General features: G+C 62.2%; 129 protein-coding genes, 1 tRNA gene and 2 pseudogenes (2 of these 132 cut by a window edge). 62 read left to right on the forward strand and 70 right to left on the reverse strand.

Annotated elements, in window-relative coordinates; translation table 11 throughout:
• On the forward strand, window positions 1–142 hold the 3' end of the coding sequence (locus K5H97_RS16490; RefSeq protein ID WP_028688733.1) for a pyridoxal-phosphate dependent enzyme. 773 nt of this gene lie to the left of the window's left edge; 142 of the gene's 915 nt are visible here — the last part of the coding sequence; the start codon falls outside the window, past its left edge; the stop codon is at window positions 140–142.
• A 223-nt stretch (window positions 143–365) separates the two neighbouring features.
• On the opposite strand, the gene K5H97_RS16495 is transcribed toward K5H97_RS16490, so the two are convergent.
• The 5 genes from K5H97_RS16495 to K5H97_RS16515 all read right to left on the reverse strand — a co-directional run bounded on the left by K5H97_RS16495 (window position 366) and on the right by K5H97_RS16515 (window position 6,430).
• Window positions 366–1,778, reverse strand: a complete 1,413-nt coding sequence (locus tag K5H97_RS16495; protein ID WP_028688732.1) for a DOPA decarboxylase — start codon at window positions 1,776–1,778, stop codon at window positions 366–368.
• Window positions 1,779–1,859: 81 nt separating this feature from the next.
• The gene (locus tag K5H97_RS16500; RefSeq protein ID WP_028688731.1) at window positions 1,860–2,804 is read right to left on the reverse strand and encodes a LysR family transcriptional regulator; all 945 of its coding nucleotides are present in this window, start codon (window positions 2,802–2,804) and stop codon (window positions 1,860–1,862) included.
• Window positions 2,805–2,891: 87 nt separating this feature from the next.
• On the reverse strand, window positions 2,892–3,602 hold the full coding sequence (locus tag K5H97_RS16505) for a YebC/PmpR family DNA-binding transcriptional regulator (protein WP_028688730.1): 711 nt from the start codon (window positions 3,600–3,602) through the stop codon (window positions 2,892–2,894).
• Between the two features lie 105 nt (window positions 3,603–3,707).
• Window positions 3,708–5,099 (reverse strand): FAD-dependent oxidoreductase, encoded by a 1,392-nt coding sequence (locus tag K5H97_RS16510; RefSeq protein WP_028688729.1) that lies wholly within the window; start codon window positions 5,097–5,099, stop codon window positions 3,708–3,710.
• A 14-nt stretch (window positions 5,100–5,113) separates the two neighbouring features.
• A complete protein-coding gene (locus K5H97_RS16515; RefSeq protein WP_028688728.1) occupies window positions 5,114–6,430 on the reverse strand; it encodes an MFS transporter in 1,317 nt (438 codons plus the stop codon).
• A gap of 245 nt (window positions 6,431–6,675) precedes the next feature.
• Between K5H97_RS16515 and K5H97_RS16520 the strand changes: the two genes are divergently transcribed.
• Window positions 6,676–7,545, forward strand: a complete 870-nt coding sequence (locus K5H97_RS16520) for a LysR substrate-binding domain-containing protein (RefSeq protein WP_028688727.1) — start codon at window positions 6,676–6,678, stop codon at window positions 7,543–7,545.
• Window positions 7,546–8,543: 998 nt separating this feature from the next.
• Here the strand turns inward: K5H97_RS16520 and K5H97_RS16525 are convergent.
• Window positions 8,544–9,569, reverse strand: coding sequence for an IS110 family RNA-guided transposase (locus K5H97_RS16525; protein WP_197867106.1), 1,026 nt, complete (start codon window positions 9,567–9,569; stop codon window positions 8,544–8,546).
• A 269-nt stretch (window positions 9,570–9,838) separates the two neighbouring features.
• On the opposite strand from K5H97_RS16525, the gene K5H97_RS16530 reads away from it, so the two are divergent.
• On the forward strand, window positions 9,839–10,213 hold the full coding sequence (locus tag K5H97_RS16530) for a DUF2784 domain-containing protein (RefSeq protein ID WP_028692007.1): 375 nt from the start codon (window positions 9,839–9,841) through the stop codon (window positions 10,211–10,213).
• Here K5H97_RS16530 and tam read toward each other — a convergent pair.
• Both tam and K5H97_RS16540 read right to left on the reverse strand, forming a co-directional pair.
• On the reverse strand, window positions 10,190–10,966 hold the full coding sequence (tam, locus tag K5H97_RS16535; protein ID WP_028692008.1) for a trans-aconitate 2-methyltransferase: 777 nt from the start codon (window positions 10,964–10,966) through the stop codon (window positions 10,190–10,192). The two genes, K5H97_RS16530 and tam, sit on opposite strands and share 24 nt — an antisense overlap.
• Before the next feature lie 153 nt (window positions 10,967–11,119).
• A complete protein-coding gene (locus K5H97_RS16540) occupies window positions 11,120–12,529 on the reverse strand; it encodes an amino acid permease (protein ID WP_028692009.1) in 1,410 nt (469 codons plus the stop codon).
• A gap of 439 nt (window positions 12,530–12,968) precedes the next feature.
• Between K5H97_RS16540 and K5H97_RS16545 the strand changes: the two genes are divergently transcribed.
• The gene (locus K5H97_RS16545) at window positions 12,969–14,387 is read left to right on the forward strand and encodes an aminotransferase-like domain-containing protein (RefSeq protein ID WP_028692010.1); all 1,419 of its coding nucleotides are present in this window, start codon (window positions 12,969–12,971) and stop codon (window positions 14,385–14,387) included.
• A gap of 117 nt (window positions 14,388–14,504) precedes the next feature.
• Here the strand turns inward: K5H97_RS16545 and K5H97_RS16550 are convergent, their stop codons facing one another.
• The 4 genes from K5H97_RS16550 to K5H97_RS16565 form a co-directional block, all read right to left on the reverse strand.
• Window positions 14,505–15,701 (reverse strand): alpha/beta hydrolase, encoded by a 1,197-nt coding sequence (locus tag K5H97_RS16550; RefSeq protein ID WP_028692011.1) that lies wholly within the window; start codon window positions 15,699–15,701, stop codon window positions 14,505–14,507.
• A gap of 198 nt (window positions 15,702–15,899) precedes the next feature.
• Window positions 15,900–16,037, reverse strand: coding sequence for a hypothetical protein (locus tag K5H97_RS16555; RefSeq protein WP_232108940.1), 138 nt, complete (start codon window positions 16,035–16,037; stop codon window positions 15,900–15,902).
• Between the two features lie 65 nt (window positions 16,038–16,102).
• On the reverse strand, window positions 16,103–16,843 hold the full coding sequence (locus K5H97_RS16560; protein ID WP_028692012.1) for a hypothetical protein: 741 nt from the start codon (window positions 16,841–16,843) through the stop codon (window positions 16,103–16,105).
• 152 nt (window positions 16,844–16,995) lie between these two features.
• Window positions 16,996–17,742, reverse strand: coding sequence for a sulfite exporter TauE/SafE family protein (locus K5H97_RS16565; protein ID WP_028692013.1), 747 nt, complete (start codon window positions 17,740–17,742; stop codon window positions 16,996–16,998).
• A gap of 245 nt (window positions 17,743–17,987) precedes the next feature.
• Here K5H97_RS16565 and K5H97_RS16570 point away from each other — a divergent pair, with 245 nt between their 5' ends.
• The 8 genes and pseudogenes from K5H97_RS16570 to K5H97_RS16605 all read left to right on the forward strand — a co-directional run bounded on the left by K5H97_RS16570 (window position 17,988) and on the right by K5H97_RS16605 (window position 32,162).
• On the forward strand, window positions 17,988–21,383 hold the full coding sequence (locus K5H97_RS16570) for an Ig-like domain-containing protein (RefSeq protein ID WP_028692014.1): 3,396 nt from the start codon (window positions 17,988–17,990) through the stop codon (window positions 21,381–21,383).
• A 55-nt stretch (window positions 21,384–21,438) separates the two neighbouring features.
• Window positions 21,439–22,399, forward strand: a pseudogene (locus K5H97_RS16575) (SCO family protein).
• Window positions 22,400–22,538: 139 nt separating this feature from the next.
• Window positions 22,539–22,961, forward strand: a complete 423-nt coding sequence (locus K5H97_RS16580) for a hypothetical protein (RefSeq protein ID WP_028692015.1) — start codon at window positions 22,539–22,541, stop codon at window positions 22,959–22,961.
• A gap of 101 nt (window positions 22,962–23,062) precedes the next feature.
• Window positions 23,063–26,290: an AAA domain-containing protein gene (locus K5H97_RS16585; protein WP_315902436.1), complete on the forward strand. Its 3,228-nt coding sequence runs from the start codon at window positions 23,063–23,065 to the stop codon at window positions 26,288–26,290.
• 125 nt (window positions 26,291–26,415) lie between these two features.
• The gene (locus tag K5H97_RS16590) at window positions 26,416–27,693 is read left to right on the forward strand and encodes a bifunctional O-acetylhomoserine aminocarboxypropyltransferase/cysteine synthase (RefSeq protein ID WP_028692017.1); all 1,278 of its coding nucleotides are present in this window, start codon (window positions 26,416–26,418) and stop codon (window positions 27,691–27,693) included.
• Window positions 27,694–27,756: 63 nt separating this feature from the next.
• A complete protein-coding gene (locus K5H97_RS16595) occupies window positions 27,757–28,530 on the forward strand; it encodes a hypothetical protein (RefSeq protein WP_028692018.1) in 774 nt (257 codons plus the stop codon).
• Between the two features lie 201 nt (window positions 28,531–28,731).
• Complete coding sequence (locus K5H97_RS16600; RefSeq protein WP_081791616.1) at window positions 28,732–30,486, forward strand: flavin monoamine oxidase family protein; 1,755 nt, start codon at window positions 28,732–28,734, stop codon at window positions 30,484–30,486.
• Window positions 30,483–32,162, forward strand: coding sequence for an alpha-keto acid decarboxylase family protein (locus K5H97_RS16605; RefSeq protein WP_028692019.1), 1,680 nt, complete (start codon window positions 30,483–30,485; stop codon window positions 32,160–32,162). Before K5H97_RS16600 ends, K5H97_RS16605 begins: the two co-directional genes overlap by 4 nt.
• A gap of 117 nt (window positions 32,163–32,279) precedes the next feature.
• Here the strand turns inward: K5H97_RS16605 and K5H97_RS16610 are convergent, their stop codons facing one another.
• The gene (locus tag K5H97_RS16610) at window positions 32,280–32,576 is read right to left on the reverse strand and encodes a DUF3077 domain-containing protein (RefSeq protein ID WP_028692020.1); all 297 of its coding nucleotides are present in this window, start codon (window positions 32,574–32,576) and stop codon (window positions 32,280–32,282) included.
• A 413-nt stretch (window positions 32,577–32,989) separates the two neighbouring features.
• Between K5H97_RS16610 and K5H97_RS16615 the strand changes: the two genes are divergently transcribed.
• From K5H97_RS16615 to K5H97_RS16680, 14 genes are all read left to right on the forward strand, one after another.
• Window positions 32,990–33,895: an AraC family transcriptional regulator gene (locus K5H97_RS16615; RefSeq protein WP_028692021.1), complete on the forward strand. Its 906-nt coding sequence runs from the start codon at window positions 32,990–32,992 to the stop codon at window positions 33,893–33,895.
• A 288-nt stretch (window positions 33,896–34,183) separates the two neighbouring features.
• The gene (locus K5H97_RS16620) at window positions 34,184–35,494 is read left to right on the forward strand and encodes an ABC transporter substrate-binding protein (RefSeq protein ID WP_028692022.1); all 1,311 of its coding nucleotides are present in this window, start codon (window positions 34,184–34,186) and stop codon (window positions 35,492–35,494) included.
• A 70-nt stretch (window positions 35,495–35,564) separates the two neighbouring features.
• The gene (locus K5H97_RS16625) at window positions 35,565–36,488 is read left to right on the forward strand and encodes a carbohydrate ABC transporter permease (protein WP_028692023.1); all 924 of its coding nucleotides are present in this window, start codon (window positions 35,565–35,567) and stop codon (window positions 36,486–36,488) included.
• Window positions 36,489–36,498: 10 nt separating this feature from the next.
• Window positions 36,499–37,332: a carbohydrate ABC transporter permease gene (locus K5H97_RS16630; protein ID WP_028692024.1), complete on the forward strand. Its 834-nt coding sequence runs from the start codon at window positions 36,499–36,501 to the stop codon at window positions 37,330–37,332.
• A 159-nt stretch (window positions 37,333–37,491) separates the two neighbouring features.
• Complete coding sequence (locus tag K5H97_RS16635; RefSeq protein ID WP_028692025.1) at window positions 37,492–38,604, forward strand: ABC transporter ATP-binding protein; 1,113 nt, start codon at window positions 37,492–37,494, stop codon at window positions 38,602–38,604.
• Between the two features lie 10 nt (window positions 38,605–38,614).
• Window positions 38,615–40,090, forward strand: a complete 1,476-nt coding sequence (locus K5H97_RS16640; protein ID WP_028692026.1) for a mannitol dehydrogenase family protein — start codon at window positions 38,615–38,617, stop codon at window positions 40,088–40,090.
• Window positions 40,091–40,106: 16 nt separating this feature from the next.
• Window positions 40,107–41,597 (forward strand): xylulokinase, encoded by a 1,491-nt coding sequence (xylB, locus tag K5H97_RS16645; protein ID WP_028692027.1) that lies wholly within the window; start codon window positions 40,107–40,109, stop codon window positions 41,595–41,597.
• A gap of 41 nt (window positions 41,598–41,638) precedes the next feature.
• Complete coding sequence (locus K5H97_RS16650; protein ID WP_028692028.1) at window positions 41,639–42,583, forward strand: carbohydrate kinase family protein; 945 nt, start codon at window positions 41,639–41,641, stop codon at window positions 42,581–42,583.
• 176 nt (window positions 42,584–42,759) lie between these two features.
• Window positions 42,760–43,059 (forward strand): His-Xaa-Ser system protein HxsD, encoded by a 300-nt coding sequence (gene hxsD / locus K5H97_RS16655; protein ID WP_028692029.1) that lies wholly within the window; start codon window positions 42,760–42,762, stop codon window positions 43,057–43,059.
• The gene (hxsB, locus tag K5H97_RS16660) at window positions 43,056–44,543 is read left to right on the forward strand and encodes a His-Xaa-Ser system radical SAM maturase HxsB (RefSeq protein WP_028692030.1); all 1,488 of its coding nucleotides are present in this window, start codon (window positions 43,056–43,058) and stop codon (window positions 44,541–44,543) included. Before hxsD ends, hxsB begins: the two co-directional genes overlap by 4 nt.
• Before the next feature lie 5 nt (window positions 44,544–44,548).
• Complete coding sequence (gene hxsC, locus K5H97_RS16665) at window positions 44,549–45,778, forward strand: His-Xaa-Ser system radical SAM maturase HxsC (protein WP_028692031.1); 1,230 nt, start codon at window positions 44,549–44,551, stop codon at window positions 45,776–45,778.
• Entirely contained in the window at window positions 45,775–46,383 is a 609-nt protein-coding gene (hxsA, locus tag K5H97_RS16670) for a His-Xaa-Ser repeat protein HxsA (protein WP_036986456.1), read from the forward strand. Before hxsC ends, hxsA begins: the two co-directional genes overlap by 4 nt.
• A gap of 471 nt (window positions 46,384–46,854) precedes the next feature.
• Entirely contained in the window at window positions 46,855–47,277 is a 423-nt protein-coding gene (locus tag K5H97_RS16675; RefSeq protein ID WP_028692032.1) for a hypothetical protein, read from the forward strand.
• 71 nt (window positions 47,278–47,348) lie between these two features.
• Window positions 47,349–49,172 (forward strand): hypothetical protein, encoded by a 1,824-nt coding sequence (locus tag K5H97_RS16680; protein WP_028692033.1) that lies wholly within the window; start codon window positions 47,349–47,351, stop codon window positions 49,170–49,172.
• A 99-nt stretch (window positions 49,173–49,271) separates the two neighbouring features.
• On the opposite strand, the gene K5H97_RS16685 is transcribed toward K5H97_RS16680, so the two are convergent.
• Entirely contained in the window at window positions 49,272–49,481 is a 210-nt protein-coding gene (locus K5H97_RS16685) for an AbrB/MazE/SpoVT family DNA-binding domain-containing protein (RefSeq protein ID WP_028692034.1), read from the reverse strand.
• Window positions 49,482–49,762: 281 nt separating this feature from the next.
• On the opposite strand from K5H97_RS16685, the gene K5H97_RS16690 reads away from it, so the two are divergent.
• Entirely contained in the window at window positions 49,763–50,326 is a 564-nt protein-coding gene (locus tag K5H97_RS16690) for a hypothetical protein (protein WP_028692035.1), read from the forward strand.
• Window positions 50,323–50,712 (forward strand): hypothetical protein, encoded by a 390-nt coding sequence (locus tag K5H97_RS16695; RefSeq protein ID WP_036986459.1) that lies wholly within the window; start codon window positions 50,323–50,325, stop codon window positions 50,710–50,712. The genes K5H97_RS16690 and K5H97_RS16695 overlap by 4 nt, the downstream gene beginning before the upstream one ends.
• A gap of 109 nt (window positions 50,713–50,821) precedes the next feature.
• On the opposite strand, the gene K5H97_RS16700 is transcribed toward K5H97_RS16695, so the two are convergent.
• The 3 genes from K5H97_RS16700 to K5H97_RS16710 form a co-directional block, all read right to left on the reverse strand.
• Complete coding sequence (locus K5H97_RS16700) at window positions 50,822–51,046, reverse strand: DUF3077 domain-containing protein (RefSeq protein WP_051555732.1); 225 nt, start codon at window positions 51,044–51,046, stop codon at window positions 50,822–50,824.
• A 178-nt stretch (window positions 51,047–51,224) separates the two neighbouring features.
• A protein-coding gene (locus K5H97_RS16705) for an IS3 family transposase (protein WP_155952713.1) occupies window positions 51,225–52,375 on the reverse strand; the annotation gives its coding sequence in 2 pieces (ribosomal slippage) (window positions 51,225–52,141 and window positions 52,141–52,375; 1,152 coding nt in all).
• 22 nt (window positions 52,376–52,397) lie between these two features.
• On the reverse strand, window positions 52,398–52,832 hold the full coding sequence (locus K5H97_RS16710; RefSeq protein ID WP_155952714.1) for a hypothetical protein: 435 nt from the start codon (window positions 52,830–52,832) through the stop codon (window positions 52,398–52,400).
• A 178-nt stretch (window positions 52,833–53,010) separates the two neighbouring features.
• Between K5H97_RS16710 and K5H97_RS16715 the strand changes: the two genes are divergently transcribed.
• Both K5H97_RS16715 and K5H97_RS16720 read left to right on the forward strand, forming a co-directional pair.
• On the forward strand, window positions 53,011–53,715 hold the full coding sequence (locus K5H97_RS16715; RefSeq protein ID WP_081791618.1) for an endonuclease NucS domain-containing protein: 705 nt from the start codon (window positions 53,011–53,013) through the stop codon (window positions 53,713–53,715).
• Between the two features lie 116 nt (window positions 53,716–53,831).
• Window positions 53,832–54,026: a hypothetical protein gene (locus tag K5H97_RS16720; protein WP_028692039.1), complete on the forward strand. Its 195-nt coding sequence runs from the start codon at window positions 53,832–53,834 to the stop codon at window positions 54,024–54,026.
• Window positions 54,027–54,189: 163 nt separating this feature from the next.
• Here K5H97_RS16720 and K5H97_RS16725 read toward each other — a convergent pair whose 3' ends face one another.
• Window positions 54,190–55,212, reverse strand: a complete 1,023-nt coding sequence (locus K5H97_RS16725; protein WP_155952715.1) for a hypothetical protein — start codon at window positions 55,210–55,212, stop codon at window positions 54,190–54,192.
• 543 nt (window positions 55,213–55,755) lie between these two features.
• On the opposite strand from K5H97_RS16725, the gene K5H97_RS16730 reads away from it, so the two are divergent.
• Entirely contained in the window at window positions 55,756–56,019 is a 264-nt protein-coding gene (locus K5H97_RS16730; protein WP_028688995.1) for a hypothetical protein, read from the forward strand.
• Window positions 56,020–56,153: 134 nt separating this feature from the next.
• Here K5H97_RS16730 and K5H97_RS16735 read toward each other — a convergent pair whose 3' ends face one another.
• The 16 genes from K5H97_RS16735 to K5H97_RS16810 form a co-directional block, all read right to left on the reverse strand.
• Window positions 56,154–56,540, reverse strand: coding sequence for a DUF1799 domain-containing protein (locus K5H97_RS16735; RefSeq protein WP_390898246.1), 387 nt, complete (start codon window positions 56,538–56,540; stop codon window positions 56,154–56,156).
• Complete coding sequence (locus K5H97_RS16740) at window positions 56,468–56,851, reverse strand: phage tail assembly chaperone (RefSeq protein ID WP_160290738.1); 384 nt, start codon at window positions 56,849–56,851, stop codon at window positions 56,468–56,470. Before K5H97_RS16740 ends, K5H97_RS16735 begins: the two co-directional genes overlap by 73 nt.
• 9 nt (window positions 56,852–56,860) lie before the next feature.
• Complete coding sequence (locus tag K5H97_RS16745) at window positions 56,861–57,514, reverse strand: phage tail protein (RefSeq protein ID WP_028692317.1); 654 nt, start codon at window positions 57,512–57,514, stop codon at window positions 56,861–56,863.
• Window positions 57,515–57,550: 36 nt separating this feature from the next.
• On the reverse strand, window positions 57,551–57,979 hold the full coding sequence (locus K5H97_RS16750) for a phage tail terminator-like protein (RefSeq protein WP_222577993.1): 429 nt from the start codon (window positions 57,977–57,979) through the stop codon (window positions 57,551–57,553).
• Entirely contained in the window at window positions 57,976–58,629 is a 654-nt protein-coding gene (locus K5H97_RS16755) for a hypothetical protein (RefSeq protein WP_248691163.1), read from the reverse strand. Before K5H97_RS16755 ends, K5H97_RS16750 begins: the two co-directional genes overlap by 4 nt.
• A 20-nt stretch (window positions 58,630–58,649) precedes the next feature.
• Complete coding sequence (locus K5H97_RS16760) at window positions 58,650–59,036, reverse strand: hypothetical protein (RefSeq protein ID WP_028692263.1); 387 nt, start codon at window positions 59,034–59,036, stop codon at window positions 58,650–58,652.
• 1 nt (window position 59,037) lies between these two features.
• Window positions 59,038–59,406 (reverse strand): hypothetical protein, encoded by a 369-nt coding sequence (locus tag K5H97_RS16765; protein WP_028692264.1) that lies wholly within the window; start codon window positions 59,404–59,406, stop codon window positions 59,038–59,040.
• On the reverse strand, window positions 59,406–59,702 hold the full coding sequence (locus K5H97_RS16770) for a hypothetical protein (protein ID WP_028692265.1): 297 nt from the start codon (window positions 59,700–59,702) through the stop codon (window positions 59,406–59,408). The genes K5H97_RS16765 and K5H97_RS16770 overlap by 1 nt, the downstream gene beginning before the upstream one ends.
• A gap of 42 nt (window positions 59,703–59,744) precedes the next feature.
• Window positions 59,745–60,713, reverse strand: a complete 969-nt coding sequence (locus K5H97_RS16775) for a major capsid protein (protein WP_222577994.1) — start codon at window positions 60,711–60,713, stop codon at window positions 59,745–59,747.
• Between the two features lie 9 nt (window positions 60,714–60,722).
• The gene (locus K5H97_RS16780) at window positions 60,723–61,469 is read right to left on the reverse strand and encodes a DUF6651 domain-containing protein (RefSeq protein ID WP_028692267.1); all 747 of its coding nucleotides are present in this window, start codon (window positions 61,467–61,469) and stop codon (window positions 60,723–60,725) included.
• A 122-nt stretch (window positions 61,470–61,591) separates the two neighbouring features.
• On the reverse strand, window positions 61,592–61,870 hold the full coding sequence (locus K5H97_RS16785; RefSeq protein WP_028692268.1) for a hypothetical protein: 279 nt from the start codon (window positions 61,868–61,870) through the stop codon (window positions 61,592–61,594).
• Between the two features lie 37 nt (window positions 61,871–61,907).
• Window positions 61,908–63,005: a hypothetical protein gene (locus K5H97_RS16790; RefSeq protein WP_028692269.1), complete on the reverse strand. Its 1,098-nt coding sequence runs from the start codon at window positions 63,003–63,005 to the stop codon at window positions 61,908–61,910.
• Window positions 63,005–64,411, reverse strand: coding sequence for a DUF4055 domain-containing protein (locus K5H97_RS16795; RefSeq protein WP_036986594.1), 1,407 nt, complete (start codon window positions 64,409–64,411; stop codon window positions 63,005–63,007). The genes K5H97_RS16790 and K5H97_RS16795 overlap by 1 nt, the downstream gene beginning before the upstream one ends.
• Before the next feature lie 2 nt (window positions 64,412–64,413).
• Window positions 64,414–65,733, reverse strand: coding sequence for a phage terminase large subunit family protein (locus tag K5H97_RS16800; RefSeq protein WP_028692271.1), 1,320 nt, complete (start codon window positions 65,731–65,733; stop codon window positions 64,414–64,416).
• Window positions 65,708–66,184: a DUF2280 domain-containing protein gene (locus K5H97_RS16805; RefSeq protein WP_028692272.1), complete on the reverse strand. Its 477-nt coding sequence runs from the start codon at window positions 66,182–66,184 to the stop codon at window positions 65,708–65,710. The genes K5H97_RS16800 and K5H97_RS16805 overlap by 26 nt, the downstream gene beginning before the upstream one ends.
• Window positions 66,185–66,215: 31 nt before the next feature.
• Entirely contained in the window at window positions 66,216–66,839 is a 624-nt protein-coding gene (locus K5H97_RS16810; RefSeq protein ID WP_028692273.1) for a putative metallopeptidase, read from the reverse strand.
• A 418-nt stretch (window positions 66,840–67,257) separates the two neighbouring features.
• Here K5H97_RS16810 and K5H97_RS16815 point away from each other — a divergent pair, with 418 nt between their 5' ends.
• Window positions 67,258–67,641, forward strand: a complete 384-nt coding sequence (locus tag K5H97_RS16815; RefSeq protein ID WP_028692274.1) for a hypothetical protein — start codon at window positions 67,258–67,260, stop codon at window positions 67,639–67,641.
• Between the two features lie 164 nt (window positions 67,642–67,805).
• Here K5H97_RS16815 and K5H97_RS16820 read toward each other — a convergent pair whose 3' ends face one another.
• From K5H97_RS16820 to K5H97_RS16900, 17 genes are all read right to left on the reverse strand, one after another.
• On the reverse strand, window positions 67,806–68,063 hold the full coding sequence (locus tag K5H97_RS16820; RefSeq protein ID WP_028692275.1) for a hypothetical protein: 258 nt from the start codon (window positions 68,061–68,063) through the stop codon (window positions 67,806–67,808).
• 65 nt (window positions 68,064–68,128) lie between these two features.
• Window positions 68,129–68,359, reverse strand: a complete 231-nt coding sequence (locus K5H97_RS16825; RefSeq protein WP_028692276.1) for an Acb2/Tad1 domain-containing protein — start codon at window positions 68,357–68,359, stop codon at window positions 68,129–68,131.
• Between the two features lie 57 nt (window positions 68,360–68,416).
• Window positions 68,417–68,680, reverse strand: a complete 264-nt coding sequence (locus K5H97_RS16830) for a hypothetical protein (RefSeq protein WP_028692277.1) — start codon at window positions 68,678–68,680, stop codon at window positions 68,417–68,419.
• Window positions 68,681–68,763: 83 nt separating this feature from the next.
• A complete protein-coding gene (gene tnpC, locus K5H97_RS16835; protein ID WP_028692322.1) occupies window positions 68,764–70,329 on the reverse strand; it encodes an IS66 family transposase in 1,566 nt (521 codons plus the stop codon).
• Window positions 70,330–70,348: 19 nt separating this feature from the next.
• Window positions 70,349–70,708 carry an IS66 family insertion sequence element accessory protein TnpB gene (tnpB, locus tag K5H97_RS16840; protein WP_003460146.1) on the reverse strand — a complete coding sequence of 120 codons (360 nt, stop codon included), beginning with the start codon at window positions 70,706–70,708 and terminating at the stop codon, window positions 70,349–70,351.
• Between the two features lie 822 nt (window positions 70,709–71,530).
• Window positions 71,531–72,211 carry a hypothetical protein gene (locus K5H97_RS16845; protein WP_028691497.1) on the reverse strand — a complete coding sequence of 227 codons (681 nt, stop codon included), beginning with the start codon at window positions 72,209–72,211 and terminating at the stop codon, window positions 71,531–71,533.
• Window positions 72,208–72,354, reverse strand: coding sequence for a hypothetical protein (locus K5H97_RS16850; protein WP_169740507.1), 147 nt, complete (start codon window positions 72,352–72,354; stop codon window positions 72,208–72,210). Before K5H97_RS16850 ends, K5H97_RS16845 begins: the two co-directional genes overlap by 4 nt.
• Entirely contained in the window at window positions 72,351–72,956 is a 606-nt protein-coding gene (locus K5H97_RS16855; RefSeq protein WP_028691496.1) for a recombination protein NinG, read from the reverse strand. Before K5H97_RS16855 ends, K5H97_RS16850 begins: the two co-directional genes overlap by 4 nt.
• Complete coding sequence (locus tag K5H97_RS16860; protein WP_028691495.1) at window positions 72,953–73,183, reverse strand: hypothetical protein; 231 nt, start codon at window positions 73,181–73,183, stop codon at window positions 72,953–72,955. Before K5H97_RS16860 ends, K5H97_RS16855 begins: the two co-directional genes overlap by 4 nt.
• Complete coding sequence (locus K5H97_RS16865) at window positions 73,180–73,650, reverse strand: hypothetical protein (protein ID WP_028691494.1); 471 nt, start codon at window positions 73,648–73,650, stop codon at window positions 73,180–73,182. The genes K5H97_RS16860 and K5H97_RS16865 overlap by 4 nt, the downstream gene beginning before the upstream one ends.
• On the reverse strand, window positions 73,647–73,865 hold the full coding sequence (locus K5H97_RS16870; protein ID WP_036986233.1) for a hypothetical protein: 219 nt from the start codon (window positions 73,863–73,865) through the stop codon (window positions 73,647–73,649). The genes K5H97_RS16865 and K5H97_RS16870 overlap by 4 nt, the downstream gene beginning before the upstream one ends.
• The gene (locus K5H97_RS16875) at window positions 73,865–74,059 is read right to left on the reverse strand and encodes a hypothetical protein (protein ID WP_028691493.1); all 195 of its coding nucleotides are present in this window, start codon (window positions 74,057–74,059) and stop codon (window positions 73,865–73,867) included. Before K5H97_RS16875 ends, K5H97_RS16870 begins: the two co-directional genes overlap by 1 nt.
• Complete coding sequence (locus K5H97_RS16880; protein WP_028691492.1) at window positions 74,059–74,820, reverse strand: replication protein P; 762 nt, start codon at window positions 74,818–74,820, stop codon at window positions 74,059–74,061. Before K5H97_RS16880 ends, K5H97_RS16875 begins: the two co-directional genes overlap by 1 nt.
• Complete coding sequence (locus K5H97_RS16885; protein WP_028691491.1) at window positions 74,817–75,596, reverse strand: hypothetical protein; 780 nt, start codon at window positions 75,594–75,596, stop codon at window positions 74,817–74,819. The genes K5H97_RS16880 and K5H97_RS16885 overlap by 4 nt, the downstream gene beginning before the upstream one ends.
• Window positions 75,596–76,324 (reverse strand): Rha family transcriptional regulator, encoded by a 729-nt coding sequence (locus K5H97_RS16890; protein ID WP_081791595.1) that lies wholly within the window; start codon window positions 76,322–76,324, stop codon window positions 75,596–75,598. The genes K5H97_RS16885 and K5H97_RS16890 overlap by 1 nt, the downstream gene beginning before the upstream one ends.
• Before the next feature lie 365 nt (window positions 76,325–76,689).
• A complete protein-coding gene (locus tag K5H97_RS16895; RefSeq protein WP_023628611.1) occupies window positions 76,690–76,878 on the reverse strand; it encodes a hypothetical protein in 189 nt (62 codons plus the stop codon).
• 30 nt (window positions 76,879–76,908) lie between these two features.
• Complete coding sequence (locus K5H97_RS16900; protein ID WP_028691488.1) at window positions 76,909–77,145, reverse strand: helix-turn-helix domain-containing protein; 237 nt, start codon at window positions 77,143–77,145, stop codon at window positions 76,909–76,911.
• Window positions 77,146–77,258: 113 nt separating this feature from the next.
• Between K5H97_RS16900 and K5H97_RS16905 the strand changes: the two genes are divergently transcribed.
• From K5H97_RS16905 to K5H97_RS16915, 4 genes and pseudogenes are all read left to right on the forward strand, one after another.
• Window positions 77,259–78,086, forward strand: a complete 828-nt coding sequence (locus K5H97_RS16905; protein WP_028691487.1) for a S24 family peptidase — start codon at window positions 77,259–77,261, stop codon at window positions 78,084–78,086.
• 2 nt (window positions 78,087–78,088) lie between these two features.
• Window positions 78,089–78,324, forward strand: a pseudogene (locus K5H97_RS29710) (hypothetical protein).
• A 568-nt stretch (window positions 78,325–78,892) separates the two neighbouring features.
• A complete protein-coding gene (locus K5H97_RS16910; RefSeq protein WP_028691485.1) occupies window positions 78,893–79,096 on the forward strand; it encodes a hypothetical protein in 204 nt (67 codons plus the stop codon).
• On the forward strand, window positions 79,089–79,409 hold the full coding sequence (locus K5H97_RS16915) for a hypothetical protein (RefSeq protein WP_028691484.1): 321 nt from the start codon (window positions 79,089–79,091) through the stop codon (window positions 79,407–79,409). Before K5H97_RS16910 ends, K5H97_RS16915 begins: the two co-directional genes overlap by 8 nt.
• 49 nt (window positions 79,410–79,458) lie before the next feature.
• Here K5H97_RS16915 and K5H97_RS16920 read toward each other — a convergent pair whose 3' ends face one another.
• Window positions 79,459–79,767: a DUF1654 domain-containing protein gene (locus K5H97_RS16920; RefSeq protein ID WP_051555701.1), complete on the reverse strand. Its 309-nt coding sequence runs from the start codon at window positions 79,765–79,767 to the stop codon at window positions 79,459–79,461.
• Between the two features lie 515 nt (window positions 79,768–80,282).
• On the opposite strand from K5H97_RS16920, the gene K5H97_RS16925 reads away from it, so the two are divergent.
• The 12 genes from K5H97_RS16925 (at window position 80,283) to K5H97_RS16980 (ending at window position 84,585) form a co-directional block, all read left to right on the forward strand.
• On the forward strand, window positions 80,283–80,468 hold the full coding sequence (locus K5H97_RS16925; protein ID WP_028691482.1) for a hypothetical protein: 186 nt from the start codon (window positions 80,283–80,285) through the stop codon (window positions 80,466–80,468).
• Between the two features lie 61 nt (window positions 80,469–80,529).
• A complete protein-coding gene (locus tag K5H97_RS16930) occupies window positions 80,530–80,841 on the forward strand; it encodes a hypothetical protein (RefSeq protein WP_028691481.1) in 312 nt (103 codons plus the stop codon).
• Between the two features lie 286 nt (window positions 80,842–81,127).
• Window positions 81,128–81,406, forward strand: a complete 279-nt coding sequence (locus tag K5H97_RS16935) for a hypothetical protein (RefSeq protein WP_028691480.1) — start codon at window positions 81,128–81,130, stop codon at window positions 81,404–81,406.
• Window positions 81,403–81,660, forward strand: a complete 258-nt coding sequence (locus K5H97_RS16940; RefSeq protein ID WP_036986231.1) for a DUF551 domain-containing protein — start codon at window positions 81,403–81,405, stop codon at window positions 81,658–81,660. Before K5H97_RS16935 ends, K5H97_RS16940 begins: the two co-directional genes overlap by 4 nt.
• 20 nt (window positions 81,661–81,680) lie before the next feature.
• Entirely contained in the window at window positions 81,681–81,926 is a 246-nt protein-coding gene (locus K5H97_RS16945; RefSeq protein ID WP_051555700.1) for a hypothetical protein, read from the forward strand.
• Window positions 81,923–82,153 carry a hypothetical protein gene (locus K5H97_RS16950; RefSeq protein ID WP_028691479.1) on the forward strand — a complete coding sequence of 77 codons (231 nt, stop codon included), beginning with the start codon at window positions 81,923–81,925 and terminating at the stop codon, window positions 82,151–82,153. Before K5H97_RS16945 ends, K5H97_RS16950 begins: the two co-directional genes overlap by 4 nt.
• Entirely contained in the window at window positions 82,150–82,320 is a 171-nt protein-coding gene (locus K5H97_RS16955; RefSeq protein ID WP_169740506.1) for a hypothetical protein, read from the forward strand. The genes K5H97_RS16950 and K5H97_RS16955 overlap by 4 nt, the downstream gene beginning before the upstream one ends.
• Before the next feature lie 120 nt (window positions 82,321–82,440).
• Window positions 82,441–82,587 carry a hypothetical protein gene (locus K5H97_RS16960; protein ID WP_155952699.1) on the forward strand — a complete coding sequence of 49 codons (147 nt, stop codon included), beginning with the start codon at window positions 82,441–82,443 and terminating at the stop codon, window positions 82,585–82,587.
• A gap of 9 nt (window positions 82,588–82,596) precedes the next feature.
• Entirely contained in the window at window positions 82,597–83,457 is an 861-nt protein-coding gene (locus K5H97_RS16965; protein ID WP_028691478.1) for an ATP-binding protein, read from the forward strand.
• A complete protein-coding gene (locus K5H97_RS16970; RefSeq protein WP_028691477.1) occupies window positions 83,454–83,978 on the forward strand; it encodes a single-stranded DNA-binding protein in 525 nt (174 codons plus the stop codon). Before K5H97_RS16965 ends, K5H97_RS16970 begins: the two co-directional genes overlap by 4 nt.
• Before the next feature lie 2 nt (window positions 83,979–83,980).
• Window positions 83,981–84,181 carry a hypothetical protein gene (locus K5H97_RS16975; RefSeq protein ID WP_036986229.1) on the forward strand — a complete coding sequence of 67 codons (201 nt, stop codon included), beginning with the start codon at window positions 83,981–83,983 and terminating at the stop codon, window positions 84,179–84,181.
• A gap of 50 nt (window positions 84,182–84,231) precedes the next feature.
• Complete coding sequence (locus K5H97_RS16980) at window positions 84,232–84,585, forward strand: hypothetical protein (protein WP_028691476.1); 354 nt, start codon at window positions 84,232–84,234, stop codon at window positions 84,583–84,585.
• 36 nt (window positions 84,586–84,621) lie between these two features.
• Here the strand turns inward: K5H97_RS16980 and K5H97_RS16985 are convergent, their stop codons facing one another.
• The gene (locus tag K5H97_RS16985) at window positions 84,622–85,461 is read right to left on the reverse strand and encodes a hypothetical protein (RefSeq protein WP_028691475.1); all 840 of its coding nucleotides are present in this window, start codon (window positions 85,459–85,461) and stop codon (window positions 84,622–84,624) included.
• Between the two features lie 111 nt (window positions 85,462–85,572).
• Between K5H97_RS16985 and K5H97_RS16990 the strand changes: the two genes are divergently transcribed.
• The 11 genes from K5H97_RS16990 to K5H97_RS17035 all read left to right on the forward strand — a co-directional run bounded on the left by K5H97_RS16990 (window position 85,573) and on the right by K5H97_RS17035 (window position 92,572).
• Window positions 85,573–85,989, forward strand: a complete 417-nt coding sequence (locus K5H97_RS16990; protein ID WP_028691474.1) for a hypothetical protein — start codon at window positions 85,573–85,575, stop codon at window positions 85,987–85,989.
• Window positions 85,990–86,322: 333 nt separating this feature from the next.
• Window positions 86,323–87,168 carry a DNA adenine methylase gene (locus K5H97_RS16995; RefSeq protein WP_028691473.1) on the forward strand — a complete coding sequence of 282 codons (846 nt, stop codon included), beginning with the start codon at window positions 86,323–86,325 and terminating at the stop codon, window positions 87,166–87,168.
• Between the two features lie 46 nt (window positions 87,169–87,214).
• Window positions 87,215–89,146 carry a DNA cytosine methyltransferase gene (locus tag K5H97_RS17000; protein WP_028691472.1) on the forward strand — a complete coding sequence of 644 codons (1,932 nt, stop codon included), beginning with the start codon at window positions 87,215–87,217 and terminating at the stop codon, window positions 89,144–89,146.
• Window positions 89,147–89,232: 86 nt separating this feature from the next.
• Window positions 89,233–89,742, forward strand: a complete 510-nt coding sequence (locus K5H97_RS29715) for a hypothetical protein (protein WP_051555699.1) — start codon at window positions 89,233–89,235, stop codon at window positions 89,740–89,742.
• Window positions 89,739–90,011 (forward strand): hypothetical protein, encoded by a 273-nt coding sequence (locus K5H97_RS17010; protein WP_028691471.1) that lies wholly within the window; start codon window positions 89,739–89,741, stop codon window positions 90,009–90,011. Before K5H97_RS29715 ends, K5H97_RS17010 begins: the two co-directional genes overlap by 4 nt.
• Window positions 90,008–90,172, forward strand: coding sequence for a hypothetical protein (locus tag K5H97_RS17015; protein WP_155952698.1), 165 nt, complete (start codon window positions 90,008–90,010; stop codon window positions 90,170–90,172). Before K5H97_RS17010 ends, K5H97_RS17015 begins: the two co-directional genes overlap by 4 nt.
• Before the next feature lie 144 nt (window positions 90,173–90,316).
• Window positions 90,317–90,490, forward strand: a complete 174-nt coding sequence (locus K5H97_RS17020) for a hypothetical protein (RefSeq protein WP_155952697.1) — start codon at window positions 90,317–90,319, stop codon at window positions 90,488–90,490.
• A gap of 67 nt (window positions 90,491–90,557) precedes the next feature.
• Entirely contained in the window at window positions 90,558–90,881 is a 324-nt protein-coding gene (locus K5H97_RS17025; RefSeq protein ID WP_028691470.1) for a hypothetical protein, read from the forward strand.
• A gap of 38 nt (window positions 90,882–90,919) precedes the next feature.
• Window positions 90,920–91,096, forward strand: coding sequence for a hypothetical protein (locus tag K5H97_RS17030; RefSeq protein WP_169740505.1), 177 nt, complete (start codon window positions 90,920–90,922; stop codon window positions 91,094–91,096).
• Between the two features lie 10 nt (window positions 91,097–91,106).
• Window positions 91,107–91,523, forward strand: a complete 417-nt coding sequence (locus K5H97_RS29720) for a hypothetical protein (RefSeq protein ID WP_248691151.1) — start codon at window positions 91,107–91,109, stop codon at window positions 91,521–91,523.
• Window positions 91,424–92,572 carry a tyrosine-type recombinase/integrase gene (locus K5H97_RS17035; RefSeq protein ID WP_248691153.1) on the forward strand — a complete coding sequence of 383 codons (1,149 nt, stop codon included), beginning with the start codon at window positions 91,424–91,426 and terminating at the stop codon, window positions 92,570–92,572. The genes K5H97_RS29720 and K5H97_RS17035 overlap by 100 nt, the downstream gene beginning before the upstream one ends.
• Before the next feature lie 82 nt (window positions 92,573–92,654).
• On the opposite strand, the gene K5H97_RS17040 is transcribed toward K5H97_RS17035, so the two are convergent.
• The 9 genes from K5H97_RS17040 to thrS all read right to left on the reverse strand — a co-directional run bounded on the left by K5H97_RS17040 (window position 92,655) and on the right by thrS (window position 100,130).
• Window positions 92,655–92,731 (reverse strand) — tRNA-Pro (locus K5H97_RS17040).
• Window positions 92,732–92,830: 99 nt separating this feature from the next.
• Window positions 92,831–93,187 carry a MerR family transcriptional regulator gene (locus tag K5H97_RS17045; protein WP_011533210.1) on the reverse strand — a complete coding sequence of 119 codons (357 nt, stop codon included), beginning with the start codon at window positions 93,185–93,187 and terminating at the stop codon, window positions 92,831–92,833.
• Entirely contained in the window at window positions 93,168–93,470 is a 303-nt protein-coding gene (gene ihfA, locus K5H97_RS17050) for an integration host factor subunit alpha (RefSeq protein ID WP_009394049.1), read from the reverse strand. The genes K5H97_RS17045 and ihfA overlap by 20 nt, the downstream gene beginning before the upstream one ends.
• Window positions 93,471–93,474: 4 nt before the next feature.
• The gene (pheT, locus tag K5H97_RS17055) at window positions 93,475–95,856 is read right to left on the reverse strand and encodes a phenylalanine--tRNA ligase subunit beta (protein ID WP_028691468.1); all 2,382 of its coding nucleotides are present in this window, start codon (window positions 95,854–95,856) and stop codon (window positions 93,475–93,477) included.
• Window positions 95,857–95,887: 31 nt separating this feature from the next.
• Complete coding sequence (gene pheS / locus K5H97_RS17060) at window positions 95,888–96,904, reverse strand: phenylalanine--tRNA ligase subunit alpha (RefSeq protein WP_028691467.1); 1,017 nt, start codon at window positions 96,902–96,904, stop codon at window positions 95,888–95,890.
• A gap of 111 nt (window positions 96,905–97,015) precedes the next feature.
• The gene (rplT, locus tag K5H97_RS17065; RefSeq protein WP_003250671.1) at window positions 97,016–97,372 is read right to left on the reverse strand and encodes a 50S ribosomal protein L20; all 357 of its coding nucleotides are present in this window, start codon (window positions 97,370–97,372) and stop codon (window positions 97,016–97,018) included.
• A gap of 28 nt (window positions 97,373–97,400) precedes the next feature.
• Window positions 97,401–97,595: a 50S ribosomal protein L35 gene (rpmI, locus tag K5H97_RS17070; RefSeq protein ID WP_003250667.1), complete on the reverse strand. Its 195-nt coding sequence runs from the start codon at window positions 97,593–97,595 to the stop codon at window positions 97,401–97,403.
• 61 nt (window positions 97,596–97,656) lie between these two features.
• Window positions 97,657–98,208, reverse strand: coding sequence for a translation initiation factor IF-3 (gene infC / locus K5H97_RS17075; RefSeq protein WP_011533207.1), 552 nt, complete (start codon window positions 98,206–98,208; stop codon window positions 97,657–97,659).
• Entirely contained in the window at window positions 98,208–100,130 is a 1,923-nt protein-coding gene (thrS, locus tag K5H97_RS17080; protein ID WP_028691465.1) for a threonine--tRNA ligase, read from the reverse strand. The genes infC and thrS overlap by 1 nt, the downstream gene beginning before the upstream one ends.
• A gap of 333 nt (window positions 100,131–100,463) precedes the next feature.
• On the opposite strand from thrS, the gene K5H97_RS17085 reads away from it, so the two are divergent.
• Together K5H97_RS17085 and K5H97_RS17090 are read left to right on the forward strand one after the other, a co-directional pair.
• Window positions 100,464–100,766 carry a hypothetical protein gene (locus K5H97_RS17085; RefSeq protein ID WP_028691464.1) on the forward strand — a complete coding sequence of 101 codons (303 nt, stop codon included), beginning with the start codon at window positions 100,464–100,466 and terminating at the stop codon, window positions 100,764–100,766.
• Between the two features lie 162 nt (window positions 100,767–100,928).
• Complete coding sequence (locus K5H97_RS17090) at window positions 100,929–101,141, forward strand: cold-shock protein (RefSeq protein WP_007956027.1); 213 nt, start codon at window positions 100,929–100,931, stop codon at window positions 101,139–101,141.
• A gap of 208 nt (window positions 101,142–101,349) precedes the next feature.
• On the opposite strand, the gene K5H97_RS17095 is transcribed toward K5H97_RS17090, so the two are convergent.
• A complete protein-coding gene (locus K5H97_RS17095) occupies window positions 101,350–101,670 on the reverse strand; it encodes an I78 family peptidase inhibitor (RefSeq protein WP_028691463.1) in 321 nt (106 codons plus the stop codon).
• A 287-nt stretch (window positions 101,671–101,957) separates the two neighbouring features.
• On the opposite strand from K5H97_RS17095, the gene K5H97_RS17100 reads away from it, so the two are divergent.
• On the forward strand, window positions 101,958–102,170 hold the full coding sequence (locus K5H97_RS17100) for a hypothetical protein (RefSeq protein ID WP_028691462.1): 213 nt from the start codon (window positions 101,958–101,960) through the stop codon (window positions 102,168–102,170).
• On the opposite strand, the gene K5H97_RS17105 is transcribed toward K5H97_RS17100, so the two are convergent.
• The 7 genes from K5H97_RS17105 to K5H97_RS17135 all read right to left on the reverse strand — a co-directional run.
• Complete coding sequence (locus tag K5H97_RS17105; protein WP_051555698.1) at window positions 102,142–103,152, reverse strand: nucleoside hydrolase; 1,011 nt, start codon at window positions 103,150–103,152, stop codon at window positions 102,142–102,144. The genes K5H97_RS17100 and K5H97_RS17105 overlap by 29 nt on opposite strands.
• A gap of 135 nt (window positions 103,153–103,287) precedes the next feature.
• Window positions 103,288–103,692, reverse strand: coding sequence for a D-ribose pyranase (rbsD, locus tag K5H97_RS17110; protein WP_028691460.1), 405 nt, complete (start codon window positions 103,690–103,692; stop codon window positions 103,288–103,290).
• Window positions 103,689–104,597, reverse strand: a complete 909-nt coding sequence (gene rbsK / locus K5H97_RS17115; protein ID WP_028691459.1) for a ribokinase — start codon at window positions 104,595–104,597, stop codon at window positions 103,689–103,691. Before rbsK ends, rbsD begins: the two co-directional genes overlap by 4 nt.
• Before the next feature lie 9 nt (window positions 104,598–104,606).
• Complete coding sequence (locus K5H97_RS17120) at window positions 104,607–105,632, reverse strand: LacI family DNA-binding transcriptional regulator (RefSeq protein WP_028691458.1); 1,026 nt, start codon at window positions 105,630–105,632, stop codon at window positions 104,607–104,609.
• Window positions 105,633–105,636: 4 nt separating this feature from the next.
• Window positions 105,637–106,629, reverse strand: a complete 993-nt coding sequence (locus tag K5H97_RS17125) for an ABC transporter permease (protein WP_028691457.1) — start codon at window positions 106,627–106,629, stop codon at window positions 105,637–105,639.
• Complete coding sequence (locus K5H97_RS17130; RefSeq protein ID WP_028691456.1) at window positions 106,626–108,179, reverse strand: sugar ABC transporter ATP-binding protein; 1,554 nt, start codon at window positions 108,177–108,179, stop codon at window positions 106,626–106,628. Before K5H97_RS17130 ends, K5H97_RS17125 begins: the two co-directional genes overlap by 4 nt.
• Window positions 108,180–108,310: 131 nt before the next feature.
• Window positions 108,311–108,322 carry the 3' portion of a sugar ABC transporter substrate-binding protein gene (locus K5H97_RS17135; protein WP_028691455.1) on the reverse strand. 936 nt of this gene lie beyond the right edge of the window, so the window shows 12 of its 948 coding nt (coding positions 937–948); its start codon lies beyond the right edge, outside the window — the gene reads right to left on this strand; it ends in the stop codon at window positions 108,311–108,313.

Here is a 108,322-nt window from a genome sequence, read left to right on the forward strand (position 1 = left end):
GGTGGAACCGGCCTGCGGCGCCGCGCTGGCCCTGCTCGAACAACCCGAGGCCGTGGCCGCCTACGGCAATGTGCTGGTGATCGTCTGCGGCGGCGCCACCGCCACGCTGGAACAGATCCGCGCCTGGCGAGCGGCCTGCTGATTCAGCTGGCATAGCTGAAACCGCGCAGCTGTCGGCAAACACGCTATCGCTATCTTCCGCTTCGGCATGGCGCCCGGCAGCTCGGGTCAGGTCAGGCCCACCCGCGCCTCCACCCAGGCCCAGGCCGACCTGCTGCTGCGCAGCCTGTGCCCGGCGCCATGGCCACTGGGCAGGACCGCCTGATCGCTATATCAATAAAGATACAGCGAGACCTGAATGGTGTTTACTCCGCCACCACCGCCTGCAAACGCGCCCACAACTGCTGCACATGTTCACGCTCGGTCGGCAACGCCCCCACCGACACCCGCACCATCCAGCGCCCGTCCAGGGTCGCCGGGGTCACGTAGGCGTCACCCGAGGCGTTGAGGCGCTCGGCCCAGCCGCGGGTGTGGGCATCCAGCGCCTCGCCCTCGAGGCCCGCCGGGCGATGGCGGATGCACAGGGTCTGCAATTGCACCGGCGCCAGCACTTCCCACTGCGGTGCCGACTCGATTTGGGCGGCCAGCCAGCGGGCGTTTTCCAGGTCGCGGCGCAGGCGTTGCTGCAGGGACTCGACCCCTTCGCTGCGCAGCATGAACCACAGTTTCAGTGCCCGGAACCGACGCCCCAGCGGGATGCCCCAGTCGCGCAGGTTCTTCACCTCGCCATCGACCGCCGACTGCAGGTAGCTGGGGTTGGTGCTCATCACCCGGATCAGGTGCTGCGGATCGCGCACGTAGTAGATCGAGCAGTCGAAGGCCACGCCCAGCCACTTGTGGGCGTTGACCACCACCGAATCGGCTAGCTCGATGCCGTCCCACATCCAGCGGCACTCCGGGAGGATCATCGCCGAACCGGCCATGGCCGAGTCCACGTGCAGCCACAGCTGGTTGGCCTGGGCGATCTCGCCGATCGGGCGCAGCGGGTCCAGCGCGGTGGTGGTGGTGGTGCCGGTGGTGGCGACCACGGCACAGGGCTGGTTGCCGGCGGCCAGGTCCTGCTCGATGGCCTCGCGCAGCGCTTCAGGACGCATGGCGTAGCGGGCGTCGGTGGGGATCAGGCGGATGTTGTCGCGGCCAAAGCCGGCCAACAGCGCGGCCTTGTCCACCGAGCTGTGGGCATGGGCGCTGACGTAGACGATCAACGGTTTGGCCTGGGCCTGCAGGCCGCCATGCACCTGGGCGTGGTCGGTGGCGCGCTCGCGGGCACTGATCAGCGCCACCAGGGTGCTGGTCGAGGCGGTGTCCTGAATCACCCCGCTCCATTGCCCGCTCAGACCCAGCAGCTGACGCAGCCAGTCGAGGGTGGTTTCCTCCAGCTCGCTCAGGGCCGGGCTGGACTGCCACGACAGGCCGAGCACGCCCAGGCCGGTGCTGAGGAAGTCGCCGAGCACCGACGACAGGGTGCCGTTGGAGGGGAAGTAACCGTAGAAGTCCGGGTGCTGCCAGTGGGACAGGCCGGGCATCACCAGCTTGTCGACGTCGGCGAGGATGGCTTCAAACGGCTCGCCCTTCTGCGGCGCGCCCTCGGGCAAGGCGGCCTTGAGGTAGCCCGGCTGGACCTGGGCCATGACCGGGCGCTCGCCGACGGTCTGGCGGTAGTCGGCGATCAGGTCGATCAGTTGGTGGCCGTACTGGCGGAATTGTTCGGGAGTCATGCGCGCGCTCCTGGGCGGTGTCCATTGCCCGCAGTCTAGGCGCCTGCCGGTTTGCGAATAACCCCGCTTCGCGCATAGCTGCTATAGCGAAGGCGCATGCCCGCCCTGCACGCCGAACTGCGACTGACGCCACACCTCGAAAACCCGGTTGCGCAACCAGCGGTGCTCGGCCGAGGCCTGCAGGCGCTGGTGCCAGACCACCCAATAGCGCTGGGTGTGGTCGATGAAGCCCATCGGCCGCCAACTCAGGCCATGCAGCCGCGCCAGCTGCCGGGCAATGTGCTCGGGCACCGTGGCCAGGGCCTGGCCATTGCCGAGCACCTGGACCATCGCGCTGAAGAACGGCACCTCCAGGCTGATGCGCCGCTGCAGCCCCTGGGCGCGCAGATGACGGTCGATGAAGCTGTCCTTGTCGCCGCCCCCGGACACCCTTACGTGCTTGAAGGCCAGGTAGTCGTCCTGGCTCAACTCGGCGCGGGCGCTCAGTGGATGGTCGTGACGCATCAGGCATACCGCCCGGTCCTCGCCCAGCAACCGACCGTGCAGGTTGGGCGGTGACTCGTCGAACAGCGTGGTGGCCAGGTCGATCTCGCCACTGGCAAGCAAGGCATACTGCCCGGCCTGCCAGGTGCGGTACTCCAGCGACACCCCCGGCGCCTCCTGCTCCAGTACCTTGACCAGCTGCGGCAGCATGTGCTCGGCCACGTAGTCGGAGGCCGCCAGGCAGAAGCGCCGCTCGCAGCGCGCCGGGTCGAACGCCGCGGGCTGGCGCAAGGCGTTGAGCTCCTCCAGTACCTGGCGCAGCGGTTCGACCAGCGCCTCAGCGTGTTCGCTGAGCACGTAGCCACGGCCCTGGCGCACCAGCAGCGGGTCGTCGAAGGCCTCGCGCAGGCTGGCCAGCTGGCGGCTCAGCGCCGATTGGCTGCAGCCCAGGCGCTCGGCGGCGTGGCTGAGGTTCTTCAGCTGCAGGAGGCAGTCGAGGGTGCGCAGGTGGGCGAGGCTGAGGGAGGCGAAGGTGGGGTGCATGGCACAGGTCCGGAAATGATCGCGGGGCAAGCCCGCTCCCACAGAACGTGCTGGGAGTGGGCTTGCCCCGCGAGGATGACGCGCGGATCAGTCGGTCAGGCCGACATAGACGTTCTGCACGTCTTCGTTCTCGTCGATCGCCTCGAGGAAGGCCTCGACCTCGGCCAGCGCTTCGGCGCTCAGGCCGGCGGCGCTCACCGGGTTCTTCGGGGTGTAGCCGATCTTCGCCGAGGTGACGGTGAAGCCATGCTCCGGCAGGGCCTTCTGCACGGCGTCCAGGTCGGTGGTGTCGGTGATGAACAGGGTCGAGCCCTCTTCCTCGCCGTCCTCGAAGTCCTGGGCACCGGCTTCGATGGCCGCCATTTCCGGATCGGCGTCACCTTCCGGGGTGGCCTCGATCAGGCCAACATGGTTGAAGTCCCAGGCCACCGAGCCGCTGGCGCCGAGCTGGCCCTTGCGGAACAGCACGCGGATCTGGGCCACGGTGCGGTTGATGTTGTCGGTCAGGCACTCGACGATCAGCGGCACCTGGTGCGGGGCGAAACCTTCATAGCTGACGGCATGGTACTGCACGGCCTCGCCGTCCAGGCCCGCGCCTTTCTTGATCGCGCGCTCCAGGGTCTCACGGGTCATCGAGGCTTTTTTGGCCTGGACGATGGCCAGGCGCAGGCGCGGGTTCATGTCCGGGTCGGCACCGGACTTGGCAGCGATCTGGATCTCCTTGGCCAGCTTGCCCATGATCTTGCCTTTGGCATTGGCCGCTGTTTCTCTATGTTTGGCTTTCCACTGTGCGCCCATATCGACTCTCTTTGTTTCCGCGGCCGGTTCAGGAAGCGACCGGCCTAAAAGTGGGGAGAGTTTATACGCCCTGCGCGCCGGGTTCGACAAGAAATCGCGTCGGCTTCAGCCCTTGTCCGCCTTCCCCGCCGCCGCCGCGAACTTCGCCAGGCGCACGTCCAGCCGGCGCGGGCGCACGCCGCGGTCCTCGGCGCGTTCCTTGCGGCGGATGGCGTTGCGCACCAACAACGACCCCAGGTAGCGCACCGGCTCCGGCGGAAACTGCCCCAACGGCCCCTTGACCAGCGGCGAACGGGTCCAGGCGTTGTCCAGCCCCAGTGCCAACGACGACAGGATCTGCCCGCCCATGTGACACGGCCCAACCCCGCTGCCGGAGTAGCCGAAGCCGTAGAACACGTTGCCCTGCCCATCGAGCCGACCGAAGAACGGCAGCCCGGTCACCGAACGGTCCGATGGCCCGTTCCAGCTCGCCGCCAGCGGCACCTCGGCCAGCGCCGGGAAGAACTCGGCCAGGCTTTCGCGCAGCAGCGGCTGGTACGGCGACGGCTGGTCGAACACCGGCAGCATGCGCCCGCCATAAGCAAAGGTGTTGCCGCCCTTGCCAAGCATCAGCCGGCCATCGGAAGTGTTGTGGTAGTAGTGCACGAAGATCCGCGAGTCGAGCACGCTGACGCCGCTGTCCAGGCCGATCCGACCCAGCAGCTCAGGGCACGGCTCGGTGATCACCATGTCGCTGGAGACGATGGCCACGCTGCGCTCGAACTGCGGGAAGGCCCGCGCCATCCAGGCATTGAGGCCCAGCACCACGCGGTCGGCGCGGACGGTGCCGGCGCGGGTGCGCACCTGCACCGGCGCGCCATGCTCCAGGCCGGTCATCGCCGTGCCCTCGTGGATGCGCACGCCACGTTGCAAGGCCACCCGGCGCAGGCCGCGCACCAGCCGCCCCGGCTGCACCGTGGCCGCGGCCGGCGAATACCAGCCCTCCAGGTGCCGTTCGGAACCGGCCAGGCGCTGCACCTGTTCCAGCGCCAGGCGCTGGAACGAGTTGATGCCCTGCTGTTCCAGCGCGGCGATCACCGCATCGGTGCCGCCGAGCTGGGCCTGGTTGGTGGCGGTGTAGAGGGTGCCGTCCATGCGGTAGTCGCAACGGATGCCGTTGGCCGCGCAGAACTCGCCGATGGCGCCGATGCTGCGCTCGGACTCGCGCACCAGGCGCACCGCCTCGGCCACCCCGAACAACCGCTCGAGGGTGAAGTACTTGGCCGACCAGGACAGCGCGCAACCACCATTGCGCCCACTGGCCCCGGCGCCGCAGATATCCGCCTCGAGCAGCAGCACCTCCAGCTGCGGCGCCTGTTCCTTGATCATCAGTGCGGTCCACAGGCCGGTGTAGCCGCCGCCGACGATGCACACGTCGCAGCGCACGTCACCGGCGAGCGGCGGGCACAGCGCTTCGTCTTCCTGGTCCAGGGCCTGTTGCAGCCAGAAGGGTCTCATCTACTCGCTTTCCTTTAGGTACGCAGTGGCTTGATCGCCATGCTGGTATTGGGTGCCACGTCATTGGCCTGCAGGGCAGTCGCCGGGCGGCTGTTCCAGTGCGGCAGCAGCACCAGGGCGGAGAACAGCGCGGTGCCGGCGAAGACGATGAACACCGTGACGCTGTCGAAGTAACCGGGCAGCAGGCCGCCGAGCACCGCGCCCACCGAGCCGCAGCCGTTGACGAAGCCGGCCGCGGTGGCGCCGGCCTTGGCCGTGCCAAAGTCGATGGCCGCGGCGCCGCTGATCATCGAATCCGGGCCGTACAGGGTCAGGCCCATGACGAACAGCAGGGCCACCACCAGCAGCACGCTGCCGCTGTGCATCGCCGCCATGAAGCCGGCGAGGGTCAGGGTCAGCAGTACCAGGCTGATCACGCAGGCCGGCATGCGCCGGGCACCGAACAGCTTGTCCGAGGCCAGGCCGATGAGGATCGGGCCGAGCAGCCCGGCCAGCTCGAAGGCGGTGGGGATGATCGCCGCGCCGACCTTGCCCACCGACGGCATCTGCTCGAAGACGATCACCGGGCCCCACAGCAGGATGGCGTAGCGGGCCGGTTTGAGCATGAAGTAGGCCAGGCCCAGGGTCAGCACCGTGCGGTTGCGCAGGATCTCGCGCAGCGGCGACCACACGCTGCAAAGGTTCGCCCCCGGCGCCATGCTCTGCGGCTCGGGCTCCACCGCCGGCAGGCCGACATCCTCGGGCTTGTTGCGCTGGAAAATGAAGAACAATACCGCCACCGCGGCCACCACCACGGCGCTGGAGAAGAACGCCGCGTGCCAGGTGCCGACCAGGGTGTAAGCCCACCAGCCGGCGAACGGCGAGGCCACCAGGCCGCCAAAGGCGTAGCACGAACTCCACAGCCCCAGCACCCGGCCGCGCTGGGAGGCCGGGAAGAAACTGCCGATGTTCTTGCACAGTCCCGCCCAGCCGGTGGACTGCGCCAGCCCCTGGATCAGCATGCAGGTGGCGAAGATCGGGAAGGTCGCGTAGCTGCCCATCACCACTGCGGCCGCCGCGGAGATCAGCAGCCCGCCGAGCACCACTACGCGGGGGCCGAATCGGTCGGCGAGCATCCCCCAGGTGAACTGGCCCACGGCGTAGGCGGCCAGGTAGATCGCGTCGAGGTTGGCCATGGCGGCCTTGTCGAGCATGAAATTCGGATCCTCGCCGATGCCGAGCTTGGCCACCGAGAAGGCCTTGCGGGTGAAGTAGAAGGCGGCGTAGGCCAGCCAGGTGATCGCGAAGATCTGCACGCGCCAACGCTTGATGGCGCCCAGGGATTGATTCATTGACTCTGACCTCTTGCTTGAGTGTGCCGGCAGAATGTGAAGAAACGCCTGTCTTGTTGTTGTGTTGCGCACTGCGTGACGGAGGGACGTCACCTGGTCAGATGGCGGTGGTGCCGCCATGGCCGACATGCCGCCGCTCGTGGCAGCGTGGTCGGGTTGAAACACATGGAAACAGCTGCTGACTGATAAATAAAATCGATTTATCGTATTTCACACATAAACCCAGCTTTTAAGTGGAGTGTTCGATGTCGGTCTCCCATGCTCAACTCAAGGCCTTTCATGCGGTCGCCGAACAGGGCAGCTTTACCCGTGCGGCGCAGAAGCTGTTTCTGACCCAGCCGGCGGTGTCCGACCAGGTGCGCAAGCTCGAGGAGCGCTTCGGCGTGCTGCTGTTCCAGCGCAACAAGCGTTCTGTACAACTGACCGACCTGGGCGAGCGCCTGCTGGGCGTGACCCAACGCCTGTTCGCCTGCGAGGCCGAGGCCGTGGAGCTGCTGCAGGACTCCCGCGCCCTGCACACCGGCAGCCTGACCCTGGCGGTGGACGCGCCGGTGCACGTGCTGCCGCAGATCGCCCGGTTCTGTCAGCGCTATCCGGGGATCCAGGTGAAGATCGAGACCGGCAATACCGACGAGTCGCTGGCCCGGCTGTTCAGTTACCAGGCGGACCTGGCCCTGCTCGGGCGCGATGTCGATGATGAGCGGTTGTTCTGCGTGCCGATGCGGCGTGACCCGATGGTGGCGTTTGTCTCGCACAACCACCCGTGGGCCAGCCGGGGGCAGATCAGCCTGGCGGATCTGGACGACACGCCGCTGGTGCTGCGTGAGCCGGGGTCGGTGACGCGGCAGACGCTGGAGGAGGAGATGCAGCGGGCCGGGTTGCGGATTCGACCGGCGATCCAGGTCGAGGGGCGCGAGGCGGCGCGGGAGGCGGTGGTGGTGGGGATTGGCGTTGGGGTTGTTTCGGCGGCGGAGTTTGGGGCTGATGCGAGGGTTTGTGCTTTGCCGATTGTGGATTGTCGGCGGCATTTGACTGAGACGCTGGTTTGTTTGAGTGAGCAGAGGATGCGGCGGGTGGTGGGTACGTTTTTGGAGATGGTTTTGGAGGGGGTTTAGGGCTGGAGCTGGTTACTTGGTGATTTTTTTGATTTTTGTATGCACATTCGTAGACGATATCGACATTTAGTCACCTTTTCGCCTTTACGGCGACCTACTTTTCTCTAGGGAAAAGTAGGCAAAACCGTTCCGCTCCGTTCATCCGGCCCCTACGCTTCGCTCCGGGGTTCCCTCGCTCCGTTCTTGCTCCCGGGAGGACCGCGCTGAACGCCCCATCCTGGGGCGCAGCGCTTGACGGCCATCCATGGCCGTCACCTCCCTTCGCAAGAACTCCGCTCGGCCTCCTGAAGTCGCAATTGGCGGCGCCTGAACTATCGCGCGCTTAGAAGCAAGAGCAGGAGCAGGAGCAGGAGCAGGAGATGCGAAGTTAGTTTTTGATAATTAGTTATATATTGGCTGTTCCGGCCCTTTCGCGGGGCAAGCCCGCTCATACAGAGATCTATATAACAACGACTATCGCGTGGGAGCGGGCTTGCCCCGCGATGCGATCTAGAGATTAATTAAGTTCAAACTAGCGACAGCTGCACCAGTTCAGGCGCCGCTCGTAACTTCGCGACTTCAGGAGGCCGAACGTAGGACTTGCGGAGGGAGGTGACGGGCATGGATGCCCGTCAAGCGCTGGGGCCCAGGATGGGCCCTGCAGCGCGGTCCTCCCGGGAGCAAGGCCGGAGTGAGGGAACCCGGAGCGAAGCGGAGGGCCGGATGAATGGAGCGCCACGGCTTTGGTTACTTTGGCCACGACCAATCTATGGTCACCCCATTTTTTGCAATACTGTTCATCAGATGGAATGGATGGCTTGCTTCAATCTATCCGGCGTCTATTGGGCTCGCATCCCGCGCCACGATGAGCATTCGCACCTGGCGATCCTAACAAAGTAGGCGGCTTCCAAGAGCCAATTGGTCGTTCAGGATCATCGCCAGGCCGATCGGCCGTTTATTTCATCTGTTGTTCAGCTATCGCAAAACCTGATGGTGAAACTCGGTGCAGCACAACGGGGTCAGGCGTTTATCGCGTCTGGCTCCGTTTTATATTGCGTGTGCCGAGTGGCAATGGCCCACGCAATGCGTGCCAGTTTGTTGGCCAACGCGCAGGCCACCACATTGGAGTGACGTCGCGCGAGCAATGAACGCACCCAATCGGCCAATGGGCCTTTCTGATACTTCAGGCGAAGCATGTAGACCCGTGCGCACAGCACCAGCAAATGCCGAAGGTTCTTGTCGCCACGCTTGCTGATCCCCAGCAAAGCTGGCCTACCACCAGTGCTGTACTGGCGGGGCACCAGACCTACAGAGGCCGCAAAGTCCCGGCTACTGCCGTACTGCCGAGCATCTCCCATTTCTACAGCCAGCAGGCTGGCGGTGATCGGCCCAACACACGGCATGCTCAGCAAACGACTGCCTAGATCATCGTCAGCCAGTTGGCTCTCCAGCTCTTTGTCCAACACCTTGATCTGCTCGCTCAAGTAGACGAAATGATCATGCAGGCGCTGCAGTAATGCGACGAGCCGTATTGGCAGGTCGTGCTCTTCAAGCACCGAAGCAAGGCGTTTGACCACTGCCAATCCGGTCGGCAGGCTGACACCGAATTCGAGCAGGAACCCATGCATCTGGTTCACCGTCTTGGTTCGGTCGCGGATCAATGATTCACGCATCCGATGAGAAACAGAGAGCGTTTGCTGCTCAGGCGATTTTGGCGTCACAAAGCGCATGGAGGGTCGGGAAGCGGCTTCGCAGATGGCTTGCGCATCGACGAAGTCATTCTTGTTGCTCTTGACGAAAGGTTTAACGAACTGCGGCGAGATCAGCTTGGCCTCATGATCCATCGCTTTGATTTCTCGCGCCAGGCAGTGTGAACCGGCACAGGCCTCCATCACTACCGTGCAAGGGGGATGATTGGCCAGAAACCGCATCATCTGCTGCCTTGAGCACTTCTTGCGCATTACCTCTTTGCCGAACTTGTCCTGGGCGTGCAGGTGGAAGGTATGTTTACCAATGTCGATGCCGATCAGGGTCACGCTGCTCATGATGACGGTCTCCGAAGTAAAAGCACCCTGCGAAAGCGTACGCCTCGCAGGGTGCCGGGGTGACCATCTCATTAAGTAACCCGCCGTAAGGGCGGAAAGGTGACTATGCGTCGACATCGCAAATGAATGCGCATACAACTATAAAAACAATCACCGCCCAGACTCAGAAACTCAGAAACTCAGAAACTCAGAAACTCAGAAACTCAGAAACTCAGAAACAAAAAACATGACAAACTAACCCGACTCCAACAGCAAGGCCCCACCCCACCATGTTCTACCGCCTGGCCGCCGACACCCTGGTCCTGTTCCACCTCTCGTTCATCCTGCTGGTCCTGTTCGGCGGCCTGCTGGTGCTCTGGCGCCGCCGCGCCCTGCTGATCCACCTCCCCGCCCTCGCCTGGGGCCTGGCCGTGGAAGGCCTACACCTGGAGTGCCCCCTGACCGACTGGGAAAACCACCTGCGCAAAACCGCCGGCGACGCCGGCTACCACGGCGGCTTCGTCGAACACTACATCTGGCCAGTGATCTACCCCGCCGGCTTGACCCCGCAAATCCAGCTGTGGCTGGGCACCATCGTACTGCTGCTCAACCTCGGCATCTACGCCTGCGTGCTCTGGCGCCTAGCGCGTCGCCACCACGAATAACCGCGGGAACGGCAACAACACCCTGCCATCGCTGGCCGGCGGGTAGTCACGCTGCATGGCCTGCAAGTAAAGCTGCAGGAAACTCGCCTGCTCCTGCTCATCCAACCGCGCCAGGTAAGGCCGCAACGCCGAGCCCTTGAACCACTCCACCACCGCCTCGGCGCCGCCGACCAGCGGGTGGTGATAGGTGGTGCGCCAGACATCCACCCGCGCGCACAGCGGGCTGAGCAGGTCGTAGTAGAACCCGGCGTTGTGCCGCGGCGGCAGGCAGAAATCGGCGAACTTGCCAGCCCAGGGCCCCTGGCTGGCGATCTCGCGCAACTGGCGGTGAGCCGGCTCGTCGAGGTTGTCGGGGGTCTGCACGGCCAGGCTGGCGCCCTCGCCCAGTTGCCGCACCAGGTGCGGGTAGAGGCTGGCGTGGTCCGGCACCCACTGCAAAGACGCGTTGGCCAGGATCAGGTCCTGGGGCTCGTGGGCAGTCCAGCTGGCGATCTCGCCAATCTCGCAACGCACCCGTGGAATGCTCAGCCGTGGCCGCTGCCGGGCCTTGTCGATCATGTCCGGATCGCTGTCCAGGGCCAGGACCTGGGCATCGGGGCAGCGCTGCAGCAACACCTCGGTGGAGTTGCCCGGGCCGCAGCCAAGGTCCGTGGCATGCCGCGCCGGACGCGCCGGCACGGCGGCCAGCAGATCACGCACGGCGCGGGTGCGTTCATCCTCGAACAACGAATACTGGGTGGCGGACCAGGCCATGGGCGACTCCTAGTAGGGCAATTATGTGCAGCATAAGCCATGTCGGCATGCTGCAACGTAAGGATGATCTGACTGACAAACAAGGTTTTGCCCACAAACGAAAACGGCCGGTCCCTCGAAAGGGACCGGCCGTTGCCAAAGGCACCAGCGCAATCAGTGACGCTTGGCGCTACGGATCTGGTGCACCACGCCCATGGCCACCACGATGGCTGCGGCGATACCGGTGGAAATCACCAGGATCTGGTAGTCAGGCATGAAGGCCATGGTCACCAGGGCCGCCACGATGAACAGGATCACCAGGTAGGTCAGCCATGGGAACAGCCACATCTTCAGGCGCACTTCCTTGCCCTCGGCGATCAGCTTGCGGCGCATGCGCAGCTGCGAGAAGGCGATCACCAGGTACACCAGCAGGGCAATCATGCCAGTGGTGTTCATCAGGGTTTCCAGCACGTCCTTTGGCCGCAGGGTGTCACTGAAGTTGATCAGCGCGCAGAACACCGCCACCAGGCACGAGCCGATGATCGCGTTCACCGGGACGCCGGTACCGGTGCGGGTGAACGTGAACAGGCGCGGCGCGTCGCCACGCTGAGCCAGGGAGAACAGCATGCGCGAAGCGGTGTAGTGGCCGGAGATCAGGCAGCTGCTCACCGAGGTGAGCACCACGAAGTTCATCAGCAGCTCGGCATACGGCACGCCCAGCAGTTCCAGGGTACGGCGGTAGGCACCATAGCCGGAGACACCCAGTTGCGGGTCGTTCCACGGCACCAGGCAGACGATCAGGAAGATCGAGCCGACGTAGAACAGGCACACACGCCACACCACCGAGTTGGTCGCCTTGACGATCTGGGTGGCCGGGTCCTTCGCCTCTGAGGCGGCAATGGTGACGATCTCGGCGCCGAGGAAAGCGAACATCACCCCCAGCAAGGCGCCGATCACCGTGGTGATGCCGTTGGGCATGAAGCCTTCGGCGGTCAGGTGGGTAATACCGCGCACTTCACCGAACTGCCAGATGTTCATCACCGCGGCGGTGCACACCACCAGGAAGCAGACGATCGCCACCACCTTGATCAGCGCGAACCAGAACTCGAACTCGCCATAGTGCTTGACGTTGAAGAAGTTGACGGTGATCAGCAGCAGCGTCGTGGCCAGCACGAACACGTTGACGCTCACGTCGGGGAAGAAACCGTGCAGGATCTTGCCCGCCACGTAGGCCTCCCAGGCCATGAGGATCACCCAGTACCACCAGTACAGCCAGCCGATGGTGAAACCGGCCCAGCGGCCAATGGCGCGGTCGGCGTAGGTGGAGAACGAGCCGGTGTCCGGCGAGGAGGTCGCCATTTCGCCGAGCATGCGCATGATCAGCACCACCAGGATGCCGCCGGCGAGGTACGCCAGCACAGCGGCCGGGCCGGCGCTGTGGATGACACTGCCGGAACCGACGAACAAGGCGCCGCCGATCACCCCGGCGATGGACATCATCGTCAGGTGGCGCGACTTGAGCGAGGCACTGAGCTTGCTCTCGTGCCCGTCCTTCGCGGTGGTGGATGTGGATGTTGCGTCCATCAGTTATTTACCCCGTGCTTCTTTTTATCCAAGGAAAAACTGTGAAACCCCGATGGTTATCGGTCTCACCTGTACATCAGTGCTACTGCGGGCAGGGAGGTGTGCGCGAGCACACGCAGGCCATCCGTGGCGGCCTGCTTACGCGGCCAGAGGCAACCCTCTGGACGAACTGAACCATGCTGGGGACGGACGAGAGGCGTCCGGCCAGGCGAAAGGAAGGTGCGGGGCAAACCCCGACGGCAAAGCAGCGATGTTGTGATTATTCATGGCGCTGGTACGTGCTGTGTTGGCTATATCTGACACGTAATGTAAAAATGTCGAACACATAGAGCCATGCACAGCGGCATGAAAAACGCACTGCACTGTACAGGCCGCCGATGCAATACACCCGCGATACCCCTGCAGGCGCCTGGCGCCGCGCACACCTGAAGGCCCCCGAATGCTCCAGCTCCATCCGGACTCCTCCACCCCGCTGGTCAACCAGATCATCGACGGACTGCGCGCGCTGATCGACGACCAGACGCTCAAGCCCGGGGCCAAGGTCCCGTCGATCCGGGCGTTCGCCTCGACCTACTCGGTGAGCACCTTCACCGTGGTCGAGGCCTACGACCGGCTGGTGGCCCAGGGCTTGCTGGTAAGCAAGGGCAATGCGGGGTTCTTCGTCAATCGTGCGGCGAACGAGCTACTGGAAAAGCACAACGTCGAGGTCGACACCAGTCGCCCCACCTTCAATTCCGAGTGGTACCTGCAGCAGATCTTCGAGATCCGTCAGTTGCCGTTCAAGCCCGGTTGCGGCTGGCTGCCCAACGACTGGATGTACGAGGAAGGCCTGCGTCGCGGCCTGCGCCAGGTCGCCGGCAGCCCGCTGGAGCTGTCCGGCTACGGCGACCCCCTGGGCCTGCCGGAGCTGCGCGCGCTGACCGCGCAGAACCTGCAGCAGGAACTGTCGATCGTCGCCAACCCGGCGCAGCTGATGCTCACCCACGGCGCCAGCCAGGCTCTGGACCTGGCCGTGCGCACCTTGGTGCGCCCCGGCGACGTGGTGCTGGTGGACGACCCCGGCTACCCCAACCTGATGAGCATCCTGCGCACCCAGGGCGCCACCCTGGTGGGTGTGCCGCGTACCCCGGCGGGCTACGACCTCGACCAGCTCGAGCGCCTGTTGGCCCACCACCGCCCCACGGCGTTCTTCACCCAGCCGCACCTGCACAGCCCGACCTGCTCGCGCACCCCGCTGGCGCAACTGCACCGCCTGCTGCAACTGGCCAGCCAGCATGGCTTCCGGCTGGTGGAGAACAACCTCTACGCCGACATGATCGCCGACCCGCTGCCGTGCCTGGCCAGCCTCGACCACCTGCAGCAGGTGGTGTACGTGGGCAGCTACTCGAAAAGCATCTCGCCCAACGTGCGGGTCGGCTACCTACTGGCGAACCCCGAACTGACCCAGCAACTGCTGCACCTGAAGATGCGCTCAGGCCTGACCACCTCGCAGGTGATGGAGCGGGTGGTGTACGCCGCAATCATCGACGGTCGCTGGCGCAAACACCTCAAGCGCCTGCGCCAGCGCTTGGCCGAGGCGCATCAGGAAGTGGGGAGGCACCTGCACCGGCTGGGCTTCGAGCTGTTCATCGAATCGGACGAGGGGATGTATATCTGGACCCGCCATCCGGCGATCCCCGACAGCGCCGCGCTGCTGGACGATGCCCTGGAGAAAGGCATCATGCTCGGGCCCGGACAGCTATTCATGGTAGATGCCAAGGCCACCGGGTGGATGCGCTTCAATGTGGCGTTCAGCACCGATCCGGCGATGTGGGAGTTGTTGGAGAAGGTGCTGGTGAAGCATGTGCGCCGAGGTTGAAATGGATACTTCTCGTAAGCGCAGGATAACGATTTCCCAACAAGTATTGGGATGTTCGGCATGGACCGGAAAAAGCCGACAGTCTGTCAGGACCTAGCCCATGCCGAAAAGAGATTTTTAAGGCTTAATATACCAATACCTATCTGGTGGTATCCCCACCGACTCGAGGCCAGATCGCTTGTTCGGTGGAGTAGTTCCACGTACAAGATAATGCATGTCCGAGATAATCGTTCTTGCGTCACCAAAATACGAGTGCCCCACCAAGTCAGTGTCCACGCTGGACGCATCTATCGTGTCCATCCCATCTAGGACGACAATCCCTTTGCCTGACTCACCCGCTCGCGAATACCCATGAATCATCTTTGACGCCATGAGCGCCTTGTCATTCGACGATGCATATAAGGTAAAGCTCCTGCCTGGCGAGACCAGTTTAGGAGCGATGTCACGTTTGAAAACTTCTGCATCTATATCTGGTGCTGCCAGAATAATCCCTCTGACCTTTTGTGCCAGTTCCGGACGTTCGGAGCTCAAAGCAGCGAGTGCGCGAGTCAACCCTCGTGTTCCCATGCTGTGGGCAACCAGGTAGATATGCGTCGCACTTGTTTTCTCCATGAAATCTCTGAGGAAATTTTTAATATCAAGCTCCGCCCACTCGATATTTCTCTCATCCACAGTATATGCCTTGTATTTAGCCCTGGAAGGCCAACTGAAGAATGCCGAAACCCCCGAAAATTGCAGGTCATCAGCCATCTGAGCGGTACGTCTGGCCGCTTCCTCGAATGACACATTGTAGCCATGCACAAAAATCAAAGCTGATCGCTCAGTACCCCGTTCAATTTCGCTGGTAACACCCTCGAAAAAGGTATTTGTCGACTCCCGCTGAGAGTACAACATGACAACATGTTTTTCCGGATCCTCAGTAAACTCCCACTTCAACCAAGAAGGCGACTCCAATTCACCGATTTTGTGAATTGAGGGGATGCTGACATAGCAGGAGCCGTAGCTCATGGCGCCAGGTTCTCCACCGTAAATCTCATCGGAGGTATTGGCGAGCGCTCGTCTGTCGGTGGCGTAACGGACACGAACCACTTTGTATTTTGCCGGCTGGAAACTTTTTGTGAAACCAGCCACCGCTCCGGCCACGTACATGGCGCCATCTTTATCATTACCTGCGGCAAGAATGGTTTGGGACAGAACGGCGCCCAGAGGTGGGTAGCTTTTCCGAGGTTCATGCTCCCAGGTAGCAGTTTGACAACCGATCAGACCGATTGCCCAGACTGCCATCGCTCCGACTTTAAAAATCCTGCATGCCATCCACTACTCCTTCAGCCCATAAACCTTCCCCATTGGCGATATGACACAGATTTTTCGCGACATTCTCACGTATTCAAGCCGCTTTTGGTACTCCGTGCCACCGTAGTGCTCACACCACCTGAGGGTGGCAACATCATTATTGCGGGAATGGATAGACTTGCACCATGGATCACAATGACGTAGGGCAAGCGCTCAACTTTACAGGTCATCCAGCCCAACCGGGATACCTTTCTCTCCCGCGCGGGCCTTGACCAATGCCACCAGCTCGATGTCTTCCAGTCGTTCCATCATCGCCTCGTAAAGTTCAGCAGTTACGTCGGCAAAGATGTTCTGCATAATGATATGCCCTCATTCAAGCGCCATATTTTGATCATCATTCAGGTATTTTCAAGCAAGCTCACCTAGAGAGAATGCGAAACACCCGCGGTTCTGGCCCGCCCCAGCCACGCATAAGCCAGCGCCAGCCCCCCCAGCACCAGTCCGGCAAACACCGCCACCACCACCTGGCTGTAGCGCGCCAGCAGCGCCGGGAACCCCACCACTTCACGGGTCACCTGGATATCAGCGCTGCCGTCGGCATCGCGAATGCTGATCCCGCCCTGACGGATCTGCGAATAATCGGCATCGAAGTACACCCAGACCTTGCTTTCGCTCACCCCGTCGATGGCCGGCAGGTCGATGCTGCTGGTGGGCGTCGGCACCAGCGTGTCGTTGCCGGCGGCGTCACGCACCTGCACCAGGCCCTTGGCCGGCAAGCGGATGTGCACGGCCTTGAGCGGCACCTGCGCGGGGTTGTACAGCTCGATAAGCAGGCCGGTGCGGTGATCCACCAACCCGGCCTCGAACGGCCTGGCGAACAGGTGCAGGTACGGAGCCTGGGCCAGGTCGACCAGCTTGTCGATCTGCGGATGGCTGAGGGCGCCGGCGCCGATGTCGCTGATCTGCGAGTGCAACCGCTCATACTTGAGCAGGTCGTTGGCCTGGCTGATGCGCTCGCTGAACTGGCCCGGGTAGGTGAGATGGGCATAGGTCAGGCGTGCCTGCAGGCGGTCGTCATCGCGCAGCACCGCATAGAGCATGGCGGCGACGGCGACCAGGGCGAGCAGCCCCACCAGGGATTTACCGACTTTTTCCCAATTCACCTGAGGGTTCCTTGTTTTACGGGCGTGTCGAGAGGCAAGGCAGGCAAGGGTGCCAAGAACACCGGATTCGGGCAAGGGTTGGCTGCCTGAGGTGAAGCGGTCTTGCGTGATAGTCGGAATGTACGCTCCTTCAGAGGTGGTGTTCAGCTTGATCAGCCCCGCGCCAGCAACCCCGGCACCGCCACGGCCAGCATCGCCACCCCGGACAAGGTCAGCAGCCCCAGCACGATCCGGCGAAACGCCCGCTCACTGATCCCCAGGTACAGCCGCGTGCCCAGCAGCGTCGGCACTGCCATCGCCAACACCACCACCGCGAACGCCGGCAGCAGCGCCGGGGTCACCAACCCGCTGCCCAGGTAGGTGAGCATGGTCACCGCCAGCATCGACAAGTTGAAGTTCTGGATCACCGCCCGCTGGGTATCGCGCTCGAACCCGCGCAGGGTGCACCAGAGCGTCGGCACGGTGCCGGTAAAGCCGCCGATGCCGCCCAGCACCCCGCCGACCATGCCCACCGCGCCATCGGCCAGGCGCCCGCCCTGCAGACGCGGCAGGCGCGGCGCCAGCAACATCAGTGGGCACCACACCACCAACAGCGTGCCGAACACCGCCTTGAACCACAGCATGTCCAGGTAAGGCAGCACCCACACACCCAGCGGAATCCCCACCAGGCCACCAAGCACAAAGGGCCACAACAGCGACCAGCTGAAGCCCCGGCGCACGCTGAACACCGCGATCAACTGCCCGGTAAGGCTGCCGAATACCGTCAGCACCGCCGCCACCTTCGGTTCCAGCCCCCAGGCCCAGAACGACATGGCCACCATGCCGAAGGCAAAGCCTGACAAGCCTTGGACGAACCCGGCGACGATGGCGCCAAGGGCGATAAGGTAAAGCGGATCCATGTGGGCTCCCGGTGACGATCGAAGGCATCGGGTGGGCAGCATTCCCCACCCAGCAGTGGGTGTCCAGCCCCAGGTTTGCGGCAATACCTTTAGCGTTTCTCGCCCTCACTCTCAGCAACATCTTGAAACAACTGGCGTTTGGCCATTTGCCGTTTGGCACAGCCGTTGCTGTGCCCTGTTCAAGGCACTTCGTCGCTCTTCGAGTGGCAACAGATGCCGGTCTGCACAACACGGGGCATACGGCAATGAACAAAACCGCTGCGACATCGACCCAGGTGTTCAGGTTGTCTAGCGTTACGGCACTGCTGGTCAGCCTTGGGCTGGCCAGCGCGTTCGCCGGGTCGCTCGACGACGTGAGCCAGCCATCGCCTACCGATCCTTCCGCCTACAGTGAACCGCCCGTCACGCCAGTGGCCCAGGCGGCGGCGCTGGAAGACTTGAAAACGATGCCCGAGGCCAACGAGGGCTCGCTGGAACTGACCGATGGCGTCTATGGCAACCGCGCGACGGTGACCACCAACAACGTGCTGCCCCCCGCGCTGCAGACCTCGCGCAAATACCCCACCAACGGCAAGCCCAGCCCCTTGTTCGGTGCCGAGCCGTTCACCCAGCAGTTGCTGCTGTTCGAAGAGTTCGGCCCGGAGAAACTCGACCCGGCCACCCCGCCCTACGTCATGACCTTTCCGCCGCCCGTGGTCGGCGCGGCCCCCGCCCAGGACCCCGATTACGCCGCCCGCAGCAGCCCCAACGGCAACGCTCTGGAGGCGTTCCTGACCCAGCCGGGGCTGACGCCGTTCCCGTCGCAGTACGCCAACGTGCTCGACCGCAACCCGTGGAAGGCGCAGATCGAGATGTTCCTCAACCGCAGCGGGGTCGGCTCGCCCGCCGAAGGCCGGCCACCAGGAAAGGGCTGGTCGCACCAGCGCTGGAACGAGTTCTACCCCCAGGCCGCGTTCAAGACTGCCCAGGCCGGGGCGCGCATCAACCAGGGCCTGCGCGACCGCAAGCAGTTGCACAACTATGCCAAGGGCGAGTTCGCCCCGGGCGGGCTGTACTACCAGACCTCCGACATCCCCACCACCCTGGGCACCACCAAGGGCATCGACACCCGCTTCCACCCCAAGATGCCCCTGCAGGGCCACAAGGCGCTGTGGACCTTCGACGGCACCTTTCCACCCAAGCTGCTGATGGTGCGCTACGGCCAACCGGTGCTGATGCGCCATTACAACGCCCTACCGATCGACCCTTCGGCCAACAACGGCTTTGGCCTGCATACCATCTCCACCCACGAGCACAATGGCCACTCGCCGGCCGAGAGCGACGGCTTCGCCAACGCCTACTTCTTCCCCGGCCAGTACTACGACTACCGCTGGCCGATCCAGCTGGCCGGCTACGACACCATCAACACCCGCGCCCAGGACCCGCGCGCGGCCTTCCCCTGCGCACCGGGCGAAACCCTGTTCGTCAACGACGCCTCCCCTGGCCTGAAGACCTGCGAGAACGGCAGCATCAAGATCCGCGGCGACTGGCGCGAGACCATGAGCACCCACTGGTTCCACGACCACATGCTCGATTTCACCGCGCAGAACGTCTACAAGGGCAACGCGGTAATGATGAACTACTACTCGGCCATCGACCGCGGCAACGAAGCCCTGCAGGATGGCGTCAACCTGCGCTTCCCCAGTGGCGCGGCGATGCCCTGGGGCAACCGCGACTACGACGTCAACCTGGTGATCGCCGACAAGGCCTGGGACGCCAACGGCCAGCTGTGGTTCAACCCGTTCAACACCGACGGCTTTCTCGGCGACCAGATCCTGGTCAACTGGCAGTACCAGCCCAAGCTCAAGGTGCGCGCGCGCAGCTACCGCTTCCGTATCCTCAACGGCTCGGTGTCGCGCTACTTCAAGTTTGCCGTCGTGCGTGAAATCGCCGGCAACAGTGGCGAGTTCAAGGGCCCGAGCGGTTCCAACGTCTCCTATGCCCGCGTGCCGTTCCACATGATCGCCAACGACGGCAACATCATGGAGCACGCCGTGCCATTCGACGGCACCCTGGACCTCAATGGCGACGGCAACCTGCAGGACAACAACGCCATCCTGCCGCTGCAGGGCATCGCCGAGCGCTACGACATCATCATCAATTTCGCCAGGAACGGGATCAAGGCCGGAGACAAGCTGTACTTCGTCAACCTCATGGAACACGACACCGGCAAGGGCCCGAAACAGGCCATTAGCCTGGCCGACGTGCTGTCGGAAAAGTACAAGGCGGTCATCAAGCAGACCAGCAAGGGCCCGGAATGGGATGGCGGCGACCCGGTGGTCGGCAAGTTCATGCAGTTGATCGTGCAGCCCTATACCGGCCAGGACGTCAGCATGGACCCGAGCTTGTATGAACCGGCCAAACCCGGCAAGGCCGCGGGCTTGGTGATGATTCCCCTGCCCCTGGACCGCACCAGCGCCAGCGATCAGGTCAAGCTCAGGGCCGCCCGCCACCGCGAGTTCATCTTCGGCCGCTCCGATGGCACCGACAGCGCGCCCTGGACCATCAAGACCGACGGCGGCTTCGGCTACAGCATGGACCCGCGGCGCATCAACGCCGCCCCGCAACTGGCCAACGAAGCCACCGATGGCGGTTTCAGCGGCGACGGCACCCTCGAGGTGTGGAAGATCAAGAACGGCGGCAATGGCTGGAGCCACCCGGTGCATGTGCACTTCGAGGAAGGGGTAATCCTCAGCCGTGACGGCAAGGCGCCGCCGGAATGGGAAAAATGGGCGCGCAAGGACGTCTACCGCATCGGCCCGGACACTGATTCGTCGGAAGAAGTGGAAATGGCCATTCGCTTTCGCGAGTTCGCCGGCACCTACATGGAGCACTGCCACAACACCCAGCACGAGGACACCTCGATGCTGCTGCGCTGGGACCTGGAACACCCCGGCCAGTTCCAGATGATGCCGACGCCGCTGCCCGGCTGGGATGGCGTGGAATACGTCAACTCCGCCGCCCTGCCGACCTTCCGCACTGCCAGCAGTGGCTCCGGCAACGACGGCAACAAGCCGCCGGTGGCAGTGAACGACAGCGCCGCGACCCTGGCCGGCAAGCCGATCGTGCTCAACGTGCTGGCCAACGACACCGACCCCGACGGCAACCTGCCGCTGAGCATCAGCAGCCTGGCCCAGCCCGACTCCGGCCAAGGCACGGTCAGCAGCAACGGCACGCAGCTCACCTACACCCCACCGGCCACCGTCGCCACGGCGTTCACCGCCAGCTTCACCTACGCCGCGCGCGACGCCAAGGGCCTCGAGTCGCTGGCGCCGGCCACGGTGAGCATCGCGGTCTCGCCAGCGGTGCCGATGGACGAGATCCAGGTCAGCAGCGCCACGGTGCAGTTGCGCAGCAACAACCGCTGGACCTGGGAAGTCTCCGGGACCACTTCGGTGGCCACCGGCAACAGCATCCGGGTTTCCACCAACACCACCAGCGGGCCGCTCGACCTGGGCCTGGCGTCCTTGAGCAGCAGCGGCAGCGGCGCGCGCTGGAAGCTGTCGGTTACCACCACCGGCAGCGGCCCGGCGTCACCACCGGCGGTGACGGTGAAGTCGGCACTGGGGCAGAGCGTGACGGTGCCGCTGAGTATCAAGTGACGTCGTGCAAGGGCCGCCAGGCGGCCCTTTCATGCCAACCCAAGAGGGTCAGACCATGCCCCGCCTCTGCCGCCTGCTGCTCCTGCTGCTGCTCACCCTCGGCCTTTCCTGGTCGCTGCCCCCCAGCCCCCGCGCAACACCCTCCACCCCCTGGGGCGCCGACTACTTTCCCAACATCCCCTTGCTCACCCAGGACGGCCAACAGGTGCGCTTTTTCGACGACCTGATCAAGGGCAAGGTGGTGGCCATCAATTTCATCTTCACCGGCTGCGGCGACTCCTGTCCGGTGGAAACCGCCCGCCTGCGCCAGGTGCAGAAGCTGCTGGGCGAGCGCGTCGGCCAGGACATCTTCATCTACTCGATCAGCATCGATCCCTTTAACGACACCCCCGCCACCCTCAAGCGCTACGCCGAGAAGTTCGCCATCGGCCCGGGCTGGACCTTGCTTACCGGCGCAGCCGCCGACATCGAGCAACTGCGTCGCAGCCTCGGGTTGTACATCGAGGGCCTTGAGAATGGCCGCAGCAAGGACCACAACCTCAGCCTGATCATCGGCAACCAGGCCACCGGCCGCTGGATGAAGGCCTCGCCCTTCGAAAGCCCGTACATCCTCGCCGACCGCCTGGCCAACAGCCTGCACAACTGGAAGACCGCCAGCGCCCAGCACCACGACTACACCCAGGCCCCCGACATTCGCCCGCCCAGCGCGGGCGAACAACTGTTCAGGACCCGCTGCTCGTCGTGCCATACCCTGGGCGAGGCCGAGCCCGGCGCCACCCGAGGTATCGGTCCGGACCTGCTGGGAGTGACCCGCCAGCGTGACGAGGCCTGGCTCAAGCGCTGGCTGATGGAGCCCGACCGGATGGATGCTGGCGGAGAAAGACCCGCTGGCGATGCTGCTGTACGCGCAGTACAACCAACTGGCGATGCCCAACATGCGATTGGGTGAAACAGAAGTGGCGGCGCTGGTCGGCTATCTCGAAGAGGAAACGACGCGCTTGCAAGCACCATATTGAGCGACCGCAGGGGAACGCCACAGGGCAGCTGGCAATATCATGAAGCCATCAAATCGCGTTAAGCTCGCGGTATACACTCAGCCATCGCATCATTGGATCCGATGCACGCCTGCTCGCCGAGATCACAAGGAGTCTTCTCATGCCATACATCACCCAGGTCGACAGCACCCTTTGGGCGCTGATCACTCGCCTGCAGGGTCAGGAGCTGCAAACACCCCACACGCCAAGCAACGCCCGCTTCCAGGTCGACACGGTGGGTGCCGACAACCTGACGATCACCACCGGCGCCCAGGCCAGTAGCCTGACCATCAGCCGTGGGGCGTTCCAGCAAACACTGGACTATCTCGCAGCCAACGGGCACTTCGGCGTTTCCAACGCAGTCCCGGTCGCCTCAAACAAGGATCCGGCACTGGCCGGCCCGGTCTGCCTGGCGGCGCGTCTTCAGCCCAACGGCAACCCTGGGCGCATGGTCATCACCTACATCCTGCCTATTCTCGAGCACTGCCAGGCGGTCGGCATACAGCGCGCCATCACCCCGACCACGACCTGGCTTCTACCCTGAAGCCCATCTTGTCAGCGCGGCAGGACGCCAACGCGCCGCAGTTCACATGCCGCATTTTTGCCTAGAGCGACCGCCCGGATCCCCAGGCCCCGTTTTCAAGGATGTCGATGAACCCGTCAAACATCGTGCGCTACTGGCACGCCATCGAATTGTTGCAACCTCAACCCGTCCCCAAACTGAACATCCGTGACGAGGACGACATCTATCTGCCGTTCTTTCACGACATCCGCAGCCAGGACGACCCGCTGCCTTGGATGCCCGGCAGCCTGGTGGGCAAGCAGAAACTGCCGGAAAAACGCGTATGGAGCCACAGCCTGTTCGCCCACCTTTACGACAGCCTGGCGGTGACTACCGCCCTGGGGGAGCGGTTTGGCGCCGACCAGGGCTACAGCGAGCCACAGTCGCGGGAAACGGCCCTGTTCGCCCTGCGCTTCAGCGCCGAAGGCATGCTGGTACCGGACAGCCTGGTGCTGTCCAGCGAAGCCTGGTTTCTTGGTTGCGTGCTTGCCGAGCGGAATTGGGAGCATGGCTTCGCCAGCGCGCAGGACGACGCCCGCCAACTGGCCTGTCAGCTGCTTGGCACCGTCGTCACCAGCGATGCGTTGCATGAACTGACCCTGGCGATTGTTCAAGCGTTGGGGCTGGAGGCATTCTTCGGCGATGCCGCTCACCGCCACAGGGTGCGCTCCACCCCGATCGATCCAGAAAAGCCTGCACCTCAGGACGATCCACTCAACAGCTTCCTGCTCGATGACCTCACTCATGTCGCATCGGCGCTGGATCGCGGCGTGTCCAGTACCGCGCTCACCCAGTACCTGCGTGAACATGCCCCAGGCCAACGGCTGCACCTGGACCAGCCGCATGCCTCGCTGCCGATCATCGAGCGTCTCTATCCCCATCGCCATGCGCCGGGCTGCTGGCCGAGCGATAAGCATCTTGGCCTGGTGCACTCGCAACAGCTGGCAGTCAACAGCCTGTTGGCCGAACTCGGTGAAAGTGCTGGAGTCATGGGGGTCAACGGCCCACCAGGAACAGGCAAGACCACGCTGTTGCGCGACCTGATCGCGGCCGTGGTGACCCGCAGAGCCGATGTGCTCGCCTCGTTCGACAGGGCTTCCCAGGCCTTTCTCAACAATGGCTGCGAGGAGCTCAACGACGGCGGGCGGCCGCAGAAAGGCTACCGCCTGAACCCCGAGCTGTTCGGTTTCGAAGTGGTGGTAGCCTCGAGCAATAATGGCGCGGTGGAAAACATCACGCTGGAGCTGCCGCAGGCCGGAAAGGTCGACCCCTCCTGGCTTGGCGAAATCGATTATTTCGCTGACATCGCCACGTTGCTGATCGACCAGCCGGCCTGGGGATTGATCTCTGCGGCACTGGGCAGCAAGACCAAGCGCAAGCAGTTCGTCAGCCAGTTTTTCTACGGTGAAGCCCCCCCCAAGAAGAAAAAGGCACGAACGAGCGAAGCCGCAAACGACCTGCAGACCGCCGACGTGCTCGCTGAGCACGAAGACAGCTACACCGCGGATATCGACGTATCCGACAAGCCGACCGGTCCTCGGGGGTTCATCGGCTGGCTGAGCAACCCGGCCAACAGCATCCCCGAGAGCGAACGCCAGGCACGCTGGAAAGCGGCAAAACGTCGCTACACCGCCAGCAAGGAAGCAGCCGACGCGCTGTGTGAGCAAATCGCGGCGATCAATCAACGAATCGATGCCGTTCGTGAAAGTCGAACGGCGCTGACCTTTCAACAGGCTGAGCATGACGCTCACTGGCGCGCCCATGAGCGACTCAAGGCTGGCCAGCTAGACCACGAGAACGCGAATCTGCTGCCAGCCCGGAACCAACTGAGAAATGCGCTGGATGCCCTGGACAGCCACGTCGGCCAACGGCCCGGCATATGGCGCAATCTCGTCACCCTCGGGGGGGCGGGCCGCACATGGCGTGCGCAACGTACCTATCTGCAGCAACGCCACCAGCTTTGCAGCGACAGTTACGCCACCGCCATGAAACAGGATGCGCGCCTTTCCGAGCAGCTACAGATGCATCAACTGCAGCTCGAAGCCGTCAAGCAGCAGCTTGGGCTTGCAGAGGCTGCACTGCACACCGACGTCGAAACAGCTCGGCAACTTGCCGTCGTGGGGGGAGCCGAGCATCTGCTGCCCTGGCTGACGCAGGGGGATATTGGCCGTGGGGAGGCCATTGAGAAACTCGAGCCCTGGCAATTGAAAGGCTGGCGCCAGGCACGGGCACGGGTGTTCATCGAGGCACTCGGCCTGCACAAGACCCTGTTCCAGATCGAGGCGAAGCGCTTGAGCGCCAACCTCTACTGCATCACCCGACAACTGACAGGCAGCCAGTATCTGGGCATTTCCCAAGACCTGAGCCGGTCGATCTGGGCATCACTGTTCATGGTGGTTCCGGTCCTGAGCAGTACCTTCGCCTCGTTCGCCCGATCGTTCGGCAGCTTTGGCTGTGAAGAAATTGGCTGGCTGCTGGTGGACGAGGCCGGCCAGGCCACGCCACAGGCTGCCGTAGGCGCCCTATGGCGTGCACGCCGCGCCGTGCTGGTCGGCGATCCGCTGCAATTGCCGCCCATCGTGCCGGTATGCGATGCGGTGCTTGAGCACATGCGAAACCACTACCAGGTCGATCCGCACTGGATCTGCAATCGCCAGTCCGCCCAGTCCCTTGCCGACCTCGCCACGCGATGGGGCAAGATGCTGGGCCCAAAGGAGGCGCAGACCTGGGTAGGCCTACCACTGGTGGTCCATCGCCGCTGCGACCGTCCAATGTTCGAGATGGCAAACCGTATCGCTTATGCCGGCGCTATGGTCTATGGCACGGGCACGCCGGAACCCGCGAAAGCTACCAAGGCCAGCCTTCCCTCCGGCTGGCTGCATGCTCCCGGTCCTTCGTCAGGCAACTGGGTCCGTCAGGAAGGCATCATGCTCAAACGTCTGCTGGAACGCCTTGAGGCCGATGGTGTGCCAAAGGACGCGATCACGGTCATTACGCCGTTTCAAGACGTACGGAGCAAACTCTCGACATTCTTGCCCGCCCAGATCGTCTACGGGACCATTCATACCATGCAAGGCAAGGAAGCGCAGATCATCGTACTGCTGCTGGGCGGAAGCGCCGACAGCCAAGGTGCGCGAGATTGGGCGGTGGAAACCCCGAATCTGCTCAACGTTGCAGTCACCCGCGCCAGGGAGCGGCTGTACGTCATCGGTGACTACGATGACTGGAGCAAGCGCCGACAGTTCGAACAGATCATGACGTTGTTGCCGAAACGATCCCTGCTGCCGCTCGACAGCACGACCTCTGCCTGAGCAGCCGCGCGAACCAGGCCCGACCGATGCCGGGCCTGGCCGCACCGCCCGTGTGACACTTGACCCGCACCTGCGGCCCGCTCCATGCTCGAACGCTTCCACCCCCACGCTCAAGGAACGACCGCATGAAGCTGGAAACACTCGCCATCCACGCGGGCTTCAGCCCCGACCCGACCACCAAGGCAGTGGCCGTGCCGATCTACCAGACCACCTCGTTCGCCTTCGACGACACCCAGCACGGCGCCGACCTGTTCGACCTCAAGGTCGCGGGCAACATCTACTCGCGCATCATGAACCCCACCAACGACGTGCTCGAGCAGCGCATGGCCGCCCTTGAGGGCGGTGTCGGCGCGCTGGCCGTGGCCTCGGGCATGGCCGCCATCACCTACGCCATCCAGACCGTCGCCGAGGCCGGCGACAACATCGTCTCGGTGGCCAAGCTGTACGGTGGCACCTACAACCTGCTGGCCCACACCCTGCCGCGCATGGGCATCACCACCCGCTTCGCCGCCCACGACGACATCGCCGCCCTCGAGGCGCTGATCGACGAACGCACCAAGGCGGTGTTCTGCGAGTCGATCGGCAACCCCGCCGGCAACATCGTCGATATCGCCGCGCTGGCCGAGGCAGCCCATCGCCATGGCGTGCCGCTGATCGTCGACAACACCGTGGCCACGCCGATCCTCTGCCGCCCGTTCGAGCACGGCGCCGATATCGTGGTGCACTCGCTGACCAAGTACATCGGCGGCCACGGCACCAGCATCGGCGGCATCGTCATCGACTCGGGCAAATTCCCTTGGGCCGAGCACAAGCAGCGTTTCGCCCTGCTCAATACCCCCGACCCGTCCTACCACGGCGTCACCTACACCGAAGCCTTCGGCCCCGCCGCCTTCATTGGTCGCTGCCGCGTGGTGCCGCTGCGCAACACTGGCGCCGCGTTGTCGCCGTTCAATGCTTTCCTGATCCTGCAAGGCCTGGAGACCCTGGCCCTGCGCATGGAGCGCCATACCGAGAACGCGCTCAAGGTCGCCCGCTACCTGCAGGAGCACGACCAGGTAGCCTGGGTGAAGTACGCAGGCCTGCCGGACCACCCCGAGCACGAACTGGCCCGGCGCTACACCGGCGGCAAGCCGGCATCGATCCTGTCGTTCGGCATCAAGGGCGGCCAGGCCGCCGGGGCGCGCTTCATCGATGCGCTGCAACTGGTGGTGCGCCTGGTCAACATCGGCGACGCCAAGTCGCTGGCCTGCCACCCCGCCTCCACCACCCATCGCCAGCTCAACGACGAAGAGCTGGAAAAAGCCGGCGTGCCGCGCGACATGGTGCGCCTGTCGATCGGCATCGAGCACAGCGACGACATCATCGCCGACCTCGCCCAGGCACTGGAGGCCAGCCGAGGCTGATTCACCTGCGCCCCACCCAATGCCGACGGCGGGCGCCCCCTTGCAGAACCGGAACCCCGCGCAATGACCCTTTTCTACCTGAAACTCGTCGTCACCCCGCTGCTGATGTGGGCCATCTCCCTCGCCTCGCGGCGCTGGGGTGGCCTGCTTGGCGGGCTGCTGTCCGGGCTGCCGATCACCTCGGCCCTGGTGATGACCTTCCTGTGCCTGGAGCAAGGCACGGGCTTCGCCCTGGGCGCGGTGCCCGGCGCACTGGGTGGGCTGGCGGCCGTGCAGGCCACCTACACCTTCTACCTGTTCGTCACGCGCAGACTCGGTACCGCACCGGCCGTCGCGCTGTCGATCCTGTTCTATGGCCTGGCGGCCTATGCCTTCACCCACTGGGGTGGGCTGTACCTGTCGGTGGCCGTGGCGCTGCTGCTGATCGGCGTGCTGATCCGCGCCAGTGGCCGCGAGCCCAGGCCCAACACCCTTGCCCGCCCCCGACACCGATATTGGGAGATTCCGCTGCGCATGGTGTCCGCCACCTCGCTGCTGATGGTCACCACCAGCCTGGCCAGCTGGCTGGGCCCGGCCACCAGCGGCATGCTGGCGCCGATTCCGGTGATTGCCTGGCCGCTGGTGGTATTCGCCCATGTGCAGGGCGGCCGAGCCGGGATGGCGGCGATGGTGCGGGGCAATGCGATTGGCGCGGTGGGGGTGATCGCGTTCTACCTGGCGATGGCGGGGTTGCTGGAGCGGCTGGGGGTTGCCGTGACCATCAGCCTGGCGATGGGCGTAGCCGTAGCGCTGACGGTCGCCTTGGCGACGGTCTTGCGGCGCCTGCGAACCGACTGAGAGCAATGCTCTTGCCGGGCGTTCAAAATTGACGCCTGCCCCTGTGGGAGCGGCCTTGCCGAGACTACCCATTCCTACGAAGACCCCTCCCCCAGGACCGTCCCCAACAATCGATGATGGCAAACTGGCATTCCAGCAAACCTCGACAATACTGGCTCTTCACATGGATTCCTTGCCCACAACAACAAAAGGGAATTTGCGATGAGCCAGCCCCAACCCTTGGACGTCGCCATCATCGGCGGCGGTGTCTCCGGTACCTACAGCGCCTGGCGCCTGCAACAGGCCCATGGCGACAGCCAGCGTATCCAGTTGTTCGAATATGGCGATCGCATCGGCGGGAGGCTGTTCAGCGTCAAGCTGCCCGGCCTGCCCAACGTGGTCGCCGAAGTCGGGGGCATGCGCTACATGCCCGGCGCCGATGGCCATGTGATGGTCGACACGCTGGTGCAACACCTGGGCCTGCCGAGCCAGGACTTCCCCATGGGCAACGAGCTGCCCAAGGACGCGCCCATTGGCGCCAAGGACAACCTGTTCTACCTGCGCGGCCAGCGCTTCCGGTTCCGCGACTTCATCGAAGCGCCGCACAAGATCCCCTACGACCTCGGCTGGACCGAGCGCGGCTACAACCCCGAAGACCTCCAGGTCAACGTGATGAACAGCCTCTACCCCGGCTTCGACAAGCTGAGCCTGGCCGAGCAGATGCAAGTGCAGGTGTTCGGCAAGCCGATCTGGCGCTACGGCTTCTGGGACCTGCTCTACCGCGTGCTGAGCAACGAGGGCTACCAGTTCATGAAGGACGCCGGCGGCTACGAGGCCAACGTCGCCAACGCCAGCGCCGTGACCCAACTGCCGGCCACCGAATACAGCGACGCCACCGTGTTCCGCACGCTCAAGGATGGCTTCCAGAGCCTGCCGCTGACCCTCGCCCGGCGCTTCACCGAACAGACCGGCGGCCTGGTGCCCGCCGACCAGCGCATCCAGATGAACCGCCGCCTGGCCGCCCTGAGCTACAGCGACGACACCGAGTACCCCTACCGCCTGCACCTGCGCCACACCGAGACCGTCAACGGCAAGACCCACGACCTCGAAGGCGAGGACATCATCCACGCCCGCCAGGTGATCCTCGCCCTGCCGCGCCGTTCGCTGGAGCTGATCGACTCGCCGCTGTTCGACGACCCGTGGCTCAAGGACAACCTCGGTTCGGTGCTGGTGCAGTCGGCGTTCAAGCTGTTCCTCGCCTACGAGCAACCCTGGTGGCGCAACCTGGGCCTGGTGGCCGGACGCTCGGTCACCGACCTGCCGATCCGCCAGTGCTACTACATGGGCACCGAGTGCGAGCAGCCTGGCGGTGAACAGACCTACAACTCGCTGCTGATGGCCTCCTACAACGACATCGGCACCGTGCCGTTCTGGAAAGGCCTGGAAGACGGCCCCGAGTTCGTCGGCTACACCCCGCGCAGCCTCGAAGGCCGCATCGCCAGCGACGCCGTGGTGCCGCGCACGCAGTTCCAGATCAGCGACGAGATGGTGCGCATCGCCCAGCGCCAGGTCACTCAGCTGCACGCCCAGATCGAGCTGCCGGCCCCCTATTCGGCGGTGTACCACGCCTGGGACGCCGACCCGTACGGCGGCGGCTGGCACGAATGGAAGGCCAACTATCGCCTGGACCTGATCATCCAGAAGATGCGCCATCCGGTGCAGGACCAGCAGGTGTTCATCGTCGGCGAGGCCTACTCCTACGGTCAGGGCTGGGTCGAAGGCGCGCTGACCACCGCCGAGTCCGCGCTGCAGGAGTTTTTCGAGCTGCCCCGTCCTGACTGGCTCCCCGCCAGTTATCAGTTGCTGCCGACCCCAGCGCCGGAAGAGATCGACTACGCCACGCCGCCGATGCCCACGCATCCCTCGCAAGTGCTTGAAGGCATCACCCAGAACATCTGCGCGGGGATCAAGCCATGAGCGCCTTCACCGTTGCCGATTACCTGCTGACCCGCCTCAAGGAACTGGGCCTGGACAAGGTGTTCCAGGTTCCGGGGGACTACTGCTCGAAGTTCATGAGCGCGCTGGATGCCTTCGAGGGCATCGAAGCCGTGGGCGAGATCTACGAGATGGGCGCCGCCTACAGCGCCGACGGCTACGCCCGGGTGCACGGCCTGGGCGCGGTGTCGCTGCAGTACGGCGTGGGCACCTTCAGCGCGGTGAACGCCATCGCCGGCGCTTATGTGGAGCGCAACCCGGTGGTGGTGATTTCCGCCAGCCCCTCGACCAGCGACCGCCTCAAGGCCAATGCCCAGAACGTGCTGTTCCACCACTCCATCGGCAACTTCGAGGCCGACCGCAACGTGCTGGAGCAAGTGACCGTGGCCTGCGAGATCCTGTCCGACCCGCACCGCGCGCCGTGGCAGATCGACAACGCGCTGATCGCCGCCCTCACCCACCGCCAGCCCATCTACCTGGAGGCCTACCAGGACATCTGGGGCGCCGAGGTCAGCCGCCCCCATGGCCAGCTGACCCCGGCCCCGCGCCCGTCCAATCCCCAGGCCCTGCAAAGCCTGGTCGAAGCCAGCGTGCAACGCCTGGCGAAGGCGCGCCAGCCCCTGGTGCTGCTGGGCGTGGAGATCATCCGCTACGGCCTGCAGGACGCCGTGCAGCGCCTGATCGACAGTTGCGGCCTGCCCTTTTCCACCACCCTCGACGCCAAGACCGCGCTCGACGAGAGCCAGGCGCCGTTCATCGGCACCTACGCCGGCCCCGCCTCGCGCCCGGAAACCTCGGCCCGGGTGGATGCCTGCGACTGCATCCTGGCCATCGGCGTGATCTTCACCGACGACTACCTGGACCTGCTCAAGGCCCGCTACGGCCAGATCGTCCAGGTGAACTGCGAACTGGCCCGCGCCGGCGCCGACTACTACCCCAACGTGCGTCTGCCCGACTACGTCGATGCCCTGCTCAAGGCCCTGGAGGTGGACGCCCAGTTCCCGCGCCCGAGCGCGGCACTGGCCGCCTCGCGCCCACTGCTGGGCAGCGGCGCGGTGCCCTGCGCGCTGAGCTACGCAAGCTTCTTCGACAGCCTGGTGAACTTCGCCCAGGAGCACCGCCTGTGGCAGACCAGCACGCTGATCCTCGGCGAGAGCTCGTCGCTGTATGTGGCCAGCAACATCAACGGCATGCCCCGTGGCAGCTTCATCTCCGACGCCATCTGGGGCTCGCTCGGCCACGAGACCGGTTGCGCCCTGGGCGTGGCGCTGGGCAGCGGCCGGCGCCCGGTGGTGGTGGCCGGCGACGGCGGGTTCATGATGGTCAGCCAGTCACTGGCGGCGTTGGCGCGCAACAAGGTCAATGCCTTGGTGTTCGTGATGAGCAACCAGGTGTATGCGATCGAGCAAGCCTTCGTCGACCCTGACGCGTTCACGCCCGAAGGTGAGTTTGCGCCGTTCGATACCCTGCCCGCGCTGGACTATACGGCGCTGGCGAGCGGGTATGGCGCACTGGGGTATCGGGTGGAGACGGTGGACCAGTTGGAACGGTTGCTGGCGCAGGTGCTGATGGTGGAGGATCGGCCGGTGCTGGTGGAGGTGAAGATTGCCGAGAAGGACTTTGCCGAGCAGATCAAACGGTTGGCCGGGGTGAGTTAAAGCTACGGAGCAGTGGTGTCAGGCATCAGCCTTGCTGGTGCCACGCCCACGTACTTCCTCCAGATGAAAAAGCCGCTTTCGTTTGCTCGAAAGCGGCCCTTGCCGTTACGCCGACGTTCAACTGTCGCCTTGCTCACACTTGGCCGGCAACTGCCCATCGATCATCGCCTTGGCCATGCCACTGAGGTAGTACGTCGCCCGCATCAGCGTCTGTGCCTCTTTCGGCTGGCTCAACGCCTGGTACGTCAGCGATGTGATACAGCCCAGGATGATTGTTGTTTCCTGCAGCACGTCCTCGGTCGGCAACCCCGGGATCGCCTGCACCCAGTCGCGCACCGAGAACTGCTTGGTGCGGCCGACCAGGCTGACGATCTTCAAGTCTGTGGTGCCCTTTGCGTGTTCGTCCTTGTCCATGACCTTGCCCCCTGGAAAAAGAAAGAGCCCGTCGCGCTTCATCCTCCGGAACCGCCATACCTGACTGCGCGATCCGTGCGCAGTAAGCTGCCCAGTGGTGCGGCCTGTTCCGACGGGTGAAGCGCGACGAGCAGGCCGAGACTAAAGCGATCGCCAATGCGCTACAACGGGCTACCGGCAGGAAAAGGCATCTTTAGGAAAAGGCCTACATAAACAACGAAACAAAGGCTGCAGGACCTGAAATATTCTCCGCATAGGTTGTCCACCGCGAGACAAGTCGCATCGCCGCGCCCACGAAGGCCGCATTGACCTGCATCGGGTGGCACCAGGGATGCCTTGGCTGCAAAGCATCTGCCCTGCTCCAGCACTTCAGGCTACGATGACACCTCGCCCCGCCAGGCCCAGCCACCGCCATGCCCAGAACCAGCAAAGTCACCGACCCATCCTACGAGTTGATGGACGACCATGAAGGCGCCTCGCTGATCTACCGTCAGCACGGCTTCCCCAGCCCGCTGGTGCGCTGGCATTTCCACAAGGAATACGAGCTGCACCTGATCGTTGCCAGTGCAGGCAAGGTGTTCATCGGCGACTACATCGGCAACTTCGCCCCCGACACGCTGTTCCTCACCGGCCCCAACCTGCCGCACAACTGGATCAGCCAGGTCGGCCCCGACGAAGTGGTGGCCAAGCGCGACATGCTGGTGAACTTCACCGACGAGGTGCTTGAAGGCGGCAGCCAGGTGTTCTCCGAGCTCACCCAGCTCGCCCCGCTGCTGGCACGAGCGCGCTACGGCATCGAGTTCCGCGACCCGGCGCTGATCCGCGATAGCCGTCACCTGCTGCAACGCATCGCCGATAGCTGCGGCATGACCCGCCTGGGATACTTTTTTATCCTCATGGAACAGCTGGCCGCCTGTGAGGACTACCAACTGCTGTCCACCGTCACCTCCTCGCAACTGGCCGACGAGCACAACGTCGAGCGCATCAACCGGGCGGTGGACTACATCTTCCAGCACTACGCCCAGGACCTGAGCCAGAACGAGGTGGCCGAACACCTGGGGATGACGCCGACCTACTTCTCGCGGTTCTTCAAGCAGGCCGCCGGGCGCGGCTTCGTCGAGTTCGTCAACCGGCTGCGGGTGAGCAAGTCGTGCGAGCTGCTGGCCAAGGGCGAGCTGCCGGTGACCGAGGTGTGCTTCGAGTCGGGGTTCAGCAACCTGTCGAACTTCAACCGGCGCTTCTTGCAGCTCAAGGGCATGACCCCGTCCGACTACCGCAGCCTGGTGACCCAGCGCCTTACCGAGCAGAACCGGGCCTGAATCGGGGCGATGTGCCGAGGTCGTACGCAATCCCTGTGGGAGCGGCCTTGTGTCGCGAAAGGGCCGCACAGCGGCCCCGGCGATTCATGCGTTAACGCTGAAACCCTGGGGCCGCTGCGCGCCCCTTTCGCGACACAAGGCCGCTCCCACAGGGAAATACCTAATCCCGGCACAGCAAAAAAGTATCGGTCAAGGTGCAGGCGAGGCTTTGTCGGCGTCGTCGCACAACGGTGTAATCGGCAGCGAGCGACACAAAAACAATAACGTCATCCCCGATGGAGTTCACCGATGAACGACTCGATCAAGGCCTGCCTGGCCGCCGCCTGCCTCAGCCTGCCGCTGCACACCCAGGCCGCCGAGACCCTGACCATCGCCACGGTCAACAACAACGACATGATCCGCATGCAGCGCCTGGCCAAGGTGTTCGAACAGCAGCACCCGGACATCCAGCTCAAGTGGGTGGTGCTCGAAGAGAACGTGCTGCGCCAGCGCCTGACTACCGACATCGCCACCCAGGGCGGGCAGTTCGACGTGCTGACCATCGGCATGTACGAAGCCGCGCTATGGGGCGCCAAGGGCTGGCTGGCGCCGATGACCGACCTGCCCGCCGACTACCACCTCGACGATGTGTTCCCCTCGGTGCGCAACGGCCTGTCGGCCAACGGCACGCTGTACGCCTTGCCCTTCTACGCCGAAGCCTCGATCACCTACTACCGCAAGGACCTGTTCGAGAAAGCCGGGCTGAGCATGCCCGAGCAACCCACTTGGACCCAGCTCGGCGAGTTCGCCGCCAAACTCAACCACCCCGACCAGGGCCAGTACGGCATCTGCCTGCGCGGCAAGGCCGGCTGGGGCGAGAACATGGCGCTGATCGGCACCGTGGCCAACGCCTTCGGCGCGCGCTGGTTCGATGAGCAATGGAAACCCGAATTCAGTGGCAGCGAGTGGAAGAACGCGCTGAACTTCTATGTGACCACCCTCAAGCAGTACGGCCCGCCCGGCGCCTCCAGCAATGGCTTCAACGAAAACCTCGCGTTGTTCAACAGCGGCAAGTGCGCGATGTGGGTCGACGCCAGCGTCGCCGGCTCGTTCGTCACCGACAAGAGCCAGAGCAAGGTCGCCGACCAGGTCGGCTTCACCTTCGCGCCCAAGGAGGTCACCGACAAGGGCGCCACCTGGCTGTATTCCTGGGCCCTGGCGATTCCCACCAGCTCCAAGGCCAAGGACGCCGCCAAAACCTTCAGCACCTGGGCCACCTCCGAGGCCTACGGCAAGCTGGTGGCCGAGCAGGAAGGCGTGGCCAACGTGCCACCGGGCACCCGCGCCTCGACCTACAGCGACGCGTACCTGGCCGCCGCGCCGTTCGCCAAGGTGACCCTGGAATCGCTCAAGCGCGTCGACCCCAACCACCCCACCCTCAAGCCCGTGCCTTATGTGGGCATCCAGCTGGTGACCATCCCCGAGTTCCAGGCCATCGGTACCCAGGTCGGCAAGCTGTTTTCCGCCGCGCTCACCGGGCAGATGAACGTGGACCAGGTGCTGGCCTCGGCCCAGCAATCCACTGAACGCGAGATGAAGCGCGCCGGCTACCCCAAGTAGCTCGCACCGCCGTAGACCGCGCCGTCCTGCGGCGCGGTGACCGCCCCTTTCCGATGCACACGGAGTCGCCATGAACACATCGGCCCTCGACACCCCGAGCCTCGCCACCGCGCGCCCCGGCAAACGCCGCGTCGGCCCCGGCTGGTTCCTGGTCAGCCCTTCGGTGGCGCTGCTGCTGTTGTGGATGATCGTGCCCCTGGGCATGACCCTGTATTTCTCGCTGATCCGCTACAACCTGCTGTACCCCGGCGAAAACCAGTTCGTGGGCATTGAGAACTTCGCCTTCTTCGTCACCGACGCCGGCTTCATGCCCGGCGCCCTCAACACCCTGACCCTGGTCGGCAGCGTGCTGGCGATCAGCGTGGTGCTCGGCGTGCTGGTCGCCGCGCTGCTGGAGGCCGGCGAGTTCTGGGGCCGCGGCGTGGTGCGGGTGCTGCTGATCTCGCCGTTCTTCATCATGCCCACGGTCAGCGCGCTGCTGTGGAAGAACCTGATCTTCCACCCGGTGTCGGGCATCCTCGCCGCCGTGTGGCGCCTGTTCGGCGCGCAGCCGGTGGATTGGCTGGCGCACTACCCGCTGCTGTCGATCATCCTGATCGTGTCGTGGCAGTGGCTGCCGTTCGCCATCCTGATCCTGATGACCGCCATGCAGTCGCTGGACCAGGAACAGAAGGAAGCCGCGCGCCTGGATGGCGCAGGCCCCTTGGCGATCTTCTGGCACCTGACCCTGCCGCACCTGGCCCGGCCGATCGCCGTGGTGGTGATGATCGAGACGATCTTCCTGCTCTCGGTGTTCGCCGAGATCTTCACCACCACCAGCGGCGGCCCCGGATACGAGTCCACCAACCTCGCCTACCTGATCTACAACCAGGCGCTGCTGCAGTTCGACGTCGGCATGGCCTCGGCCGGTGGCCTGATCGCCGTGCTGATCGCCAATATCGCCGCCATCGTGCTGGTCCGCATGATCGGCAAGAACCTCACCGCGCGCAGCTGAGGAGCCCGCCATGCTGACACTCAAGCAAACCCGCACCCTGAAGAACGCGCTGCTCGGCCTGCTGTGCTGGGCCATCGCCCTGGTGATCTTCTTCCCGATTTTCTGGATGCTGCTGACCAGCTTCAAGACCGAGCTGGACGCCTTCGCCACGCCGCCGCAGTTCCTCTTTGCGCCGACGCTGGAGAACTACCTGCACATCAACGAGCGCAGCGACTACTTCGCCTACGCCTGGAACTCGGTGCTGATCTCGTTCTCGGCGACCCTGCTGTGCATGCTGATCGCGGTGCCTGCGGCCTACTCGATGGCCTTCTTCGAGACCCGCCACACCAAGCGCACGCTGCTGTGGATGCTGTCGACCAAGATGCTGCCGCCGGTGGGCGTGTTGATGCCGATCTACCTGCTGGCCAAGCAGTTCGGCCTGCTCGATTCGCGCCTGGCGCTGATCATCGTCTACACCCTGATCAACCTGCCGATCGTGGTGTGGATGGTGTACACCTACTTCAAGGACATCCCCGTGGACATCCTCGAAGCCGCGCGGCTGGACGGCGCCGGCACCTGGCAGGAGATCGTCCGCGTGCTGCTGCCGATCGCCCGCGGCGGGCTGGCCTCGACCTTGCTGCTGTCGCTGATCCTGTGCTGGAACGAGGCGTTCTGGTCGCTGAACCTGACCTCGTCCGCCGCCGCGCCGCTGACCGCGTTGGTGGCGTCCTATTCGAGCCCTGAGGGGCTGTTCTGGGCCAAGCTCTCGGCCGTCTCGACCCTGGCCTGCGCGCCGATCCTGATATTTGGCTGGATCAGCCAGAAGCAGCTGGTGCGTGGGCTTTCGTTTGGGGCAGTCAAATGACTCCTCTATCAGGGGCTGCTTTGCAGCCCAATCGCGACACAAGGCCGCTCCCACAGGGGATCGCGCACGCCTGTGGGAGCGGCCTTGCGTCGCGAAAGGACCGCGAAGCGGTCCCGGCATTCCCGCATCCAACCCCGACTTTCGCCGAGGACACCCCCCATGGCTGACCTGAAAATCCGCAACCTGCACAAAGGCTTCGATGGCCACGCCATCATCAAGGGCATCGACCTGGACGTGCGCGACCGCGAGTTCGTGGTGTTCGTCGGCCCCTCCGGCTGCGGCAAGTCCACCCTGCTGCGCCTGATCGCCGGCCTCGAGGAGGTCAGCAGCGGCAGCATCACCCTCGACGGCACCGACATCACCGACACCGCCCCGGCCAAGCGCGACCTGGCCATGGTGTTCCAGACCTACGCCCTGTACCCGCACATGACCGTGCGCAAGAACCTGTCGTTCGCCCTGGACCTGGCCGGCGTCGGCAAGCAAGAGGTGACAGCCAAGGTCGACAACGCCGCGCGCATCCTCGAGCTGCAACCGCTGCTCGAACGCAAGCCCCGCCAGCTCTCCGGCGGCCAGCGCCAGCGGGTAGCGATCGGCCGGGCGATCGTGCGCAACCCGAAAATTTTCCTGTTCGACGAGCCGCTGTCCAACCTCGACGCCGCCCTGCGCGTGCAGATGCGCCTGGAACTGGCACGCCTGCACCAGGAGCTGGCGGCGACCATGATCTACGTGACCCATGACCAGGTCGAGGCGATGACCCTGGCCGACAAGGTGGTGGTGCTAAACGGCGGGCGCATCGAGCAGGTCGGTTCGCCGCTGGAGCTGTACCACCATCCGGCCAACCTGTTTGTCGCAGGGTTTCTGGGGACACCGAAGATGGGCTTTTTGCGTGGGCACCTGAGCCGCAACCAGGGCAACCAGTGCGAGGTGGCGCTTGAGTGCGGCGCCCGCATCGCCCTGCCGTTGTGCGCGGGGGAACTGCATACCGGTAGCCAGGTGACGCTGGGGATTCGCCCCGAGCACCTGAACATCGACCGCGCCGGGCAAGGTATCCAAGGCTCGCTGCAGGTGACCGCCGATGTCAGCGAGCGACTGGGCAGCGACAGTTACTGCCATATGCGCGCCGCCTCCGGGGAAATGCTCACCGTGCGAGTGCGCGGGGATTTCGCACCAGCCTTTGGCGAGGCGCTGGAACTGACCTTCGATCCCGCCCATTGCCACCTGTTCGACAGCAACGGCCAGGCCCTCGACAAACGCCTGCAACAAGCGGCCTAAGGACTCCAGGATGAAACTGAACCAGCACAACCTCGGCCAACTGCCGCCCACCGTCGCCCGCCCCTCCTACGACCGCGCCCAACTGCGCCAGGGCATCGTGCACATCGGCGTCGGCGGCTTCCACCGCGCCCACCAGGCCGCCTACACCGACGCCCTGATGAACGGCGGAGAAGGCCTCGACTGGGCCATCTGCGGCATCGGCTTGCGCGGCGAAGACCGCGCCATGCGCGACGCCCTTGCCGGCCAGGACCACCTCTACACCCTGTTCGAACTGGGCGACCAGCCCGACACCAAGGTCCGCGTGATCGCCGCCATCAACGGCATGCTGCTGGCTGCGGACGGCGCCGAACCGCTGCTGGCCAAACTGGCCGAACCCAATATCCGCATCGTCTCGCTGACCATCACCGAAGGCGGCTACTGCATCGACGACAGCACCGGCGAGTTCCGCATCGACCTGCCACAGATCCAGCACGACCTGGCCAACCCGCAATCCCCGCAAAGCGTCTTCGGCTACCTCTGCGAAGCCCTGCGCCGCCGCCGCGAAGCCGGCACCGGGCCGTTCACCGTGATGTCATGCGACAACCTCCCGCACAACGGCGACGTCGCCCGCAAGGCCCTGTTGGCCTTCGCCCAGCGCCTCGACCCCGACCTGGCCGACTGGGTCGCCAGCCACGTCAGCTTCCCCAACGCCATGGTCGACCGCATCACCCCGATGACCAGCCCCGCCCACCGCCAGCAACTGCGCGAGCGCCACGGCGTCGACGATGCCTGGCCGGTGGTGTGCGAGCCGTTTTTGCAATGGGTGGTGGAAGACACCTTCGTCGCGGGCCGCCCGGCCTGGGAGAAAGTCGGCGTGCAGTTCACCCGCGACGTCACCCCCTATGAAGAGATGAAGATCAAGCTGCTCAACGGCAGCCACCTGGCCCTCACCTATCTGGGCTTTTTGCAAGGCTACCGCTTCGTCCACGAAACCCTCGCCGACCCGCTGCTGCGCCGCTACATGCGCACCTTCATGGACCAGGACGTAACCCCACAACTGGCCCCGGTGCCCGGCATCGATCTTGAGCGCTACAAGCAAAGCCTCGGCGAACGCTTCGCCAACCGCGCCATCGCCGACCAGCTGGAGCGCGTGTGCTCCGACGGCTCGTCGAAGTTCCCCAAGTTCATCGTGCCCACCGCCAACCGCCTGATCGCCGACGGCAAGCCGCTGGAGCGCGTGGCCCTGGTGGTCGCCGCCTGGGCCCTGTACCTGCGCGGCGAAGACGAGCACGGCAACCGCTACAGCATCCCCGACCCCCGCGCCGCCGATTGCCAGGCCCGGGTGGTGCAACGCGACGGCCTGGCCGCCCGGGTGCTGGGCGACGAGGCGATCTTCGGCAGCGCCATCCCCGCGTCCAAGGCCTTCGTCAGCGCCTTCGAGCGCCTGTACGACAGCTTGCGCGAAGTCGGCGTGAGTGAAACCCTGCGCCAGGTCCTCGGCGACTGACACGGAGTGTTTCGAAATGGACGGATTGTTCCTCGGCATCGACTGCGGCACCCAGGGCACCAAGGCCCTGGTGCTGGACGCTGGCAGCGGCCAGGTGCTCGGCCTGGGCAGCGCCGCCCACGCCCCGCCCCAGGGCCGTGACGGCCGGCGCGAGCAGGATCCCGCCGACTGGCTAGATGCCTTGCGAGCGGCGGTGGCCGCTGCCTTGCGTGAAGCCGGTGTGGATGGCCACGCGATCCACGCATTGGCAGTGTCCGGCCAGCAACACGGCCTGGTGATGCTCGACGCCCAGGGCCAGGTGCTGCGCCCGGCCAAGCTCTGGTGCGACACCGAGAGTGCGCCCGAGAACCAGGCACTGCTCGATGCCCTCGGCGATGCCCAAGGCTCGCTCGAACGCCTCGGGCTGGTGATCGCGCCAGGCTATACCCTGTCCAAGTTGCTATGGACCAAGCGCCATCATCCCGATCTGTTCGCCCGCCTCGCCCATATCCTGCTACCCCACGACTACCTGAATTACTGGCTGACCGGTCGCGCCTGCACCGAACCCGGCGACGCCTCCGGCACCGGCTACTACGATGTGCGCCGACGGACCTGGGCGCCCGATGTCCTTCAGCACATCGAGCCAGGCGAGCGTCTTTGGGCGGCGCTACCTGAGCTGGTCGAATCCGGCGATTGCATCGCCCCCCTGCGCGAACAGGCCGCCATTGCCCTCGGCCTGAGCCCGCAGACCTGGGTGGCCACGGGCGGCGGCGACAACATGCTCGGCGCCATCGGCACCGGCAATATCGCCCCCGGCATGATCACCCTGAGCCTCGGCACCTCCGGCACCCTGGCCGCCTACGCCGACCAGCCCCACGTCAGTGCCCAGGGCGAAGTGGCGACCTTCTGCGCCTCCAGCGGCGGCTGGCTGCCGTTGATCTGCACCATGAACCTCACCAGCGCCTGCGCCTTGGTGCGCGACCTGCTGGAGCTCGACCTCGACCGTTTCACCGCCCTCGCCGCCCAAGCCCCGATCGGCGCCGACGGCCTGCTGATGCTGCCCTTCTTCGACGGCGAACGCGTGCCCGCGTTGCCCGAAGCCACCGCCAGCCTGCACGGCATGACCAGCGCCAACCTGAGCCGCGCCAACCTCTGCCGCGCCGTGCTCGAAGGCACCAGCTTCAGCCTGCGTTACGGGCTCGACCTGCTGCGTACCAGCGGCCTCCAAGGCAGCGAAATCCGCCTGGTCGGCGGCGCGGCGAAGAGCCCGCTGTGGCGCCAGACACTGGCCGACCTGCTCGGTCTGCCAGTGGTGTGCCCCCAACAGACCGAAGCCGCCGCCCTGGGCGCCGCGATCCAGGCCGCCTGGAGCCTCGGTCGCCAACTAGGCCAGGGCGACAGCCTCGAAACCCTGTGCAAACGCTGCGTCGCCCTCGACGAAAGCACCCGAACCCTGGCCCGTCCGGCACAGCAGGCCGCGTACGAGGTCGCCTATCAACGCTACCGGGAGCAACTGCCTGCACGCTGAGTGCGGGTATCCTTCCCTTGTCTTTCGTTCTGGAGAACTGCATGTACCTGGTGTGTGGCGAGGCCCTGTTCGATGTCTTCAGCCTGGAAAACAGCAGCCGCAGCAGCGAGCTGGGGTTTACCGCGATTGCCGGCGGGTCGCCGTTCAACGTGGCCGTCGGCCTGCGCCGGCTGGGCGTGGCGTCAGCGTTGTTCGGCGGGTTGTCCAGCGACTACCTCGGTGCCCGGCTGCGCCGGGTGCTGGAAGAGGAACGGGTAGACTGCCGCTATGTGGTAACCAGTGATGCACCGACCACCTTGGCCATGGTCGGGCTGGATGCCGATGGCTCGGCGCAGTATCAGTTTCGCGGTGAAGGCTGTGCGGATCGGCAGGTGACGCTGGCGCATCTGCCGGAGCTGGATGAGCATGTGCGGGGAATCCATGTGGGTTCGTACACCCTGGTGGTGCAGCCCGTGGCCGATACGCTGATGGCGCTGGTGGAGCGCGAGCGGGACCGGCGGCTGATCAGCCTTGATCCGAATGTGCGGCTTAATCCGCAGCCGGATGTGGCGCTGTGGCGGCGGCAGGTGGAAGCGTTTGCCGGGCATGCGCATGTGATCAAGGCCAGTGAGGAAGATATCGCTCTGCTCTATCCGGGCCGGGAGACTCGTGACGTGGCGCGGGGCTGGCTTAACGAACGCTGCCGGTTGGTTTTCATTACTCATGGAGCAGACGGTGCCAGTGTGCATTGCGCGCACGGCTCATGGCAGCGCCCAGCGGATACCTCGTTGCCGGTATGCGACACCGTAGGCGCCGGTGACACCTTCCAAGCTGCAGTGCTCGCCTACCTCGCACGCCTCGGAGCAGACAGCCCAGCCGGTGTGGCGAAGCTCTCCCATGAAACCATCGATGCGATCCTCGCCTACGCAATCCATGCCGCAGCGATCACCTGCTCCCGAACAGGCCCGGATCTGCCCTTCGAGCATGAACTACCACCGACATTCTGAGGATCATCCATAGCCTGGGAAGCTTTCATACAACGCTTCCCACTCTCATCATTTTTCCTATACCGCCCATCAAAATCCTGACTGAATGTATGCAAATGTAAAAAAATATGATGGCACTATGCCTCGTTAGCCGGCAAAATCCATAGATTCCCAATGGATTTGAAGGATCGGTTCCAATGACATGGCCAGTCATTCTGAAACTCGACAGCGCAGCCTATTCCCTAAGCGTGGTGCAACGAACCGCTTATGCCTTGGCTGAAACAGTCGCGATTCAGATCGGCATTGAAGCTGACCAGATCAGCCTCACTGCCTTCCCTGCTAAAGCGAAAGCCATCCTGCCTCAGGAGCAGGCGCATTCGCTGATCCTCCAGCATTTAAATGACTTTGCCCTACGTGATCACATCAACCGTGAGACAGCTGGGTTGCGTGAGGTGCTGGCTCGAGCAGCGCTTGCTGGATGCGGAGTTTCGCGGTGACACTGATTGCGAGCGACGCTAACGGCTACCGTCTGCTACCCTTTCGCTTCATGCGCCTGAACACCGCAAATGAACGTGACATTTTGCTCACCTCCGATACAGGCGAGTACATGCACGTGAACGACGCGCAGTTGCGGGCCCTCAGTTACTTCGACATAGAAACAGGCACACCTTTCTACAAGGACCTGCTAGCTCGCCATTTCATCTACGAACCGACACGTCACGACCCTTTTCCCGAAATGGCGGCGCAATATCGCAGCCGCAAAGACTTTCTTTTCCAGGGCCCAGCCCTGCACTTGTTCGTTGTAACGCTACGCTGCAACCACACCTGCCAGTACTGCCAAGTTTCGCGCGCACCGCTGGGTGGCTCAGGCCATGACTTATCGGAAGCGGATGCACTCGCTGCTGTTGATCGCTTGTTCGAGTCGAACGCTCCCGCCCTGACAGTGGAGTTCCAGGGCGGCGAGCCACTTCTGGCCTTCGAACGTGTACGCCAGATTGTCGAATGGGTAGCTGCACGAAACTTGGTCGAGCAACGAGATATTCAGTTCGTCATTACCACAACGTTGCACCACCTGACAGACGAAGTACTCGACTTCGCAAAACAGCACCGCATCCAGTTCTCGACGTCCCTCGATGGACCGGCGCCCTTGCACAATGCCAACCGCCCAACGCCTTCACGAGACTCTTACGAGCGCACCGTGGAAGGCATAAAACGGGTCCGTGAGCATCTTGGACACGACGCAGTCTCCGCACTGACAACGTTGACTTCTCGAAGCCTTGAACAGCCTGAAGCTATCATCGACGAATACGTAAAGCAGGGTTTTTCCAGCATTTCACTTAGACCGCTCAGCCCTTACGGGTTTGCTTCCAAGAGTGCACATCGCCTTGACTATCCGATTGAGCAGTACCTGACCTTCTACACGAAGGCGCTGGCCTATCTGCTGAAGATCAACCAGCAAGGAACCTACCTGTCGGAGAGCTACACCAGCTTGCTGCTGAAGAACATCCTGACGCCCTTCTCATCCGGCTATGTCGACCTGCGCTCACCCGCCGGCGCGGGTACAGCGGCGCTGGTCTACAACTATGACGGTTACGTCTACCCGTCGGACGAGGCTCGGATGCTGCTGGAGATGGGCGAAGACGGTTTAAGGTTGGGCACAGTCCAGCAACCCTTGTCAGAACTTTTGGCCTCACCCGTTATGGAGGCGCTACTTGCCAGTGGCGTCGCGGAGGCATTGCCAGGCTGTTCGGATTGCGCATTGGTTCCCTACTGCGGCGCAGACCCGGTCGAACATTATGCTCGCCAAGGTGATCCGATCGGACACCGGTTGTTCAGCAGTTTCTGCAAGAAGAACATGGGGCTGTTAAAGCACTTGTTCGGCTTGCTACGCGACGGAGATGACAACGTCCAAAGGGTACTGCTGTCCTGGTTGAGCAGGCGCTCATACATCGATGTTCGCTTCCCAGGCTACAGGGGCTGAGGACGATGCTGCGCAAAGATACCCACTTCGAAATTCAATACCTGAATGAACCAAAGCTGCTCAAGGTCATCACCCTGGATGAGTTCATTGAGCAAGGAGTCGCAGTTTGCGCCGGTACCGCGCAATTCAATGATTTGCTGCTCTGGTTACCCAACGAAGATCTTGAACGAAATCCACATCTGCTTTCATTGCCAGTGGGCGGTTTCCTGACCCCAGAGGCACTCACTAGCCCGTTCGACAATGGCAGACTGCACCTGCATTCCCCCAAAGATCCGGATGTCGTTCAACCTGGCGATGTCATTGCCTTTACCCCTGGCAATGCATTGGTAAGAGTGCTCTATCGACGCGGGTCAGACAGTAACCTGCTGTTCATGACGGATCGTTGCAACAGCCTCTGCCTGATGTGCTCGCAACCGCCTAAAGATATCGATGACCGCTGGCATATCGAGGAAAACCTTCGACTGATCGACCTTATGGATGCAGGCGAGGAAAACCTGGGGATCAGCGGCGGAGAGCCCACACTTTATCGCGATGGCCTGCTTGAGATTCTGGCCAAGTGCAAAACCGTTTTGCCGCAGAAGTCCATACATGTGCTCAGCAATGGTCGGCTGTTCAAAGATCCGAGCTGGATCGCAGCCCTCGCGGTCCTAGGCCACCCACAGTTGAGTTGGGGCATCCCGCTGTATGCCGACAACGCAGTCGACCATGACCATGTAGTTCAGTCCCCGGGCGCCTTCAGCGAAACCGTGCAAGGACTCTATAACCTCGCACGCGCTAACCAGATCATTGAGATACGCGTGGTACTCAGTCGCCTGACCACACCACGCTTGCCTGAATTAGCCCATTACGTGTTCAGGAACCTCCCCTTCGTACGGCACGTTGCGTTGATGGGTATCGAAAGTACTGGTCTGGCCAGAAAGCACTACGAGGAGTTGTGGATTGACCCGGTGGATTATCAAGAGGCATTGAGCCAAACCGCCTATTTCCTCTTCAACCGTGGGATGCCGGTTTCGATCTACAACCTGCCCTTGTGTTTGACCCCACCCCACCTCTCACGATTCGCCCGCCAGAGCATCTCCGACTGGAAAAACCTGTTCATCGATACCTGTCAGCAATGCGCTGCCGTCAAACATTGCTCAGGGTTCTTCAAATCCCACACTGACCGCTGGCAGAGCCGCGGCGTACGACAACTATCGACCGAGGCCTTTAGCGCCTATGCAAGGAGTGCACAGTGAAATTGCTTGACCGCTGGAAAATCCTGATCAGTGGCATCACCTTGTTGCCGATGGCTGGTACCACATTGGCACAGGCGGGCCATACACCGCTTGCCGATGCGAACTGGCAACCAAGCGACAAGCTGCAGCCTCCAGTCTTTGCCGATACGCTCAATGCCGCAGACGCAGTGAACATTTATGCGGCACATCGCTCGCACAGCTCACATCGGTCCCATAGCTCCCACAGTTCCCATTACAGCGGGTCCGGTGGCTATAGCGCGCCTCGTTACTACAGCCCGCCCGCAACGAGCACGCGGAGCTACAGTGCGCCGAGTACTTCGCACAGTACTTCAGGTAGCAATAGCCTTTATCAGTCGACCGGCACTGCTCCCGGAGCGAGCCCGGGTACGTCAAAGACCCGCGCGACTAACGAACAGAAAAGCAACTTGGTCAAACGCGTACAGACTGCACTTATGGTTCGCCAGTACTATCAAGGCACAATTGATGGGGTCTTGGGCAAGGCTACTCGTGGCGCGTTAATGGCCTTCCAAATGGATAGTGCCCTGACCGTGAATGGCAGGATGGATACACCCACTCTCAATTCACTGGGGATCAAGATTCCATAAAGGCAAGGCTCACCTGACAACCCCGAGCGGGATTACCTTTTGCCCAGCAATTCAGACGCAAAGCTGCTCGATCATCGCCGCGTTATTGTCACGCGCCGATAAAGCTTGGCCACGAGCCTTGAACGGACATGGACGTCAAGGTCATGGTCAAGCAACTCCAGACCGTGGTTCATCCAGGAGGCTTTGTGTCACCGAGGCTACAAAAATCGCTCATTTTAGTAGTCCAGGGACGACAACATTAAAGAGGCGAAGGCACGTTCCGCGAAGGGCAATCGACACCATCGAAATCATCGTGGGAGCGGGCTTGCCCCGCGATGCGGGCGACACGCGGTAGGACACCTGTTGCACGCCTAATTGCAGCTGCAGGACCGCCGTGGATCGTTACACGGGTAAGTCCAAAGAATGATGTCATTCGGACATCATGCCACGCTAATCTAGGAAGACGACCAGCGAACAACAAGGAAGGACGCCATGCAGCACATTACCCAAGTCGATAACACTCTTTGGGCACTGATCAGCCGCTTGCAGGGGACGGAGCTGCGAACGCCCTCCAACGCCAGCAACACCCGTTTCAGAATCGCGGTGGTCAACAACGACCACGTAAGGGTGGTAACCGGCACGAACAACAGCTCAATCACCCTGACCCGTGCGGCCTTCCAGCAAACGCTAGATTACCTGGCCAGCAACCGACACTTCGGGGAAGCACACGCAGTGGAGATTCGCTCCAATCTAGCGCCAGAAAACGCCGGCCCGCTTTGCCACGCCGCTCGTCGCCAACCAGACGGCCGTCCAGGCACCGTCGTCATCACCTACATCCTGCCGATACTGGAACACTGCCAGGCTGTCGCCATTCAGCGCGACGCCAGGCCGACCAGCACCTGGCTGGTGCCTTGAGCCCACCCCACCTTGTACGGGGGCACCAGCTCCCTTTACCCGATACACCGTTAAAAAGGTAAGGACACACGATGGCAACCTCAGGAATCGATTGCGACGACGACTTGTTCACCAGCCTCATCAGCGCCACGCCCGAGGAAGTGGACATTCTGGTGGACATCATCACCGACTTCTCCCGGGGCCGCGCCGGCCTGGATGCGGACATCAAGAAGCAGCTGGTACAGGCCAAGTACAGTTCGCGAGCGGCGGGCTACACCGAGCAGCAGCTCGACCTGCTGGGCCATGAGCTGCAGCAGTTCGGCGGGCATTCGGCAATGAACCTGGCTCGTCGCCTGTTGAAGAAATCGGCGGTGCCCTACGCCGAGATCGTCAACGACGTGTACCAAAAGCTCAACGGCAGCGGCGCAACCAGCGTGGCGGACAAGGAACGCCAGATCGCCCTGGCGCTGTTCGGTGCCGGCTGGCGGGAGCTACCGGCCAGCGAGCGTTTCGAGCGGGCCACCAGCACCAAGGTGCTGACCGGGCTATTCAAACTCGACGAGGCGCTGCCCAAAGGGGCCGCCAGCATGATCGGCCTCTCCGCATCGCGCAGCGCGGCACTGTTCACCATGGCCGCGACCACCGGATTGCGCCTGAACCCCTTCGGCGCTGCCTTCACGGCCGGCGTGGGCCTGCATAGCAGCGTGGCTGAAGCCTACCGCGTGACCGTGCCCTTCGTTGCCCAGATGGGCTGGATCCGCCTGCGCCGGGAAGCCCCCGCCACGCCCCCGGCCACACGCCCCGACACCCAGCCAGTGGCCACCGCTTCCCAGACCACGGCCGACCTGGTGATCCAGGATGGCCAGGGCGGCACATTGCTCAAGCTCAACGTCGTGCAACGCCCGCCCGCAGGTACCCATCGCTCACTGCCAACCGACCAGATCAGTGCGCTCAACCCGCTGCTGGCCAATGTGCCCGGCCTGGCCGCCATGGGCGAGCTGGCCAGCGGCAACTACGTGGTGTGCAGCCTGCCGTTCGAGACACTGACCAAGAACGCCAACGGCGACGGCAGCGTCCGGGCCTTCGTGCGTACCGGCGGCAAGATCAGTGAACAGGCCAGCCTGTCACTGCCTGAAGACCTGCAGAACGTGCTGCTCAGTGGCGTGGTGTGGAACGCGGTGTCCTCGGCGGTGGGCCAGAAGCACTTGCACGACATCAACGAGAAGCTGGACGCCATCAAGCGTCAACTGGATGCCATGCAGCACGATCTGGACGAAAAACAGTGGGAAGAGCTGACCGGGATGTTCGAGTACACCCAAGGCGTGCTCGATCACTATCCGCAAGAAGGCATCGACAGCATTGCCCGCCAGACACTTGAGAATCAACATAGCCAGATCACCTCCCTGGCCAAATACTTCGATCGCAAGATGAACGAAGAACTGAAGCACGCCCAAGATGTGCAGGCTGACAAATTGTTCGGTGTGGACAGCACCCGCCAGGCATTGCAGGGCAGCCTGACGAAGATGGAGGGTTGGGTCAGCGGTTACCTGCAAACCGCACAGCTGCAGGTGGTCAGTTGTGCCTTGCGCTACCTGGCCGAGCCACTGCAACGCTATCGCGCCCAGGCGGCCAAGGCTCTCGAAAGTCTCGGCCAACTGGAGGAAATCGGTAACCAGAGCCGCAGCATCTACAACTCGCAGATGGAACTGACCAGCTCACGCATGTTCAGCCTCGACGCCTCGCTGAAACAAAGCTTCACGGCGCAACTGGACGGCCTGAGCAGCGTCTTGGCCCAAGGCCCGCAGGACACCCAGCAACTGCAGCAGTCGCTGTTCGATCAAGGGGAGCGTCAGGTACTGCTGCGTTATGAGAACGGACAGATCGCCGAAGCCCAACTGCTGGAGCGGGCAATCTGAGGGCGGCCAACGTAGCCTTTGGTATAAGCGGAACGGGGGATGGCACAATCAGGGCCGGGGGCGTGAGTGTGCAGAAGTTGTCTGCTGACGATCACGCTCTCAACCTTCGAAAAGCACGGTGCACTTGCGATTCGCTTGTGCCCGTGCCCGAAGATCAGCCATGCGACTCAGCAACGATGCAGGGATGGGCTGGAGACGTTCCGGGTTCTCGGTAATGTCCGTGTGCACAAGCTCAAGAATGGCTTTTTCGGCCTCCTGCGCTTCGCATTCGATGGCCAGAAGTTCCACGTTCACCCTTGATTTGGACATGTTTTGCTCCTTCATCCGAACTATGCGACAACTGCCGCATGTGCGGTCTGACCAAGGGAATGTACAGCAGAATGACTTGAGGGAAATGAGGCACAAGCCCACCGTTACATGTTTCAGAACGGGACTACATGCCCATTGCCGATCGATCGGCACAGGCGCTCGCTCTAAACCGCACCTGAACGCCGCAGGCCTTTAGCCATTAGCACAACCGCCCTAATCGACCCTACTCACCCAGCACTCGTATAGTCCCCTCTGGATTACAAAAACCAGGAAAGGACTCCATGGGTCACAAACTTCCACCCCTCTGCCAATGGCTGGCCATCCTGGCCCTCACCTGCAGCACCCCAGCCCTGGCCGCCCCTGCCTCAGGCGACTACTGGATCATCTACGGCAAAGGCGAACGCCTGCACAACGAGGTCTACGTCGCCGATGCCGCCGGCATCCTGCAAAAGCCCGGCGGCGTGCAATCGGCCCAGGTCATGCAGCTGTTCGAAGACCCGGCCTTCCCGACCCTCGCCGCCTACGAGGTGCAGGTCAAATGCAAACAGCGCCAGATCCGCCTGGACAGCGCCCGGGCGATACGTCGCTTCGACGGCGCCGTGCGCGATGTGAAAACCAACGCCAAAGACTGGGCCGCACCAAAGGACTACTGGCTGCAGCGCACCTTCGCCTTCGTCTGCGCCCCCGACAACCGCGCGCGCAACCAGATGCTGTCGATCGGCAAGATGCCGGCGGCGAAGATGGTCGCCACCATCCAGGCCATGTTCATCCAGTTGATTGGCGTGCAGGCCAACAGCCAGGCAGTGCAGGAGCTGGACGACATGCTGGCGAACACCCCACGATGAGCACGCGTCCTCTGCTGGTCCTTGGCCTGTTGCTGCCTGTGCTGGCCGGCTGCATCCCGACCCTGCCGGAGCTGATGGCGGGCAACCAATGGCAAGGGCGCGACGCCAAGCAAGCCATCGACTTCTTCGGCCCGCCCATGCGCATGGAGCCGTTGCCCAACGGCACTGGGGTGCAGTTGGGCTGGTACCGCGATACCACCTACGTGCAAAAGGAGGTGGTCGGCAGCACCGCCGAGATGCAAGGCAACGTGATGGTCCATACCAATTACTGGGACGACGTGGCCCATCCTGGCGGCTGCACGATACTGATGTCGGTGAACAAGGCGCGGCAGATTAACGACTTTTCCACCAAGGGGCGCTGTAACGGTGTGAACCTGGCGCCATAGCGGCTAGCCGAAACGTGGCAGCGGACTTGTTGGAGCGGGATCGTGGGAGCGGGCTTGCCCCGCGATAGCGCCCCCCAGGCAACCAAGCCCTCAGCCAGATACCCTCCCCCTACTCAGCCCCCCGCCCAACCATCAACCCATGATTCACATCCTGGGCCAACGCCTTGGCCATACCACTGAGGTAATGCACCGCCGTCAGCAGCGTAGGCAGATGATCAGTTTCCACCATCGCCAGATCACTGATCTTGTGCACTGCACGCATCAACACGGTCGCCTGCTCCACCGCATGGTTCAGCGGATGCCCCGCCACCACGCGGAACAGCGGGTCTTGCACTCCTATCTCCCCGCGCCAAACTTAGTACAGACAGTCCGGCCGGCGTGGCGATGCTCAACCAATAAACCATTGATGCTTACCTACACAATCCATGCGGCAATTATCATCTTTTCGCGGTTAGGCATAGATCTGCCATTCGCGCACGAACGCTGTAATACGCTGAATCGCCCCTGGTTTCCTAGACACTCTCCAAGCTCAGAAAATAGCGTTTCTCATACTCTACTGGAGACAGCTGCATAGCACTGCTGTGTCGACGCTTGGGGTTATAGAACATCTCGATGTAATCGAAAATATCACTTCGGGCTTCGTCACGCGTTGCGTAGATCTTTCGTCGGATTCGCTCCCGCTTCAAAAGCTGGAAAAAGCTCTCGGCTACGGCATTGTCGTGGCAGTTTCCCCGTCGGCTCATGCTGCTGATCACATTGTTGGCCTTCAGGAAGCTTTGCCAATCTGAGCTACTGAACTGACTGCCTTGGTCTGAGTGAATCATCACTTGCTGCTGTGGCTTGCGTCGCCACACGGCCATCAGCATGGCGTCGATGGCCAGGTCGCTGCTCATCCTGGACTTCATTGACCAACCAATGACTTGGCGAGAGAACAGATCCAACACTACCGCCAGGTACAGCCACCCTTCATAGGTGCGGATGTAGGTGATATCGGTCACCCAGACCTTATTCGGCTCACTGACCTTGAACTGCCGGGCCAGATGGTTGGGCGATGCCACTGTTGGTTTTCCGCCATAAAACCCAGGACGACGGCGATAGCCCGTTTGCGAACGCAGCCCCTCTGCCTGCATCAAGCGACCGACTCGATTTCGCCCACAGATCTCTCCCAGCTCTCGAAGGTCATCGTGAATCTTGCGATAGCCATACACGCCTCCGCTTTCTAACCAGGCATGCTTGATCAAGCCAAGCAGGCGTTGATCTTCTTTGGCTCGGGCAGATTGAGGCTCGGCCAGCCAAGCGTAGTAGCCGCTGGGATGCACCTTGAGGGTTTGACAAAGACGCCGCACCGGGTAATCGATCGAGTGCTTCTTGATGAAGGCGTACTTCAGCCGCACTCCTTGGCAAAGTACGCGGCGGCCTTCTTTAAGATGTCTCGCTCTTCCGTCACCCGCTTGAGTTCAGCGCGCAGCTTGCGCAGTTCAGCCTGCTGATCATTGTCTTGCTGACGCTGCTCTTGGGGCTTGCTGTAGACCTTGATCCAAGCGTAAAGGCTGTGCACGGACAAGCCCAGGCGCTGGGCGACCTCGGCGACAGGTTTGCCTTTTTCGGTCACTTGCTTGACCGCTTCGATCTTGAATTCTTCGGGGTAACGCTGACGACTCATGGCACCTCCTATTTGGGCCTCATTATGAGGCTTGGAGGTGTCTACGAAACCAGGGGCGATTCATTTCTACGAATAGCTTGTCCCCATGATATAGCGCGCCGAAAAACGCCCCCATTTCCGTGGGTATAAACTGTTTACCATCTTCCGTTGAGAACAGGACTTTTTTTACCGTCCCATCGCCAAACCTAACTTCAAGCTCACAAGTAGTTTCACCCCGCTCTGGACATCCTTCGACCCGAGCCCTGGAGAGGTCAAGCATTGCAGATGGAGCGCCATCCCCCTTATCAAAAACTCGAACCGTCAGCTTCGGTCCAGAACCATTTATAGGGCTGGCCTCTTGTGTGTACATTTGGGTGCTAGACGAGCGCATCTCATCTTTAATTTCACTGCTTACCCATCCTGCTTGGCAAATAGTTGGCAGTATCGACAATACCAAAATCGAAGCACGCACCAGCATTCCTCACCCTCCTTGTTGATGAGGGCAATCTACCACAGCCAGGCAACCCCCGCCGCTCTCCGACAAGCGCCACCCTGTCCACCCATCCACCCTGGACACACAGCCAGTAACCAAGACCGCCACTGGCGTAGTAGCCTTCTGCCTTTACGTTAACCACAATGCATCAGGAAGATTGCAAATGACCACACTGGCACAGGCGCTGCGAAGCTACATAGAGCAGGCAACCGATGGCGCTACCAGACAAGAAATGAAGGAGTACATCGATCGCGAATTCCCGAATCGATGGAAGCCTGGAGCAATCGCTGCCCATTTCTACGCTTGCACGGTTAATAATCCTAAGGCCTACATCCATCACAAATGGGCTGATCGCTTCTTCTACCGCTCCGAAGATGGTCGCTTCCATCGATACAATCCTGACCTCCACGGAGTAAACACTTGGGCTCCGACCAGTGATATAGAAACGGATGATTTCGACGAGGCCGAGGAAGCCAATATCGATGAACTCGTAGAGACTTCCATTAGCCTTGAGCGGGACGTCGAAACCCACTTGGTTCGCAGTCTCGACAGCATTGAAAAGGGTCTTCGCTTCATCGACCGCCAAGTCAGCATCGATGTTGGGCGAGTAGACATTCTTGCAGAGGATTCCGCCGGCCGCCGCGTCGTCATCGAACTGAAGGTCGGGCAGGCAAAGGATGCTGCTGTAGGCCAGATCGCCCGCTACCTTGGCTGGTATGGTCGCCAGGATGGCCAACGTCCCCGCGGCATGCTGATCGCCAGCGAGTTCCCGGATACCGTACGATATGCTGCCGAAGCCATCCCAGACTTGTCCCTTGTAGAATACAAGGTGCAGTTCGCTTTCAATTCTGTTGCGGTAGAAGACTAACCTAAGCCCGGCCAAGCGCCGGGCTTTTCGTTCCTGTCCACCGACAAGCAACAGTACCCGACCCTCCATCCGGTCTATCCTTACCCCTCCCAACCACTCACATGAAGGGTGCGAAGATGCCCGGCGATGAGAAGCGGAGATTTGTCGAGGCGCTGGAGCACTGGGCGGAGGCTGTGGATGCGATCCGCGCCCGGGAGCGAACCGAGGCCATTGCCCAGGTTGAGGAACTGGAGAAGTTGCGCCTCAAGCAGGCTTTCCACGCCAGTGACCTGGGTCGGCACCATGCTTGGAAGCATCGCAGCCAGGGGTAAGCGCCAGATGCAAAAGCCCAGCGCGGGGCTGGGCGTAGGCCGTAACGGCCGCATCCATAGCAGTAGAGATGGTGCGATCAGCTAAAATGCAAGGCCCCTCCTAGTCATCAAACAATAAAGTCACAACAAAGTCCAACAATCAAATATTGCAACCTTAAAAATTTCAATCACTCAACAGCCACTGCTTTAATTCAGGGTCTAATCTATGCATAGGATTTGCATCACCAGTACTAGAAACCAAAACCCTCCTGCAGTACTCAACCTCAGCAGACATAGCCGCATCTAGAGGGCGAGGCCTCTGCTCCCTACTGCCATCAGGGTTGATAACTTCAATTGGCGGCCTATTCTCAATGTTTATCAACCTCTCCATGCAAAGCAATGGCGTATCATCAGTCATTAGCGTGCTGACCACGATTTTAGTAACTGCCTTTATAGCCTCTGCATTGCCCTGCCCGCCCGAAGATGAAGACTGTCCAATTTGCCCTTCCGACTGCCCAGAAGCACTTAACAACGTAGATTTAAATATGTGGTCCTCTGTCCGCCTTTTATTACCCTCCAAATCTTTTAGCCTTGCCTTTTCCTCTGCACTTAGATTCTGGCCGTCCCCAGCAGGCCCTCCAGAGGTCTCTATTGTTTTTATCTCACTCTTGAATTTTTCCAATTCAGAATTAAGTGCATCGAGATTACCCGAGACGGAGGCAGCCCCATGAGACCCGAGCGTAACCGGCGGAGCTATTGTAGAGTCAGTTAACTGCTCGACGGCCGCCAGAGCGACTGCATAACGCTGCAATCTAGATTTATAGAAATTGTACTGTGCATCATCCAGCGTATCATTCATTCTATCTAGGCAAAAGCTATACAACTGATCTCTAAAAAACTGGATATTTCGCGACCTAACACCTACATACGCTGCAGAGGTTTGCACGGCAGCTGCAACCTCTCCTTTCGCACCATTAGGAACTTCACCTTTGGCAGCCAGCTGAGCAGCGTATGCTGCCAATGCATCAGGGCTTGGCGCCGGGCATATTGTGCCATTACCAACAACTACCTCTCGCTGCTGAATATCAACTATTATCGACTCAGCATCTTTTGACCGCTCATCGATAGCAAACTTATGAGTTCTATAAATACTATTCCAATTTGCGCTACAGGCAGCAGTTAGCGAGAGCACCAAAGTGATAATCACATATCTAATCATAGCATCTTACTCAACCATCATGGCCATTACCCATCACTAAAGACCAGTACCGCATGGTTGGCAAGTTCATGAATCGCTTTGCCGCTTAACATCAACCAAATCAAAAACCTATTAAGAATGCATAATCCCTTCTCACCGTTCAACAGCCATCCAGTACCTGAGCGATACCCGTGCTCAGCACCACCTTCAGCGCCTCATACGGCCGAGCGAAGCCCCTGGTGCGAACGGCCCCTTCATCTTGCTTCAGACGCTCTGACCACGAATCTTCGGTAACAACTTTGCCTCTCCCAGGTCAGCAGTTGAGCGATGCTGTAAGACCCCGCTCATGTAGTCGGTGTATATCGCGTGGAGAAAGCCGGCCTCATGACGTTGATGACTGGTAAATGGACGCCCTGTCCACCCATCCACCCTGGACGGAAAGCCAGTACATGGCCATGTCCGGGGCGTAGTAGCGTTGTGCCTCCCAACAAACCGCCCCGGCCCGTTGCCGGAAAGCCCATGGACTGGGGCACGACGACCTAGGAGGTCACTATGCGTGATGATGGCAAGCTTGATCCACTTGAAGGCCTGAGTTCGCCTTTTGCACTTGGCACCCTTTCCGCGCTCTTGGCCCTGACACGGGTCGTACAGATCCTAGCCGGCAAGGACAACGCCCTGATCGATAAGGCGATGGAGGCTGTGAAAGCACCCGACAACTTCACAGACCCTCAAACGAAGCGTGTTTTCGAAGGACCAGCCCAGCAAGTTGCTGCTATTGCCAAGGAGACTAGAGAGGCGATGAAGCAACGGTCTTGACGATATTGCTTATCATCGCCTCATGTGCATCAATCTGGCGCGCAACCTTTTTCTCTCTTTTCTCTTTGCGCGCCGGCTTACGTCGTTTTCTTTGCATATCCCTCTCCTGCGGCCTGGCCGCGTCAGTCGTTGCCCTACTCCGCCGCCTCAGCCATCACGGCCAGAGCTTCGTGTTCCATGATGCGGAGATCGGGGAAAATTTCGGTGAGTTCTCGGCGCTTGATTCCGAGCATCGACGCGACCGAGGGAATGGCTGTGTAGTCCAGACCCGAAGGTCCGCCCTGCCCCAAGCGCCACTGCGTGCCCAATGCCTCGAATACTCGGATGGCCGGCCAAGCATCTGGCCAAACCTCCACCTCTTCCTCGAGGAGGTCGGCCAGGGTCAGGCCAATGGCCGCCAGCTGCTCGGCGGACGGGCCGCTCTCATACAGCGCCCGAGCCGCCGCCCTCAGTTTCCCAAGCGCGCCGGGTTGTAGGCCGCCTGGTAGGCATCGGTCACTGCCTTCGGCGCGCCGGTGCAGGTGCGCACGAGTTCGACGATCGCCTCCTGGCTGAACTCGTCCTCCAGATCCCAGCCGGTGATGATCTCGCCCAGCTGCTCGGCCTGCAGGGTGATTTCACCAGCGGTGACTTCCTCCCAGCTCGCACCATCCTTCTGGGCCTTTTCTGCCCAGGTGTCGCGCGCTTTGTTCCAGCGGTCGAACATGCCGGCCAGTGTCACCCGGTCCATGTACCGGAACTGGAACTCAACCGGCACTGGCTCGCCGCCGATACGCGGCACCTGCACAACCGCAGTGAAAGTCGGGTTCTGCGCGATCTTGATCTTCGCCATGGGCTCTCCTTAGGCGCTGTAACGGGTCGGACGGCCAGACAGGCCGACGCTGATGGTGCGGGTCATCATCTGGTTACGCTCCATGGTCGGCGTGCTGGTGATGCTGACGTAGCCAGGCATCAGGATCTGACCGCCGCCGGGCAAGTTCAGGCGGATCACCGTCAGCTCCTTGGAGTCGTCGTAGCCCTCTACCACAGGCACGTACAGCGCGCTCGGCTGGTCCTCGACCGTCACCGACACGCTTATCGGGTTGCGGTTGGTGGGGAACTGCAGATCGTCGTCGTTCTCGAGGTAACCGACCGTGAGGAACTGCTGCTCGCCGCCGGAGACCGTGAAGCCTGTCACTTTCGAGATCTGCGTCCAGCCCGACACAGGGACAACCGAGCCGATGCCGGCGCCGGCGGTGTAGCGGTCAGTGTTGGTGGTGTCCAGGCCCGCCAGCGAGAATGCGTCGGTAGTGACGTTGGCGGCCTTGGCGGTGCGGTCGTTGATTAGGGCCCAGCCGGAGCTGATCAGCAGAATGTCGTCGGCATCGATGCTGTGGCCTACCGCGCTCGCCACTGGCGGCTTGGCATTGGTCAGGGCAATGAAAGGCACAGCGGTGCCAAGGGTGCTGGCAATCTCCAGCACAGAACCGTTGGGCAGCGGGATGCGTGCGGCCATGTGTGTTTCCTCTTGGTAGCCCGCCGGGCGGCGGTGTTATGCCCCAGCGGGCGGTTGGTCCGCGATGCCGCGGTAGGTGAAGCTGGCCGGGACTGTGTAAGTCGACGGCTCGGGGATGGTGGGGCCCTGCTCTACCGGCTCGACAACCAGGCCTTCGAAGCCGTTGCGGCTCAGCTCGCTGTCGACACGGAAGACACTGGTGAGCTCATCAATCACGGCCTCAGCAGTCGCCAGCGCCTGGCCTGCCGGGCAGGTGATGCTGACCTGGTAGACGCCGGTGTACTCGTAGGCCTCACCGCCCAAGTAGCGGCAGGTGGCGCTGGCCGGGAGCAGAAAGGCGCGCAGGAAGGTTTCGTCGGGGTCTGGCTCGAAAGCCTGCTCGAAGTTCGCGACCCGGATCGGGCGCGCCGCGGCCCAAGTCATCAGCTTGATCTCGATGGCCTGTCGTGCTCTTGCGTGGCTCATGCTCGGTGGGTCCTGATGGCTTCTTCAACGATGCGCTGGAAGTCGGCAACAGTGACTCGCACCATACCGCTAGGCGCCTGTGAGCTGTGGCCGTACTCCAGAGGAATGGCATACGGCAGGTTGTTGACGATGTAGGCGACCTCGCCGGCGGAAAGATCACCTGCAGCCACGAGAAGCCTGTCCAGCCTCTCGCCGGCGCTCTCGATGTCCTCGATCTCGCCTGCGGCTGGAGCGCCGGTGGTAAGCTGCCAGTTACTGCGGAAGCGGCCGCCCACGTAGCCCTGGCCAGCCCTCCGAACGCCGAGCCCGAAGTTCTCACGCTGCTCGCGCTTGGTCAGCGGCTTGCGCAGTCGCAGGCCGCCTTTCAGGTTGCCGCTTTTGGTGTAGTTGGCCTGGTCGGCAGTGATGCCGACATTGATGGCCGCTGCCTTGGCGTTGTAAGCCGCGATCTGCTCAGCCGCGCTGCCCTGGGCCTCAACGTTCACCTTCCAGAGATCCGGGTTGCCGACCGGCGACATGGTCACCAGTCTCCGGCCGACCATGATCACGACCTCACGGAAGGTTAGGTCCATCGCCTCCTTGGCGGCCTCTGCGAACTGCTCCAGCTGCGCGGCAAAGCTGCCGTCCAGGCCGCCGTAGCGGCTGGTCATGTGTGAGCCGCGGGCCATGTTTACTTCCTCAACTGGATGGTCCAGGTGACCTTGGCCGCGTCTTGCCCTACGTCCATGACTCGATAGCCGCTGATGCGGTCACCGATGGCGGGGATGGCAGGGACTTCCGTGACCGCGTCGCCATCCTTCACGAACAGCTCGTTCTGCAGCGCCTTGAGGCGTAGGTCTGACGCCAGGATGCGCGTACCGTCGATCTCCCGGACCTTGTACTGGCCGAAGACACCGCGACCGGCGTAGTGCAGCGTTGTCGCCGGCGTACTGCCGCCCTTCTCAGGGTCGTAGGTGCCAGGCACAGTCCGGCTGCCATCGACCGCCGCCACTGCGTCGGCTAGGTCCGTATCGAAGGCCTGGGCCAGCTCGGCCTGTAACTCGCGTCGAAGCCCCATGTCACCCCCTGACGATCTTGATCTGGCCGGTGCCCAGATACCGCGCCAGCAGGGCCAAGGCGAAGGACTCACCCGCGCTTATGACCTTGGACGTTGCCGAGTAGGTCTTGCTGCTCGACACACCGTCAGCATCCACGGATTTGCTCAGCACACCGGTTTCCTTCGCCTGGTACAGGTTGCCTGCCGCCGCCTCCACAGCCACTTCCGCGCCCGCCTGCACGACATCGGCGGGAACCGTGTCGAACTCGGGCAGGCCCTGGTTGGTGAGCCAGGTGTTGGCCATCAGCACCGCCCGGGCCTTCTGGTCGTCGGGCGCCCAGGTCGGCCCAAGCAGGGCGTCTACCTGCTCGACGGTGATGTAGATGGTCATTACGCGGCCTCGTCCAGCAGCTTCTTGAGGTCTTCCAGGCTGGCGTCAGGGCTGAATTGCACGCCCTTTTCGTTCAGGGCGGCCTGCAGCTTTGCCTTCAGCTCGGCTTCTTCGGCAGCCTTCTTGTCGGCAGCGGACTTGCCAGTCTTCGAGCCTTTGGCCTCCTTCAGCGGCTCCGGGTGCTCGTAGTCATCGGGCGCGAAACGGGCATCGATGATCTTGTACCCCTTCTGCCGCAGCTCGGCTTTACGCTCAGGGCTGACCGGGTGCTTCTCGTAAATAACTTTCTCGCTCATGGCGATCTCCTGGGGAAGGCGCCCCGGAGGGCGCTGTACCGGTTACTTGGTGGCGTCACCGATGGTCAGCACGCCGGCCGAGGCCTTGATGCTGTTCGCCACCAGGTCCCAGTTGGTGCCGGTGGACAGCTCGGCGTTGGTCGGCGACTTGCCGCCGTTGGCGGTGTCCCAGGTGTAGCCCTTGAGGCCCAGGCCGAAGGCGTAGTCGGCCTGCATGGTCGTCTCGATACGCTCCTTGCCGTTGGAGGTCTCGATGTTGGTGATCAGGTCGGAGCCATCCATCACCACCGCGGCGCCGTCGGCCAGGCTGAGCACCTTCTGCTTGTTCGGGGTGCCGGCCTCGTATAGCGCAGGAGCGTCAGTGATGATCACGGCCTTGCCGAGGATGTCGACCACCTGCACGCCGGAGAACTGGAACAGACGCTCGGCGTTGGCGAGGTTCTGGCCGACCAGCTTGTGGTACATGGCACCGGTCATGACCTGGGCCATCAGGCGCTGGGAAGCGTCACCGAACAGCGCGTGGGCGTTGTTGATCGCTACGTAGGTCACGCCAGCAGTGGCCGAAACGTCGTTGGTGGCGCTCGGCTGGTTCCCGATGGCGCCGGCCAGGGCCGAGATGGCGGTGTTCAGCTGGTCCGCCATGATGGCTTCGGACAGGTTGCGGCTGATCACTTCCAGCGCTTCTTCCGGGTTCTTCTGGATCCAGGAGAGCTGGGAAGGCTCCCAAAGGATCGGGCCGAAGCCGCCGGCGATCTTCACCGAGTCGTACTGCTTCTGGGCCAGCGGGGTGGAAGCCTGGTTGCCGTTGGCAGCATAGCGGTCAACACGACGCTGGGCGCCGTGCAGGCCGGCCCAGAACGATTCCTGCAGGAAGTCGCCGTCGATGCCCTGGGTGGTCAGGCGGATGGCGCCGGCCGAGGATGCGTTGAACTTCTCGACATCCTGAGCCAGGGTCTCGATGGTGGTGCGCTTGAGGTATTCGTTGAACACCTTCATGTTCGAAAGGGCCATTGGGCCTCCTTATTCGCTTGCGGTCAGGCCCTTGATGGCTTCCAGGCGTTCAGCCTTGGTGCCACCGAAGTTGCCCTTTGTAGTTTTGTGCTGGCCACCGCCGTTCGGCGCGCCGCCGCCATTGGCGCCGGAGCTCTTCAGGATGTGGTCGCGATGGGGGTACTGCGAGACGAGGGTTTCGAGCGCTTCGTTGAAGTCGGCCAGTTCACCCGGGCGAGCGCGGCTGAAGATCTTCTGGCCCTGGGCGTCGTACGCGACGACCTTGCCTTCCTCGATCTTGAAGTTGCTGCCGAAGGCGGCCTGGACCATGTCAGCGGGAACAGCCATCTTCTCGGCGATGAACTGGGAGCGCGCGAAGCTGCCGCCGATCTTCTCGGCATACAGCTGCTGCTCGAAGGTCTGCGCCTTGTCGTTGGCTTCATCCAGCTGGGTTTGGAAGGCCCTGCTGATTTCGCCCTTCACCTTCTCGATCTCGCCGGCATCCACCAGCTTCTTGGCGTCGAGGTTGGCAACGATCTCCAGGGCTTTCTTGGCGGCCGCAGCATCTTCGATGCCTTCGAACGCCTTGGCGGTCTTCTCGAAGCCGTCGGCGCGCTCGCGGTGCGACTTGGCTTCGGCGTTCAGCCTGGTGATGGTGTTGCGGGTGCCTACGGCATCGAAGGCGACCTCCTTGCCATCGTCCTCGACGTAGACCGGCTTGCCATCCTCGATCACGGCGTACTGCTTGCCATCCACTTCAACGGTCTTGAGTTTCATGTCGTCTCTCTGGGCCATCCGGCCAGTTGATGAGCCATCCGGCCCCAGTTACGCCCCGTCCATCCGAACCGCAGGCAAAAAAAAGCCCCGACAGATGCCGGGGCCTTGTGTTCAGCGTTTATTCAGTTGGGCGCTTCTTGCTCAGCCTCTTGCTTAGCCAGAAGGCTTTCACGCCCATAGGCAAACATTACGAGAGCGGTGTAAAGGTTAATATTGTCTCCTTCCTCGCTCCAGTATGTGTACCCCACGTACTGATACTTCCCGATGTCGACGACCTCCTCAAAATCGTCCACATGAGGATTAAGAGCATCACCCTGAACAATAATGTCCCTGCCCTGCAGTTGCGTGATCTCTCCCTGAATAAAGCGTTTCAGGAAATCAGCGTTCTGTTGATGACTCATTGTGTGTCCTTGCACTGGTTTCGACCGCACCAATACATCAGGGTTTACGTCCCACCGCAAGTTTCAGCCTGCCGCGCAGCTCGTCAAGGGACAGGAACTTCCCCTTGTCGTTGTAAAAAGCGCTCAATTTCAGCCCGCCCTCACGCATCAGCCGTGCACGCTCCGGGCCAAGGATCTCGTCCTGGCGCACTGCTGACTGCTTGCTCAGCCATTCGGCGTAGGTGGTCGACTCCGGAACCTGGCCGTCCATGCTCGCCCGCGTTGCACCGTCGCTAAAGCCCAGGGCCTTGGCGCTCTTGAGCACCGGAACCTTCGAGGATCGGCAGCAGAAGTGAATGCGCCCGGGCCCGGCCAGCCACGGGATCGTGTGGCCAATGGGCTTGTAGCCGCCCAAGGCGTAAGGCAGTCGGTCGCGGATCCGGCAGTCGCTCGACGTGTGGTTGTCCAGCGTACTGAGCCACTCGACGTGGCTGATGACGTCGCTGTTGGCCTCGTACGCTGCGTCGCTGGCCGTTTCGGCGGTATGGGATACCGCAGACCGCACTACCGCCTCAACGTCGCGCCTGGCCTTCTGGAGGGCACCGTCGGCGTATTGCTGAACCCGGCTGCCCATGACTGTGCGAACGATCTCGGCAGTGGTGCGCCCCTCGACCACGCCCGAGCGCACAGCGTCGCGCACTGCGGCGGCGCGACTCGACTCGATGCCAGCCATCCACTCCCTCAGCAGGCGCCCCTGGAATGGTCGGGCCTGGGCAATCGCCTTCACCGCGCTGAACACCGGGGAGACGATCGGGTATGCCTCCTGCACCAGAGCCGGGAGAACGGCCCGCAACGTGTTCTGCTGGAACGCCAGCTCGTAGCTGATCAGCCCGTCGGTCACCTGGTCCATGGCCAGGCGGATCTCAATGAAGGTCTGTTGGTTGATCCGCAGCACCGCCGACAGGGCGATATCGACAGACGCAGCCGACAAGTCGGTGCCAAGGTTGTCGATAGCCTCGATCAGCGCGGCGCGCAGGTCGGCGTCCTTGCTGTTGAGGATCTTGATGATCGTCACAACCTGGCTGTTGCTCAGCCTGGACAGATCGACCTCATGCCCAATCAGCTCGCTCAGCAGCTTCTCGTTTACCGTCATCATCACAGCGTACCGAGGGCTGGGCCTTGAGCCTCAATCTTCGCCAGCTCATCGTCCCAGTCGTATTCGTCGCTGATCACGCCGCGGCGTTGCATCTCGGTGAACAGCGTCTCTTTGCTGATCATCCCGGCATTGGCCATGGATACCAGCGTTGGCAGCGACACCTCGGGCATGTAGTCGACGTCGAAGTTGCCGCGCATCTCGACCGTGCCGCCCTCGCCCAGGCCACGGTAGTCGGCCATGAACTGGAGCAACTGAGCCAGGCAGTCAGCGAAGTGGTGCGCCATGCGCGCCAGCGGGGACAGCTCCTGAGCAGCCTCCTCCTCCGCCTGCGTGGCGGTCTTGGTAGCCGTTTTGTCCGGGGTCAGCAGCTTGGCCCCAGCCATGCGCATCTCACCGATCAGGTCTTGCAGCGCGGTTCGGCCGGATTCAACGGCCTGGCCGGTGTGCTCGACATACTTGAGGTCGCCATCCTTGGGCAGGTCGGTCAGCTGGCCGGTGCCAACCTTGAACTCTGGCGGGACGATCTTCCCTTGGTTGTCGTACTGGGTCTGGATGCCGATGCGCACCAGGATCGGCACGCGAATGACATGCAGGATGTTGTCCTGGTCGCTCTGGCTCTGCCAGTGCTTCACGTTCAGGTGCGCCAGCTCGATCAGCGGCGGCTTTGCCATCATGAAGCCGGTGCGGCCGGTGTAGAAGGTAACCCAAGGGATCGCGGTCAGGCTGTTGGTGCCCTCTTCGTGCAGCTCCCAGGTGCCGCCAACTGAGGCCTGCTTGCCCCGTGCGGCCTTGGCCGACCTGCGATAGGTCCGCCAGGAACCAGGCTCCAGCACGCGAATCTGCTCGACGCACTTAGCGCCGAACTCTCCATCTTCCTCCTCGACCACCTCGATGTAGCGGACCATGGTCAGCACACCGCCCTTGGAGCGCCAGCCCAACACCTGCTCAGGCCTTACCAGCACGACGTAGGGGCGCACACCGGCGGCCTGCTCGTCGGCCTGGGTTTTAAGGTCGCCCGCTGGCGGGTGATCGACGAAGGCATGGCACAGGCCATGGCTCAGGCCCTCGGTGAAGAATCCGACAGCCCAGGAGTTGAGGTCGTTTCCGGCGTGATCGATGTCCTTGGCCATCTCAACAATGGTCTCTGGCACATCGTCACCCACCTGAAGCGGCTCGGCGAACACCCGCGAGGTCATGTTGCCTACCGTCTCGGAATAGGCCGGCAGCAGTGTCGAGAGGCGCAGACGCTCCCGGTAGGATTCGTCATCTTCGGCGGGATACTGCGGCAGCAGGACCTTCCCCGCCACGCGCATCGCCATGGTTCCGCCCATGAGAGGCGAGATCACGGCCCAGTAGGCGCGCATCGCGTCGACAGCGGGCAGCGTGATGCTCGGGTTATCGCTCATGGTCACATTCTCAGGGATTGGCTTGTGGCCGTTGCCACGTTGATCGGGTATCGCTTGGCGATGAAGTAACCGGCGGCGTCGTTCATGTGGTCATGACCCTTCTTCGGGTCCTTGTCGGGTTCGCCATGCTTGTCGTAGGTCTGCCGCTCAAGGCACAGCGTCAGCTGCGGGCACTGGTCGATGTTGACCTTCAGCCGGCGCTCGCCGTAGGCGTTCATGAGCATGGCGTTGACCGAGTTCACCCGGTCTTTAACGCCTGGGTTCTGGCTGTCCACGATCACCGTGAAGCCAGCCTTGCGCAGCAAGGACAGGTCGGACTCGCTGGCGTTCTTGCTGCTGGTGGTCTGTCCGCTGGCGTCTGGATAGACGGCGATGCCGTGCCCGGGGAAGCGCGCCTTGATCTTCTCGATCATCTCCGGCGTGTCGCGCACTGAGTGGAACTCATCCAGGGCCAGCGGCAGGCCATCGCGGACGACGTAGACCACCGCGGCCATCTTCATGACGTTGAAGTCCATGCCGATGTGCAAGGCCTCTCCCGGCTTGATTCGCTCGCTGGTGCGGCTCTCGCTTCGGCTGAAGGTGTAGTAAACGACCCCGGCGTAGTTCTCGAAGCTGGCCTCGTACTCCTGCCGGAACGTACGCGGGTCCATCTTGCGCCGCGCCGCGTCCAGCTCCTCAGCTGGGACGTTGCCGCCCTGTAGCGAGGTGTAGAGCCAGCTCTTGTGGTCCGGTTCACCATCGGCCTGGCCGTCACGGTAGGTGTCGAAACAGTGGTTGAAGCCCTTGGGCGTGCCGATGCGCAGCGCATGACCTCCCTTGCACTTGCCGACGCCCGGTATGACGTACTCACACGTGGATAGCATCGGCCGCAGGACTTCTTCCCAGGCAGCCCACTTGCAGTCTGCCCATTCGTCCACCAGGACGAAGAACAGGCCTGAACCGCGCAGGTCGTCGTAATTCTCCAGGCCAACGCAGCGGATCAGGTGACCGCTCTTGAGCGTGATCAGCATGTCCGACTCGTTCGGCTTGCACTCCCGCCACTCTCGTGGGATGGCCTGCTTCAGTCGGCGCCAGAACACCCGGCGGGCCTGCTTCTGCGTCGGTGCTGCGTACCAGATCTCGTCCTCGACGCTCACGCCCCATTCAGCAGCCAGCCGAGCCGCGCGACGCATCTCCGCCTTGCCGAGGAAGGTCTTGCCGAACCGCCGGCCACAGACCGCATCGCGGAAGCGGGCATTACGCTGGAATCCCCACACGTAGATGTTCGCCTGCTTCGGCGTCAGCTTGACCGGCGCCTCATAGGTACGGGGTAGCGGGGACATTCTCGTCTGGCTCCAGCTTGTACTCAGCAACGGCGTGCTGCTGGTCCGCCTGGGAGCCCAGGGGCTTGTCTGGTTCAATCTTGCGGTTGACGTACATGTCGCCGCATTCCTTGGCCGCCTGCTCGTACAATTGAGCGGTTAGGGCCAGGTTGCGCATGTTCTCAGCCTTCTCAGCCATTCGGCCAAGACCCCGGAGCCGGAACGCCCTGTTGGCGATCGGTATCTCTGCCGTCTCCTCGCGGAAACGCTTGCGGGTGTCCTCGAACAGGGTCCGCCACTTGGCTGCCAGGTTGGCGCCAGCTCGCTTGGTTGGGTCGTGCTGCTCCACCTGCTGGCGGGTCACATCGATGTTGAATTCTTGCTTAACGGCTTGTGAGACCTGGGTGGGCGTGTCAAAGCACGCCAAAGCCTGAACGATGAAGGCTTTCACATCGCTTTTCAGGGCTGCCATAGGTTGGATTCCGTCTCATGCCTGTCTCACATCAGGCCGACTTGAGCAGACAGGTTCCGCAGGCCCTCGCAATGTTGATCTTGGCCACCTCAGGCGGCCGGCTTGCAGCGTCGATAAGCTGCTGTACGTCTTCGCTTGCACCGTAGCGCTTCACCACTCCAACGAACTCTTCGACGTCGTGACCGCGCATTTCAAGCTTGGGCAGGCCATCCTGGGTGAACTTGGGAGCGCCGCACTGATCGGTCGCCTGGGCGATGTGGTAGAGCTCGTGCTCGACCAGGGCGCAGAACTCGGCGTCGGTGCACTGGGCGCAGTAGTCGGCTGCCAAGGTGATCAGGTAGGCCGGCTCCTCGCCGAACCAATCCCGCATCTGTTGCTCTTGCCGGGCCTTCTGCCATCCACCTGCGCGGAACATCAGCTGCTCGGCCTGGCCTAGCACCACCCTTCCCTGCTTGGCGAATCCAGAGGATGCCCAAAGCACTCCAATGTTGGCGTCGATCAGGTGAGAGTGGTCTTCGTTGTGGATGCTGCCAGTGTTAGCCAGGATCTGGCGGCTGACCCAATCCCACACTTCAGGAGCTGGCACCAGACGTATTCCGAAATCAGAGAGCTCTGAAAGCCCAAGCAGTGATTGAGGAGGAATAGGTCTTTCCATCGGTCACCTGACATTCAAAACGCACACGAATCAATTTCAGACCGCAAAGCGGGGCGAATACGGCCCTCACGGAAGAGTTAACCGCGGAGGATAGGAGGCTCACACAGTAAGTGGAGTTACGACATGCAAAAAACAGAAATTGCCTTGGTCTTGATCCTCAGCACGGTCGCGGCTTGGCCATGGCTAAAAAAGCTCTTCACCTGGAAGTCAGCACTGATACTCGCCCTTGGAGGGGTAGTCCTCTGGCAAATGGTTAAGGCTTAGTCAACAAGAAACCCGGCTCGGAAGGCTCGTTCGATCGCCTCCCAGTCGGGTTGCCTGATTGTCATAAGTTAAGACCGTGCTTACAGTTGGCGTTGAGTGCGGTAGCTTGGCATGCCGCTTTCCGGAATTGGTCGATCAAATCACTGGAGACAAAATGAGCAAGGACGAAGCGCTTTGGCATATCGCCGAACTATTTGCCGCAACATGCTTATCGCTTGAGGAAGCGATTGATTACCCTCAGCAGCTTGATTTGAAGGTGGCAAGGGAGCTAAGCCCCCGTTGCGCCTCTATTCTTCAAGCTCATGGAGTCGCCATCTATGCGATCACCATGCGTAACGAAAGGGTGAAGCTTCCAAGCCCAGGGCGTCCCATCAATGGCGGCGAGTTCCCTGCCCAGATAATCGTTGAGAGGAATCAAAAGGATTTTCCGATTAACGAGTACGCCGCCAGGCAATACTCGGATCAGTTCATGCCAAGTACCTGGGCAAGATCGCCGCTTAGGGAGAAAACGGAGAAGGCTTTTCGGGCCCTGTCATAATTCTCATGCTGGTGCCGCACTCACCTGCGGCACATCTGCGTAGCCTATTGATGCAGATGGACAACGCTCTGACCACAAGGACGTGATCGATCGCCGCTTAGCCAGGCTGCCTCCTCAGCATAAATCGATCACGCTCACATATCCCCGCACGTGCCGCAGATCAATTAGCGCACAGGCGTCCAGGCTTTGGAGTCTCTTGGGGAATGATGGACAATTCGGCACCCGTTGACCGTTGGGAACCCTGAAGAGATACGCATCAGGTCCAACAGGTTATCGTACTCCTCGTTCGACAGTCGGTAGAACAGGCCATGTCGGCATACGACGTAGTTGTTGGCTTCGTCTTGATTCGTCATGGCGCCCATGTTCACCTCAACTGGCTCCACGAAGACTGTGGGCTTCACCTCAAATATGAGCTCGCTCATCTCTAACTCCTTGGTAAATGGAGGAAGCACTCTACCGGATGCGGCTCAAGTTGTGCTGTGCTCCGTCAAGCGAACGGGTCAGCTGGCTTGGCGATCGAGCGCACAAACCACATGAAGCCCTGCTGCAGGTTGGTCTTGGCCAAGGCCAGCAGTCGCGGGTCAACACCTTCGATCTGGCCGATCTGCTTGAACAGCTCGCCGGCATCGGCCTCCAGGGCCTTGATTGAGTTCATGCCGTCGATCTCGCTCTGGGTGAGGTCGCGGTAGCCGGTGATCTTCTTGTGCTGGTTGTCCATGGGTGAACCTCAGGTTGTTGCGCCACGAAACGGCGCATCTCGAATTTGTGGCGCGGATCAGGTGAACACATGCCCACGTCGCGCCCAGGCATAGGCAACCACACCGGCATGAAGCATCGCGCCGAACGGGTTGACCCAGTGGCCTTGCAAGGCGGTGACGAATGCGCCGAACCCACCGATAGCCACCAGGTAGAAGGCGATACTGAGCAGAGGCTGGTCAGCCGGGCGAACCTTGCGCAGGTAGTCACAGGCGGCCATGACCACCAGGACACACAGGAACACGTCCAGGCCGGTCAGCGCTGAAACCAGGATGCTGTTCATATCAGGCACCTCGCGCCGTAACGAACGACCCCATGGCAGCTTTGTAACCGCTCCATGAACCCCGTCCTGGCGGACGGTTTTTTTCAGGAAGCAGAGGCAGAAGCTGGCGAGCAGTTCCACGGCAGCAGCGCTTCGTAATCCTCGACGCGGCTCGCCGCTGGCAGGCGTTCAAGGATGTGGCGCAACCAGGCGTAAGGCTCTTGCCCGTTGGCTTTGGCAGTTTCGATCAGGCTGTAGATCTGCGCGCTGGCGGTAGCGCCTTTCGGCGTGTCGCTGAACAGCCAGTTCTTGCGGCCGATGACGAAGGGACGGATGGCGTTCTCGGCGCGGTTGTTGTCGATCGGTAGATGCCCGCCTTCGATGTAGCGCACCAGCCTGCTCCAGTTTCTGGCCAAGTAGTTTACCGCCTTGCCCAGGGCCGTCTGCCCAGCGACCTGCGGTTGGGTTTTGTCCAGCCAGGCCTTGAGTTGGTCGATCAGGGGCTGGCTGCGTTGCTGGCGGACGTCGAGGCGTTCGCTATGGTCAGCGTCCTTCAGGTCACGCTCGATGCCGTAGAGCTTGTTGATCAGGCTCAGCGCCACGTCGGCACGCCCAGTCTTGCCCTTGGGCTGCACCTTTTGGGCTTCGACGAACTTGCGTCGCGCATGCGCCCAGCAGCCCAGGCGTTCGATGCCGTCGCGTGCAGCCACGGCGTTGTAGCCGGCGTAGTCGTCGGTCATCAGGTAGCCGCGGTAGCCATCGAGCAGGCGTAGCGGCACCTCCTGCGCGCGGCTGGCTGTGTAGTCGAAAAGGATCACCGGCTTGTCCGGCGGCCCACCGCTTTGCACCCACATCCAGGATTGTGCCGAGGGGTCGCGCCCCGGTTCATGCAGCACCTGTAAGCGCGTTTCGTCGCAGTGCAGCACGGGGTATTCGAACAGTTTGTCGCGCATCAGGTTGAGCAACGGTTGCAGTTGCTCGCCACTTTGGATCACCCAACGCGCCAGGGTCTGCCGTGGGATGTCGACGCCGTGGCGGCTGAGCATCTTTTCGAAGCGGTACAGCGGAATGCCGTCGGCGTACTTGGTGGTCAGCAGCATCGCCAGCACGCTGGGGCTGGCCAGGCTCTTCTCGATCAGTTGTGCCGGTTTATCGGCGGTGACCGGCGCGGTTTCACAGGCCTTGCAGGCATAGGTCTTGCGGATGTGGCGGATGACCCGCACCTGCATCGGGATGATCTCCAGCTGCTCGCTGGTCTCCTCGCCGATCACCTGCTTGCAGGCACCACAGGCGCAGGCGCGCTCATGCTCGGGTAGCTCATGGATGACTTCCACGCGCGGCAGGTTGGCCGGCAGCGGCTTGCGTTTGCCACGGCGCTTGACCGGCGCAACGACTTCTTCGGCTTCGGCTTCGGCTTCGGCTTCGACTGGCTCGGCGGCCGGCGCTTCGATCAGCTCTTCGACCTCGTTGAACATGGCCAACTGCGGTGAGTCGGCGTCTTCAGAGCTGCGCTCGGACTTGGGCGAGAACAGCTTGTGGCGCAGCAAGGCGACCTGTTCTTGAAGTTGTTCTATGCGAGCATCTTTCGCCGCCGCCTGTTCACTGGCCAGCAGCAGTAAATGCTTCAGCAGGATTGGGTCGTCAGGAAGAGATTCGGGCACGGCGATCATGGCCGTGGATTATACCGGCTCAGGTTACGAAGCGCGGCGTCAGTATCTGGTGCGGACGGTTGCGCCACAGGTCGATGCCGTCGAGCAGCCAGTTCAGTTCGTCGACCGTCAGTTCGATGGCTTCGTCACCCGCATCGGGTTTGGTCTTGAAACGCTCGGCTTCCAGTCGCTTGAGCCACAGGCAGAAGCCATTGCGCTCCCAGTAGAGAATCTTGACCTGGCTGCGCGTGCGATTGAGGAACACGAACAGCACCGGGTTGAACACCTCCACCTTGATGTCCAGCTCGACCAGCGCGGCCAGTCCGTTGATGGATTTGCGGAAGTCGACGGGCTTTGGGTAGAGATAGACCTTCTGCACTTTGGCGTCGGGACGCATCATGACGGAACTCCACGGGAAAATAGGGAGCCCAGCATCCGGGATACGGAGAGGTCAGTTGAAGATGGGGTCTATGGAGCGCATACGCAGCTTTGATCGCCGGGATGATGTTCATTGCTGTGAGGCCCAGCACGAAGGCGACGCCGCACAGCAGATCATCGGTGACAGCGAGCTCGAGCTTGGGAGCCAGCCAAGCAGTAACGGGCTGGGTCAGGTAGACCGAAAAGCCAAATCCGGTAGCGACCGCAGTTGCGGCCTGGAATCGGGTCAGGTCCTTCAGGAAACCGAGCGACAGAATCGAGCCGATGAAGGCAGCCATGACTACCCCATATTTGCCGAGCACTACGCTCGCAGCAGTGCTGGTTGGTTCGGCCATAGGGGTGTCCTTGGAAATTCAGGGCCTCTTGAGGGCCTATTCGGGCAATAAAAAGCCCGGCGCGAGGCCGGGCTTGATTACAGCTTAAGGCTAAAGCTTATGCTTTAGGCTCTGATAAAAGTTCCAGGCAGATTGTTAACATACAGGGCAGTGCCAGCATTGGTGATCAATGAAAGAAAACCTTTATCTATTACTTTTACCATATGTTCGTCCTCCGCTTTTACAGAATGATAAGTTGATTGAATGGGTGCATCGAAATTAGCTAGCAAATACCACAAATAAAACAACGCCAGAAAACCTAAAACAACGCAGGCCAACCCTAACAATCCGCCGGAACCTCCCCTCTCTAGGAGAAGATGGTCATCACCCCTCAACACGCGCAGGAATGACAGGATGGAGCAAATTTACGACATGGCGACATGATATTGCAAGCCCTTTGAGGGACTTATTCAAGCTGCCTCGTCGAACAGCACTCCAATCGCTTCAAGCATGTGTTGCGCCTCGGTCAGCGCCTCATTCACCAGCGACTCCAGAGCACCCTTGATCGCCCGGTTCCAGCGCTGGCAAGTGCGCTCTGTCAGGCCTTGGGAGTCCCAGCTGGTCATGTCGTAGTTCGACTCGGCCAGGACGATCATATCCCCCGGCTTCACCTCGGCCACGGCACGGGCGTGCTTGTTGGCACGCTCAGCTGCGGCCGCAGCAGCCTTGTTGCGCCAGTCCCACTGCCCTTCCCGTTCATTCTCGCGCGGCTGAGGCGCCTTGACCTGGGGCACCTTGCGCTGAATGCCCTTTGTTTGCTGAGGAACAGCCCATACAAGCACGGCCTGCTGGGTGAAGCGCTTCGGCGCCGGGGTTGGCACGATTGCAACCAGGCGGCCAATGGAATCGATCTTGCGCCCCTTGTGCGTGCTGTACTTCGCCACCAGGGCATTCCAGTGTCGCGGGCTGAGCTGGGCGTGCAGCAGCTTGTGCACGATCGAGTCAGCCAGCAGTGCGGCATCCTTGCCCGAGATCTCGCCCTTGAGCTTGCTGGCCTGCACGCGCGGCTCGACGTTGCATCCGCCAGCGCTGTTGATCGTCTCGGCCGCCAAGGCTCGAACGACTGCGGAAATCACGTTCTGATAGCTCATTGATTGCCCCCTGCCCGCTTGGCCTTTCTCAAAATGAATTCTTCGTAGCTGCGCTTGCGGCGGACCGCGCCGGCCCAGGACAGCGATGCTCCGCCCACCACCGTGAGGGTGGCCAGAATCAGAAATGCCCATGCTGGCGTCATGCTGCTGCCCTCCTAAGGTCTTTGAGTTTTTGCCTGTACAGGGCCTTGATGGCCTGCAGGTCTTCGATGGTCAGGCGCTGGGGCTTATGAGGCCCTTCGAGGAATTCCACCTGGTCGGCGCCGATGCGTTTCACCAACCGGATGCGGTACTCGACCGCGTTCCCAGACAGATTCCGGTTGCACTTCACGCACTGGCGGTGGACGTTCAGAGGCTCGAACCGGAGCTCCGGGCAGGCACCCACCGACCTGTAATGGCCGGCGTCCCAGCGGCTACCGGTGATGAGGTCGTGATCGCTCGGCAACGAGTCGCAGCTGATGCACGGCAGGCCGGCGTCACGTTCGCGGATGTAGGCGTTGAACGCGGCTTGGGTTTCAGCCATGTGCTCGCGGCGGGTCTTCAGTTTCTCCCGGCGCTCCTGCAGGTCCAGGCGCTTCTGCTTGGTGATGGCCTTGGCCGCGATCTTCTGAAGTTTCGGGTCCTTCGCCATGGCCTTGGCACAGGCGATGCTGCACACCTTCTGCGTGGTCATGGCAGGCTTGAAGTGCTTGCCGCAGCCTGGCGCTTTGCACTTCTTCGGTTTGATCTCCTTGGCCAGTGTCATGCCGACCTCCAGATCTGTGCGCGCGTTTTCTTGCCGTTCTTTTTCGCCTCACGCTTCACTTTGCGCAGCTCCTCCTGCACCTGGTCGAGGGTCATTTCTCCGGACTGAAGCTTGGAGACCAGGGTCTGCCTGAATTCTGTGCTGTCGGCTACACCCCCCTGCTCCTCGGCGATCTGCAGGGCCACACGCTTATCCAGGCGCCGGTCGTACCAATCACGCCTTCTCATGCGGCCTCCTCCCCCAGCAGGTCGCTGAACACCACGCCCTGCGACGCGAACTCGGCCACGATGCGGTCGGTGTACTGGCAGCCCTGGGCCCGGTCGAACAGCCGGGTGACCGGGAAGCCATCCGGCCCGAACATGGCACACGGCCCCATCAGGCGAAGCTTCACCTCATACGGCAGGTGAATGAACGACTCGGCCCAGCCGCTGCGGAACTCGTCACAACCAGCGCGCATGATCGGCACGCCGAAGTGCAGCTTGCAGTACCGGCGCACATCCTCGATGTCGCCCATCTCGGTGCTCTTGGCGATGCGGTCGTACATGGCGAACCACAAGGCGTTCTGGTCCAGGGTGCGGTCTTTGCCCGGGCGCATGCTGACGACGACGAACTTCTTGTCGCGGAACAGGCGGGTGAGCATGGTTACGGCCTCGGACAGCTTGGCCTGGCTGTTCACGCTGATCTTCTCAGTCATGCCACCACCTCCTGCAGCTGCTTATCCGCGGCACGAACCCGAGCGGTGAGCTGGCTGATCTCGTCGAGCAGACCAAGGGCGACTTCCTCAACCGTGGTCTCGCCGAGGAACTCGTCCAGCGCGTCCGTGTGGCGTTCGAGGGCATCACTGCCGGCGCGCCAGGAGGCGACAACCGACCACAGCAGGGGCTGGAGCTTTTGCTTGTCGATGTTCATCAGTGCTTCTCCCAAGGCAGGAAAATCGCTTCGCAGGCGCGGGTAATCTCAGAAAATTCATCACGGTTGTGCCAGAGCACTGCGGCCGCAAACATGAGCGGCATAACTGGAAGTAGCGCCAGTAGGTAGATGCGGGCCAGCCAAGGCCGGCGGATCATCCACGGCTTGATGCCGCGAGAATTGAACTTGCGCATCACACCCCCTCCCCGGCCAGCTGCCCGGCGCGCTTGATGTTCAACTTGGCCAGCAGGTGTGCACGGCACGCGGCGGCGCTGGTTGGGATCTGCTGGACCTCCAGCAACCGTGCCTGCTTCTGGCTGGCGTATTCGTCGGCCAGCTGCGCGGCGCTCTTCTGGCTGTCGTGACCGATGCCGGTGGCGATGTCGCCCAGTGGCTCGCCGGCGACCAGCATGCGAATCGTGATGTCGTAGGCCCGGGCGAAAACCTTCTCGGCCCGCTCCACCTCCATCGATCCCAGGTTCTGCGCTTCACACTGCAGGGCCGCGTGGCGCACCGCTGTGTGCGTCCAAACGCGCGACCCTGCCCTGCTGGGATGGAAGTTCTCCAGCGCCTCTGCCAGGGCCCGCGCAAGCGGCGGGATTCCCATCTCTTCCGGGGTCGGCTGGCACAGCCTGATGAACTTGCCGCTGCTCGGGGCGAAGTCGGTACCCAGCACCCGGCACTTCTGGATGCCAAAGCGGATCTGCTCGAGCGTGTTGATGCCCGCGGCGACGAAGGACTTGATCCAGCTGCGCTTGGCAGCCTTCAGCGCCTCGTCATCCGGCCAGGCCTGCTTCCACGCCGGGAAGATGGCCTGCAGCTCCTTGAACAGGGCGTTGACCACTTCGGTGGTGCCTGGGTCGAGTTGCTTGGCCGGGGCCTGCACCTCGGCGGGCAGATTGCGGGCCGTGGCCATGATCTGCGTGACGCTATTGGGAGCGCTCGGCGTGCTCATAGCGCCCCCAAGTCATCAGCCCATGTCGTGTCGTTGAAGTCGGGACCATTGGCCTGTCGCCGGGGTGGGAACGGATGGACATTGCCTGGCGCCGGCAGCTCGTCATCCCAGCGCTTGCCGTTCAGCCAAGTGGCCGGGTGCGGAATGAACTGGCCGCCGTCCTTGGTCCAGTCCGGCGAAGCCGCCCAGGCAGCCAGCGCGCCAGCCATACGTTCGAACAGGTCGGCGTCGACTTTCAGCTTCGACCAAGCCTTCTCAGCATTGGCCTTGCCCACCTTCCGCGGATAGAGCTTCCAGAACCGAACAAACAGGTCGCCGTCATCGCCCGATGACGAAGTCTTTTGATCTTGTTCTTTCTCTTCTCTTCTCTTCTCTTCTCTGGTCCGCGTTCTGTCCGCATCGTCTGCGGACAAATTGCGGACAGAATCAGCCTTTCGAGAAACCCGCTTGCGCTCGCTATTGTTTGCTCGACGCTTCGCGCTGGCCCCGTTGTGCTCGTCAAAGCGAGGCATGACAAGGCTTCCCTCCTCATCGATATCTGCCCATTCGACATCAACCATGGCCTGGGTGAAGCCCGGCCAGCCGATCACCGCATCCATAGCCTCAGTGGTGTAGCCGTGAAGCACACCGTCAGCAGAATGGGTGTCAAAGATGCTCCAGGCGACATGCAGTCCGCCGATAACCCGCAACCTGTCCGCACGCAATGCGGACACCATGCGGAAAACTTTCGGATGCGTCTGAAGATCTACGCGCATTTTGATCCAGTCTCCGGCCATTACTTGGCTCCCACGCCGACCAGGTCGACGAGTTCTTCGAAACGATCGATGTACCAGTGCGGCTGCGTTTCTCGCGGGCACTGAGGGCTGGTGATGTTCTTGCCGTAGCTCAGGCCCTTATCAGTCACAGACCAGAAGCACACAGGTTCGCGCTTGCTGTTCTGCCGGGTTCTAGCCTGGAGGAAGCCAAGCCCGGCCAGGGCACGGTTGAAGGCAGGGGCCGACGTGTTCACTCCGTGGCGCTTGAGCAGAGCTGTCACAGCCATGGTTGGCATTGAGCTTCCACCTGTGGCATCCGGTGGTGAGTCGATGGCGTAGCTCGGCAGGAACTGCCGGTCGAGCCCGTTGTTCTCGGCGATCTTGGTAAGCATCGCCAACTGGCTGGATGGGGCTGGCTTCAAAAGACGAGTGAAGCACTCCATGATGGCGATTTCGCCGATGACTTTTGTGCCGGTAGCTCCCGCAGCAGCCCTAGACACATCACGCTCTTCCAGTTCGCGCCAGCGGCGGATCACCTTCATGCGCAGCGGTGCGCTGTAGCCTGCGAGCAAACAGTCGGTATGCTCGCGATCTAGGAGGTACTGGGTTTGCCGGCGATTGCGACCATCCAGGTAAATGTCCTCAAATTTGAGGACATCAGCGCCAAGGTCACTGAGCATCGCGAGGATGTCGCGCCTAACGTTGTCGTGTCTCTTGCCGGTCAGACTCGCAAGCTCCCTCGAAGACATCGTGCGCGCCACGAAATCACCGCCAGCATTTTGTGGCGCGGGCCTGGGCAGGGCCTGTACATCGTGTTGGTGGGTGTGCATAATCGACTCCAGTCATATGCAGTTGAAGAAGCCGGGCCGCAATCCCGGCTTTTTTGTGCCCGCAATTCGGGCTTATCAGGCCCTGGTCAGGGCCGTCGATGGAACGGCGTCACTGAACCCCGTGGATTTCGGGGTTTTGTTCGGATGGCCAGTTCTCGACGGATCAGCTCGGCCGCCAGCGCACTAGGGCTCATACCCCGGCGTTCCGCCTCTCGCTCGAGCTGCTCCATCAATCCCTGGTCCAGGCCGACCTGTTCAGTAGGCATGGGCCCTCCTCCGGGCCTTCAGGCCACTTCTTGTTCAGCGGTAGTCTCCGAAGACAGGGCAGCCAGCTGCGCCTCCAGCAGCTCACGGCACAGCACAGCGCGCTGCGTACGGTGAAACGTCGCCAGCGCCTGGATCAGGTTGAAGGTGTCCTCGTCGACCCGGACCTTGATCTCGCGGTCATGCAGGTGCTTGGGGTTGGCGTACATGCGGGGATTGCTCCTTGCTGTTGTAGGTGGTTACGCGGCGCCTTTCAGCGCTTTTCGGGCAAATGGGATGAGGTCCGGCCGCAGGCCGGCGATCGTGATCTCGCCGTCCGAGGCGTCCTGCAGTCGTTCGGCGAGTTCGGTAGAGGCCTTCCGGTGACCACCTGCGAGCTGCCACAGGTGGCCCACAGTGGTCTTCGCGTCGGCTGCGACCTGCTGCCGGCGTTCATTCGTGGGCCTGCCCAACCAATCACGGAGGTGATCATTCATGAGGGTTCTCCTTACACATAGAACGAAATTTAGCTCATGGCTAATTTCAGGGCAAGGATAATTTAGCTGTGCGCACATTTAGCAGCCAGCTAAACACTGGCATTCTTCGCGTCATGGATATCTACGAGATTCGCAAGCACAACCTGGTCAAGCTGATTGGTAGCCAGAGAAAAGGCTCCTGTGCCGAGCGCTGGGGGATGGCACCTGCGCACCTGAGCCAAATCCTTTCGGACAAGACCGCGAAGAACCTGGGCGACGATGTTGCCCGGAGGATCGAGGGCATCGAAGGCCTGCCACGCGGATGGTTCGACTCGATCCCTTCGGATGATGAGCCGCGTGCTACAGCCCCGGATTCAGATGCCAGCGGGAAGTCGGCCGCAGACTTGGTCAAGCAGATGCTGGCGAAAAGCGGCAAGGGGATTCCAGAGGAGACGCGACAGCGATTGCTGGCAGCGGCCGAGGAGCCGGCAGCCACCAACGTGATCACGGCCGACTTCTCTCGCCCAGGCCTGGTTGGTGATGAGGTGTGGATCGCGCACTACGATATCCGCGCAGCGATGGGCGGCGGCCAGGCGGTACAGGACTATCCGGAAATGCTCCAGGATGTGCGCGTCAGCCCGCGGCACCTGCGTGAGCTAGGCGTGGAGTTCACCGAGCACTTCCACCTAAAGCTGGTCACCGGATGGAGTCAGTCGATGGAGCCCACGATCAAACACCGGGACCCGCTGATCGTCGACGTCAGCATCCGCGAGTTCGTCGGCGATGGGATCTACCTGTTCTCTTGGGGCGACCATATCTACATCAAGCGGCTGCAGATAGCGGACGAAGATCACTTCGAGATGATCTCGGACAACAGCAAGCACAAGGATCGGATGATCCGACGGGAAGAAACCTACATCCAGGCCCGCGTGCTGCTGGTCTGGAACGCGCACTTGGTGTAGCCATGCCTCTGACAAAGCCCAACCAAGAACTCCTCCGCGACCTCCAAGGCTTGCCAGCGACCTGAAGTGGTCAGCCGTCGAGCTGATGCGTATTGCGGTGCGCCTGAGTGAATCCGGAAACGAGGCCGACGCCCAGGCAGTGATCAGGATCTGCCAGGCGATGCAGGCTGGGGAGGATCGGCTAGCTGAGTATGGGGAAGAGGTGAAGGTGGGCGTGGTTTCTAGGCTGCCAGAGTGACTTCCAGCAGGGCTAGGGCCTGCTGAAATGACCAAGATTCAAAATGGAGAATGCCAATGAAGGCGAGGGATGATGGAAAAGCATACGCTCAGGATGTGTCACTTGAGGAGCTGCGAGATTTCGTCCTGAGTAACAACCTCAACAAAGCTGGATGCCGGTACTGCGGAAGCGATACGTGGGACATTCCCTCCCATCAAGGTCGCCCGATTGTCATCAATCTGCCCACCCCTTACAGCCATCCCGCCGGAATCAATGCTTTTTACATTTCCTGTGCTCGATGCGGAGGGATGGAAACCTTCTCGGCCCAGATTGTCGTTTCTCGGTTAATGGGGTGGCTCTAATGCAAGCCATTCAGTTTCTTGAAACGATTGAGGCTGGTGCTGGCATTTCGGAGCCGGTACGCTTTTCTATTAAGCCAGCCGGCAAAAAGGTGCGATTTTCCATACAGGCGCCCAAAAGGCCAGGGCTTGAATCATTCAGCTACCATTCCCATGTAGGTACGGTCGATTCGTTCGCTTACACTAGATACAGTATAACGTTCAAATCTCGTCGCCATAGGAGGGGAGCTATGATCAGTTTTTTGAAGTTCGACAATCGCGACCTATCCATGATGGTGGGGTTGGCCACCTTGGCAGGGGCTGTTTCTGGCGAAATCTCCAAAGCTCTCTTTGGGGCGCCGCCTGTCAACATCATGTCGCTCGGTATAGTGCTGGCCGCCTTCATATCTGGCCGATACCTAGCGAGCTGGCTGGGGCTGAAGGCCAATGACTGAATACCTAACGCTGTACTTCCTGAATCTATGGAAAATAACAGCCGGCTTCTGCCTTATCATTTTCGTGCTCCATATGTTTTGGGCCAGAAAATCTGATGACAGTCTTCAGGTCGCGCTGGGTAAGCTCGTGTCTGCCGCAGGCGTGCCCAACGGGATAGCTTTTGTCGCTTGCTCTTTTTATCCCGAGTTCATAGTGAAGATGGAGGGGGCCTCCTGGGCATTCTTCATAGCCGGCCTGGTGCTTGTGGTTGTTACCGCTAGGGATATTGCCAAGCCGAAACGGAGAGCCTCGAATCCACTGACTGCAGACTGAGATAGGCACACGAATAGCCCGCATAGCAGTGCGGGCTTTTCTTTGCCTGTCAGAAAGGTGCCTCGTCGATATCGCTCTCTTCGAGGCCGACCACACTGTCGGCTTCCGCCCTCTCCCACTGCAGGATCACCGATCCGTCATCACAGAAGGTCATATCCAAGCCGTCGGTCTCGGCCAGCAGCTCCATGATTGCCTCCCAATCCTGATCGCTGTCCGTGTCCAATCGATGGATCAGCACCCTCCTCCCTAACTGCGCCAGCGGCGAGTTGATCATCGCCGACACCCGCAAACCCAGGCGCTCCAGGCCGGTCAGTTCGGGGCGCACGGCCATTGAGGTGTCTTCGAGTACTGCTGCCATTTCCTACCTCCGATACTGTATATCCGTACAGATTTATCGGAATCATAGCTCAGTGCTAAACGAAGCGTAAAGTCGCAGCCGCTGGCAAAACGGTTCAGCCGGCTGTTTGTCGCTCGGCGAAAATAATTTAGCTCTGAGCTATTGACGATATTTTAGCTTGGGGCTAAATTTCACCTTAAGCAGTCACCAACCAGGGACTGCCGAGGCCCTCACAGGCCGCCGCTCTTTCACATCGATGGGAACCTCGCGGATCGATCCCGGCAACGGTACAGCGCGAGCAATAAATTCGATCCCCATGCCAGCTCTGGAACTGGCCAGCTCGAAGTCAAGCGCATACGGCGCGGATGGAGGGCTGAGCTGCAACGCTCCCTGCCAGGTAGCCCTCAGAACGGGCTGATGCACTGGTACAGCGGGCCACGCCGGAGAACCGGTGGAGGCTGCAGCAAGCAAGACCACGAGATTCACTGATGCCGCTTCGATGAGGCGGCATTGGGAACCCACTGGAGGAATACAGGATGAACAAAGTCCTTCGCATCACCCTTGCTGGCGAGCGCGAGGTGTTCGCCGACAGCGACCTGGCCGCCTGCATCCGCGAGGCCAACCGACTCAACACGGAGCGCGGCTACCGCAACGGCGTGTGCGTGGTCGAGCTGGCAGACGGGCAGCGAATGACAGCTGCTGACTGCAAAGCTGCGGCATGACGACTTCACTGGCTGGCCTTGGCGACAGGGCCAGACGGGAAATCAACCAGGGAGCAGCACCGTGAACAAAGAAGAGATCTACGACGAGCAGATCAGCCCGCTGATGCAGCAGATCATTGCCATCTGCAAGGACAAGGGAATCGCAATGCAGGCCAGCTTCGACATTGCTCACGATGGCGAAGGCCCGAACGGCGAGGATTGCTCGTCTCTGACGTGCACAACTCACCTCCCTGACGGTGAAGGCAAGTTCAACGAGCGCTTCGACAAGGCAAACCAAATCATTCGCCAGGGTCACCGCTCGCACAGCGCTCCGGTGATGCACCTCACAACCGTGAACGCCGATGGCTCAAAGACTTTGACCGCGATTATCTGAACAACCAGCGCCACGTCAGCCTGACGTTAACTGCCCGATCACCTGGTTACCCATCACCAGGCTGCATCGGAGTGTGATCTGTGAGACGTGGCCGCTGAAACCCAAGCGCCTAGAGGATGCGCCGAAACGCGGATACGGGGCGCTCAACACCAGATCACACCCCGATGCATCCCGCATCCCATTCCCTTCACTTAGACCGCATTGGCAGGCGCCAGGCCACCTTTCACGGTGGGTTTGGTCACCTTCGCCTGGCTCCTGGCCAATGCGGTTGTCGAGGATAACCAAAATGCACAATTGCACCGATACCCAGGCCGTGTGCCGGGGCTACGGCCTCAAGTTGCGCGGGTCGCCTTCTTGGAAAGGCGGCCTGGCCTATCACCCCGACCCGAAAGGCGAAGTACACTGCTGCCACTACGGCGGCTGGGTGTGCTCGCGGCGCTGTGACATCAAGGCCTGCGTCGAGCTGGAAGGAACCATGCCCGGATGTGGCGGGGTAAACAGCTTCGAGCGACTCTCCCCCTATGCCAAAGAGAGCATCAATCGCCATTGGCCGGAGGCAGCATGAGCGGCTGGATCAAGTGCAGCGACAGGCTGCCCGAGCTACAGGACGACTCTGTTCTCGCTTACGCCGACGGAACCTCGCCCCACGCTGGGCGGCATGCATGGCCGAAGGGCGGGATGGACATGGTTCACATCGAGGACTATTTCCGCGATGTCACCGCCGGCCTGGATGAAGCCGGCAACCAGCTCTACACGAAGATGTACTTGAGCAATGGCGTCACCCACTGGCAGCCCCTCCCTTCCCCGCCCACCGAGTAACCCACCACCTGGAGGCGACCATGTCCAGGGAGCATGAGCTTTACGCGGACAGCGCCCAGGCCCGCGAAATGGATCGCCGGCTCACAGGCGACTCCTCCTGGGTGGATATCGACTCAAGGCAAGCCAAAGCCAACAACCAGGTCTGGCTACAGATGATCCGCGAGCAGGAGGAACACCACCGCAACCAGATGCGCAGCAAGATCGCCGCGGCGGTGGATCAGATCGGAAATCGATGGGGCTACATGGGTACCAGGAGGCCGCAGTGAACAAGAAGACCAGGCAGGACGTTGTCGACATCATCGAGTCGCGGTTCACGCAGATCTGTGCGTCGTTCAGCGACATCTTGCGCGGCGAGCTGGAAATGGCGATCGACCTTGCCGGGCTCACTGACGCCATCGGTCTTGATCAACAGCGCAACTACAAGCAGCGCCTGAACAAAATCATTGAGCGCAACAGCCAGCAGTTGCAGGAAGCGCTCGGGAGGGTTGCATGAGCACCGCACCAGTAGAGTCCCTGATCGACGAACAGCTTGAACAGATCGAGCGGAGCCTGGCGATTATCAGCGTGGGGCTGCCGCGCGAATGGCCAGTGCAGAAACTGCGCCCTGAGATAGTAGCGGCGCTTAAGGCTGGCCAGATCGCGGTGAGGCCACAGCCATGACCTCCCACCAGCGCGCGCGCCGATTCGCCTTCTGGCGCGGCGGCCTGATCACCCTTTCGCTCTGTACCGCCTGGATGCTTGCCAGCGCCTACGCCGACCGCATCACCTCCTGAGGCAACCATGAACACAACACCCCGCCTGGCCGCCCAGCTCGACTGGATGACGGTCGGATCGTTCTCGCCCGAGCGGTACCAGGGCGATGAGCGCAAAGAGTACGAAGACGAGGCCGCACGCATTCAGCGGCAGTGGGACAACCAACCGAACTGAGGAACACCCATGTTCAAGAAAGCCGAACGCAAGCAGGCCAAGCTACGGCTGGCACTTGCTGGGCCATCCGGGTCTGGAAAGACCATGTCAGCGCTGCTCATGGCCAAGGGCCTGGGCGGCCGGATCGCGGTGATCGACACCGAGCACGGCAGCGCGTCGCTGTATGCCGACATTGCCGACTTCGACGTGCTCGAGCTGCACGCGCCCTACTCACCCGAGCGCTACGCCGAGGCGATCACCGCCGCCGAACAGGCCGGCTACAGCGTGCTGATCATCGACAGCTACTCGCACGAGTGGACAGGCTCCGGCGGCTGCCTGGAGTCGAACGAGAAGCTTGCTCACCAGAAGTTCAAGGGCAATACCTGGGCGGCCTGGAACGAAACCACACCGCGCCATCGCAAGCTGACCGACAAGATCCTGACAAGCCCGCTGCACATCATCTGCACGATGCGGAGCAAGACCGAGACGGTCCAAGGCGAAGGCAAGAAGGTGATCAAGCTCGGCATGAAATCCGAGCAGCGGGACGGCACCGACTACGAATTCACCGTGGTGCTCGACATCACCCACGATGGACACGCCGCGATTGCCAGTAAGGACCGGACCAAGCTGTTCGACCATCCGGAAGTGATCAGCGAGGACACCGGGCACCGGTTGTTGGCCTGGCTCAACGACGGCAAGGCACAGGACGGACTGCAGGCCACGGCGCTGCAGGATGCTCTGTCGAAGATCCCGGTCACCGAGACGATGCAGGAGCTTCAAAGCGTGTACTCGGCAGCGTACCGGATCCTTGAACAGTCACCCGGCCATCTGGCGCAGCTGAATGCCGCCAAGGACCAACGCAAAGCCGAACTCGCGGAGAAAGCAGCATGAGAGGCGTCAACAAAGTCATCCTGGTCGGCACCTGCGGCCAGGACCCCGAGGTCCGCTACCTGCCCAACGGCAACGCGGTCACCAACCTGAGCCTGGCCACCAGCGAGCAGTGGACCGACAAGCAGTCGGGCCAGAAGGTCGAGAAGACCGAATGGCACCGGGTAGTGCTGTTCGGCAAGGTCGCAGAGATCGCCGGCGAGTACCTGCGTAAAGGGTCGCAGTGCTACATCGAGGGGAAGCTCAAGACCCGCGAATGGGAGAAGGACGGCGTCAAGCGGTACAGCACCGAGGTGCATGTCGACATCAACGGCACCATGCAGCTGCTGGGCGGCAGGCCAGACAGCCAGGGCGGCGGGCAGCAACAACAGCGCCATTCACAGCAGCAACGACAACAGCCACGCCAGCAGCACAACTACAACCAGAATGACAACTACGGACAGCAGAGCCAGCAGTCCGCGCCACCGGACAACTTCGACGACGACATCCCGTTCGCCCCGCTCCACCACCTCGCAGGTACGTAGCCATGTTCCCGCGCAAACCCAAGCAGATACACCCGCTGCCCTACTACCAGGGTCGCACCGCACGAGCCGCCAATCGATGTCGCCTGGCCCAGCCCTACCCCGAAATGACGATCGAAAGCGCCTGGTGGCTTGCCGGCTGGCATGACTGCGACATGGAGCCATCCGATGAACCGAAAAAACCTGCGCTCGCTGCAGCTGCATAGGCGCCGCGATCAGTTCAACTTACCGCCCAGCGGATTGAAGGAGGCGACTCATGGCGATGACGCCGCAAGAGCGCGACGAGAAGCGCAAAAAGAAAGAGGCCAAGGCCGGCGTTGAGGAGCTGCGCATGAAAACCCGCGCGGGCACCCGCCAGGCCCTGGCCGAGATCATGCAATGGGCCGAGGTCGAGGAATGCGGCGAGGCCATGACCCTGCTGATTCACCGCATCCATGAATTAGGGCCTGAAGCGGCCTGCCACTTTCTCAGCGCGCCGCGCCACGAAATCGTGATCTCCAAATATGTGGAGCAGAGCCTGGAGAGGTTCCGGATCAGTTGCGAGATGCGTGAATTGAGCAAGTCGCTTGATAGCGAAGCAGCGATACGTTTCACAACGAACAGTGAGTGAGCACCTACCGCTGGTGGCGGCCGCAGATCATTTTGGTCACTCCTTTAACCTAGCGCCAAAATAACGTCCGATAGCTGCACATGGATAGAAGCCTAGTTTGATAAACTTCCCCGCATGATATTTCCTCAGCAAACGGCGCCTATTCCTCATATCGAAAGCGTGGGTCATCACAATAACCATTTCGCATGGCTCCATAGCATCACTTAAAATAGCAAAATAGTAACCCTTTTTGGCTGATGGAATGCTAGACCCATCAATAAAGTCAATGACCTTCCACGCTCGAGCAATAGTTTTTATTACGGTATCAATTCTAAATTCGGGGTCGACAAACTCCTTTACCATTGGCAGAGACTGCTTAAGCGGCATAGAATCAAACTCTTCTCGCCTGGCTAACAGCCGCTGCACCATCCGCAGCCCGACTGTTAATCTCTCTTTTTTTTCCTTTGACCTCAGGTGCCGATCAGCAGCTTCCTCATAACGCCCAAGCAAAGTGTAAAACGTCGATTCAAAACGCTCTTCCCGCATCATCTCTTGCTGCTCTAGCATTATGCTTGAGGTTTTTCTCGCCTCATCTGTTTGTATTAGCGTTGTTCGCAGGAGAACAATTAGAGCTATAAAACTCAATGCAGGGTTAGTCAAGCCACCTACGAAATCTCCTACCTGCCCCAAATTCTGACTCACTTCAAAATCCGGACTAACGAAAACAAAAAACAAGTAGAGCATTGCAAGGCCAAACGCAAGAGCCCCAAGACCTATGTAAAACTGATCATATGGTCTTATCTCCGAGCCATTCGTATTACGCGATTTAAACAGATAAAGCGCTAAACCAGAGGTAAAAATCTGCAACCCCACCAACCCTATTATGAAAAACATCATCCCGCCCCCTCCTTCGGCGAAAGAATCTTAAACGTTTACACCTCGTTTTCAAAACCAAATTGCCACCATGCCGCCACCAGCACGGAGGGCGGCGCATGCATGGAGAAAGCCATGAGCAACTACAACTGCGACTACGTTCGCCGCACCTACAACGTGCCGGCCGAGGTCGGGCGCCGCGTGATCGCCAACGGCGAACCCGGCGTGATCATGGCCGACCGTGGCCAGTATATCGGCGTCATCCTTGACAGCGACCCGAAGAAGCGCATCCGCAACTACCACCCCACTTGGGAAATGCAGTACGGCGAGATGGCGGAGAAGCTGCCGCTCAAGCAGTGGGAAGTCCTCACCAACGGCATGTACGACTGGGACGACGTGAAGTACATGCTGGGCGATGCCCGCCATTACGTGCAACGCGTTTGGGCAGCCACCCGCAGCCAGGCCAAGTATCGGGCCTATCAGGATCTGGCAGAGTGCTTCAACGATGACGCGACCGCCATGCTGACCTTCAAGGTTCGCGCCGCCGCCTGACCCTCCGGCGCTGCCCGCCAGCTCTGGTTTACAGCCGACTATAGAGCCTTTATAGGCAGCCCATTGCGCCTGGCGGAGGCGCCAACAGGGTCCAGGCAATAGCGAGGCGGCTCACAACCAGTGACGCCTTAATCAGCACATCAAGAACAGAGTGGACTTGGTTCATTTGAGGATGCCTCCGAGGTTGCTGCTACTGGGGTATGTGACCTTTAGCTTCCCCCGGCCCCGAATCGGTTTCCTCTTGGGTTTTTTCCAAGCGCTGCCCGCCAGCGACTTCCCCTATTCAACGATAACGCCTCCCCGGCGAGGGCGGTGCCTGCAATGGAGTGTTCCATGACCATCTCAGCGCCGGTGATCCGGTACCACGGCTCCAAGTTCCGGCTTGCGTCGTGGGTCACCCAGTATTTCCCGCGGCATACGTGCTATGTCGAGCCCTTTGGCGGCGCCGCCGGCGTTCTGATGCAGAAGCCCCGCTCCTATGCCGAGGTTTACAACGACCTGGACGGCGACATCGTGAACTTGTTCCGCGTGCTGCAGGACCCGAAAAGCCGGGTGGCGCTGTTTGAGGCGGTGGTTCTGACGCCCTATGCCAGGCAGGAGTTCGAGCGAGCCTGGGAGCCCTCCGAAGATCCAGTTGAACGTGCACGCCGCACCATCATCAGGGCGCAGATGGGCTTCGGCTCTGCCGGTGCCACCAAAGGCATAACCGGATTCCGGATCGACACCAAGCGCGAATACGGAACCGCCCAATCACTCTGGATCGAGTATCCAGAGTCGATCGCCACGATCGGGCTGCGACTGACTGGCGTTCTCATCGAAAACCGGCCGGCGATCGAGGTCATGCAGGCGCACGATGCCAGGACAACCCTGCACTACGTAGATCCGCCGTACGTGCACGAAACCAGATACAAAAACGCACAGAGCGGCCGGTACTACCGGCACGAGATGGACGACGCCCAGCACGCCGATCTGCTCAAGTCGTTGCTCGAGCTAGAAGGAATGGTCGCCCTTTCCGGATACCCCAGCGAGCTCTATGACGACACTCTGACCAACTGGACCAGGCACACCACATCAGCCCGGATATCTGCGGGCCGAGGGACAGCCTGCCGCACCGAATGCCTCTGGCTAAACCCTGCCTGCCAACGATCGAGCAGCCAATTCAGCCTGTTCGGCAGTTAACCCTCCTACTTTCGAATTCTTTCCGCCATCCAGGCGAGGACCGCCCATGTCTGCATTCCAGAAAAAGAACCCGCTCGACTTCAAAACCCAGTACGGCCTTGGCTTCGATCCGCAAGACGACGAGATCGTGGTCGACTTCTTCTGCGGTGGCGGCGGCGCCGGTACAGGCCTGGAGATGGGCCTGAGCCGCCCGGTGACAGTGGCCAAGAACCACAGCCCGGCGGCCATCAGCATGCACACCGCTAACCATCCGGCGGCGCGCCACTTCACTACCGACGTCTTCGACGGTGACCCGGACGAGGAATGCCAGGGCCGCGCCGTGGGCTGGTTCCACATGAGCCCTGATTGCACCCACCACAGCCAGGCCGCAGGTGGCCAGCCCCGCAAGCGCGAGATCCGAAACCTGTCGTGGATCGGCCTGAAGTGGGCCGGCAAGAAAAAGCCTCGGGTCATCAGCCTCGAGAACGTGAAGCAGATCCTGCAGTGGGGTCCGCTGATCTCCAAGCGCGACAAGGCCACCGGCCGGGTGATGAAGCTGGACGGCACTGTGGCCGCCGTCGGTGAGCGCGTACCGGTACAGCAGCAGTTCCTGGTGCCCGACCCGAAGCGACGCGGCATCACCTGGCGGCGCTTCGTGCAGCTGCTTGAGGGCATGGGCTACCAGGTGGAATGGCGGATCATCAAGGCCTGCGACTTCGGCGCGCCAACCAGCCGGGAACGGCTGTTCATGATCGCCCGCTGCGACGGTCAGCCGATTGTGTGGCCGGAGCCTACCCACGCCAAGAACCCAGCCAAGGGCCAGCAGAAGTGGCGCACCGCCGCCGACTGCATTGACTGGAACGTGCCGAGCAAGAGCATTTTCGGCCGCAAGAAGGACTTGGCAGCCGCCACCTTGCGCAGGGTGGCCAAAGGCATGAAGAAGTTCGTGCTGGACAACCCGCAGCCCTTCATCGTGCCGATCGCGAACTGGTCGGGCGAACTGGCCCAGTCTGCTGACGAGCCGCTGCGCACAGTCACATCCTGGCCACGGGGTGGCTCGTTCGCCATGGCGAGCCCAGTCATGGTCGGAGCTGGCGGCCCTGTGTATGCCGGCCACCCAGTAACAGCCGATCACCCCATGGGCACCTTGATGACGCGCAGCCACCGTGCACTGGCGTCGGCACACCTGGTCAAGTTCCGCTTCAACAGCGAGGGCGCGGCAATCACCGACCCGATGCCAACCATCACGAGTGGCGGAAACTACCAGCGTCCGGCCGGCGCCGCCCACGCCATGGGCATCTGCACTGCGTTTATCGAGCAGGCCAATGGTGGGTTCAACACCACCCCGGCCAAGGGCGCGGACGAGCCAATGACCACGGTAACCAACACCGGCAGCCAGCAGCGCCTGGTGACGGCTCACCTGGCAACCCTGCGCAACGGCAGTACCGGGCAACAGGCCGATGATCCACTGAGCACAGTTACGGCCGGCGAGCACCACGCACTGGTGGGAGCGAACCTCCTTCACCTTCGCGGCAACTGCGATGCCCGTGCTGTCGACGAGCCGCTGCATACCGTGAGTGCTGGCGGCACCCACCACGGCCTGGTCGAGTACAAGCTCTCGCCAGAGCATGAGGCCGGCGCCCTGCGCGTCGCTGCGTTCCTGATTAGCTACTACGGCACGGAGAACATCAGCGGCTGCGACTCACCTGCACCCACGGTAACCACCAAGGATCGCCTGGGCCTGGTGACCGTGTACGTGAAAGGTACCCCGTACGTGATCGTCGACATCTGCCTGCGCATGCTCCAGCCGCACGAGCTCTACCGCGCCCAGGGCTTCCCCTCCAGCTACATCATCGACAAGGGCGCCGACGGTAAGCCGTTCACCAAGACCGAGCAGGTGCACATGTGCGGCAACAGCGTCAGCCCGCCACCGATGGCTGCCCTGGCCCGCGCCAATGACCCGTGGCGGGTTGGTGCAGAGAAGTCCAAAGCAGCTTGAATCGGATGGAGCACATTTGTACTCCACCCAGCTGTAACCCCTCTCCCCTCTATTCACTGCCGCGATATGGCGGCCAAGGAATCGTCATGCCCGAAGGAAATCAGGCGGCACGCTGGTGCCCGGATGAATGCCCCATCACCGGGCGCCAGTTCTTCATGTGGATTGAACACCCTGATGGCAGCATGGTGCCGACCTATGGCGGCCCGTTAGACAGCTACACGATCCCGGTTCGTGATGGTGAAGAAGGCTTCTGCTGCGACCGGTTCGACCACGACCTGGGCGACTGGCGCGACAGCGAGACAGTCGGCCTGAAGTTGATCAACGACCAGAGCGACGAATGCGAGCACGGCCAAGTCGCCGAGCTGCTGGCGGAAATTGAACGACTCAAGGGCCGGAGCCGGACCATCACGCTCTCCGGCTGCGAGTTCACCGAGGACGATCTGCTCCGAAAGGCGGTGCGGATGATGAACGGCACCAGTCGACGCAAGACCCCACGCTGGGTGCTGATGAAGGATGTCTTCTGCTGTGGGTCTGGCGTCGCCCACGCGCTGTGCAGGCGCTTCGGCTTCGACCCGGACGAGGAGCTGAGTCGATGACCCGACTCGCCCTCTGCCTCCTGCTGCTGGCCACCGGCGCCAGCGCTGAGCAACTCACCGATGACATCAAGGTCGTGCACGACCAGAAGCGCTGCGCGACCTGCTGGGTGCTGTACGGCAGCTATGGCAGCCGGCAAGCGATCTTCTGCATCCCCGACAGCCAGCTGCAGGCCGGCAACGAGCGCCAGCTCTCACCGCACGAAACCCAACCAGAACCTACACCTGCTGCCGCGCCGGCGGCCTGGAATGATGAGAGGTATCAGCTGTGAGCAAGATGGATTTCGACGATTGGTACATGGTGCTGCGCGATATAGCGCGTAAGCACGGCGAGAACGTGTCGGACCGTCAGGCATGGCGTGAAGCCTGGGAGTTCGAGTACAGCTCGCCTGAAGAGGCCTTCTACAGCGAGTACCCGGAGCATCGACCATGACCGACCTGATCGAAGTGAAGACCTGCACCTGCCCATCCGGCGACGGCTCACTGCGCTGGCCGTGCCCGGTTCATCCGCCGAAGGAGGAACGCAAATGATCGCCCTCGCCTACATGGCCTATCTGATCTACAAAGGACCGCGACCATGAAAGCTCGCATGACCTACTGGAACGGCTCCTGGTGGTGCCGCCGCATGGGCTGCACCGGGCAAGGCGCGACAATGCGCGAGGCCTGGGACGACATGTGGAAGCTGTACTTCGAAGCCGTCCGCCCTGCACGCCCGCAGACCTTCCATTCGCCTCGCGTCCGCTGCGGCTGATTCCAGTTTAACCCCTCCCCCAACTACTCAAGCCCGCCGACATGCGCGGGCATGGAGAGCTATTGCCATGACGAAAGAAGAACTGGCCGGCCTGCCTGCGAAGGTCCTCACTGCGATCGAGGCCGGAAAAGCTGCGGCGGCTGCGTGCACCGACGACGGCGGCAGCGCCAACCTTGACCGCGTCGTCATCCCGGTGCCGGGCCTTCGAGCCAGCCAACTGCCAGAGCTGCCGGGGAAATTGTGGAAGCGCAGCGGCTGGCATCAGCAGGGTATTCACCTCGATACACCGTGGCCTGGCCAGGGCAACCAACACAGCGCCGGCGTGCAAGCCATGCATGCCTCACTCAAGGCGCAAGGCGTCAACTGCTACGTCTACTACCAGGTCGACTGAACACCAACCTGCCGCCACCGGCGGCGTGGAGACCATCCATGAACCTGATCGACTGCTACGTCACGAAGATCCTCGGCGAGCCGTACCGCAAGTTCGGCGCCTGGTGGGTCGATGTCGAGTACAACGCCTACGGCAAAACCAGCAAGACCCAGCTGATGGCCAGGACCGAAGAAGGTGCCCGGCGCTTTCAGGTAGGGCACCACTTCTTGGCCTGAGGAGGCCCACATGGCAAACGCCACCGCTGCAGTGCAGCCAGGCCTGCTGCCGAGAATCATCCGGGCCGGCGAGGCGCCCGGATATCTCGGCATGTGCAAGGACGAATTCAAGAACACCGTGAGGCCATACGTCCGCGAGTTCCCAATAGGGAAGCAGGGAATCGGCTTCGATCGCCTCGAGCTGGACGCATGGGTCGACGCCTACATCGATGCCATGGCCGTTGAAAAGGCGAGCAATCAGGACAACAATCGGCCCCGCAGCGAGCGCCAGGGGAAGACCGACAAGGAGAACCCATGGCCAAAAAGGCAATCACAGGCCTCCAGAAAATGCCCAGCGGCATCTGGAAAATCGACAAAATCTACAGAGGGGAGCGAATTCAAGAGAGCACTGGCACTTGTGACCGGGAAGAAGCGGAGCAGTACCTGATCCACCTGCTGGAGAAAATGCGCCAGCGCAAGGTGTACGGTGTTCGCGAGATCAAGACCTTCGACCAGGCCGCGGCGCGATACCTGGTCGAGCACAAGGACCAGCCATCGATCAGGCTGACTGCGCTGTACCTGGACCAGGTCATGCCCTACCTGGGCAGCCTGCCACTGACGCACATCGACGATGCAGCCTTGGCTCCGTACATCCGGGACCGCAAGGCCGGGGCTGTGCTACCGGATGGGAAAGTGAAGGTAGGCGTCAGCAACAGGACCATCAACATCGCGATCGAGCGCGTGATCAGGGTCCTGTCGCTGGCGTGTAGGAAGTGGCGGGATGAGGAGCGCCGACCATGGCTTGACAGCGTTCCGCTGCTGACCAAGCTCGAGGAGAAGAAGGCGAGCCGGAAGCCCTACCCCATGTCATGCGAGGAGCAGTCGGTTCTCTTCGCTGAGTTGCCCGACCACCTGCAGCGCATGGCCCTGTTCAAGGTGAACACCGGCTGTCGCGAGCAAGAGGTCTGCAAGTTGAGGTGGGACTGGGAAATCTTCGTCCCCGAGCTCGACACCAGCGTGTTCCTGATCCCGGCAGAGTTCGGCGGCCGGCATGAGAACTCTGGGGTGAAGAACAGGGACGAGCGCCTGGTTGTGCTGAACAGCGTGGCGCGGTCAATCATCGAGAAGCAGCGCGGGATCAGCAGGGAATGGGTGTTCCCCTACAACGGCACTGCGATGCATCGGATGAACGACTCGGCGTGGAAGAAGGCGCGAGTGCGCGCGGCCAAGCTCTGGCAGGAGCAGCATTTGAGGCCGGCGCATCCCGGGTTCGCTTCGATACGCATCCACGACCTGAAGCATACCTTCGGCAGGCGCCTGAAAGCAGCAGGTGTAACGGAGGAAGATCGGAAGTCGCTGCTGGGCCACAAGAACGGAAGCGTGACCAGCCACTATTCGGGCGCCGAGCTCGGGCAGTTGATCGAAGCGGCGAACAAGGTATCGGCCACCGACTCGCGCGGTCCGGTGCTGACGATTTTGAAGAGGAGGATCGGGTAAGAAATTGGGCGAAGTCACTCGAAAAGTCACTAGGCCCAGAAATAACAAAGCCACCCGAAGGTGGCTAAGTCATTGAGGTATATGGTCGGGACGGAGTGATTCGAACACTCGACCCCTTGCACCCCATGCAAGTGCGCTACCGGGCTGCGCTACGCCCCGACATCATTCTCTATACCGCTGAGAACGTTGAAGAATGTAACCTAACCTTTTGAATAATGGAAGCTTTTTTTCAAAAATTTCCACTCGTCGCCAATCAGGTCACTTCTTCAACACCACCAACACATCCTCCAACTCCGCAATCATCTGCCGAATCAGCTGCTTGTACTGGCTGGACTCATCCTTGACCTCATCACTGGAGAGCCTTAACCGCGCCCCGCCAATGGTAAAGCCCTGGTCATACAGCAAAGCGCGGATCTGGCGGATCATCAGCACATCCTGGCGCTGATAATACCGCCGGTTGCCACGGCGCTTCACCGGGTTGAGCTGCGGAAATTCCTGCTCCCAGTAGCGCAGCACGTGCGGTTTTACCGCACAGAGCTCGCTGACTTCACCAATGGTGAAGTAGCGTTTGCCCGGGATGGGGGGCAGCTCGTCGTTATGGCTTGGTTCCAGCATAGGCCTCTACCCGGGCTTTCAGCTTCTGCCCTGGACGAAAGGTGACGACGCGGCGCGCGGTGATCGGGATCTCTTCCCCTGTTTTAGGGTTGCGGCCCGGCCGCTGGCGTTTGTCGCGAAGGTCGAAGTTGCCGAAACCGGACAACTTGACCTGCTCGTTGTCTTCAAGCGCGTGCCGAATTTCTTCGAAAAACAGCTCGACCAGCTCCTTGGCCTCACGCTTGTTAAGCCCCAGCTCCTCGTACAGCCTTTCGGCCATCTCAGCTTTCGTCAGAGCACCCATGCCGTTATTTCCTTAACGTGGTGTTCAACCTTTGTTCAAGCGAGGTGAGGATGGTTTGCAGGGTTTCATTCACCTCATCGTCGTTAAGAGTGCGCGATGGATGTTGCCAGGTCAAGCCGACGGCCAGGCTTTTTCTATCAGGATCAATGCCTTTACCCTGGTAGACGTCAAACAGCCTGAGGTCTGTGAGCCATTCGCCTGCATTGTCACGAATTACTTCAAGCACGGAGCTCGAAGCTACATCACGACCTGCGATCAAGGCCAGGTCACGACGGGTTTCCGGGAACTTGGACAGCTCGCTGAACTTCGGCAGGCGGCCTTCGACTACATCACCGAGCACCAGCTCGAAGACGAACACCGGGCGGTCGAGGCCGAGGGTCTTGGCCAGCTCCGGGTGGATGGCGCCGAGGTGGCCGACTTCCTTGCCGTCGCGCTCGATGCGGGCGGTTTGGCCTGGGTGCAGGGCTGGGTGCTTGCCGGCGACAAAGCTGAAGTCGCTCAGGGCGCCCGAGTAGCCCAGCAGGGCTTCCACGTCGGCTTTGACGTCGAAGAAGTCGATGCCGTCGCGACCGTTCGCCCAGCCTTCTGGCAGGCGGCTGCCGGTGACGACGCCGGCGATCATCGGCTGCTGCTTGAGGTCACCGAGCTGGCCGACGAAGCGCAGGCCGCTTTCGAACAGGCGCACGCGGTCTTGCTGGCGGTTGAGGTTGTGCTGCATCGCCTTGACCAGGCCCGGCCACAGCGAGGCGCGCATGGCGGCCATGTCGCTGGAGATGGGGTTGGCCAGCAGCAGCGGCTCGACGCCCGGGGTGAACAGCTCGAACAGTTTCGGGTCGATGAAGCTGTAGGTGATGGCTTCCTGGTAGCCGCGGGCGACCAGCAGACGGCGCAGGTTCGGCAGCTCGCCGCGGGTTTCCGGGCGGGCTTGCGGGGCCAGGCGGGCCTGCGGGTAGCGCACCGGCAGGTTGTTGTAGCCGTACAGGCGGGCCAGCTCTTCGATCAGGTCGACTTCCAGGCTGACGTCGAAGCGGTGGCTTGGGACGGTGACCGTCCACTGCCCTGCCCCATTGGCGCTGGTCTTCAGCTCCAGGGCGTTGAGCAGCTGCTCGACCTGGGCAGCGTCCATCTCCATGCCGAGCATCTGGGTGATGCGTTCGGCGCGCAGGGTGATCGGCGCGATATTCGGCAGGTGCTGCTCGCTCACGGTCTCGACGATCGGACCGGCTTCGCCGCCGACGATCTCCAGCACCAGGGCGGTGGCGCGCTCCATGGCTTCACGGGCCAGTTGCGAGTCCACGCCGCGCTCGTAGCGGTGCGAGGCGTCGGTGTGCAGGCCGTAGGAACGGGCCTTGCCGGCAACGGAAATCGGCTCGAAGAAGGCGCTCTCGAGGAACAGATCGCGGGTCTTCTCGGTATTGACGCCGCTGTGCTCGCCACCCATCACGCCGGCAATGGCCAGGGCGCGGGTGTGGTCGGCGATCACCAGGGTGTCGGCGCGCAGGGCGACTTCCTGGCCGTCCAGCAGGACGAGCTTCTCGCCCTCCTCGGCCATGCGTACGCGAATGCCGCCGTTGATTTCGGCGAGGTCGAAGGCGTGCATCGGCTGGCCGAGCTCGAGCATCACGTAGTTGGTGATGTCGACGGCGGCGTCGATGCTGCGCACGTCGCTGCGGCGCAGGCGCTCGACCATCCACAGCGGGGTCGGCTTGCTCAGGTCGACGTTGCGGATCACGCGGCCCAGGTAGCGCGGGCAAGCGGCCGGGGCGCTGACTTCGACCGGGCGCACTTCGTCGTGGGCGGCCGGTACCGCTGGCACCACCGGGCGGGTGACCGGCACGTCGTACAGGGCGCTGACGTCACGGGCAAGGCCGGCCAGGGACAGGCAGTCACCGCGGTTCGGGGTCAGGCCGATCTCGATGCTGGCGTCGTCCAGGTTCAGGTACTTGCGAATGTCTTCGCCAACCGGGGCGTCAGCCGCCAGTTCCAGCAGGCCGTCGTTCTCTTCGCTGATCTGCAGCTCGGAAGCCGAGCAGAGCATGCCGAACGACTCGACGCCGCGCAGCTTGGCCTTCTTGATCTTGAAGTCGCCCGGCAGTTCGGCGCCGATCATGGCGAACGGGATCTTGATGCCTGGGCGGGCATTCGGGGCGCCGCAGACCACCTGGAAGGTCTCTGCGCCGTTGCTCACCTGGCACACGCGCAGCTTGTCGGCGTCCGGGTGTTGTTCGGTGGTGAGGATCTCGCCCACCACGATGCCGCTGAACTGGCCGGCAGCGGGGGTCACGCTGTCGACTTCGAGGCCGGCCATGGACAGGCGGGCAACCAGTTCGTCACGGGAGACTTGCGGGTTTACCCAACCGCGCAGCCACTGTTCACTGAATTTCATGCTGTTCTCCTGAAGGTTGCGTCAATTGGGCCTAGCGGAATTGAGCCAAGAACCGCAGGTCGTTGTCGAAGAACAGACGCAAATCGTTGACGCCATAGCGCAGCATGGCCAGGCGCTCGGCGCCCATGCCGAAGGCGAAGCCCTGGAACTCTTCCGGGTCGATGCCGGACATGCGCAGCACGTTCGGGTGGACCATGCCGCAGCCCATCACTTCCAGCCAGCCGGTCTGCTTGCACACGCGGCAGCCCTTGCCGGAACACATCACGCACTGGATGTCGACTTCGGCGGAAGGCTCGGTGAAGGGGAAGAACGACGGGCGGAAGCGCACGGCCAGTTCTTTCTCGAAGAACACCCGCAGGAACTCTTCGATGGTGCCCTTGAGGTCGGCGAAGTTGATGCCACGGTCGATCAGCAGGCCTTCGACCTGGTGGAACATCGGCGAGTGGGTGATATCGGAGTCGCAACGGTACACACGGCCTGGGCAGACGATGCGGATCGGCGGCTGGGTGCTTTCCATGGTGCGCACCTGTACCGGCGAGGTGTGGGTGCGCAGCAGCATGTTGGCGTTGAAATAGAAGGTGTCGTGCATCGCCCGGGCCGGGTGGTGGCCGGGGATGTTGAGCGCTTCGAAGTTGTGGTAGTCGTCTTCGACCTCGGGGCCTTCGGCGATGCCGTAGCCGATGTGGGTGAAGAACTGCTCGATGCGCTCGAGAGTACGGGTGATCGGGTGCAGCCCGCCGGTGGTCTGGCCACGGCCTGGCAGGGTGACGTCGATGCATTCGGCGGCCAGGCGAGCGTTGAGCTCAGCCTCTTCAAAGCCGGCCTTGCGTGCGTTGAGCACGTCGGTGACGCGTTCCTTGGCGTCGTTGATCAGCGCGCCGACCTTGGGGCGCTCTTCGGCTGGCAGGTTGCCCAGGGTCTTCATCACCTGGGTCAGTTCGCCTTTCTTGCCGAGGAATTGAACCCGGATCTGTTCCAGGGTAGTGATGTCTTCAGCGCGTTCCACGGCCTCGAGGGCTTGGGCGACCAGCGCGTCCAGGTTTTCCATGTACAGACTCCAGATACGAAAATAGGGGAAGAGCTTTTGAAGGCTCTTCCCCTATCCGATGACGTTTTACACCCGACGGCGCAGGCGCCGCCGGATGATTGTCGTGGGTACTTAAGCCAGTACGGCTTTAGCCTTCTCGACAATCGCAGCAAACGCCGCTTTTTCGTTCACTGCCAGATCGGCCAGAACCTTACGGTCGATTTCGATCGAAGCCTTTTTCAGGCCAGCAATCAGACGGCTGTACGACAGACCGTTGGTGCGGGCACCGGCGTTGATACGAGCGATCCACAGTGCGCGGAACTGACGCTTCTTCTGACGACGGTCGCGGTAGGCGTATTGGCCTGCCTTGATGACCGCCTGCTTGGCAACGCGGAATACGCGCGAGCGTGCACCGTAGTAGCCTTTAGCCAGTTTCAGAATTTTCTTGTGACGCTTACGAGCGATGACGCCACGCTTTACACGAGCCATGAGTAACTTCCTCTATCTTTGACCGAAATTAACGTACGCGCAGCATGCGCTCGACTTTTGCCACGTCAGACGGGTGCAGCAGGCTGGCACCGCGCAGTTGACGCTTACGCTTGGTCGACATTTTGGTCAGGATGTGGCTCTTGAAAGCGTGCTTGTGCTTGAAGCCGGAAGCGGTTTTCAGGAAACGCTTCGCAGCACCGCTCTTGGTTTTCATTTTTGGCATGTTGGAACTCCGCATTCGATAAAATTACACAATAATCATCAGGCCTGCCGTGCCCGGGAGATTACTTCTTCTTTTTGGGGGCGATGACCATCATAAGCTGGCGTCCTTCCATCTTCGGATGCTGCTCAACGGTGCCGTATTCGGCGAGGTCGGTTTCGACCCGCTTCAACAGCTCCATGCCCAGCTCCTGGTGGGCCATCTCACGGCCGCGGAATCTCAGAGAGATCTTGGCCTTGTCCCCATCGCTAAGGAAACGTACCAGGTTGCGTAGTTTTACCTGGTAATCCCCTTCTTCCGTCCCTGGACGAAACTTGATTTCTTTGATCTGGATCTGCTTCTGGTTCTTCTTGGCTTCGTTGGCCTGCTTCTTCTTCTCGAAGAGGTGCTTGCCGTAGTCCATCACCTTGCAGACGGGCGGTTGCGCGTCTGCAGAGATTTCCACCAGATCCAGCTTCGCTTCATCAGCGATACGCAGCGCTTCATCAATCGAGACGATGCCAATCTGCTCGCCGTCAGCACCAATTAACCGAACCTCGCGTGCCGAGATATTCTCGTTGATCGGGGCTTTCGGTGCAGTTCGTTTATCGTTTCTCATTTCACGCTTAATAGTCATTACTCCGATTCTTGGCGACCACGCCGGGAAACCGCTTGCGACAGCAGCTCAGCGAACTGCGCGACGGGCATCGAGCCCAGGTCTGCGCCTTCGCGGGTGCGCACAGCGACGGTTTGCGTTTCGACTTCGCGATCCCCTATAACCAAAAGGTAAGGGACACGCAGCAACGTATGCTCGCGGATTTTAAAGCCGATCTTCTCATTTCTCAAGTCCGACTTGGCACGGAATCCGCTACCGTTCAGGGCTTTTTCCACCTCAAGGGCGAAATCGGCCTGCTTGTCGGTGATGTTCATGATCACGGCTTGGGTCGGGGCGAGCCAGGCCGGGAACACGCCGGCGTAGTGCTCGATGAGCATGCCGATGAAGCGTTCGAACGAGCCGAGGATGGCGCGGTGCAGCATCACCGGACGCACACGGCTGTTGTCTTCGGCGATGTAGCTGGCGTCCAGGCGCTCCGGCAGGTTCGGGTCGTACTGCAGGGTGCCGCACTGCCAGTTACGGCCGAGGCAGTCGCGCAGGGTGAACTCGATCTTCGGACCGTAGAACGCGCCCTCGCCCGGCTGGTATTCCCACTCCAGGCCCGACTCGTTCAGGGCGTCGGCCAGCGCGCCTTCGGCGCGGTCCCATAGCTCTTCGGAACCCACGCGCTTGGCGGGGCGGGTCGAGAGTTTCATGGCGACGTCGGTGAAACCGAAGTCCTTGTACACATCCAGGGTCAGCTTGATGAAGTCGGCGGCTTCTTTCTTCACCTGGTCTTCGGTGCAGAAGATGTGCGCGTCGTCTTGCACAAAGCCACGCACGCGCATGATGCCGTGCAGGGCGCCGGACGGCTCGTTACGGTGGCAGGCACCGAACTCGGCCAGGCGCAGCGGCAGGTCGCGGTACGATTTGAGGCCCTGGTTGAACACCTGCACGTGGCACGGGCAGTTCATCGGTTTTACCGCGTAGTCGCGGTTTTCCGACGAAGTGGTGAACATGTTCTCGGCGTAGTTGGACCAGTGGCCGGAACGCTCCCAGAGGATGCGGTCGACGACCTGCGGGGTCTTGATCTCCTGGTAGCCGTTTTCACGCTGAACCTGGCGCATGTACTGCTCGAGCACCTGGTACACGGTCCAGCCGTTGGCGTGCCAGAACACCATGCCCGGGGCTTCTTCCTGCAGGTGGAACAGGTCGAGCTGCTTGCCGATCTTGCGGTGGTCGCGTTTTTCGGCTTCTTCGATGCGCTGGATGTAGGCGGCCAGCTGCTTCTTGTCGGCCCAGGCGGTGCCGTACACGCGTTGCAGCTGCTCGTTCTTGGCATCGCCGCGCCAGTAGGCGCCGCTCAGCTTGGTCAGCTTGAATGCCTTGAGGAAACGAGTATTCGGCACGTGCGGGCCACGGCACATGTCGACGTATTCTTCGTGGTAGTACAGGCCCATGGCCTGTTCATCCGGCATGTCCTCGACCAGGCGCAGCTTGTAGTCTTCGCCACGCTGGGTGAACACGTCGATGACTTCGGCGCGCGGGGTCATCTTCTTGACGACGTCGTAGTCCGTGTCGATCAGCTGCTGCATGCGCTTTTCGATGGCGGCGAGGTCGTCCGGGGTGAAGGGACGCTCGTAGGCGATGTCGTAATAGAAGCCTTCGTCGATCACCGGGCCGATCACCATGCGGGCGGTCGGGTACAGCTGCTTCACCGCGTGGCCGATCAGGTGGGCGCACGAGTGACGGATGATCTCCAGTCCCTCTTCATCTTTAGGGGTGATGATCTGCAGGGTGGCGTCGTGGTCGATCTTGTCGCAGGCATCGACGAGCTTGCCGTCGACCTTGCCGGCCAAGGTGGCCTTGGCGAGGCCCGCACCAATGGATGCGGCGACTTCGGCTACGGATACCGGCTGGTCGAACGTGCGTTGACTGCCATCGGGAAGAGTAATAACGGGCATGGCGCCTCCTCTCCTAGTGGTGACCCCTACCAAAGGTCACGTGGGTTGGGATGAGCCAGTACAAGATCCGCCCTGCCTTTCCCGCGGGAAAGCCTGCCTCACAGTGGCAGAGACCTTTCGGCCTGCCAGGGTCGAACCAGAGTGACTGGAAGGTAAAAGTTGCAGGCTGCCGGTGGCGAGCCGCAAGCCGAGCATGCTAGCACGCGGGTTGCACCGGGTCGCGGAAATATTTGGAAATTACGCCGCCGGGGTGAACTTGTACGGAAAATTTCCTATCAGACCTTCTGAAGCAACCTACTCTTGATGAGACCTTTACCCAAGGAGTGTCCGGTTATGCGACTTCAGTCCCTTCTGGCTGCCTGCGCCGCAAGCGCCCTGCTGCTGCCTTTGGCTGCCAATGCAGGCAATTTCCCCGCCGGTAAGGAAGCGCACTACATGACCCAGTGCCAACAGGTGGCGAGCGGCCAGGGCGTGGACGCGGCGATGGCGAAGAAGCACTGCGAGTGTGGCGCCCAAGCCATCAAAAAGAACTTCAACGATAAGGAGATCGAAGACCTCGACAGCCAGGACGGCGTTGACGCCAAGCTGATGCAGAAGGCCCAGCAGGTGGTTCAGGCCTCCTGCAAGCCGAAATAACCAGGGTTAGCGGGCCATTTCACGCATCTTTTGCGCTGGATCAACATCCTGCGAAGGTAAAAGGCGCTAGATGCGTAGAAATGGACTATAGTGTCGTCGGTGCCACTGAAGCTTCGCGACATTGCACCCCGATAAAAAATCATGTTTCTGGAGATTCACCCCATGTCCAATCGCCAAACCGGCACCGTCAAGTGGTTCAACGATGAGAAAGGCTTCGGCTTCATCACTCCTCAAGGCGGCGGCGACGACCTGTTCGTACACTTCAAGGCTATCGAAACCGACGGTTTCAAAAGCCTGAAAGAAGGCCAAACTGTTTCCTTCGTCGCCGAAAAAGGCCAGAAGGGCATGCAGGCTGCGCAGGTTCGTCCGGAGTAATTTTCGGATAGCTGCAAAAAAACCCGCCACTTGTGGCGGGTTTTTTATTGCCTGCCAGAATCACGCAGTACCTTTGTGGGAGCGGCCTTGCGTCGCGATAGGGCCGCAAAGCGGCCCCGGCGATCTGTGTTGTGGCGACGAACTTGGGGCCGCTGCGCACCCCTATCGCGACACAAGGCCGCTCCAGGGGGCCAATTCTGGGCTTGGATCAACCGCAGTTGACGCGGGTAACCACACCCTTGTCGTCGACATTCAGGTTCAGCCGCTCGGAGCGGTATTCCAGGGTGATCATGTCGTGAGGCTTGAGGATGCGCGCCATCTGCGAGCCACTAGCCTTGCGCGCCTGCTCCAACAACTCTGGCGAGGCCAGCTTGCCGATGGTGAAGTCGGCGCCACTGGCTTCGCAGCGGCCATCATTGCCGGCCGGGGTGGCCTGGGTACTGCTGCCGCCCGAGGAGCCACCGGTGCTGCAACCTGTCAGAACGGAAGCCACCAGCAAGGTCGCCAGGGAAGCGCGGGTACGGAACATGAATCCTCCTAAATAAATCCGGGAACTGCCTGATGCGACAATTCCTCCAGGCATTTGTTGCACAACCGCACGATTCTGCCTGACTCGGCCACTTGACGCGAAAGGCAATCGTCACCGGATTTTGCACCGAACCGTCGGTTCGGCCAACCGCGCCTCTTATGCTTAAGTCGCAGGTGCCGTCACGCAAAGGCATGATTTACTGCAAGAAGCGGAGCGCGAAACGCCTCCCCTTCGAACGCCAGGACGCGGTATTCGACCTTTCACCCAGGCCCAGCGAGAACCGCCCCATGAGCAGCCATAGCATCGACGCCGATATCAAGGTCAAGTGGGACGAGGGCCAGAGCGCCTACAGCCCGAGCACACCTGAAGAACTGATGCTGATCGCCGTCGACCTGCTGGTGCGCGACCGCGGGGGTGACGCGGCGCGCAGCTTCATCGAGCAAGTGCTCGAGCGCCACGCGCCGCACGAGGCTATTTCAATCGCGCCAGGCGGGCGCTGAGCAGGTCGAAGAAGCCCTGGGCGTCGCCCCCCTCGATCCACATCACGTTGGCCGGCTGCTTGAGCACGCCGTACCAGTCGGCGATGGTCTGACCGAAGGTCGGGCCTTCACGGCTGTCGACTACCATGTGCACCTGGCGGCCCTTGAACAGTTCGGGCTTGAGCAGGTAGGCGATGACGCTGGCGTCGTGCACCGGGCCGCCGGGCATGCCGTAGTTGTCCATGTCGAACTTGATGTAGGCGTTGAGGATGTCCACCACCAGCTTGCTGGCATTGTTGTTCACCGCCGCCAGCTGCTTGAGGCGGGCGTCGCTGGTGAGCACCTTGTGGGTGACGTCCAGCGGCAGGTAGGTCAGCTTGACGCCGCTGGCCAGCACCACTTCGGCGGCGTGGGGGTCGGCGAACAGGTTGAATTCGGCGGCCGGGGTGATGTTGCCGCCGTTGAAGTGGGCGCCACCCATCACCACCACTTCCTTGATGCCGTTGACGATCTCGGGTTTCTGGATCAGCGCCAGGGCCAGGTTGGTCTGCGGGCCGAGCATGGCCACGGTGATGCTGTGGGGCTCAGCAGCGCTCAGGGTGTCGATCAGGTACTGCACGGCATTGCCGTTGGCCAGGGGCTTTTTCGGTTCGTGGACCTGGACGCCGGTCAGGCCTTCCTCGCCGTGGACGTTGGCGGCGTAGATCGGCGTGCGCACCATCGGCCGCCCTGCCCCGGCGTACACCGGGATCTCTTCGCGGCCTGCCCATTCGCGGGCCAGACGGGCGTTGCGCGAGGTCTTTTCCAGACGCACGTTGCCAGCCACGGTAGTGATGGCGCGGATCTTCAGTTCCTCGGGCGAGGCCATGGCCAGCAGCAGGGCCACCACGTCATCGGCGCCGGGGTCGGTATCGATGATCAGGTCGCGGGGCGCGGCCATGACGGCAGTGGCGGCTAGCGCGGACATGAGGACGGCTCCTTGGAGCAGGGATTTGAGGGACATTTAGCACTCCTTGTTGCTAGGGGATGGTTTCAACGGGAGCCGCTTTGCGGCCCTTTCGCCGGCAAGCCGCCCCCACAACCCAACCCGTGGGGGCGGCCTTGCGCTGCGACCGAGGGCAAAGCCCTCGCATTCGGTCTAAAAGGTAACGCCCGCCACCAGGGCAATATTGCTGTAGGGCTTGCACTCCCCCGTACGCACCACGGCCCGGGCCTGGCGACACAGGGCCTTGAAATCGGCATGACTGAGCACCTGGCGCTGGCCCAACTCGCCGCCGGCATGCAGCCGCTCGACCTCGGCCAACCCTGGCGGCAAAGCCTGGAACACCTCCTCGGCCAGCACATGGCGCTCGACCTGCATCTCGCTCAGCACCACGCGCAGCACGCTGGCGAAGTCCGGGATGCCCGGCGTCAGCGCCAGGTCGATCAGCTCCACGCCCGACGGCACCGGCAGGCCGGCATCACCGATCACCAGGATGTCGCCATGGCCCAGCCCGGCGATGGTCCGCGACAGGGCGATATTCAACAGTGGCGTCTTCTTCATGGCGCCAGCTCCTTCAGGTAAGGGATCGAAGGCTGCGCGCCGACACGGGTCACCGACAACGCGGCGGCGCGCTGGCCGAAGGTGATCGCCTCGCCCTCGGGCAGGCCGCGCGCCAGGCCAGCGGCAAAGCCGCCGACGAAGGTGTCGCCGGCCGCCGTGGTGTCCACCGGCTGCACCCGCGGCGCCGGGAAGTGCAGGCTGCCGGCGGCATCGACCAACAGCGCGCCGTCACCGCCCAGGGTGACAATCACCTTGCCCGCGCCCAGCTGACGCAGACGTTCGGCCGCCCGGCGGGCGCTGTCCTGATCCTCTACCTGCACCCCGGCCAGGGCCTCGGCCTCGCTCTCGTTGGGGATCAGGTAGTCGATGTAGGCATACCACTCCGCCGGCAGCGGCCCGCTGGCCGGCGCCGGGTTGAGGATCACGGTCTTGCCCAGCTCGCGGCCACGGGCCAGGGTCCAGGCCACGGTGGCGGTGGGCACCTCAAGTTGGCAGATGATCACCTCGGCGCCCTGCAGCAGGTGGTCGAAGCGGCTCACCGACTCGGGCCCGAGCAGGCCGTTGCCGCCGGGAATGACGACGATGGCGTTCTGGCTGGCGGCATCCACCACGATCAGCGCCACGCCGCTGGACACGCCCTCGCACAGGCTCACGCCCTGGCAATCGACACCCTCGCGCTTCAACGCCTGGCGCAACTGCTGGCCATAGGCGTCATCACCGACGTTACCGACCATTGCCACGCTGGCGCCCAGCCGCGCGGCGGCCACCGCCTGGTTGGCGCCCTTGCCGCCGGGCGCGGTGAAGAAGCTTTCGCCGGGCAAGGTCTCGCCGCCCCGGGGCAGGCGCTGGGCGCGGGCCACCAGGTCCATGTTGAGGCTGCCGACCACCACCACCTTGGCATCCATGGGTATTCCTTAACGGTAATCGTTGAACAGGTCCGGGCGCGGCCCGGTGGATTCACGCAAAACGATGCGCGGGGCGACGATGCGTTGCTCGGCGCCGCCTTCGCGCCGTGGCGTGATGATGCGCGACAGCAACAGGCCGGCGGCGCTCTCGCCCAGTTCACGGATCGACTGGCCGACCGTGGTCAGCGCCGGGTACACATAGCGGCTCAGCTCGATATCGTCGAAGCCGATCACCGACAGCTCGCCGGGCACGTCGATGTTGCGCTCGGCGGCGGCGCGCAACACGCCGAAGCCGATCATGTCGTTACCGGCGAAGATCGCCGTGGGCCGCTCGCCATCGAGCAGGCGCGCCGCGGCGGCATGCCCGCCAGGGCTGGTGAAGTCGCTGTGCAGCACATGGCCGGGGGCAACGCGCACGCCGGCCTCGGCCATCGCCCGGCGGAAACCGGCCATGCGCAGCTGGCTGACACCGGTGTCCACCGGGCCGCCGATGGTGGCGATCTCGCGGTGCCCCAGCTCCAGCAGGTGGCGGGTGGCCAGGTAGGCGCCCTGCTCGTGGTCGATGCGCACCAGGTCGGCCTCGACGCCGTCCAGGGCGCGGTCGACGATGACCATCGGCGTGCGCACGCCGCTGAGGCTGTCGAGCAGGTCCTGGTCCTCGCCCACCGAGGCGACGATCAGCCCGTCGATACGCTTTTCCAGCAACACACGCAGGTAGCTGCGCTGCTTCTGCGGGTCGTCGTCGGAGTTGCACAGGATCACGCAGTAGCCATTGCGCTCGCAGGCGTCCTCGATGCCCCGGGCCAACTCGGCAAAGTACGGGTTGACGCTGTTGGGCACCAGCAGGCCGATGGTGGCGGTGCTGCGCGCCTTGAGCGAGCGGGCCACGGCGCTGGGCACGTAGTCGAGCTCGGCGATCGCCGCCTCGACCTTCAGGCGCACGTGCTCGCTGACCGGGCGGGTCTTGTTCAGTACATGGGACACGGTGGTGTAGGAAATCCCCGCCAGTGCCGCGACGTCTTTGATGGTTGCCATGGTTTCAGTTCCGCCGGTTCGCGCGCCGGCTGCGGTAAGTGTCGAGTACCACGGCGATGACGATCACCGCCCCGGTGATGATGCGTTTGGTCGGCTCCGAAGCGCCAATCTGGGCCAAGCCTGCGGCCAGCACCGAAATGATCAGCACGCCGAAGAAGGTGCTGATGACCGAGCCGCGGCCTCCCATCAGGCTGGTGCCGCCGATCACCACGGCGGCGATCACCTGCAGCTCGAGGCCGGAGCCGGCGTTGGGGTCGGCGGCTTCCAGACGGGAGATCTGGAACAGCGCGGCGAGGCCGGCGAGCACGCCCATCAGGGCGAACACCAGGATCTTGTACGGACGCGGGTCGATGCCGGCCAGGCGCACGGCCTCTTCATTGGTGCCGATGCCGATCAGGTAGCGGCCGAACACGGTGCGGGTCAGCACCAGTTGGGCGGCAACGATCACCAGCAAGGCGATGATGAAGGCCGGCGAGATGCCGAAGGCGATGGGGTTGGAGAACCACGCAAAGGCGTCGCCGATGTAGGCGGTACGCGAGTCGGTGAACTGGTAGGCCAGGCCACGGGCCATCTCCAGCACGCCCAGCGAGACGATGAACGAAGGGATGCGCCAGGCCACAGTGATGCTGCCGGTGACGGTGCCGGCCAACGCGGCCACGGCCATGCCCAGCAGCGCGGCAGGCAGCACGCTCCAGCCCCAGCCGAGGATCGCCACGCTGACCGTCGAGGCGGCCAGGGCCAGCACCGAGCCCACCGACAGGTCGATGCCGCCGATGATCAGGACGAAGGTCATGCCCACCGCCAGCACCATCAGGTCGGGGATCTGGTTGGCCAGGGTGCTGAAGGTGGCGTAGGACAGGAAGTGGCTGCTCAGCATCGAGAACAGCACGATCATCGCCAGCAAGGCGCCGGCCAGGCCCAGGTAGGTGCCCAGGCCGAAATAGGTGCCGCTGCGGCGCACGGGCGCGGCGCCCGACGTATTTGTTGTGGTTTTCATGCGTCCATCCTGGGGGCTGCGTCGTGCAGCAGGGCATCACGTTTCTGGTAGCCGGCGAAGGCGGCGGCAAGCAGTTGGTCCTGGGTCCAGTGATCACGGTCGAAGGTGTCGATCAGACGGCCGGCGCTGAGCACGGCAATACGGTCGCAGATCAGCATCAGCTCGCGCAGGTCGCTGGACACCACGACGATGGCCTTGCCCTGGCGGGCGAGCTCGGCGAGCAGGCCATAAATGTCGAACTTGGCGCCGACGTCGATACCGCGGGTGGGCTCGTCGAACAGCAGCACCTGGCAGTTGCGCTCCAGCCAGCGGCCGATCACCACCTTCTGCTGGTTGCCGCCAGACAGCTCGCCCACGGCTTGGGCAGGGCTGGCACTGCGGATGCGCATGGCGCCGATCTGGCGCTCGGCCAGCGCGCGTTCGGCGTCGCGGTCGAGCACGCCGGCGCGGGACACGGCACCGAGGTTGCCCAAGGCAATGTTGGCGCTGATCGACTGGCTCAGCAGCAGGCCTTCGCCCTTGCGGTCCTCGGTGATCAGCGCAATACCGGCCTTGACCGCGGCCTTGGGCGAATCGATGACCACCGGCACCGGCGGCTGGCCGAGGGCGACCTGGCCGCTGTCGGCGCGGTCGGCGCCGTAGATCAGGCGCAGCAACTCGGTGCGCCCGGCGCCGATCAGGCCGGAGATGCCGAAGATCTCCCCTGCCCTGACCTCGAACGACACCTCGCGCACTTTGTCGCCACGGCTGAGCTTGTCGACCTTGAGCAGCGGCGCGCCGATGCTGCGCTGGCCGAGGTCGATATGCTCGCCCAGCTCGCGACCGACCATCAGGTTGACCAGTTGCTCGCTGTTGTAGCGCTGGATCGGCTCGGCGCACACCAGCTTGCCGTCGCGCAGCACGGCGATGCGCTGAGCCACGCGTTGCAGCTCTTCGAGGCGATGGGAGATATAGACGATGGCCACGCCGCGCTGGCGCAGGCGCTCGATCTGGGTGAACAACAGCTCCACCTCGCGGGCGGTGAGCATGGCCGTGGGTTCGTCGAAGATCAGCACATGGCAGTCGCCGATCAGGTTGCGGGCGATCTCGACCATCTGCTGGTGGCCGATGCCCAGCTCGCCCACAGGGGTGTCCGGGTCGATGGCGTCCAGGCCGACCTGGGCCATGGCCGCGCTGGCCAGCTGGCGCAGGCGCTTCTGGCTGACCCAGCCGAGGCGGCTGGGCAGGTTGTCGAGGAACAGGTTCTCGGCCACGGTCAGGGTGGGCAGCAGGTTGAGCTCCTGCATCACCATGCGCACGCCAAGGCGCTCGGCCTCGGCGCGGTTGCCGGGGCTGTAGGGCTGGCCGCGATAGCGCATCTGCCCGGTGGTGGGGATCTCCAGGCCGCTGATCAGCTTGGACAGGGTCGACTTGCCCGCGCCGTTCTCGCCGGTCAGGGCCAGCACCTCGCCGCCGCGCAGCTCGAGGGTGACGTCGCCGAGCACGGGCTGGGCGTAGGTCTTGCCCAGACCGCTGACGGCTAGCACGGTTTCATTGGCCGATACTGACATGGCCATACTCTCCTAGGTTGGCACAACACCCCGGTAGGCGCGGGCTTGCCCTGCGAAGCCGTCGACGCGGCGCATGGCACCGGTCAGGCCGGTGATCACGGGGCAAGCCTGCTCCTACAGGGATCACAACATCACTGGGTAAT

It is taken from the genome of Pseudomonas mosselii (assembly GCF_019823065.1).
Lineage (GTDB): Bacteria > Pseudomonadota > Gammaproteobacteria > Pseudomonadales > Pseudomonadaceae > Aquipseudomonas > Aquipseudomonas mosselii.

Bases quoted from the DNA above. Each gene is read 5' to 3' on its own strand.
- rplT (WP_003250671.1), bottom strand. From the start codon at position 97,372: ATGGCTCGTGTAAAGCGTGGCGTCATCGCTCGTAAGCGTCACAAGAAA.
- K5H97_RS16740 (WP_160290738.1), bottom strand. From the start codon at position 56,851: ATGGCGAAGATCAAGATCGCGCAGAACCCGACTTTCACTGCGGTTGTG.
- K5H97_RS16990 (WP_028691474.1), top strand. From the start codon at position 85,573: ATGAGCAACTACAACTGCGACTACGTTCGCCGCACCTACAACGTGCCG.
- K5H97_RS16765 (WP_028692264.1), bottom strand. From the start codon at position 59,406: ATGACCATCTACATCACCGTCGAGCAGGTAGACGCCCTGCTTGGGCCG.
- K5H97_RS16515 (WP_028688728.1), bottom strand. From the start codon at position 6,430: ATGAATCAATCCCTGGGCGCCATCAAGCGTTGGCGCGTGCAGATCTTC.
- K5H97_RS16745 (WP_028692317.1), bottom strand. From the start codon at position 57,514: ATGGCCGCACGCATCCCGCTGCCCAACGGTTCTGTGCTGGAGATTGCC.
- K5H97_RS16955 (WP_169740506.1), top strand. From the start codon at position 82,150: ATGAGCACCGCACCAGTAGAGTCCCTGATCGACGAACAGCTTGAACAG.
- K5H97_RS16730 (WP_028688995.1), top strand. From the start codon at position 55,756: ATGCGTGATGATGGCAAGCTTGATCCACTTGAAGGCCTGAGTTCGCCT.
- K5H97_RS16920 (WP_051555701.1), bottom strand. From the start codon at position 79,767: ATGGCAGCAGTACTCGAAGACACCTCAATGGCCGTGCGCCCCGAACTG.
- K5H97_RS16510 (WP_028688729.1), bottom strand. From the start codon at position 5,099: ATGAGACCCTTCTGGCTGCAACAGGCCCTGGACCAGGAAGACGAAGCG.
- K5H97_RS17045 (WP_011533210.1), bottom strand. From the start codon at position 93,187: ATGCTGGAACCAAGCCATAACGACGAGCTGCCCCCCATCCCGGGCAAA.
- infC (WP_011533207.1), bottom strand. From the start codon at position 98,208: ATGACTATTAAGCGTGAAATGAGAAACGATAAACGAACTGCACCGAAA.
- K5H97_RS16640 (WP_028692026.1), top strand. From the start codon at position 38,615: ATGAAACTGAACCAGCACAACCTCGGCCAACTGCCGCCCACCGTCGCC.
- K5H97_RS16680 (WP_028692033.1), top strand. From the start codon at position 47,349: ATGGCAACCTCAGGAATCGATTGCGACGACGACTTGTTCACCAGCCTC.
- K5H97_RS16890 (WP_081791595.1), bottom strand. From the start codon at position 76,324: ATGTCTTCGAGGGAGCTTGCGAGTCTGACCGGCAAGAGACACGACAAC.
- K5H97_RS17000 (WP_028691472.1), top strand. From the start codon at position 87,215: ATGTCTGCATTCCAGAAAAAGAACCCGCTCGACTTCAAAACCCAGTAC.
- K5H97_RS17010 (WP_028691471.1), top strand. From the start codon at position 89,739: ATGACCCGACTCGCCCTCTGCCTCCTGCTGCTGGCCACCGGCGCCAGC.
- K5H97_RS17125 (WP_028691457.1), bottom strand. From the start codon at position 106,629: ATGAAAACCACAACAAATACGTCGGGCGCCGCGCCCGTGCGCCGCAGC.
- K5H97_RS16525 (WP_197867106.1), bottom strand. From the start codon at position 9,569: ATGAGCAGCGTGACCCTGATCGGCATCGACATTGGTAAACATACCTTC.
- K5H97_RS16620 (WP_028692022.1), top strand. From the start codon at position 34,184: ATGAACGACTCGATCAAGGCCTGCCTGGCCGCCGCCTGCCTCAGCCTG.
- K5H97_RS16685 (WP_028692034.1), bottom strand. From the start codon at position 49,481: ATGTCCAAATCAAGGGTGAACGTGGAACTTCTGGCCATCGAATGCGAA.
- K5H97_RS16495 (WP_028688732.1), bottom strand. From the start codon at position 1,778: ATGACTCCCGAACAATTCCGCCAGTACGGCCACCAACTGATCGACCTG.
- K5H97_RS16605 (WP_028692019.1), top strand. From the start codon at position 30,483: ATGAGCGCCTTCACCGTTGCCGATTACCTGCTGACCCGCCTCAAGGAA.
- K5H97_RS17120 (WP_028691458.1), bottom strand. From the start codon at position 105,632: ATGGCAACCATCAAAGACGTCGCGGCACTGGCGGGGATTTCCTACACC.
- K5H97_RS16775 (WP_222577994.1), bottom strand. From the start codon at position 60,713: ATGGCCCTTTCGAACATGAAGGTGTTCAACGAATACCTCAAGCGCACC.
- K5H97_RS16875 (WP_028691493.1), bottom strand. From the start codon at position 74,059: ATGCGCAAGTTCAATTCTCGCGGCATCAAGCCGTGGATGATCCGCCGG.
- K5H97_RS16755 (WP_248691163.1), bottom strand. From the start codon at position 58,629: ATGACCAGCCGCTACGGCGGCCTGGACGGCAGCTTTGCCGCGCAGCTG.
- K5H97_RS16910 (WP_028691485.1), top strand. From the start codon at position 78,893: ATGATCAGTTTTTTGAAGTTCGACAATCGCGACCTATCCATGATGGTG.
- K5H97_RS16710 (WP_155952714.1), bottom strand. From the start codon at position 52,832: ATGCTGGTGCGTGCTTCGATTTTGGTATTGTCGATACTGCCAACTATT.
- K5H97_RS17035 (WP_248691153.1), top strand. From the start codon at position 91,424: ATGCCCAGCGGCATCTGGAAAATCGACAAAATCTACAGAGGGGAGCGA.
- K5H97_RS16550 (WP_028692011.1), bottom strand. From the start codon at position 15,701: ATGGCATGCAGGATTTTTAAAGTCGGAGCGATGGCAGTCTGGGCAATC.
- K5H97_RS16815 (WP_028692274.1), top strand. From the start codon at position 67,258: ATGAGCAAGGACGAAGCGCTTTGGCATATCGCCGAACTATTTGCCGCA.
- K5H97_RS16960 (WP_155952699.1), top strand. From the start codon at position 82,441: ATGAACACAACACCCCGCCTGGCCGCCCAGCTCGACTGGATGACGGTC.
- K5H97_RS16980 (WP_028691476.1), top strand. From the start codon at position 84,232: ATGGCGATGACGCCGCAAGAGCGCGACGAGAAGCGCAAAAAGAAAGAG.
- K5H97_RS16855 (WP_028691496.1), bottom strand. From the start codon at position 72,956: ATGACACTGGCCAAGGAGATCAAACCGAAGAAGTGCAAAGCGCCAGGC.
- K5H97_RS16850 (WP_169740507.1), bottom strand. From the start codon at position 72,354: ATGACGCCAGCATGGGCATTTCTGATTCTGGCCACCCTCACGGTGGTG.
- K5H97_RS16720 (WP_028692039.1), top strand. From the start codon at position 53,832: ATGCCCGGCGATGAGAAGCGGAGATTTGTCGAGGCGCTGGAGCACTGG.
- K5H97_RS16770 (WP_028692265.1), bottom strand. From the start codon at position 59,702: ATGAGCGAGAAAGTTATTTACGAGAAGCACCCGGTCAGCCCTGAGCGT.
- K5H97_RS16690 (WP_028692035.1), top strand. From the start codon at position 49,763: ATGGGTCACAAACTTCCACCCCTCTGCCAATGGCTGGCCATCCTGGCC.
- K5H97_RS16790 (WP_028692269.1), bottom strand. From the start codon at position 63,005: ATGATGACGGTAAACGAGAAGCTGCTGAGCGAGCTGATTGGGCATGAG.
- K5H97_RS17095 (WP_028691463.1), bottom strand. From the start codon at position 101,670: ATGTTCCGTACCCGCGCTTCCCTGGCGACCTTGCTGGTGGCTTCCGTT.
- K5H97_RS16915 (WP_028691484.1), top strand. From the start codon at position 79,089: ATGACTGAATACCTAACGCTGTACTTCCTGAATCTATGGAAAATAACA.
- K5H97_RS16895 (WP_023628611.1), bottom strand. From the start codon at position 76,878: ATGTACGCCAACCCCAAGCACCTGCATGACCGCGAGATCAAGGTCCGG.
- K5H97_RS16650 (WP_028692028.1), top strand. From the start codon at position 41,639: ATGTACCTGGTGTGTGGCGAGGCCCTGTTCGATGTCTTCAGCCTGGAA.
- K5H97_RS16590 (WP_028692017.1), top strand. From the start codon at position 26,416: ATGAAGCTGGAAACACTCGCCATCCACGCGGGCTTCAGCCCCGACCCG.
- K5H97_RS16585 (WP_315902436.1), top strand. From the start codon at position 23,063: ATGTCGATGAACCCGTCAAACATCGTGCGCTACTGGCACGCCATCGAA.
- K5H97_RS16810 (WP_028692273.1), bottom strand. From the start codon at position 66,839: ATGGAAAGACCTATTCCTCCTCAATCACTGCTTGGGCTTTCAGAGCTC.
- K5H97_RS16530 (WP_028692007.1), top strand. From the start codon at position 9,839: ATGTTCTACCGCCTGGCCGCCGACACCCTGGTCCTGTTCCACCTCTCG.
- K5H97_RS17100 (WP_028691462.1), top strand. From the start codon at position 101,958: ATGAGCAGCCATAGCATCGACGCCGATATCAAGGTCAAGTGGGACGAG.
- thrS (WP_028691465.1), bottom strand. From the start codon at position 100,130: ATGCCCGTTATTACTCTTCCCGATGGCAGTCAACGCACGTTCGACCAG.
- K5H97_RS16500 (WP_028688731.1), bottom strand. From the start codon at position 2,804: ATGCACCCCACCTTCGCCTCCCTCAGCCTCGCCCACCTGCGCACCCTC.
- K5H97_RS16900 (WP_028691488.1), bottom strand. From the start codon at position 77,145: ATGAATGATCACCTCCGTGATTGGTTGGGCAGGCCCACGAATGAACGC.
- pheT (WP_028691468.1), bottom strand. From the start codon at position 95,856: ATGAAATTCAGTGAACAGTGGCTGCGCGGTTGGGTAAACCCGCAAGTC.
- K5H97_RS16580 (WP_028692015.1), top strand. From the start codon at position 22,539: ATGCCATACATCACCCAGGTCGACAGCACCCTTTGGGCGCTGATCACT.
- K5H97_RS16805 (WP_028692272.1), bottom strand. From the start codon at position 66,184: ATGGCAGCCCTGAAAAGCGATGTGAAAGCCTTCATCGTTCAGGCTTTG.
- K5H97_RS17025 (WP_028691470.1), top strand. From the start codon at position 90,558: ATGACGAAAGAAGAACTGGCCGGCCTGCCTGCGAAGGTCCTCACTGCG.
- xylB (WP_028692027.1), top strand. From the start codon at position 40,107: ATGGACGGATTGTTCCTCGGCATCGACTGCGGCACCCAGGGCACCAAG.
- K5H97_RS16545 (WP_028692010.1), top strand. From the start codon at position 12,969: ATGCTCCAGCTCCATCCGGACTCCTCCACCCCGCTGGTCAACCAGATC.
- K5H97_RS16870 (WP_036986233.1), bottom strand. From the start codon at position 73,865: ATGAACATCGACAAGCAAAAGCTCCAGCCCCTGCTGTGGTCGGTTGTC.
- K5H97_RS16630 (WP_028692024.1), top strand. From the start codon at position 36,499: ATGCTGACACTCAAGCAAACCCGCACCCTGAAGAACGCGCTGCTCGGC.
- hxsD (WP_028692029.1), top strand. From the start codon at position 42,760: ATGACATGGCCAGTCATTCTGAAACTCGACAGCGCAGCCTATTCCCTA.
- K5H97_RS16610 (WP_028692020.1), bottom strand. From the start codon at position 32,576: ATGGACAAGGACGAACACGCAAAGGGCACCACAGACTTGAAGATCGTC.
- K5H97_RS16860 (WP_028691495.1), bottom strand. From the start codon at position 73,183: ATGAGAAGGCGTGATTGGTACGACCGGCGCCTGGATAAGCGTGTGGCC.
- K5H97_RS16925 (WP_028691482.1), top strand. From the start codon at position 80,283: ATGAACAAAGTCCTTCGCATCACCCTTGCTGGCGAGCGCGAGGTGTTC.
- K5H97_RS16635 (WP_028692025.1), top strand. From the start codon at position 37,492: ATGGCTGACCTGAAAATCCGCAACCTGCACAAAGGCTTCGATGGCCAC.
- K5H97_RS16825 (WP_028692276.1), bottom strand. From the start codon at position 68,359: ATGGACAACCAGCACAAGAAGATCACCGGCTACCGCGACCTCACCCAG.
- tnpC (WP_028692322.1), bottom strand. From the start codon at position 70,329: ATGATCGCCGTGCCCGAATCTCTTCCTGACGACCCAATCCTGCTGAAG.
- K5H97_RS16505 (WP_028688730.1), bottom strand. From the start codon at position 3,602: ATGGGCGCACAGTGGAAAGCCAAACATAGAGAAACAGCGGCCAATGCC.
- K5H97_RS16800 (WP_028692271.1), bottom strand. From the start codon at position 65,733: ATGTCCCCGCTACCCCGTACCTATGAGGCGCCGGTCAAGCTGACGCCG.
- K5H97_RS16830 (WP_028692277.1), bottom strand. From the start codon at position 68,680: ATGAACAGCATCCTGGTTTCAGCGCTGACCGGCCTGGACGTGTTCCTG.
- K5H97_RS16970 (WP_028691477.1), top strand. From the start codon at position 83,454: ATGAGAGGCGTCAACAAAGTCATCCTGGTCGGCACCTGCGGCCAGGAC.
- K5H97_RS29720 (WP_248691151.1), top strand. From the start codon at position 91,107: ATGGCAAACGCCACCGCTGCAGTGCAGCCAGGCCTGCTGCCGAGAATC.
- K5H97_RS16615 (WP_028692021.1), top strand. From the start codon at position 32,990: ATGCCCAGAACCAGCAAAGTCACCGACCCATCCTACGAGTTGATGGAC.
- K5H97_RS16715 (WP_081791618.1), top strand. From the start codon at position 53,011: ATGACCACACTGGCACAGGCGCTGCGAAGCTACATAGAGCAGGCAACC.
- tnpB (WP_003460146.1), bottom strand. From the start codon at position 70,708: ATGATGCGTCCCGACGCCAAAGTGCAGAAGGTCTATCTCTACCCAAAG.
- pheS (WP_028691467.1), bottom strand. From the start codon at position 96,904: ATGGAAAACCTGGACGCGCTGGTCGCCCAAGCCCTCGAGGCCGTGGAA.
- K5H97_RS16940 (WP_036986231.1), top strand. From the start codon at position 81,403: ATGAGCGGCTGGATCAAGTGCAGCGACAGGCTGCCCGAGCTACAGGAC.
- K5H97_RS16985 (WP_028691475.1), bottom strand. From the start codon at position 85,461: ATGATGTTTTTCATAATAGGGTTGGTGGGGTTGCAGATTTTTACCTCT.
- K5H97_RS16595 (WP_028692018.1), top strand. From the start codon at position 27,757: ATGACCCTTTTCTACCTGAAACTCGTCGTCACCCCGCTGCTGATGTGG.
- K5H97_RS16845 (WP_028691497.1), bottom strand. From the start codon at position 72,211: ATGAGCTATCAGAACGTGATTTCCGCAGTCGTTCGAGCCTTGGCGGCC.
- ihfA (WP_009394049.1), bottom strand. From the start codon at position 93,470: ATGGGTGCTCTGACGAAAGCTGAGATGGCCGAAAGGCTGTACGAGGAG.
- K5H97_RS16750 (WP_222577993.1), bottom strand. From the start codon at position 57,979: ATGAGCCACGCAAGAGCACGACAGGCCATCGAGATCAAGCTGATGACT.
- K5H97_RS16885 (WP_028691491.1), bottom strand. From the start codon at position 75,596: ATGGCCGGAGACTGGATCAAAATGCGCGTAGATCTTCAGACGCATCCG.
- K5H97_RS16975 (WP_036986229.1), top strand. From the start codon at position 83,981: ATGTTCCCGCGCAAACCCAAGCAGATACACCCGCTGCCCTACTACCAG.
- K5H97_RS16780 (WP_028692267.1), bottom strand. From the start codon at position 61,469: ATGAAACTCAAGACCGTTGAAGTGGATGGCAAGCAGTACGCCGTGATC.
- K5H97_RS16695 (WP_036986459.1), top strand. From the start codon at position 50,323: ATGAGCACGCGTCCTCTGCTGGTCCTTGGCCTGTTGCTGCCTGTGCTG.
- K5H97_RS16905 (WP_028691487.1), top strand. From the start codon at position 77,259: ATGGATATCTACGAGATTCGCAAGCACAACCTGGTCAAGCTGATTGGT.
- K5H97_RS16865 (WP_028691494.1), bottom strand. From the start codon at position 73,650: ATGACTGAGAAGATCAGCGTGAACAGCCAGGCCAAGCTGTCCGAGGCC.
- rbsD (WP_028691460.1), bottom strand. From the start codon at position 103,692: ATGAAGAAGACGCCACTGTTGAATATCGCCCTGTCGCGGACCATCGCC.
- rbsK (WP_028691459.1), bottom strand. From the start codon at position 104,597: ATGGATGCCAAGGTGGTGGTGGTCGGCAGCCTCAACATGGACCTGGTG.
- K5H97_RS16675 (WP_028692032.1), top strand. From the start codon at position 46,855: ATGCAGCACATTACCCAAGTCGATAACACTCTTTGGGCACTGATCAGC.
- K5H97_RS29715 (WP_051555699.1), top strand. From the start codon at position 89,233: ATGCCCGAAGGAAATCAGGCGGCACGCTGGTGCCCGGATGAATGCCCC.
- hxsC (WP_028692031.1), top strand. From the start codon at position 44,549: ATGCTGCGCAAAGATACCCACTTCGAAATTCAATACCTGAATGAACCA.
- tam (WP_028692008.1), bottom strand. From the start codon at position 10,966: ATGGCCTGGTCCGCCACCCAGTATTCGTTGTTCGAGGATGAACGCACC.
- K5H97_RS17105 (WP_051555698.1), bottom strand. From the start codon at position 103,152: ATGTCCCTCAAATCCCTGCTCCAAGGAGCCGTCCTCATGTCCGCGCTA.
- K5H97_RS16520 (WP_028688727.1), top strand. From the start codon at position 6,676: ATGTCGGTCTCCCATGCTCAACTCAAGGCCTTTCATGCGGTCGCCGAA.
- K5H97_RS17020 (WP_155952697.1), top strand. From the start codon at position 90,317: ATGAAAGCTCGCATGACCTACTGGAACGGCTCCTGGTGGTGCCGCCGC.
- K5H97_RS17090 (WP_007956027.1), top strand. From the start codon at position 100,929: ATGTCCAATCGCCAAACCGGCACCGTCAAGTGGTTCAACGATGAGAAA.
- K5H97_RS16625 (WP_028692023.1), top strand. From the start codon at position 35,565: ATGAACACATCGGCCCTCGACACCCCGAGCCTCGCCACCGCGCGCCCC.
- K5H97_RS16880 (WP_028691492.1), bottom strand. From the start codon at position 74,820: ATGAGCACGCCGAGCGCTCCCAATAGCGTCACGCAGATCATGGCCACG.
- K5H97_RS16540 (WP_028692009.1), bottom strand. From the start codon at position 12,529: ATGGACGCAACATCCACATCCACCACCGCGAAGGACGGGCACGAGAGC.
- K5H97_RS16995 (WP_028691473.1), top strand. From the start codon at position 86,323: ATGACCATCTCAGCGCCGGTGATCCGGTACCACGGCTCCAAGTTCCGG.
- K5H97_RS17030 (WP_169740505.1), top strand. From the start codon at position 90,920: ATGAACCTGATCGACTGCTACGTCACGAAGATCCTCGGCGAGCCGTAC.
- K5H97_RS16760 (WP_028692263.1), bottom strand. From the start codon at position 59,036: ATGGGGCTTCGACGCGAGTTACAGGCCGAGCTGGCCCAGGCCTTCGAT.
- K5H97_RS16785 (WP_028692268.1), bottom strand. From the start codon at position 61,870: ATGAGTCATCAACAGAACGCTGATTTCCTGAAACGCTTTATTCAGGGA.
- K5H97_RS16795 (WP_036986594.1), bottom strand. From the start codon at position 64,411: ATGAGCGATAACCCGAGCATCACGCTGCCCGCTGTCGACGCGATGCGC.
- K5H97_RS16600 (WP_081791616.1), top strand. From the start codon at position 28,732: ATGAGCCAGCCCCAACCCTTGGACGTCGCCATCATCGGCGGCGGTGTC.
- K5H97_RS16565 (WP_028692013.1), bottom strand. From the start codon at position 17,742: ATGGATCCGCTTTACCTTATCGCCCTTGGCGCCATCGTCGCCGGGTTC.
- rpmI (WP_003250667.1), bottom strand. From the start codon at position 97,595: ATGCCAAAAATGAAAACCAAGAGCGGTGCTGCGAAGCGTTTCCTGAAA.
- K5H97_RS16570 (WP_028692014.1), top strand. From the start codon at position 17,988: ATGAACAAAACCGCTGCGACATCGACCCAGGTGTTCAGGTTGTCTAGC.
- K5H97_RS16820 (WP_028692275.1), bottom strand. From the start codon at position 68,063: ATGAGCGAGCTCATATTTGAGGTGAAGCCCACAGTCTTCGTGGAGCCA.
- K5H97_RS16965 (WP_028691478.1), top strand. From the start codon at position 82,597: ATGTTCAAGAAAGCCGAACGCAAGCAGGCCAAGCTACGGCTGGCACTT.
- K5H97_RS17085 (WP_028691464.1), top strand. From the start codon at position 100,464: ATGCGACTTCAGTCCCTTCTGGCTGCCTGCGCCGCAAGCGCCCTGCTG.
- K5H97_RS16935 (WP_028691480.1), top strand. From the start codon at position 81,128: ATGCACAATTGCACCGATACCCAGGCCGTGTGCCGGGGCTACGGCCTC.
- K5H97_RS16555 (WP_232108940.1), bottom strand. From the start codon at position 16,037: ATGCAGAACATCTTTGCCGACGTAACTGCTGAACTTTACGAGGCGATG.
- K5H97_RS17130 (WP_028691456.1), bottom strand. From the start codon at position 108,179: ATGTCAGTATCGGCCAATGAAACCGTGCTAGCCGTCAGCGGTCTGGGC.
- K5H97_RS16945 (WP_051555700.1), top strand. From the start codon at position 81,681: ATGTCCAGGGAGCATGAGCTTTACGCGGACAGCGCCCAGGCCCGCGAA.